This window comes from Paenalcaligenes suwonensis, assembly GCF_011290505.1.
Lineage (GTDB): Bacteria > Pseudomonadota > Gammaproteobacteria > Burkholderiales > Burkholderiaceae_B > Paenalcaligenes > Paenalcaligenes suwonensis.
Genome location: NZ_JAANPV010000003.1, coordinates 284972 through 394279, shown reverse-complemented (window position 1 = coordinate 394279; position 109308 = coordinate 284972). Strand labels below are relative to the sequence as shown.

Below are 109308 nucleotides of genomic sequence, written 5' to 3'. Positions count from 1 at the left end.
TCTTAATGGGGGGGGGCTGATGCACTATTGGTTGCGGTGCAAACCCTGTGTTCCCGCGCATTTCTTTAAGCTAAAAGTCAGCTGACACCTTTTGTAATGAATTAATGCTAGGTGTGGCAACGTAGTTGTAATATTGGTACAGAGCGCTAAAAGGCAGTGCTGATAAGCTTTTTTTTTAGAAAAAAGCGTCTGGCTGGTCTAATTTGAGTTGGGCTAAGGGTTATAGCCTCAAAGAGCAGATGAAAATGCTACAATCCAAGGGTTTACTTACTGTGAATGGGTGTGTTGCATGAATCTGCAGAATTATTTCCCCATCTTGCTATTTGTCCTCGTTGCGACGGGTATTGGTGGGGCTTTATTAGCGGCTGGTCGTATCTTGGGGCCACATCGTCCTTACGATGAAAAGCTATCACCATACGAGTGCGGTTTTGAAGCCTTTGGCGACTCCCGCATGAAAGTGGATATTCGCTATTACCTGATCGCCATTTTGTTCATTATGTTTGACTTGGAAATTGCTTTCCTGTTCCCGTGGGCAGTAGCCAACGGCGTGATTGGGATGGTGGGTTTCTGGTCTGTTCTAGTTTTCCTAGGCATTTTGACAGTGGGCTTTTTGTACGAATGGAAAAAAGGCGCCCTGGATTGGGAATAAGCATACTGCGCATACCCACTAGGGTAGGCGTCTGCTAAAGGCAAAAGACTATGGCTATAGACGGCATTTTGAAAGAAGGTTTTATTACTACCAGTGCGGACAAGTTGCTGAACTGGGCAAAAACAGGTTCCATGTGGCCGATGACATTCGGGCTGGCCTGTTGTGCGGTAGAGATGATGCATGCGGGTGCTGCCCGTTATGACTTGGACCAATTTGGTATCATTTTCCGCCCAAGCCCACGTCAGTCTGACTTGATGATTGTGGCTGGTACTTTGTGCAACAAAATGGCGCCTGCCTTGCGCAAAGTGTACGACCAGATGGCTGAGCCACGTTGGGTGGTTTCCATGGGTTCCTGTGCCAACGGCGGTGGCTACTATCACTACTCCTACTCGGTTGTGCGTGGCTGTGATCGCATTGTTCCGGTGGATGTGTATGTGCCGGGCTGTCCGCCTACTGCCGAAGCTCTGGTTTATGGCCTGCTGCAGGTGCAGAATAAAATTCGTTTAACCAATACCATCGCGCGTTAAGCGTCGGGTCTGTTTTTGCTAGGTACGTACATAATGACACGACTAGAAACGCTACAAAAAAACATTCTCGCCGTATTTGGTGAAGAAGCCGCGCTGACACTGGATCGCAATGAGCTGACACTGGAAGTGCCAGTTAGCGATTGGGTGCAAACCTGTACCACATTACGTGATCATAAAGATTTGTCCTTTGAAATCTGTATTGATCTGTGTGGTATGGATTATTCAGCATGGCGTGCTCCCACATACGACTTTGATCCTTCCTTGTTTCCACATCGCTTTGCGGTAGTGATTCACTTGTTATCGGTGAAGCATAACTGCAGAATGCGTGTGCGTTGCTTTGTGCCAGGTGATGATTTCCCGGTCCTGCCTACACTGTTCCACGTTTGGCCTACAGTGAACTGGTTTGAGCGTGAAGCCTTTGACCTGTACGGCATTGTGTTTGAAGGGCACCCTGACTTACGTCGAATCCTTACCGATTACGGCTTTATTGGTCACCCCTTCCGCAAAGATTTCCCTATCTCTGGCTATGTGGAAATGCGCTACGACGCAGAACAGAAACGGGTCATCTATCAGCCTGTCACTATTGAGCCGCGCGAAATTATTCCGCGTGTGGTTCGCGAAGACGATTACGGAGTGGGGCGCTAAGTACCATGGCAGAAATTCAGAATTACACGCTAAACTTTGGTCCTCAACACCCGGCCGCACACGGTGTGCTGCGTCTGGTGCTTGAATTGGATGGCGAAGTTATTCAACGCGCTGACCCACATATTGGTTTGTTGCACCGCGCGACAGAAAAACTGGCCGAGCATCGCACCTTCTTGCAAGCGTTGCCTTACATGGATCGCTTGGACTACGTGTCCATGATGGTGAACGAGCATGCCTACTGTTTGGCAGTAGAGCGTTTGGTAGGGGTTGAAGTTCCTCTGCGTGCTCAGTACATCCGAGTCATGTTCGACGAAATTACCCGTATCCTGAATCACTTGATGTCCGTGGGTTCACACGCGCTGGACGTGGGTGCAATGGCGGTGTTCTTGTATGCTTTCCGCGAACGTGAAGACCTCATGGATGCATACGAGGCTGTATCGGGTGCACGTCTGCACGCCGCATATTACCGTCCAGGTGGTGTGTATCGCGATCTGCCAGATACCATGGCTTTGTACCAAGGTAACAAGTACCGCAGCGAAAAAGAGCTGAAAGCCATGAACGAAGCGCGTTCAGGTTCGCTGTTGGACTTCTTGGAAGACTTTACTGATCGCTTCCCAGCTTGTGTGGACGAATACGACACCTTGCTGACGGATAACCGTATCTGGAAACAGCGTTTGGTAGACGTGGGTATTGTGACGCCTGAACGTGCGAAAGCGTTGGGCTTTACCGGCCCTATGCTGCGTGGTTCAGGTGTTGAGTGGGATACACGTAAGACTCAGCCTTACGAAGTTTACGATCGCATAGAGTTTGACGTTCCTGTAGGCACTAACGGTGACTGTTATGACCGTTATTTGGTGCGTATGGCTGAAATGCGTGAAAGTAATCGCATTATTCGTCAATGTATTCAGTGGCTGCGTAACAACCCAGGTCCAGTGATTACCGATAACCATAAAGTGGCACCTCCTTCACGCGAACGCATGAAGACAGGTATGGAAGATTTGATTCACCACTTTAAATTGTTCTCCGAAGGTATGCATGTACCATCAGGCGAGGTTTACGCTGGTGTAGAGCATCCTAAGGGCGAGTTCGGTATTTATCTGGTGTCAGATGGTGGTAACAAGCCTTACCGTATGAAGATTCGTGCACCTGGTTTTGTGCACTTGCAATCGCTGGACGAAATGTCCCGTGGCCACATGATTGCTGACGCTGTCACGATCATCGGTACACAGGATATCGTGTTCGGCGAGATCGACCGTTAAGGCATCACCATGGAAGAACGGAATCAAACTATGCTGCTTTCCGAAAAAGCTTATCAAAGCATCGACAAGGAACTGTTGAAGTTCCCCGATGATCAAAAACGCTCAGCCATTATGGCCTCCTTGGCGATTGCCCAGCAGGAATTAGGTTGGGTGTCTACAGAAGTAATTGAAGATGTAGCGAACTATTTGGGTGTGCCAGCGATTGCGGTACAGGAAGTAGCTACCTTCTACAACATGTTCCAGACACGTCCAGCGGGTCGTTACACGATTTCTGTCTGCACTAACTTGCCTTGCGCACTACGCGATGGCGTGAAGTCCGGTGAGTATCTGAAAGAAAAGCTGGGTGTGGAGTACGGTGAGACAACGGCCGATGGCATGTTCACTGTGATCTCTGGTGAGTGCATGGGCTCCTGTGGCGATTCACCTGTAATGTTGGTGAATAACCAGCACATGTGTGTACGCATGGAAGCCGAGCGTATTGACGCCATGCTGGAAGGGCTTAGAAAACAGGGAGAGTCTGCATGAGCGCACCTGATATCTTGAAACAGCTGTCGCAAGGCCTGACACCTGATCCAGTTAACGATTTGTCGCGCAGCATGATTTTTCATGGCCGCCATATCCAACCTCAAATGTTGGCCGATCTAGATGGCACGAACTGGGGCTTGGAGGACTACGTTAAGCGTGGCGGTTACGAAGCTTTGCGTAAAGTGGTCACCAGCATGACACCTGATGAGGTGATTGCTGAAGTGAAAGCCTCTGCATTGCGCGGTCGTGGTGGTGCAGGTTTCCCTACAGGGTTGAAGTGGAGCTTTATGCCCCGCACATTGCCAGGTCAAAAGTACTTGGTGTGTAACTCTGATGAAGGTGAGCCAGGTACATTTAAAGACCGTGACTTGCTGCGCTTTAATCCACATATCGTGATTGAAGGTATGGCTATTGCTGCGTATGCCATGGGCATCAGCGTAGGCTACAACTACATTCACGGCGAAATTTTTGAAGTGTACCAACGCTTTGAAGAAGCGTTGGAGCAAGCGCGTAAAGCCGGCTTCTTGGGTGACAAACTGTTTGGCACTGACTTCAACTTCCAGTTGCACGCCTTCCACGGTTACGGTGCGTACATTTGCGGTGAAGAAACTGCATTGCTGGAATCTTTAGAAGGCAAGAAAGGCCAACCACGTTTCAAACCACCATTCCCTGCTAGTTTTGGTTTGTACGGCAAACCAACCACAATTAATAACACGGAAACCTTTGCTTCAGTGCCTTGGATTATCCGTAATGGTGGTCAGGCATACCAAGATATTGGCTTGCCTAATGCAGGTGGTACAAAGATTTTCTCTATTTCCGGTGACGTACAGCGTCCTGGTAACTACGAGATTCCATTGGGCACGCCATTTTCCACATTGTTGGAGTTGGCTGGCGGCATGCGCGAAGGGCGCAAGCTGAAAGCGGTGATCCCCGGTGGGTCGTCTGCTCCGGTATTGCCAGCAGACATCATGATGGCCACAAACATGGACTATGACTCCATTGCAAAAGCGGGCTCCATGTTGGGTTCCGGTGCAGTGATTGTGATGGACGATACACGTTGTATGGTGAAAAGCCTGCTGCGTTTGTCGTACTTCTATCAGCATGAAAGCTGTGGTCAATGTACGCCGTGCCGTGAAGGTACGGGCTGGTTGTGGCGCATGGTTCATCGTATCGAGAACGGCAAGGGCAAACCTTCTGATCTGGATATGCTGGACGAGATTGCTCAAAACATCATGGGTCGCACGATTTGTGCGTTGGGGGATGCGGCGGCTATGCCAGTACGCAGCTTCATCAAACATTTCCGCGACGAGTTCGCACACCACATCGAACACAGCGACTGTGTGGTGCCCAAATATTTGTAGGCTCAGGACGAACTAATGGTAGAACTCACCATCGACGGCATCAAACTAGAAGCGCCTGAAGGCAGCATGGTTATCCAAGCTGCGCAGGACGCTGGGGTGTATGTGCCGCACTTCTGTTATCACAAAAAACTTAGCATTGCGGCTAACTGCCGTATGTGTTTGGTTGATGTGGAAAAAGCACCCAAACCGTTACCTGCGTGTGCCACACCGGTTACTAACGGTATGGTTGTGCGTACGCGTTCAGAAAAAGCCATCGCTGCACAGAAAAGCGTGATGGAATTCCTGCTGATTAATCACCCATTGGATTGCCCAGTTTGTGACCAGGGCGGTGAGTGTCAGTTGCAAGATTTGGCCGTAGGTTATGGCGGTTCCGAGTCTCGCTACGAGGAAGAGAAACGTGTGGTTGTGGCCAAAGAAATGGGCCCACTGATTTCCACAGAAGCTATGCAACGTTGCATTCACTGTACACGCTGTGTGCGTACTGGCGAGGAAATCGCTGGTTTGCAAGAAGTGGGTATGTTGAATCGTGGCGAACACGCTGAAATCACCACCTTCGTGGGACGTGCTGTAGAGTCCGAGTTATCCGGCAACATGATTGACGTGTGCCCAGTTGGCGCGCTGTTGTCCAAACCGTTCCACTTTAAAGCACGTACATGGGAGTTGGCGCGTCGCCATTCCGTAAGCCCACACGACAGCTTGGGTGCAAACCTGGTTGTGCAATCCAAAATGGATCGCGTGCTGCGTGTAGTACCGTTTGAAAACGAAGCCGTTAACGAGTGCTGGATCAGCGACCGTGACCGTTTCTCCTACACAGGTTTGTACACTGAAGACCGTCTGACACACCCCATGATTCGTGGTGGCGACGGTACATGGCGTGAAGCTTCGTGGAGCGATGCACTACAACACGTAGTGGCTGCTATGAACGCGATCCGCGAGAAATTCGGTGCAGATCAAATCGGTGGCTTGGGTAGCCCAACAGCGACTACCGAAGAGTTAGCTCTGTTGGCACGTTTGATGCGTGCGCTGGGTTCTGAAAACGTTGACTTCCGTCTGCGTCAGATTGATGCACGTTTGGATCAAGCATTGGCGGGTACTCCATGGTTGGGTATGCCAGTTACGCAGCTAAACGAGTTGGACCGTGTGTTGGTCGTAGGTTCTTTCCTGCGTAAAGACCACCCATTGATGGCACAACGTTTGCGCCAAGCGGTGAAAGCTGGTGCACAAGTGTCCTTCATTGACTCCGCTGCTGATGATCCGCACTTCGCACATATTCACCAACGCATGACTGTTGCGCCTAGCCAGATTGCTAACGCAGTGGCTGAAGTGGCTGTAGCGTTGGCTGAAGCGGCTGGTCTAGCTGCTCCTGCCGAGTTGGCTGGTGTACAAGTTAGCGCTGAAGCACGTCGTATTGCTGAAAGCTTAAGCTCTGGCGAGAAAGTAGCAGTGTTCTTGGGCAACATGGTAGTGTCCAGCGACAACGCTAGCGTAATCGCTGCTAACGCTGCTGAAGTCGCTAAAGCGGCTAAAGCAACATTGGGTTGGTTGACTGCTGGTGGTAATACAGTTGGTGGCTACTTGGCAAATGCCGTACCTGCTAACGGTGCACTGACTGCTGAGCAAATGTTGGCGCAAAGCTTGCGTTCTTACATTGTGCTGCACACAGAGCCCGCCTTTGATAGCGACTACGGTGCTCGTGCTGTAGAAACACTGAAAGCAGCGGCATTGTCCGTAGCCCTGACTCCTTTCCGCAGCGCGGCAGAAGAGTGGGCTGATGTGATGTTGCCTATCGCACCCTTTACAGAAACCTCCGGTTCTTTCGTAAACGCCGAAGGCCGTGTACAAAGCTTCAAAGGTGCTGCGGCTCCTTTGGGTGAAACACGTCCAGGTTGGAAAGTACTGCGTGTGTTGGGTAATCTTTTCCAGTTGGACGGCTTTGACGACGAGACCTCCGAGTCCGTACGTGACACCGTGTTGGCAGCCGGCATTGAATCCCGCCTGAGCAACGCTATCAATGCGAAGCCTGCATTGGTTGCTGCTACTGAAGGCCTAGAGCGTGTAACCGATGTACCTATCTACCGTACAGATGCGTTGGTACGTCGTGCTGAACCATTGCAACAAACACCAGCAAGCGTACTGCCTACTGCACGTATGAATGCTGCCACACTGGCAAAATTGTCGCTGGCTGACGGTGACAGTGTGCGTGTTCGTTCGGCTCAAGGTGAAACCGTCTTGCCAGTTCAATTGGATGACACGGTGGCATTGGGCAGCGTACGTATCGCGACCGCCTTTGCAGAAACTGCATCGTTAGGAAGCAGCTTCGGTCAACTGACAGTGGAGCGTGTCTAAATGGAACTGCTGACAACTATTCAAAACTTCGGCGAAGGTTTGATTGGTCCAACCGCATGGTATGTGGTGTGGACACTGATCAAAATCGTTTGTATCGCTTTGCCGATCATCATCTGCGTGGCCTACCTGACATACTGGGAACGTAAGATGATTGGTTTCATGCACGTTCGTAAAGGTCCAAACCGTGTGGGTCCACGTGGTTTGCTACAACCTTTTGCTGACGTGTTTAAGCTGTTGACCAAAGAAGTTATTGTGCCTAGCAAGGCCAATAAAGTGCTGTTCTTCTTGGGTCCAGTGGTAACGTTGATGCCCGCTTTGGCGGCATGGGCGGTGATCCCATTTGGTCCAGAAGTGGTCTTGGCGAACATTAACGCAGGTCTGCTGTACATCTTGGCGATTACCTCGCTAGGTGTGTATGGGGTGATCGTGGCAGGTTGGGCTTCTAACTCTAAGTATGCGTTGTTGGGTGGTCTGCGTGCAGCGGCTCAAGTACTGTCTTACGAGTTGGCAATTGGTTTTGTGCTGATTACTGTGTTGTTGGTGTCTGGCACATTGAACCTGAGCGAAATCGTACTAGGCCAAGACCGTGGGATGTTTGCCGATAGCGGCTTGAACTTCCTGTCTTGGAACTGGTTGCCTCTGTTGCCATTGTTTGTGGTTTACGTGATTTCTGCAGTAGCAGAAACCAACCGTCACCCGTTTGACGTGGTGGAAGGTGAGTCCGAGATTGTGGCGGGCCCAATGGTAGAGTACTCCGGTATGGGGTTTGCTCTATTCTTCTTGGGTGAGTACGCCAACATGATCTTGTTGTCGGCACTGGCTTCTATCATGTTCTTGGGCGGCTGGTTGCCAATCGTTGACTTTGCACCCTTTACCTGGATTCCAGGCTGGTTGTGGCTGGGTCTGAAAACCTTTGTTGTAGTGTCAATGTTCATTTGGTTCCGTGCGACATTCCCACGTTACCGCTATGACCAGATTATGCGTTTGGGCTGGAAAGTGTTCATTCCGCTGACAGGTATCTGGTTGCTGGTGGTCGCGATCTGGATGCAGACACCCTGGAACATTTGGCAATAAGGCTCGGGGGCTAAATAATTATGGAAGCGATTAAAGATTTTTTTGGCAGCCTGATGCTGTCCGAGATGCTGAAGGGTATGCGTCTGACCGGGCGTTACTTTTTCCGCCGCAAAATTACGCTGCATTATCCACAGGAAAAAACGCCTACATCGGCGCGTTTCCGTGGCTTGCACGCTTTGCGCCGCTACCCCAATGGTGAGGAGCGCTGCATTGCCTGTAAATTGTGCGAAGCAGTTTGCCCGGCCTTGGCCATCTCCATCGAGTCTGATGAGCGTGCTGACGGTACCCGTCGCACTACACGTTACGACATCGATTTAACTAAATGCATTTTCTGCGGTTTTTGTGAAGAAAGTTGCCCAGTTGACTCCATCGTGGAAACACACATCCACGAATACCATGGGGAAAAACGTGGTGACCTGTACTTCACAAAAGAAATGTTGCTGGCAGTAGGGGACCGTTACGAGTCCGAAATTGCTGAGCGACGTGCCGCTGATGCGCCTTACCGCTAAGACAGGAGCAGAATACTCATGTTTTCAACGATTCTGTTTTACGTGCTGGCGCTGGTTATTGTCATCGCTGCGTTCCGTGTAGTCACGGCGCGCAGTCCGGTGACAGCCGTGCTGCATTTGATTTTGACCTTTTTTACGGCAGCAATGTTGTGGATCTCGATGGGGGCCGAGTTCTTGGGCCTGTTGCTTATCGTGGTTTACGTTGGTGCGGTAATGGTGATGTTCTTGTTTGTGATCATGTTGTTGGATGTGCGTATGCCGTCCATGACAGAGCACTTCAAGGCCTATATGCCAGTGGGCTCCATTGTGGGTCTGATCATGATTGCCGAAATGGCGATTGTCTTGTTGCGTGCTTGGGTGGAAGCGCCTGAAGCAGCTGTTATGCCAGAGAACTACAACAACACGAAAGTGCTGGGTGTGCTGATGTACACCGACTACGTGATGGCTGTACAAGTAGGTGGGGTAATCCTGCTGGTAGGTATGGTAGCGGCTATTGCACTGACACTGCGTCGTCGTTCCGATGTGAAGCGTACGGTTTCCTCTAAACAAGTGAAAGTGCGTGCTGAAGACCGTCTGCGTCTGGTAAGCATGCAAGCACAAGTAGAGCAACCCTCTGCAGCTTCAGAAACTAACAGCGCTGGAGATAAACAATGATGACACTAGGGTTGACGCACTATCTGATTTTAAGTGCCGTCCTGTTTACTATCGGTTTGCTGGGTTTCTTCTTCAATCGCCGCAATCTGCTGATCCTCTTGATGTCCGTCGAGCTGATCCTGCTTTCCGCGAACATGAACTTCGTTGCATTTTCTACCTGGTCAGGAGACATTGCAGGGCAGGTTTTTGTTTTCTTTGTGTTAACCGTTGCAGCTGCTGAAGCAGCTATTGGTCTGGCAATTCTGGTATTGCTGTTCCGTAACTTGCAATCGATTAGCGTAAACAAACTTGACCAGCTCAAGGGTTGATGGGATCGCACATACTATGAACTCACCAAGTCTTTATTTACTCATTGCATTGGCTCCCCTGGTCGGGGCCATGGTGGCTGGCCTGTTTGGTACAGGCTTTCTGGGCCGTTTCATCGGTAAGAAAGCCGCACACAGCATCACTATTTTAGGTGTGTTGATTTCCTTCATCGGTTCGGTGATGGTCTTGATGCAGACCATTGATGGTCAAACCTACAACGGTGCTGTGTACACATGGGCCACTATCGGTAACGTAAGTTGGGAAATCGGTTTCCTGATTGACCGTTTGACCGCGTTGATGATGGTTGTGGTTACTTCCGTATCTCTGATGGTGCACATTTACACCATTGGCTATATGGCTGAAGACCCAGGTTACCAACGCTTCTTCTCTTACATTTCGCTGTTTACCTTCTCGATGTTGATGCTGGTCATGTCTAACAACATGCTGCAGCTGTTCTTCGGTTGGGAAGCAGTAGGTCTGGTTTCTTACCTGTTGATTGGTTTCTGGTACGAACGTAAAACCGCGATTTTCGCCAACATGAAAGCCTTCTTGGTGAACCGTGTGGGTGACTTCGGTTTTGTGTTGGGTATTGGTTTGCTGTATGCCTACACTGGCAGCATGCGCTACGACGATGTGTTTGCTCACGTAGCACAACTCAGCACCATGAAATTCCCAGGTACCGATTGGCAATTGCTGACAGTAGCGTGTATCGCACTGTTTGTGGGTGCTATGGGTAAATCGGCTCAGGTGCCTTTGCACTCTTGGCTGCCAGACTCCATGGAAGGTCCTACACCTATCTCCGCTCTGATTCACGCGGCGACAATGGTGACAGCAGGTATCTTCATGGTGGCTCGTTTCTCACCTGTGTACGAACACTCCACCACAGCACTGTCCATGATCATTGTGATCGGTGCAATCGGTGCGTTGTTCTTGGGTGCGTTGGGCATTATCCAAAACGATATTAAACGTGTAGTGGCGTACTCCACTTTGTCTCAGTTGGGTTACATGACTGTGGCACTGGGTGCATCCACTTACTCGGTTGCGATCTTCCACTTGATGACACACGCCTTCTTTAAAGCGTTGCTGTTCTTGGGTGCTGGTTCGGTCATTATCGGTATGCACCATAATCAAGATATTCGTGCAATGGGTGGGCTGCGTAAATACATGCCTATCACATGGATCACGTTCTTGATCGGTACGTTGGCATTGGTGGGTACACCATTCTTCTCCGGTTTCTACTCCAAAGAAAGCATCATTGAAGCAGCGCATGCTGCTGCTGAAGCTGGTCTGTGGGGTGCAAACTTTGCGTACTACAGTGTATTGATCGGTGTGTTTGTGACATCGCTGTACTCTTTCCGTTTGTACTTCTTGGTATTCCACGGTAAAGAAAACTTCCGCAATCCTTCCAAAGAAGCATTGGGCGATCACCATGCGCTGGAAGGCAACCCACACGAGTCTCCATGGGTTGTGACAGTACCTCTGCTGTTGTTGGCTGTGCCTTCTATCATCACGGGTATCTGGTTTGTGGATCCATTGCTGTACGGTAGTTTCTTTGACAACATCATCACCGTTCACCCAGAAGAACACCCAGCCATTGTTGAGTTGGCTTCCGGTTGGAAGGGTTGGATGGAATACGCATTGCACGGCTTTGTGACATTGCCATTCTTCCTGGTGGTAGCGGGTATGGTCGTAGCATGGTATTGCTACCTGATTAACCCAGCTGTGCCGGCCGCGATCAAACGCAACACTGCGTTTATCAACAAGGTCATGGAAAACAAATACTACGTGGACTGGTTCAACGAACAAGTCATTGCTCGCGGTGCTCGTTGTTTGGGTACTGGTCTCTGGAAAGGGGCGGATGCAGGCTTGATTGACGGTCTGATCGTCAACGGTAGCGCTCGTGTAGTAGGTTGGGTGGCTGCGGTGTCTCGCCGTATCCAGTCCGGTTTCATCTACCACTACGCTTTTGCCATGATTATCGGTATTGTGGTGCTCCTGACATTCTTTGTGCTGACGGTTAAATAATGGCAAGCGATATGGTGTCTTCAACATTTCCCTGGTTATCGCTCGCAATCTTTGTGCCCATTTTTGCCGGCCTTTTGGTGCTGGCGCTGGGGCGCGATGATCGTGCTAATTTCACGCGTACACTGGCGCTGATTGGTGCGGTTGCGAGCTTCTTGGTAACAATTCCGCTGTACACGGGTTTCGACCCCAGTACAGCTGACCTACAGTTTGTAGAACTAACTCCTTGGATCCAGACTTTTGCTGTCAACTACCACTTAGGTGTAGATGGTATTTCTCTGTGGTTCGTACTGCTGACAGCTTTCATCACTATTATTGTGGTGTTGGCAGGCTGGGAGGTTATTAAGGACCGCGTAGCTCAGTACATGGGTGCGTTCCTGATTCTGTCCGGTTTGATGATTGGTGTGTTTGCAGCTGCCGACGGTATGCTGTTCTACATCTTCTTCGAAGCTACCTTGATCCCTATGTACATCATTATTGGTGTATGGGGTGGTCCACGTCGTGTGTACGCATCGTTCAAGTTTTTCTTGTACACCTTGTTAGGTTCTTTGCTGACGTTGGTTGCGTTTATCTACTTGTGGAACGTGTCCGGTGGCAGCTTCGATATCAAAACATGGCACGATGTAGCCTTACCGATCAAACCGCAAATCTTGATCTTCTTGGCACTGTTCATGGCGTTTGCTGTGAAAGTTCCAATGTGGCCAGTACACACATGGTTGCCTGATGCTCACGTGGAAGCGCCTACAGGTGGTTCCGTTGTGTTGGCAGCGATCATGCTGAAATTGGGTGCGTACGGTTTCTTGCGTTTCTCGCTGCCTATCGCTCCTGATGCATCGCACACTCTGTCGGGCTTCATGATTACTCTGTCTTTGGTTGCCGTGATCTACATTGGTCTGGTAGCGATTGTTCAGAAAGACATGAAAAAACTGGTGGCGTACTCCTCAGTTGCTCACATGGGTTTCGTAACGCTGGGCTTCTTTATATTCAACGCTACCGGTATGGAAGGTGCGATCATGCAAATGATCTCCCACGGTTTCGTATCTGGCGCGATGTTCCTGTGTATTGGTGTACTGTACGACCGTTTGCACTCACGTGAAATTTCCGACTACGGTGGCGTAGTAAGTGTGATGCCACGCTTTGTGACTTTCTTCGTATTGTTCTCCATGGCAAACGCTGGTTTGCCAGGTACCAGTGGCTTTATCGGTGAATTCACTGTGATTATGGGTGCAGTGCAGTACAACTTCTGGATTGGTTTGTTGACTGCTACAGCTCTGATTACCGGTGCTTCCTATTCGCTGTGGTTGCTGAAACGCGTAGCGTACGGCCCCATTACCAATGACAACGTGCGTAGCATGCCAGACCTAAGTGGTCGTGAGTTCTTCATCATGGCTGTGATGGCAATTGCTGTGTTGTACATGGGTGTGTATCCAAAACCGTTCACAGAAGTCATGCACGTTTCGGTTGATGCACTGTTGCAGCATGTGTCTGTATCGAAACTGTAGGCCTGGAAGATTATGGAAAATTCATTTGATTTCGCGTTAGCGCTACCAGAGATTGTGTTGCTGATTTCAGCAGCACTGGTACTGCTGTTCGATGCTTTTAACAAAGGTGAAAACCGCCACAGCACGTTTGTGCTGTCGCTGGTTTCCCTCGTAGTCGTGGCATGTGTCACGTTGTGGCAGTGGAATGCCGACATGTACGGCACGTCTTTCAGCGGTTTGTATGTGGTTGATCCGCTGTCGCACTTCTTGAAGTTTGTGTCTTACATCGCTGTAGCTGTTACCTTGATCTATGGTCGTGGTTACGCAGAAGACCGTGGTCTGTTGAAAAACGGTGGTGAGCTGTACACACTGACGCTGATGGCACTGTTGGGCCAGATGCTGATGATCTCTGCAGGCAGCTTGCTGATGGCCTACTTAGGTCTAGAGCTAATGTCCTTTGCGTTGTACGCATTGGTAGCATTGCGTCGTGAGCACCAGCCATCTGTTGAAGCAGCCATGAAGTACTTTGTGCTGGGCGCATTGGCTTCGGGTATCTTCTTGTACGGTATGTCCATGATCTACGGTGCAACAGGTACATTGAATCTGGGTCAAATTGCAGCGGCAATTTCCACAGAAGAAGCAAACCGTCTGACATTGATCTTCGGTGTGGTGTTTATCGTGGCTGGTTTGGGTTTCAAACTGACCGCAGCGCCATTCCATATGTGGACACCAGACGTTTACCAAGGCGCTCCAACAACGGTTGCATTGGTTATTGCAGCAGCTCCAAAGTTGGCTGCGGTGGCAATGGCTCTGCGTCTGTTGATCGAAGCCTTGCACGGTATTGCTATTGATTGGCAGCCAATGTTGATGTTGCTGGCGATTGCTTCGCTGGTGATTGGTAACTTGACTGCGATCATGCAGACCAACTTCAAACGTATGTTGGCCTTCTCCACTGTGTCGCACATGGGTTTCATCTTCCTGGGCTTCATGGCAGGTGTAGGTGCTGATGGTCTGGTGAACGAAGGTGCATACGGTGCATCCTTGTTCTACGCTGTGATCTACGTACTGACTACATTAAGCACCTTCGGTTTGATGCTGGTGTTGAGCCGTCAAGGTTTTGAATGTGAAAACATTGATGACTTTAAAGGCTTGAACCGTCGTCACCCAATCTTGGCTTTTGTATTGCTGCTGTCCATGTTCTCGCTGGCTGGTATTCCACCTTTGGCAGGTTTCTACGCCAAGTTGGCTATACTTCAAGCGGTGATTGGCGCAGGCTACATTAGCGTAGCGATTGTGGCGGTACTGATGTCTCTGATTGGTGCGTTCTACTACCTGCGTGTTGTTAAAGTTGCTTACTTTGACGAACCAGAAGAAAAAAACGCTCAACCATTGTCTTTGGGCTGGGTCACAGGCGGCATTCTGTCCTTGAACGGTTTGCTGGTGCTGGTTTACGGTATACTGCCCAGCAGCTTGTTGGCACTGTGTGTACAGGTCATCCGCGATTCGTTGGTTTTCTATTAAGAGGTAGTTATGGGACAGGGTACGGCGGTTTGGGTGTTGATTGCGTTATCGTTTGTGACGGCTAATCTTCCCTTTATTGTTCAACGTCCCCTGTTCTGTATGCCTTGGCGTCAAATAGGCGAGGCAAGTGGCTCCACAGCATTGCGATTGTTGCGCTGTGTAGTGATGGCAGCACTAGTAGTTGGTGCTGCTTATGCCTCGCACTACTATATTTCCCGTGCTTTTTTCAATAGCAGCTCTCTGTTGTTAATGACAGTGGCTGGGGTAGTAGTGATTTTTGCTGTGCTGATGTGGTTGCCAGGATTTTGGTTACGACAACAGCCTGCTATTGAAAAAGGTGTGATGACACGCCTGATCGAGTTTCTTATTTTGTTTGTATTGATGGGTGTCTTAGGTTTTGCCTTTGAAGCCAGTCAAGGTAACGTATTCCCGCAGCGCTGGGAGTTCTACGCCATAGGCTTGTGCCTGTATGTAGTACTTGGTTATCCAGGTTTTGTAGTGCGTTATTTGGTGAAACGACGTCGCGGTGGCAATGCCGCTATGGCCGCAGACGGCGTCTACTAAGTTATTTTCTTTTGTATTGCATACCCTTTGGTCCACAGCTACCCCGTATTGTTTGGTTTGGTAGCGTGAACAAAGGGTTTTCTTTTTTGTGTGCGTATCATGTCACATTTGATTCTTCAGTCTCCACGTCTTAACCCTGTTGCTATTGAAAAAATTGCTGCGTTGGTCAGTGCTGATGGCGTGCAAGAGTTGGGCCCTACCGTTGTGCGTTTATTGGCAGCAGATGCTAGCCGTAAAGATGTGGTGAAAGCCGAATGTGATCGTACAGGTATGGACTTCGCCTTTCTGGATAACGTCCAGTTGTTGCGTGAGTGCCGTATTCTGGCGATGGACATGGACTCAACGCTTATCAATATTGAGTGTATTGATGAAATTGCTGCGGCTGTTGGTCGTAAAGAGCAAGTCTCTGCAATCACTGAAGCCGCTATGCGTGGCGAAATTAAGGATTTTTCAGAAAGCCTAATTCGTCGTGTAGCTTTGCTAGAGGGTGTGCCTGAAACGGCGTTGCAACAGGTATACGATCAGCGTTTGAACCTGAATGCTGGGGCTGAACGTTTGGTGAGTGAAGCGAAGAAACACGGCGTACGTACGCTGTTGGTGTCGGGTGGCTTTACCTTCTTTACTGAAAAGCTGAAAGCACGTTTGGGCATTGATGAAGCCTATGCCAACACCTTGGAAGTAAAAGACGGCAAACTCACTGGCCGTGTACTAGGCGATATCTTGGATGCTCAAGCTAAGGCAGACCACGTTACTCGGTTGGCTACCGAGCTGAATGCCACGTCCGAGCAGATTATTGCAGTGGGTGATGGGGCTAACGATCTGAAGATGATGGCTAAAGCCTATTACTCGGTGGCATACCGGGCTAAGCCTGTGGTGCAAGAGCAGGCGCGTTATGCTTTGAACCATGCTCCGCTGGATGCCATTATCAATTGGTTTAGATTGAGTTTCTAAGGTCTGTGATAGTCTGCCTATGATGGGTGGATTATCGTAGATGGTGAATGAACCCTCCAAGATGTGGAGGGTTTTTTCGTCCTGGGGCAAAGTGTTAATGGCTGATTGTTTTTGAGTGTTGCACTCATGTTTTTGACAGACCAACAGCGAGAAGCCCGCAGATCAATCACTGTCTGCCGTAGCCTAAGGCTGCGAAAGTATTTTTTTATTTGAGACACCAAATAAAAAAACACTTTCATCCGCCTTTTGCTCGTCGCTTGCAGAGGTTTCTAGACTGGTGATTTCTGTGGGTGTGCGTACTTCTGCACAAACCCATAGTGTCGCGCTGTATTTCTTATGCAATGTTGTTAGTTGCTTGACGTGCCTCAGAAATACCTGAAGAAAAGGTAGCTAATCTAGGGCAGAGCAATAGTAGCCGCTACGCTAATACGAAGCAGTCTCTTGTATGTAGCAACTAATACTACGTATAGAGGTTTACATCTATGCTTAGCAGAGCATTGCGAGCTGAGGGTACTGCTCACAAGAAAGGGCGGTGAGCCTATCAATTACGATACTTCGGAGGCGGCGGAGGAAAACTTTTTTGATTTGGTGTCTCAAATCATAAAAAGTTGTTCCGCAGTCCCTCAGCATGTGCGATGAATACAGCTGTCATCCTGAGTCAGGATCGGGCGTAGAAACCTACTAATCTTTCATCCACATCACGAACAAAACCGTACTCGCGCTTAATAAAAGGCTGTAAACCTTTCAGTAGCAGCATGCTCAGGGGGACGGAGAGGAAACTTTTTTGATTTGGTGTCTCAAATCATAAAAAGTATTCCTGCAGTCCCCAGCGTGTGCGATGGATACCGCCGTTCCCCTGAGCCTACATTACACGTAGAAGCAAAGACTCGTTAAGCCTTCCTAAACACCAAAGCTAAGCCTGCCAAAATAGCCACCATACCTACTAACGCTAAAGCAGGCAGAGCATTACCTAAAAACACATAGTCCATAATCACAGTGACCACAGGCACTAAGTAAAACAAGCTGGTGATGTTGACCAGATTGCCAGAACGTATCATGCGATACAGCAGCAATTGAGCAGCGACAGAAATTACCAAGCCTAGCCATAACAACGGAATTACTAAGCCCCAGTCTAGGTTCAGGGTTTGGGTTTCAAACGGCAGCATAACAATGCAGAGCAATAGGGTCATGACATACTGCAACGGTAATACCGCGTCTGGTGCCTGTTGAATGCTTTTCTGGCGTAGTGAGCCAAAGGTAATGCAAGCCAGTGCTCCTAGGCCATATAACAGCCCCAGCGTAGAGATATTCGCTACCGATGCACCTTGCCATACTACTAAGGCTAAACCTGCCATGGAGGGTAATAAGCCGCTTAAACGCCAAATGGAAAACCGACGCTCTGTAAGCAGTAAGGTGAGTACAGGCTGGGTACCGAGCAAGGTAGCTAATAAACCGGGGGTAATGCCATGTGCCATAGACTGGAAGTAGAAAATGGAATAGCCACCTACTAACAGTAAGCCGGTGCTAGCTACTTGCCAACGCGTACCTTTAGCAGGCCAGATGGGTCTGCGTAAACCCAGCAGCAATAAGGCTCCCATCGCTAAGGAAAACCGTAATAACAGCAATACCGTGGGCGAGGCGTAATCTAGGCCCCAGCGGGTAAATAGGGCGGCGCTGCCCCATAACAATACAAATAGTCCCATGGCTGCATGTGCAGACCACGCAGGATTTAAAAATGACATGATAGTCTCATCTAGTAAAAGCTATAGATTTCGGCCAACAGCAGTCGCTTTCATTTACAAGCAGTGAAAGCCGAAGAAAAACAGTAATGAGGGTCGTTAAGCTACTACGGCTACGACGACGTGAGCTACGACTACGCTAGACATTACTGGAGGCGCTATAGATGAGGGAGGGGGAGGGGTTGCTGCATTCACGCGCACACCGGCCGCCCAAGTGGGGCAAGCGCGAGTAGAGTGGTGTGTGGTGAGTAGTATGAATGGGTTCTATAAATGAACTATACCTGCCCACTATAACGAGTGTTTTTGGCGTGGGCAAGCATTTTTACGGAGTATTTAGGCGCGGCTAATGCGTTGCAACAGGTTAAGTACGTGTTGCGCCCGTTCTTTTAACGCCGTGTCGTTGGGCATTTCCATTTTGAGTTTGTCTGGTCCAGCGAAACGAATGTGTTTGTTTTTTTGCACCAGTTCAATCAAGGTAATGGGGTCTACATTGGGTTTGCTGGAAAACTGTATGTTGGCATAGTCGCTAGTGACATCCACTTTGGTAATGCCTAACGCTTCAGCGGCTAAGCGTATGCGGTGTACGGCCATCAGTGTTTGAGCGGCTTCGGGCAAGGGGCCGTAGCGATCAATTAGTTCTTCTTGTAGGCTGTTTAGCTCGTCATTGTCACGGGCATGAGACAGTTTTTTGTATAGCCCCAAACGTGCATGTACATCCGGGCAGTAATCCGCGGGCAGCAAGGCTGATGCGCGTAGATTCACTTCGCACCCGCTTGTAAATGGGCTGTCTAGGTCGGGCTCTTCGCCAGCTTTTAGCGCCTTGATCGCGGTGTTCAACATGTCGGTGTACATGGAGAAACCGATTTCTTGAATATTGCCAGATTGGTGCTCACCCAGTACTTCACCAGCCCCTCGAATTTCTAAGTCATTCATGGCGAGGAAGAAGCCTGAACCTAGTTCTTCCATGGCTTGAATGGCTTCTAATCGTTTTTTGGCATTGCTGGTAATAGCGTCTTCGCCAGGGGTAAGCATATAGGCATAGGCTTGGTGGTGTGATCTACCCACACGGCCACGTAGCTGGTGCATTTGCGCCAAGCCTAGTTTGTCCGCGCGGTGAATCACAATAGTATTCGCACTGGGCACATCAATACCGGTTTCGATAATGGTGGTGCATAGCAAAACATTGAAGCGTTTTTGATAGAAGTCTTTCATCACGCTTTCAAGTTCGCGCTCGGGCATTTGGCCATGCGCAACCCCAATGCGGGCTTCGGGTACCAGTTCTTCTAATCGAGCTCTACGGTTTTGGATGGTTTCTACTTCGTTATGCAAGAAATACACTTGGCCACCACGTTTAAGCTCACGTAGCAGGGCTTCACGGATGGTGCTGCCATCTTCGCGACGCACAAAGGTTTTGATGGCTAAGCGTTTTTGTGGAGCTGTAGCAATGACCGAGAAATCACGAATACCTTCTAATGACATCCCTAGGGTACGAGGAATAGGGGTGGCCGTTAAGGTAAGCACATCTACTTCAGAACGTAGTGCTTTCAGCGCTTCTTTTTGGCGTACGCCAAAACGGTGTTCCTCATCGATGATGACTAAGCCTAGGTTTTTAAACTGCACGCTAGAGGACAAGATTTTATGCGTACCAATCACAATATCCACCTGTCCGGATGCCAAGCCGTCTATGGCTTGTTTGCTTTCTTTGCCTGATCTAAAGCGTGAGAGCTCTGCAACGCGTACAGGCCAGTCAGCAAAACGATCAGTAAAGGTTTGGGCATGCTGTTCTGCTAGCAAGGTGGTAGGGCACAACAAGGCAACCTGCATACCATTCGCCACGGCCAAGAACGCTGCACGCAAGGCAACCTCGGTTTTGCCAAAGCCCACATCACCACAAATTAGCCTATCCATAGGGCGGCTAGAACGCATGTCATCCAGTACCGAGTCAATAGCGGCTTGTTGATCCGTGGTGGCTTGGAAACCAAAACCGGCAGCAAACTCTTCGTAGTTGCTAAACGGCAATTTGTATTGATTGCCCGTGCGTAGAGCACGTTTGGCGTACAAGTCTAGCAATTCAGCAGCGGTGTCGCGGGCTTGTTTTGCAGCTTTACGGCGTGCTTTTTCCCATTGTCCTGAGCCTAGCTGGTGTAAGGGGGCTGACTCGGCGTCTGTGCCGCTATAGCGTGAGATAAGGTGCAACTGGGACACGGGTACATAGAGCGTGGCTTCTTTGGCGTACTCCAGATGCAGTAGCTCCATGGGACCTTCGCCTAGGTCCATCTCGATTAGGCCGCAATAGCGGCCAATACCGTGTTCGCTGTGCACGACAGGATCACCCTCGCGCAACTCGGATAGGTCGCGCACCATGGCTTCTACGTCAGTGGTTTTTTCTTGTTTGCCACGTCTACGTTGACTACGAGCCTGGGTGGGGTAGAGATCGTTTTCCGTTAGGATGCTAATGGCTGCACTATGCAGTGCAAAGCCTTGCGATAGGGGGGCTACCACCAAGGCAAACTGCGCATCTGATTGCAAGAAGTCTTGCAGGTCGGCCGGAATGGATGGCACGTGTAGGCCAAACTCTTGCAGCATTTGCCCTAAGGTTTCACGCCTACCCGCCGAGTCAGCGCACAACACGGTACGTCGAGCAGGATCGGTAATCTCGCGACGTAGGGCAGCGACAGGGTCTTCGGCACGGCGGTTAACGGCGACTTCGGGTAGTGCCTCGAAGTCAGGGTGTGGTGCACCGGCTTGTAGGTTGAGTCTGGGGTATTCTTTGAGGCGAGCATACAGCTCGCTTTCATTTAAGAAGAGTGAGTGTGGCGGCAATACCGGGCGCTCACGGTCTGCATTTAAGAAGGTGTAGCGGCTATGGGTGTCAGTGTGAAAGTGTTCTATCGCGCCCGCTAAGTCACCGTGAGTAACCACTAAAGCTTGATCGCTAAGGTAGTCAAACAGCGTGGCGGTTTGCTCAAAAAAGAGGGGGAGGTAATACTCCACACCGGCGAAAGCGATGCCATTACCTATGTCTTTATAGGGCAGGGCACGGGACGGGTCGCCTTCAAATACCTCACGGAAACGACTACGAAATAAGGTGCGTGCCGCTTCATCCATGGGAAACTCGCGGCCAGGCAATAACTGCACTTCAGGCACGGGATAGAGGCTGCGCTGGGTATCGGCATCGAACGCGCGTATGGACTCGATCTCATCGTCGAATAGGTCCAAACGGTAGGGTAATACCGAGCCCATAGGGAAGATGTCTATCAATCCGCCGCGTACGCAGAACTCACCGGGTGCAGTAACTTGGGTGACGTGATTATAATTAGCCAGCACCATCTGTTCGCGCAGCTGGGTTTCGTCTAGTTTGCTGCCTTGTTTAAACGAGAAGGTATAAGCGGCTAAAAAAGAAGGTGGTGCCAAACGGTACAAGGCAGTGCTTACCGGTACTGTCAGTACATCAACCGTTTTCTGCTGTAGGGCATGCATGGTTTGCAGGCGTGAAGACACTAAGGCTTCATGCGGTGAAAAACCATCATAGGGCAGAGTTTCCCAGTCAGGAAACTGCCTAATGTTTAAACTGGGAATGAATAAGGGTAGTTCGTCGGCCAGTCGCGATGCATCCAGCGGGTTGGCGCATAGAATGACTAGGGGGCGAGCACTGCGTAGGGCTAAGTCGGCCAGTAAGCAGGCATCGCCAGAACCAGGTGGAAGGCTTTGGGTATAGCGCTGCCCCGGCTTCAGAGATTTCAGCAGCTCGCCAGTGCTGGGTAAAGACAGAGCGGCAGAGATGTTGGATGAAGGCAGGGAGCTCATGGTAAGGAATAGGATGAGTAAAAAAATTATTGCAATTGTACCGGCTGCAGGCGTAGGTACGCGGGCTCGCCGAGGTGGATCAGTGTTGCTGTCGGCAACCGTACCCAAACAGTATGCGTTAATAGGTGGAGAACCTATGCTACGCCGAACTGTGCAGGCGTTGTTGCGTGAACCACGCATTAGTCAGATTAGGGTTATTGTAAGCAGGGAAGACACTTGGGTGGAATCTTGTTTGCAAGGGATGGAGCGCACAGTGTGGCGTCATTGTGGTGGTGAAACTCGTGACCAGACTGTACGTCAGGCTCTAGAGGACTTACGCGCTGATGACGATACGTGGGCTTTGGTGCATGATGCGGCTCGTCCAGGAGTACCCGTAGAAGATTTAGAACGTCTAATTTCCGGCTGCTTAGAGCACGGCCAAGGTGGCCTCTTGGCATGGCCGGTGACGGATACCGTCAAGCGTCAAACACCATTGCAAGAAGATAGGCAGACACGCAGTGAGCAAACCGTAGATAGGGAAGGCCTGTGGTTGGCGCAAACGCCACAAATGTTCAAAGCCAATTACTTATTAGACTGTTTGCAAAAAGCCCAACAACAAGGGGCTAGCATTACCGATGAAGCCTCTGCTGTTGAGTTGCAAGGTGGCCAGCCTTTATTGATACCGGGTTCTAAACGTAATTTGAAAGTAACGTGGCCCGAAGATTTTGAATTGATGGATAGGTGGTTATAAGCCATGGATATTCGTGTAGGACAAGGTTTTGACGTGCACGCCCTCGTAGAGGGGCGTGACTTGATTATTGGTGGCGTAACCATTCCCCATACACATGGTTTAGCAGGGCACTCCGATGCTGATGTGTTGCTGCATGCGGTAACCGATGCGTTGTTGGGCGCGGCGGCATTAGGAGATATAGGTAGACATTTCCCAGACACCGACCCTCGCTATAAAGGCGCGGACAGTCGCGTGTTGCTGCGTGATGCGATGGCGTTGGTTGCAGGCTTGGGGTGGAAGGTGGTGAACGTGGATGCCACCGTGCATGCACAAGCCCCCAAAATTGGCCCTCATGCTGCAGCAATGGTGGCGAATATTGCTGCTGACTTAAATCTGGAAACAGATAGGGTGAACATCAAAGCCAAGACCAATGAAGAACTAGGCTATTTAGGACGTAAAGAGGGGATTGCCGCCACAGTGGCCGTGTTGCTGTGGCGTGATTAATCGCAGAGGTCTTAGGTAGCGCTGCGCTTCATGCGTGGAATAGTAATGCGTACCAACAAGCCTTGGGGCGGATGCGAAATCAGCTCCAAGGTGCCGCTAACATGACCAAGCAAGCGCTCTACAATCGACAGGCCCAACCCCGCACCGCTGACCCCTGTTCTGGCGGTTTCACCACGAGAAAACGGGCGCAACAAGCGTTGTACTTCATGTGGCTCAATCCCTACCCCTTGGTCTTCTACGGTAATCTCAATACTATTTCCGCGTGTTGAGGCAGTAAGGTGTATGTTGGCTTGGTTGGTTAACGGGCTACGGCCATAACGCCTAGCATTTTCAATCAGGTTGCTGACTATACGTTTTAGGTCATTGGCTTGTATGCGAGCAAAAAGAGCTGTCTCAATTTCTGCGGTGAGGTTCCCGCCCAAGCTTTCAGTGTGAGAGCGTTCTCTATCAATGAGTTCTTGTAGAGCAAGCGAGGCGTCAATGCCCTCCTCGGGTACGGCTCCTGCGGGTCTAGCATATTCCATCAACTGACCAATACTGTGGTCAATCTGCGCTAAGTCTTCGTCAATCGCATGGCGAGTTTCATCGCTGACGTTGCTGAGTTCAATCTCTAAGCGCATACGAGCCAGTGGCGTACGTAGGTCATGCGAAATACCGGCCAGCATAATTTCTCTATCGGCTTCTGCTTGGCGTATGTCGCGTGCCATACGGTTAAACGCAACGTTTAGCTCACGAATTTCATTGGGGCCACGTTCAGGCAAAGGGGAGGGGGTCTCACCTCTAGCCAACTGCTGTGCTACTTTGGCGAGTCGTGCTAAGGGGTGGTTGACAAAGCGCACACTGACGGCAGCACCAATCAAAGCGAGTAGTAAGGCGGTAATTGCCCACCCTAACCATTCTGGGCCAGCGGTTAGTGTTAATTGCTCTCTATCAAAAACCAGCCAATATTTGTCGTCGTTAATATCAAACGATACCCAGATGCCGGGCATCTGATTGACTGACCACATCACTAGTGTTTGGCTACCTAAACCGGCACGGATTTCTCGGTAGACTTCTTGCCAGTAATTAGAGCGTTGTAGAGGCTCAAGCGTATCGTTGCTATCACGTGGTTGTACACGCAGTCCCTCTTTAGTGGCTAAGTCTAAAAGTAAGGCTGGGCGTACATGCGGTGGTGCATACGTGAGCGCTGAACGCGTGATACTCACAGCGGTGGTCACCCGCTGGGCCATTTGTCGGGCACGAGGGCCTTCTTCCATACTGAAAAAAACTTGCAGCCATGCCCCCAAGCTAATGAGCATTAATGCAGCAAGTAATAAAAAGGAACGACTAAAAAGGCCAAGAGAAAAACCAGATCGCTGCTGCGATCTGGCTTGTGTAGAAGATGGCGGGAGTGACGTGTACATACCTCAAGTCTAGATTAGTTTCCGCCGTCCGGTATAAATACATAGCCTAGTCCCCACACAGTTTGGATGAAGATGGGTTTGGATGGGTTGGGCTCTATAAGTTTACGTAAGCGGGAAATCTGTACATCCAGACTGCGATCAAAGGCTTCGTATTCACGTCCACGGGCCAATTCCATTAGTTTGTCGCGAGACAGAGGAATTTTGGGATGACGTGCAAACACCTTCAGCACCGAGAACTCACCAGTAGTGATAGGCACTACTTCTTCGCCTTTGGTTAACGTACGTGTAGAAAGGTTCAGCGTATAAGGACCAAACTCTATGGACTCGTTTTCTTGGCTAGGCGCACCAGGGTGTTCTTCCGTGCCGCGTCTACGCAAAATAGCGTTCACACGTGCTAGCAATTCGCGAGGGTTAAAGGGTTTGATGAGGTAGTCATCAGCGCCCATTTCTAGGCCCACGATACGGTCAATTTCCTCGGCTTTTGCAGTAAGCATAATGATGGGCGTGTTATCATGCCCACCACGTAAGCGGCGACAAATTGATAGGCCATCTTCACCTGGAAGCATCAGGTCTAGTACCAGCAGATCAAAATGCTCTCGCTGCCAGAGTTTGGACATTTCTTTACCATCCTCAGCAACAAAAACATTAAAACCTTGTTCCGAGAGATAACGGCGCAGTAGATCGCGCAGTCGGGGATCATCGTCAACGACGAGAATTTTACGGGATAAAGGTTGTTGTGCTTGTGTATTCATAATGAAGGTGACTGGCTCCGTGTTGTTCGCATCTGGGCTGTTTCAGAAATTTAACTGATTCAGACTCGTGGGTACGAAATGTTAGGGGAAGACCATCGCGAAACGCCGTGTTTTCTAAGGCCGCTAGAGTGCAATTTTATAGATGTAACAGTGCTTGTAAAGCCCCTCTCGTAATTGTTTTGTAGTTCTTTGTTAATGACAGAAAAGACGTAAAATAGCACTATGCAAGTACATATTTTGGCTTTAGAAACATCAACATCAGTCTGTGGCGTCGCTTTGTTAAGCCAACAAGGTGAAACGACACAGCTCTACGTACGTCGTCATGAAGGCAGCAGTGAGCACGCCGAGTTTCTACTACCTATGGTAGAAGAGGTGCTAGCAGAAGCGGGTGTAAAACGGCATGAAATCTCAGCAATAGCCTTTGGGCAAGGCCCTGGAGGCTTTACCGGGTTGCGAGTGGCTTGTGGTGTGGCGCAAGGGTTAGCTTTCGCATTGGATTGCCCTGTGGTACCCATTCCATCGTTATTAGCGGTTGCTGAAGCACTAGAGAAAGTACCTGGGCAACTAGAGGTGGTAGCGATTGATGCTAGGATGCAAGAGCTTTACGTGGCGGCGTATCTCTACGAGGAAACACGTAAAAACTGGCACCGCTGTTACAATTCGTTACTAATTGATGTTCAGGTTTTGCCCGATTGGTTGATGTACATACGTAATCAAGAAAATGAAGCAGGTACCATTCGGGTAAGTGGCGATGCAATAGCAGCATTCCCAGAGCTGGTGGCTACCTTGCAGAATATGTCTAGTGTACAGCTAACTGAGGCATCAAAACCGGATGTTGAGGCAATTGCGCATCTGGGTTTGCAAGCGTATTTGTCTGGCGAAGGTATAGCTCCCGAGTTGGCGGCCCCTAGTTATGTACGAGACAAAGTAGCATTCACCACAGCAGAGCGAGAACAGGGGTTGGGTGGAAACCCTGCGGCAGTCTGGCGCCCCGAGTGATAATGACAAGGATGCTGAACATGACCCATGCAGTAAACATTCGAGAAATGAAACTGGCTGATGTGGCTGTGGTAGCAGGAATTGAAGCGCAGGTGCAGCAGTTTCCTTGGAACGAAGCCAATTTTCGTGATAGCTATCTAGCCTGTCATGTGATGTTTGTGGCTGAGGTTCAAGATACCGTTGTTGGGTTTATGGTCATCATGATGGGACCAGATGTAGGCGAGCTTCTGCTTATTGGTGTAGCCCCCGACTGGCAATCCCAAGGTGTGGGTTCTGCATTACTAGAGGCCGGAGAGCAGCTAGTGCGCCAAAAAGGCAGGGAGGCGTTGTTGTTAGAGGTTCGACGCTCTAATCAACAAGCACAAGTGTTTTATGCTGCGCGTGGTTATTGCCAAATAGGTATGCGCAAGAATTACTATCCATTAGATGAGCAACAGCGTGAAGATGCCTTGTTGCTGCAAAAAGATTTAGGCGTAGAGTAGTCATGGACGTTTCAACCTCATCAGGTGTGGTATTGAACTCTGTACAACTGGCTTGGCTGCAAGAGCTAGGAATAGAGCGTACGCATTTGCATAGGTTGGGGGCGACGGTTGCTAGCGCGCCCACAGAAGCTGTTACCGCCGGATCAACGGCCACGCCAACGACAACAGCGCCAGCAAGTACTGCTGGTACGGCTGTGCCAGCAGAGGTGGCACAGCCTGCAGCGATGCCAATCCCTCAAACAGAGGGTGGTTTGCAGGCGGCCATTCAGGCACTGCGTAAGGCGGCAGGCATACGACAGAACACACGTACCGATACCGAGTCTGAAACCGAGAGTGTGGCTGCGCCCGCTAAAATCCCCGACACCTTTGCTGCCTTGGAAGAGGCTGTACAGCAGTGCCAAGCGTGTGGGTTGCATCAGATGCGTTCACAGGCAGTTTTTGGCAAAGGACAGCAACAAGCGCGTTGGTTAGTGTTGGCAGATGCGCCCGGCGATGTAGACGATAGGCATGGTGTGGCTTTTGATGGTCAGGCTGGCGAGCTATTGCAGGCGATGTTAACCAGTGTGGGGCTCAACGAAGCGGAGCACTGTTTCATTACGCATTTGGTGAAGTGTAGGCCGTTGAATAACCGACAGCCAGTGGCCGAGGAAATTAGTGCCTGTAGCCCGTATACGCTTAAACAGATTGAACTGGTGCAGCCAGCCTATATTTTGGTGTTGGGTCAGTTAGCCGCGAATCAATTGTTGAATAACACCAGCGATATAGAAGAGTTGCGCGAGAAAGTGCACCACTGGCAATCGCCACAGGGTAAGGCTATACCGCTGATCGTGACGTACCATCCTGCGGCGTTGCTATTGCGTCCACAACATAAAGCCAATGCGTGGCGTGATTTAGCGTTGGTTAAAGCCCTGAACCAACAGGGCTAAAACTCAACTATTTGTTATTCGCAACGATGGCGGCTGAGTGCGCGGCCATGGCCTTTTTGACCAATTTGTCGACGCAACTGTGGGAATTTGTTGTGGTTGTGATGGCTCCAGCGTATAAACAGCAGCATCAACGATGCCACCAGCAAACCGAAGATCACGATAATCACGTTGATAGGCAGGTTCAGCCACAGCATTAAACTGTACATAGCTAACATCAGCAAGATGTTCAACTGCTCATTGAAGTTCTGCACGGCAATAGAGTGGCCTGCCGACAAGAGCACGTGGCCACGGTGTTGCAGCAAGGCGTTCATGGGCACCACAAAGAAGCCAGATAGCGCGCCAATCATGAGTAGCAATGTATAGACAGCCCAAGGTGAGTAAACCACAGGCATTAAGAGTACGACCAAGCCCATGACCACACCCATAGGCAGTACTTTAAGTGAGTGGCGCAGCGGAATCTGACCAGCACAGACAGCGCCGATCACAGTGCCGAAGGCTGCCACACCCATCAAAATAGTGGCTTCGTCTAGGGTGTAGCCTAAGTGTTGTGCACCCCACTCAATCACAATCAATTGCAAGGTTGCGCCTGCACCCCAGAATAAGGTGGTGACGGCTAGTGATATTTGGCCCAATTTATCGCGCCACAATACCAGTACATAAAAACGGAAATCACGCAGCAAGGCGACAGGATTGGTTTTTTGCTTAGGGTACTGAATGTTGGTGTTAGGAATCATCAAGTTGCACAGGGCTGCAGCGATGTAAATACAGCCAATCACCAGAATGGCTATTTCGGCGCGGTTTTGTGCAATGGCGGTGATGCCAGGGAGTTTTTGTAGGTGGTGGTACACCTCTGGGGTGATCAGCACACCGCCTAATACCGTACCCACAATGATAGACAGCACAGTAAGCCCTTCAATCCAGCTGTTCCCTTTCACTAAATCTTGGGGGGGCAGCATCTCGGTCACAATACCGTATTTGGCAGGAGAGTATGCAGCGGCACCAATCCCTACGAGGGTGTAGGCAAAAAAGATGGTGAATAGCTGTATAGATGTATCGCTAGAAACGAACTGATAGGCAAACATCAGGGCACAGCCCAAGATTTTTACCGAGTTGGTGATGAACATGACCCGCCCTTTAGGGTAGGCGTCAGCAAAAGCACCCACAAAGGCGGCTAGCACGACATAGGCCAGTGCAAACCACCATTTCATCATGGGAAGCATCCAACTAGGACCTTGCAGGTCAGCAATCAGGGCAAATGCTGCAATCAGCAAGGCGTTGTCGGCAATGGACGACAGCGCTTGTGCGCCCATGACTAGATAAAAACCTCGTTTCAAAATTTTTCCTTATTGGTAGCCTTACTAGCATTGTAAGGCATGCGCTTAGCCCTGTAGGTCATACTAGGCGCGGTATGATGCAAAATTGAAGTCAAAGAGCCAAATCATATATCAGTATCAATATTTTGATGAGTAGAATTTGGCGCGGGCGCTGTGTGCGGTATCATTACGTTTTTGGCTTTTAGCATCACAGTGGAATTGGTGTGTTTGTGCCAATGGGGTGGTGTTGCAAGCTCTTCGCTAACGCTTGTTTACTGAACTTGTGCGTTTAACTCAAATAAAACTTGCCGGATTCAAGTCGTTTGTAGACCCAACCGTCATACCTACTCCTAGTCAGCTAGTAGGGGTGGTGGGGCCAAATGGCTGTGGAAAATCCAATATTATTGACGCCGTGCGTTGGGTGTTGGGTGAGACCCGAGCCTCGGAGCTGCGTGGCGAGTCCATGCAGGACGTTATCTTTAATGGTAGTGGCAACAGGCGTCCCTCTGCTAGAGCATCCGTTGAGTTGGTTTTTGATAACAGCGAAGGTAGGGTAGGCGGGCAGTGGAACGCCTATACTGAAATCTCGGTAGGCCGTGTGCTCACTCGCGATGGCAATAGCAGCTACTACATCAATAATCAGCAAGTTCGTAGACGCGATATTCACGATATTTTCCTTGGCACCGGTCTAGGGGCTAGAGGCTACGCCATTATTGGTCAGGGCATGATCAATAGGTTGATTGAGGCCAAACCTGAAGAACTACGTGTGTATCTGGAAGAGGCCGCTGGGGTATCGCGCTATAAAGAGCGCCGTAAAGAAACCGAAAGCAGGCTAGCCGATACGCGTGAAAACCTGACGCGCCTTGATGACATCATGAGCGAGTTGGACGATCAGTTAGAGCGCCTACATAAACAAGCCGAAGTGGCGATGCACTATAAATCGCTGCAAGAAGAGGGCGAGCTGAAGCAGCATTTGCTGTGGTTGCAGCGTGAAAGTAGTGCTAAAGATGATCAGCAGAAAAAAAGCGTGGCCATTGAACAGGCGCAAACGGATGTGGAAGCAGCCATTGGCGGCTTGCGTGCCGTTGAGGCACAGCTGGAAACACTACGTCAAGCGCACTTTGATGAAGGCGATGCCGTACATAAAGCACAAGCGGCTGTGTACGAAGCAGGGTCTAGGGTCAGCAGCTTAGAAGCAGAAATTCGTCACGTACAAGATACACGTAATCGCATGCAAAGCAGGCGCTCACAGTTGGGCGCGCAGCAGCAGGAGTGGCAAGAGCAACAAGAATACTGTGCTGCTGAGTTAGAAGAGTTGGCGGCGCAACAAGAAGAAGCCGCTATACGAGTAGCCGAAGCCGAAGCAGCGACTGAGCATGCGCAAGGGTTATTGCCTGAGCGTGAAGCACAGTTGCAAGAGTTATCAGCACGCCGCGATGGCTTGCGCCAGCAGGTTGCGCGCATAGAGCAAAGTTTAGCGGTGCGTGCGCAGGCCGTACAAGACATGCAGCGTCAGCGCCAGCAACTGCTGTTGCGCAAGGAGCGCTTGGAAAAAGAACGTGCGGATCATCAAGGGCCTGATGATCAAGCATTGCTGCGCTTAGAAGGCGAGAAACAAGTACAGTCGCAGCAATTGGCAAGTGCCCAGCAAGCGCTGCAGGAGCAAGAGAGTGTGTTGCCTAGGCATGAGGCAGCGCGTGCGGAATCACAGCAGGTGCTGCAGAAACATCAGTCAGAACACGCTAGATTAGAAGCAAGATTAAGCGCGTTGGTGCAATTGCAGGAAGATGTGCAGCGCCAAGATAAGTTAGAGCCGTGGTTAGAAAAGCAGGGCTTGGCCAGTGGCAGTCGTTTATGGCAGCAACTAGGGATAGAGCCAGGCTGGGAAACAGCTGTAGAAGCTGTGCTGCGCGACCGTGTGGCAGCGGTATCTGTGGCAGACCTAAACACATTGAAGTCTGCGTTAAGCTCTGAGCCGCCCGCTAGGGTTGAGTTTTATAGCTTGCCATCTTTAGCCCCTACTGGTGTGATACCAGCAGACAGCTTGCTTGCCAAGCTGCGGTTACCTAACCCTGCATTGCAGCAACTACTGCAGGCGTGGTTGGGGCATATGGTGGTGTGTGACAGCTTAGAGCAGGCATGGAGTAAGTTGGCACAACTGGAGCCGGGCCGTGTGTTGGTGTGTCCAGAAGGGCATTTGTTAGATCAATACTCTGTGCGATTCTATGCTCCCGACGATGCACAAGCAGGAATTCTGGCGCGACAGCAAGAGATTGTGAATCTGCAGAAGCAGTTACGTGCCAGCCAATTAGACTTAGAACAATATAAAGAAAGCGAGCAAAAAGCCCATCAGGGTTGGCAACAGGTATCGCAGCAGTTGCCCAGTTTGCGCCAGCGTGTGGGCGAGCTAACCGAACGGTTGCATACGGTGCAGCTAGAGCATGCCCGTTTGCGTCAAGAGGCGGAGCAAAGTAGCAATAGGTTGCAGCGCTTATCCAATGAGTTAATAGAACTGGGCCAATCTGAGGAAGAGTTGGTCGCCAGTTTTGAGGAATCTGAATTACAAGCTGAAGAATTGCAGGCTCAACGTGAAGAGCTGCAAGAGCAGTTGGAAGAGCAAGAAGATCAGTTAGAGCGTCTGAGTGCCGAGTTGCAAGAAATACGTCAACAATGGCGTGATAGAGAGCATCAAAGCCAAGAAAGCCGTCACCAAGAAAGGTTATTGCAAGCGCGCATCGAAGAGTTGTCGCGTACGCAGCGCTTAGCACGGGAGCAGTTAGAGCGAGCCGCCGCCGAATTGTCGGGCTTACAAGGTGAGCTGACGGTGATGGATGTAGAGGTAGCTCAAGAAAGTCTGCAGGAAGCGTTGACACTACGTGCTGAAAAAGAAGAATATTTGTCGGTTGCACGTACACGTTTAGAGCATGTGGCAAGTAGTTTGAAAACGGCGGAGTCGGAACGAGCGCGGCTAGAGCAAGTGGTAGAGCCGCTGCGCCAGAAAGTCACAGAGCTGCAGTTGCAAGAGCAGGCGGCCAGGTTGTCGGTAGAACAGTTCACCGAAATGCTGGACGAGCGTAATGTGAATAGGCAGGCGCTTCGCGAATTACTGCAAGATAAACCCGAATCCTGGCAGCGCTTAGGTTGGTTGCAAACCGAGGTGCAGCGTATTTCTAGGCAGATAGATGCGTTAGGTGCAGTGAACTTGGCGGCGCTAGAAGAGCTGGCAACTGCAAAAGAACGTAAAACCTATCTGGATGGACAGCATGAGGATTTGACACAAGCGATTGAGACGCTGGAAAATGCCATCCGTAAAATAGACAAAGAAATTAGGGAATTGCTGCTGGGCACATTCAATGTAGTGAATGGGCATTTTGGTGAGTTATTCCCACGGTTGTTTGGTGGTGGTGAAGCCAAGCTCATCATGACAGGCGATGAGGTGCTGGATGCCGGCGTGATGGTGATGGCGCAGCCACCGGGCAAACGTAACAGTACTATTCATTTGCTCTCTGGTGGAGAGAAAGCCTTAACGGCGACAGCATTGGTGTTTGCATTATTTAAACTGAATCCAGCACCATTCTGTCTACTAGACGAGGTGGACGCGCCGCTGGATGATGCAAATACTGAACGTTATGCACGTTTAGTAAGCAGCATGAGCGACCAAACGCAGTTTTTATTTATTTCTCACAATAAAATAGCCATGCATATGGCAAAGCAGTTGGTTGGGGTTACCATGCAAGAGCAGGGTGTTTCACGTATCGTGGCCGTGGACGTGGAGTCTGCGATTCAGATGGCTGAAGCGTAACGGGCAGGTTAACGATTTTTTCGGATACGGATGGCGTAATGAGTGATTTACAAATTGGACTGATTTCAGCTGGCGTTCTCATTATTCTTCTTGTACTGGTGTTTAACTGGTGGCAAGACCAGCGCGTCCGTCGTCAAATGCAATCCAAGTTGCCCGAGGCGGAAAGTGATCCCTTAATGGGGCAACTGGGCGGTACTGCTCCTGTGCGTAAAGAGCCTACTGTTCGTATCGCTGATAGCTTGAAAAGCTCTCAAGACGATGCTCAGGTGGATGAAGTTGATCCTACCTGCGAAGCTGTTATTGATATTAGTTTTAATCAGCCTGTATTGGGTGATGAGCTGTCGCAAGTACTGCAAACGTGTTTGCGCAACCTAAGCAAACCTATACGTTTTTTTGCGATTACCGAAGAAGGTAATCACCACATGCGTTTAGTAGAAAATGAGCGCTATGTGTCTATGCAATTGGCAATTTTGTTGGCGAACCGTTCTGGTCCCTTAAGCGATATTGAGTGGTCTAACTTATGGTCAGCAGCACAAAATGTGGCGCAGCACTTTGATGCCAGCCTAGAAGGCCCTGAACAGCACTTGGTGGTAAACCAAGCCCAGCAATTAGATGTATTGTGCGCCAATCTAGATGCCGTGGTGAGCTTGGTGGTGCGCTTAGAGGGCCCTGTTAATGTACAACGTGTACTCAACACGTTGGGCGAGGCTGGCTTTTTAAGTTATGGCCGCCAAATGGCTTGGTTAGCGGATTCGGGTATTCCCCGTTTTACCGTATTGTTTGATGGCCAAGCAGTAGAAGATGTGCAGTCTGCAAGCGTGGAGCGGCTGGATTTGGTGCTAGATGTGCCAAATAGCCCCATGGATACCCAAGCGTTTAGCCGGATGGCAAGCGTAGGGCGTGATCTGGCAGTCCGGTTGGGCGGCCAATTGCTGGATGAGCAAGGTAGAGTTTTTTCAGAACAGAGTGATCAACAGATTGATGAACAGCTTTACACCATGTATCAGCAGTTGGAAGAAGCAGGTTTTGTGGCGGGTGAGTCGCGCACAGCGAGGGTTTTTGCGTGACTAAGCAGCGTCTCGAGAAGTTAAGGCAGGAAATTAATCAGCATAACTACCGGTACTATGTACTGGATGCACCTAGCGTGACCGATGCTGATTACGATGTATTGATGCGCGAACTGCAAGCGATAGAAGCTGCGCATCCCGAATGGATATCACCCGACTCCCCCTCGCAGCGTGTGGGTGCGGCACCCGCAAACGGCTTCGCTACAGTGCGCCATGCGGTGCCTATGCTGTCGTTGGCGAATGCCTTTGATGAGGATGAGCTGACCGCTTTTGATAAGCGTGTTAGTGACACGTTGCTGTCGGCGGGCCTATTACGTCCAGGCGAGCAAGTAGAGTACAACGCAGAATACAAGTTTGATGGCTTAGCCGTTAGCCTGCGCTATGAAGATGGCGTACTGGTACAGGCCTCTACCCGAGGTGATGGGGCTACAGGCGAAGACATCAGCAGCAATATACGCACCATACAATCTGTACCTTTGCGGTTATTAGGTAAGGAAGGTAGTTGGCCAGCCGTGCTGGAAGTGCGTGGTGAAGTGCTGATGAACAAAGAAGACTTTGATGCGCTGAATCAAGAGCAACTGCGTAAGCGTGACAAGGTGTTTGTAAACCCCAGAAATGCGGCGGCAGGTAGCTTACGTCAGTTAGACCCGCGTATTACCGCCCAGCGACGTTTGCGTTTTTATGCGTATGGCTGGGGAGAAATCAGTGTGCAAACGCCTAGTCCCCAGCAAGATCTATTATCACAACTGCAGCACGAGTTTGCGGAACCTTATGCTACCCAAGCGGAAATGCTGCAGTGGTTGCGTCAACTGGGTTTGCCTGTGAACCGTAACCACGAAGTGGTCAAAGGGGTAAAAGGGTTGTTGGCTTATTACCAGCAAACGGGCGAGCAGCGTGCGCACCTGCCTTTTGACATCGATGGTGTGGTGTACAAGGTCAATTATTTGGATCAGCAACGTGTGTTGGGTTTTGTGGCCCGTGCACCGCGTTTTGCTATTGCGCATAAATTCCCAGCAGAAGAAGCACAAACCGAAGTATTAGGTATTGATGTGCAAGTAGGTCGTACGGGGGCGATTACACCTGTCGCGCGCTTAAAACCGGTGTTCGTGGGTGGTGTGACGGTGACCAACGCTACCTTGCACAACGAAGACGAGATTCGTCGTAAAGATGTACGCGTGGGCGATCATGTGGTGATACGGCGTGCTGGTGATGTGATCCCTGAAATTGTGCGTTCCATCATAGAGCTGCGTCCTGCGACCACATCTGCTTTTGTGATGCCAACCGAGTGCCCTGTATGTGGGTCTGCAATTGAGCGCGTGGAAGATGAAGCCATTGCACGCTGCACGGGTGGTTTGGTTTGTGCGGCACAGCGTAAACAAACGGTAGCGCATGCCGTGTCGCGTAAAGCACTGGATATGGACGGCATTGGCGAGAAGCTTATTGAGCAATTAGTAGAGAGCGAAAGGGTAAAAACCTTAGCCGACCTCTACACGTTGAAAGTAGAAGAGCTTTTGCTCTTGCCACGTATGGGGCAGAAGTCGGCCGCTAATGTGATTAAAGCTATTGACGATGCACGGAATCCCGAGCTGGCGCGTTTGTTGTATGCCTTAGGAATTCGTCATGTGGGGGAAACCACAGCGCGTGATTTGGCTAAGCACTTTGGTGATTTAGATAAAATCATGTCTGCCACCGAAGAGGAGCTGCTAGAGGTGTCTGCCGTGGGGCCAGTGGTGGCTGCGTCGATTGCGCATTTCTTCTCAGAGCCACATAACCGTGAGGCTGTACAGCGACTGTTAGAGGCAGGGGTGCGTATTACGCTACCCGAAGCACCAGCAGAGGGTAGTCAGCGCTCACAAAGCTTAAGTGGTCAAACCTTTGTTCTAACTGGCACCATGCCCACATGGACACGCGATGAAGCTACACGGCATATCTTGGGCGCTGGTGGTAAGGTAAGTGGTTCAGTATCTTCTAAAACCGCATACGTGGTGGCGGGTGCCGAGGCCGGTAGCAAACTGCGTAAAGCAGAAGAGCTGGGCGTGGCAGTGTTGGATGAAGATGGTTTGAAAGCACTATTAGGTGTGCAGTAAATCATGAGGACATAAAAAAAGCTGGCCTAGGCCAGCTTTTTTTATGTGTAGCACGAACGCTTAGTCAATTTTAGCGTTTTGCATCAACGACTGTTGGTACTGTTCCAACTTGGTTTGACGCATCATTTCAGCGATCTGATCTTTCACGTCGTTCAGCTCTGGGAAGGTAATAGGACGGCTGTCTTCTACCACCAGAATGTGCCAACCGAAGTCAGATTGTACGGGCGCAGCACTCAGCTCGCCTTTTTTCTGAGTGTTAACGGCATTAGCAAATGGTGCTACATAGCTAGACGATGCAGACCAACCTAAGTCGCCACCACGAGCCGCAGAGCCTGGGTCTTTGGAGTACTGTTTAGCAGCATCCTCAAAGGTGGTTTTCTTGGATTTCAGATCAGCCAAAACGCTTTTGGCTTGGTCTTCGTTTTCCAACAGGATATGGCGCACACGGTATTCTTGTTTGCCTGCTTCTTGTTTTTTCAGTACTTCGTACTCGGCAGCAACTTGAGCGTCAGTAACGGGGTTTTTCTTCAGGTAGTCGGACATCAACGCACGAATCATGATGCCTTGCTTAGCCAGTTCGATCTCTTGGTTAACAGCAGGTTGATTAGCGATGCCGGCAGCTTCAGCAGCTTGTACCATGATGGTGCGGCCGATGATTTCTTGCTTTACTTGTTCACGTAGCTCTGGGCTGTCTTGGGCGCCTTGCTCTATTAACAGAGCAATGAAGTCATCCACGGATTTTTGTGGAATGGGCTTGCCATTAACGGTTGCAGCGTTTTGCGCGTACACCGGTACAGCCATCGCGCAGGTCAACATAATTGCGGCAAATCGTTTCATGTGAATCCTTTGTTAAGAGTTAGTGCTAGCCTGTATGGATAGCGCATGAATAGGATGAGGCATCAGGTCAGTAACTCGATCATACACAAGGCGGTGGCGCGCGAGTGTAGTTAGCCCCGTAAATTTTGGTGAACTTATGATCAGTTTGAAGTGCGAAGCGCCACCTTTGGCACCGGCATGACCGGCGTGCAAGTGCGACTCATCAATGACTTCTAGGTGCGTGGCTTCTAGATCGGCCAAACGGCGGGTAAGTTCTTCTATGCGTTCTGTAACGTTCATAACGAATAAATGGCCCTGTTAAACGTGGTCATCGTTAGCGGCTGGAGCTTTGATGTGCTTGGCTAGCCAAATGGATTGGCCAATAGCAAAAATTACCAGCAGCCCTAATAGCCCAAAGGCTTTAAAACTAACCCACTGCTCTTCAGAAAACTGGCCCGAAAAAGCAATGTAAAGATTAAGCGCGCCTGAAACAATAAAAAAGAGCACCCAACTGTAATTGAGTTTGTCCCATACCGCAGTGGGGAGTGAGACTTGTGCGCCCATGAGTTTCTGCATCAGGTTGCGTTGCATGATCAAGCGGCTACCCAATAGTACGGCAGCGAAAATCCAATACAGAACGGTGGGTTTCCATTTGATGAAAGCATCATTTTGAAACAATAAGGTGGCACCACCAAACACCATAATGATGGCGAGGTTGATCCAGTGCATGGCTTCAATCGTGCGTTGACGTATTTTGAGCCAGATGATTTGCACGGCTACCGCCGCCATCGTTACCCCAGTTGCTACATACAAATCAAATTTGCGGAAAGCAATAAAAAATAAAATCAGGGGGAACAGGTCGAACAAAAGTTTTTTCATGATAAGTCGGACTCGGGCTCAAAAGTCAAAGCAACCGAATTAATACAGTAGCGTAGACCAGTTGGAGGAGGGCCATCAGGAAATACATGGCCCAAATGCGCATCGCACACATTGCATAAAATCTCGGTACGTACCATGCCGTGTGAGGTATCTACCTCTTCGCGTACGTTATCGGGATTAATCGCATCAAAATAACTGGGCCAACCGCAACCAGCATCGAATTTAGTGTCAGAAGCAAACAAAGGAGTATGACAACCAACGCAGCGATAAATTCCCGGCGTAGTGCTGTTCCAGTACTGGCCACTGTAGGGGCGCTCTGTACCGTGTTCACGCGTCACATAATAAGCTTCAGGAGAAAGTTGAGCACGCCATTGCTCTGGCGTTTTACGTATTTTGTTCACATCGAATACCTTGTGGGAGACTAGCGGCCAAAACTATAGCGCATAGTGTATGCGTAATTGTAGTGTCGTATAAGCTTGCATGGTATTTACTAGGCGATAAATTGTAATGATCACGATATAATCAACCGTTTTTTATATAACAATTCCGTCTAATTTAGTCATGCAAAGGGGGCTGAGATGTCGTATAGAGTTTTGCGTCGCGCAATGGTGGCAGGGGCAATTGCCCTAGCATTTCCTTTGGCTGCTTCAGCTCAAGTTAAAGTGGGCGTAACCGTATCTTCCACAGGTCCAGCGGCATCGTTGGGTATTCCTGAGCGCGATACAGTCAGTTTGTTGCCTACTGAAGTAGCAGGAGAGAAAGTGGTGTATGTGGTGCTGGATGATGCCACTGACACTACACAAGCAGTGCGTAATACCCGTAAATTGGTAACGGAAGATAACGTGGATGTGGTGCTGGGTACATCAGCCACTCCAGGTTCTTTGGCCATGATCGACGTGGTTGCAGAAAACCAAGTGCCGATGATTAGTGTGGCGGCCAACGCCAGCATCATCGAGCCTATGGAAGGTGCTCGTAAGTGGGTATTTAAAACCCCACAAAACGACTTGTTGATGGCCGAAGGTTTGGCTGCCACCATGGAAAAACAAGGCGTTAAAACCTTGGGCTTTATCGGTTTTAACGATGCCTACGGTGATGGTTGGTTAGACGTAATGCGTAAAGCCGCTGAAGCCAAAGGCATTTCGGTTGTTTCCGCCGAGCGTTATAACCGTAACGACACCAGTGTGACAGGACAAATCCTGAAACTGCTGGCAAGCAAACCGGATGCCGTGTTGATCGGCGCTGCAGGTACGCCTGTTGCTCTGCCTCAGCGTGAATTGAAAAACCGTGGTTTTGCTGGTCAGATCTATCACACACATGGTTCCGCCAACAACGACGTACTGCGCGTATGTGGCCGTGACTGTGAAGGCATCATTTTGCCAAGCGGTCCATTGCTAGTGGTGGATCAGTTGCCTGATGATCACCCTGCTAAGGTTTCTGCTAAAGCTTACCAGACCGTGTACGAAGCTAAATACGGTGCCGGTACCACCAACACCTTTGGTGGTCATATGTGGGATGCAGGGCAATTAGTAGTGGCTGCTATTCCTGTTGCGCTGGAAAGCGGTGCTAAGCCAGGTACAGTAGAGTTCCGCCAAGCATTGCGTGATGCAATCGAAGCGGTAAAAGACTTGTCCGCCTCTCAAGGTGTTTTCAACATGACAGAAACCGATCACTCCGGTTTGGATGAGCGTGCTCGCGTTATGGTGAAAGTAGTTGACGGCAAATGGACTTACCAGCCTGATCTGTAATAAGAATACAGATTTTTAGGCTTCTGAACTAACGGCAGGGGCGTATGCTCCTGCCGTTTTGGTGTAGTTATGATTGAAAATTCCTGTACTGATGGTGTAAGGCTATGGACAGCACAATAGTTCTGATTTTATTGCAGGACGGGCTGCTTAATGGTGCGATCTACGCATTGTTGGGCTTGGCGCTGGTTCTGGTCTTTACCGTAACACGCGTTATTTTTATCCCGCAGGGTGAGTTCGTCACCTATGGAGCCTTAACGTTGGCCTTCATAATTAACGGGCGGGAGCCAGGAACGCTGAAGCTGCTATTAATAGCTGGCGTATTGGTGTTTTTGTTGGAATTGTTTAGCGCGATACGCAATAAGGCCTTCGACGGTTTTTGGCGTACCGTAGCATGGACTTTAGTGTTGCCCGCTGTGCTGTATCTGCTAAGCCCCTATATGGTGGGCGGTACGGTGCCTCTGTGGTTGTCCGTGCTTTATGCCTTAGCGATTGTGGTTCCTCTAGGACCTATGCTGCACCGTTTGGTGTATCAGCGTTTGTCGGAATCTAGCGTGTTGGTGTTGTTAATCACCTCTGTTGCCGTTCACTTTGCACTCACTGGTTTGGGCTTAGTGTTCTTTGGTGCAGAAGGGTGGCGTACACCAGCTTTCCTAGAGGGGCAGGTCATGGTGGGCGAGATGAGCTGGTCAGCACAAACCATCTTTGTGTTGCTATCGTGCGCGATATTGATTACCGGCCTATGGATTTTCTTCGGTCGTACGCTGTATGGCCGTGCTTTGCGTGCTACCGCTGTAAACCGTCGTGGTGCGCGCTTAGTGGGTATTAGTACCATCATGGCAGGCCGATTAAGCTTTGGGCTAGCGGCAGCGATTGGTGCCTTCTCGGGTATGTTGATTGCTCCGGTAACCACCATTTATTACGACACTGGCTTTTTGATTGGTTTGAAGGGCTTTGTGGCAGCCATTGTAGGGGGCTTGGGTAGTTATCCTCTTACAGCGATTGGCGCGATATTCGTGGGTGTGTTGGAAGCCTTTGCTTCGTTCTGGGCCAGTGCTTACAAAGAAGTGATTGTGTTCACCTTGATTATCCCCGTGCTGTTGTGGCGTTCATTTAGTTCGCGTGGTGTAGAGGATGAGGATTAAGCATCATGAATAGAGTGTTATTAGCTGTCGTGGTGCTGGTGTTGGCGGTGTTCCCTTTAGTGGGATCAGTGCCTCCATTCTGGATCACACAAATGAATTACATAGGCTTGAGCAGCCTAGTCGTGCTGGGTCTACTGCTGTTAACCGGTGTAGGTGGTTTGACCTCGTTTGGTCAGGCGGCCTTCGTCGGTATTGGTGCCTACACTACAGCGTACATGACCACATGCTTAGGGTTATCGCCTTGGGTAAGCTTGTGGGCGGCCATTGCCTTGACCTTGGTGTTTTCTGCCCTGATCGGCATTATTACCCTGCGTTTGTCGGGGCACTATCTGCCATTAGGAACCATCGCGTGGTCGCTGTCACTGTATTACTTATTTGGTAACTTGAGCTTCTTGGGCCAGCACGATGGTATTTCTGGCATTCAGCCTCTTAGCCTGTTTGGGATGAACTTAGGGGCAGATAAGCATATTTATTACCTGATCTGGGTGATATTGCTGTTGGCGCTGTGGCTGACTCATAACTTGCTGTATTCCCGCCCTGGTCGTGCAATTCGTGCGTTGCGTCATGGTAAACACATGGCGGAATCTTTTGGCGTGAATATGCCAGCGTACAAAACGATCATCTTCGTTTACGCGGCCGTGTTGGCGTGTATTTCGGGTTGGTTGTACGCACACTTTCAACGTGCGGTTAGCCCAAGCCCATTTGGTCTGAACTACAGTATTGAATACCTGTTTATGGCGGTAGTGGGTGGAGCAGGTAGCGTATGGGGGGCCGTGCTGGGCTCCACGGTGATCCTGACACTGAAAGATCAAATTCAAAACTGGTTGCCTAAGTTTTTTGCGATGGACACCAACTTTGAACTGATCGTGTTCGGTCTGTTAATGATTTTCGTGTTGCAGTATGCCACCGGAGGTTTGTGGCCGTACTTGTCAGCGGGCTGGCGTCGTATTACAGGCACTCGCAACAAAGCGTTGGTAGTGGCCGATGTGCAAAATGCGTTGCAACGTCAGGCAGAGCCTTTGCCTCAACGACCAAAGCCTGAGCGTGGCTCCTTGGTACTAGAAGTGGATAAAGCACGCAAACAGTTTGGTGGCTTAGTCGCGGTAAACGATATTAGTTTCAAACTCAAAGCGGGCGAGATCATGGGTTTGATCGGTCCTAACGGTGCAGGTAAAAGTACTACCTTTAACTTGATTAGTGGGGTGTTGCCGCTGAGCGGTGGTGAAGTACGTTTTGCAGGCAAAGCCATCGAGAAACTACGAGCACGTGACATCGCCCGTTTGGGTATGGCGCGTACCTTTCAGCATGTGCAGTTAATTCCTGACATGACTGTGTTGGAAAACGTGGCCTTGGGTGCGCACTTGCGTCGTCGTGTTGGTATCTTGTCTGCCTTGCTGCATTGGGACAGACGCAGCGAAGCTGAATTGCTGCACGATGCAAAGCAGCAATTGATACGCGTAGGTTTGGGTGATTACTTGTACGAAGAAGCCGGCAACTTGGCTTTGGGCCAACAACGTATTCTAGAAATCGCACGTGCCTTGGCCGCTGATCCAGTACTGCTGTTGTTGGACGAACCTGCTGCTGGTCTGCGTTACCTGGAAAAACAAGAGTTGGCTCGTGTGCTGTCACAACTGCGTGATGAGGGTATGAGTATCTTGTTGGTTGAGCACGATATGGACTTCGTCATGCGCTTAACGGATCACTTAGTGGTGATGGACTTTGGTACACGTATTGCTGAAGGCACGCCGCAAGAAGTGCAGCAGAACCCTGCTGTATTGCAAGCGTACTTGGGCGGTCTAGATGAAGATCTGGACGTGGATGAAACACAGCCAGAAGTAGAGGGCGCGTAATGACCACAGAAAATCAAGATAAAGCTCCTGTACTGCTGGAAGTAAAAGGCTTATCTGCCCGCTATGGCAAGGTGGGGGCGTTGAACAATGCCTCTATCAAGCTAGAAAAAGGTAGCATCGTGACTGTGATTGGTGCCAACGGTGCAGGCAAGTCCACCATGCTGAACGCCATCATGGGGGCGCTGCCTACCAACGGCCGCAGTAGTGGCAATGTGCTGCTACAAGACAACGACATTTCTGCATGGAGTGTAGAGCGTCGTGTGGCGGCAGGCTTGTCCTTAGTGCCGGAGCGTCGAGAGCTATTTAGCAGTATGTCGGTGGAAGATAATCTGTTGCTAGGTGGTTTTAGACTACACAGACAAAAAGTGGCGAACTGGCGCGGCATCATGGACGAGGTCTACGAGTTGTTTCCACGTTTAAAAGAACGTCGCACACAGCAAGCAGGCACCTTGTCGGGTGGTGAGCGTCAAATGTTAGCAGTGGGTCGTGCATTGATGGCGCGCCCTACCGTGCTGATGCTAGACGAGCCTAGCTTGGGTTTGGCGCCACGTGTGGTGCGTGAGATTTTCAAGATCATTAGCCGTTTGCGTGCTACAGGCGTATCCATTTTGCTGGTAGAGCAAAATGCCCGCGCTGCTTTACAAGTGGCAGACTACGGCTATGTGTTGGAAACGTCTGAGCTGATCATGCAAGGGCCTGCACGAGAGCTTAGCGATGATCCTAGGATTATCGAAAGTTACTTGGGTTTAGGGCAGGATAAGCAGGAGCAGTAACGGACTTTTGTCGTTGCTGTCAGAGCACCCCACCTGTTGGTAGAGTCCAATACGTGGGGTGTTTTAGTATGGTGGAGTTGCCGTTTTGAGGGGCATCAAAGTAGAAACCTACTTACTCATGACTGGACTGCATGAGCCTAAGGTTGTGACACCCGCTTATCAACGACTGTCTGCCGTAGCTAAGGCTGCGAAAGTATTTTTTTATTTGAGACACCAAATAAAAAAACACTTCCATCCGCCTTTTGCTCGTCGCTTGCAGCGGTTTTTAGATAGGTCGCTGTTCACGGTGTGTGTATGTCTGTAGCAAGAAACACAGCCACTACAGAAAGGGCTGTAAGCCCATCAATTGTCATACCTCGGAGGAGGCGGAGGAAAACTTTTTTGATTTGGTATCTCAAATCACAAAAAGTTGTTCCGCAGTCCCTCGGCGAGTGCGATGGATACAGCCGTCATCCTGAAGCAACATTACAAGTGGAAAGCCACTACTCGTTAATCCACAACACGAATAGCACTGTACCGTTACTTAAGAAAGGGCAGTAAACCTATCAACAGCGGACTGTTCGGGGAGGCGGAGGAAAACTTTTTTGATTTGGTGTCTCAAATCACAAAAAGTTGTTCCGCAGTCCCTCAGCGAGTGCGATGGATACAGCCGTTTATTTCCCCACCGGCGTCTTATCTTTAAACTCACACAAATCCGAAATCCCGCACTGTGGGCACTTAGGTGTACGCGCCACGCAAATATAGCGGCCATGCAAGATCAACCAATGGTGTGCATCCAGTAGAAACTGCTTAGGAATGAGTCGCTCTAAACGCTGCTCCACTTCCACCACATTTTTACCCTTAGCAATACCCGTACGATTACTCACCCGGAAAATGTGCGTATCCACGGCAATAGTAGGAAAACCAAACGCGGTGTTAAGCACTACGTTAGCTGTTTTTCTACCAACACCAGGCAGGGCCTCTAAGCTATCGCGATCGGCTGGCACTTCACCTTGATACTTCTCCAGCAAGATTTCACAGGTGCGAATCACATTTTTGGCTTTGGTTCTAAAGAGACCAATGGTTTTGATCTTGTCCATTAAGCCTTCTTCGCCCAATTCTAAAATACCTTTAGCCGTACCATGCGTAGGGAAGAAACGTCGCGTAGCGATATTGACCGATACATCCGTGGCTTGGGCCGACAAAATCACCGCAATTAACAGTTGGAAGGTGCTTTCGTATTCCAACTCAGTGGTGGGGTGGGGGTTGGCCGCTTGCAAGCGCGTGAAGATCTCGGTACGAATAGCGTTATTCATGCAGCACTCACGAAGTAGGTTGTTGGGCGCGGCGTGCTCGGGCTTGCGCTAAGGCTTGGGCAATACTGGCTTTGCGGCGCTCGGGATCATCGGCTTCCAGTGCGACTTTAGGCTTGTTGGCCAACAGTCGGCTAGCCATAGAGCCTGATTCATCGTGTTTGTGTTGTAGGCGCTGACTACGGGCCTCGTAGTGCTTCTTAGCTGCGGTGGCGAGCTCAGGCGTCCACTCGCGGTTAGCGGGCAGCATGGTAATGCAATCTACCGGACAGGGGGCTAAACAGAGGTCGCAGCCTGTGCAGCGGTCGCTAATCACGGTGTGCATGCGTTTGTTTGCACCTAAGATGGCATCCACCGGACAGGCCTGAATACAGAGCGTGCAGCCTATGCAATGCTTTTCGTCTATCCACGCAACAGTAGGGGCTTCGTGGGTGCCGCACTCAGGGTTTAACGCTTGTACTGCTTGACCCGTCAGTGCAGCGAGTTGTTGTATGCCTTCTTCGCCACCAGGAGGGCAGCGGTTAATGGCCTCGTCTTTCTGGGCAATGGCTTCGGCATAGGGCAGACAGGCGTCATAGCCGCAACGCGTGCATTGGGTTTGGGGCAGCAGCGCATTGATACGCTCAGTCAGTACAGAGATGTGGTTGGTCATAAACATCAATCAGGGGCCCTTAGGCCCCTGGAAGTGTGTGGCATAGAGTAAGAATAGAGGTCAGGCGCTTTTAGCTGCGTGTGCTTCAGCTGCTTGTACGAAGTCTCGTATTTTAGGGTATACCTGATTGCGCCAGCGTCGGCCGGAAAATATACCGTAATGTCCTGCGCCACCAACAGTGTAATGTTGCTTATGTGCTTCATTCAAGCCAGAACATAACTTATGGGCGGCTTGTGTTTGGCCTAAACCAGAAATGTCATCAAGCTCACCTTCAATGGTGAGTAAATGCAGGTTTTGAATTTTCTCGGGTTGTACGGCGATGTTGTCTACTTCCCAAAGCCCACGCGGCAACGCGTATTCTTGGAACACGGTTTTGATGGTGTCTAGGTAGAACTCAGCACTCATGTCCATGACAGCGTTGTACTCATCGTAGAAACGACGGTGTGCTTCAGCATCCTCATCGTCACCTTTAAGCAGGTGCTGATAGAACTCGTAATGCGACATCATGTGTCGATCTGGGTTCATGGAAATAAAGCCAGTGTGCTGCAAGAAGCCCGGATACACCTTGCGGCCTACGCCAGCGTAACGAGGTGGCACACGGTGGATCAGGTTGTTTTCAAACCAAGAGTAGGGCTTGGTGGTGGCTAACGAGTTCACGGCCGTGGGGGATTGACGTGGGTCAATGGGGCCGCCCATCAAAATCATGCTGCGCGGCTGGCTAGCATCGCGTGCAGCAGCCATTAACGATACGGCAGCCAATACGGGTACGGTAGGCTGGCACACGGCAATAACGTGAGTCTCAGGGCCTAGCTCGTGCAGGAAGTGCTGCACATAGCGTACGTAATCATTTAAGTGAAATGATCCGGCAGATAAGGGCACCATACGGGCATCTATCCAGTCGGTCACATACACATCATGGTCACGTAGAAGGGTGCGTACGGTATCACGCAGCAGTGTGGCGTGATGGCCCGACATAGGGGCGACAACCAGCATCTTAGGTGCTGGTTTGGTAATACCTTCGCGTTCAAAATGTACAAGCTGGCAAAAGGGCAGGCGTAAGGCTGTGCTTTCATGCACAGCTACCTGTTTATTGCCGACTTTTACCTCGGAAATCTGCCATTGAGGCTTTTCATATTCTTTACCCAGCCTATAAAGCAGCTCGTAGCCAGCGGCAATCTGGCGAGAGACAGGAGTGTAAGACCATGGGCTATAGGGGCTGGAAAACAATTCCGAGCCTTGGCTGGAGAGATTCACCAGCGGGGCCAGCATGGACCTTTGCCATTCATGTAGGTCGTAAAGCATAGATGTTCTTTTTTATTGAGGTAAAACGCTTGTGCGTCCAACAGGTTTTGTGGCTAACCTGTTAGTTAATAAGCACCCAGTGTATGCGAAGCTTATCTGCTGTGATACTTAGTATTATCCTTGTGCTGCATTGCAGCAATATTAGAGGCAAAAAAAAGAAGCCATAGGCTTCTTTTAGGGGCATGAAAGCTGTTTTCAAACAACAGTTTAACGCTGTAAATGCTCCAGTTTACCTTCAACGCCATTCCATTCGTCGGCGTCTTCTAAAGGCTTTTTGGAGCGGTTGATCATGCCAAACTCAGGGCTAAGTTCTGCGTTTAAAGCAATAAACTTGATTTGATCCTCGGGCACATCCTCTTCTGCAAAAATTGCATTAGCAGGGCACTCTGGAATACAGACGGCACAGTCAATGCATTCGTCAGGATCAATCACCAGAAAGTTTGGACCTTCACGGAAACAGTCTACCGGACAGACATCAACACAGTCAGTGTATTTGCATTTGATACAGTTTTCGGTGACAACGTGGGTCATTGTAGTGAGACTCCGGCTAGAGAAAGCAAAACTGGACACCGGGCGATAAAAGCGCCTTATTGTGTGGTGTCTTAAGATTAATAAATCGATTTTAACGAAAATTTTGCAATAAGCCTGCAAAACCCCGCAGAACATACCTAGATTATGGGTAGTAAGCACATAGCTAGAAATTACTTGCAAGCCTACTGTATATGTTCAAGCACGTCTTTGCTCTGTGTCAGAAGTTTTAGAGCAGCCGACATTATAAGCACAGTAAGGCTGCTAGGTTCTCTCCGCAACGCTCAGAAGACGCGAGTTGCGCAATCGTTAATTGTTTGGGTGCCAAAATGGCTTCGGGGCTGCTGGCATCCATAAGCAGAATCACCGGGTCACAAACGAGTTCTAGTCGCCATCCAGTGCAAATGCGTTGTAGTTGGCGTAGCGCGCCTTGTCCATCTGTGCCTGCGCTAATCACAGCGCTATATGGGCGACCATTGAGCTGATTCAGTAAAGGGTAGTACAGCCTATCAAAGCACTCTTTCATGACACCGCTTAGACTGGCAAGGTTTTCGGGAGCGAAAAATAGCAAAGCATCGGCAGCTAAGAAGTCGTCAGCCGACGCCTCTGCTGCGGGTATGTGGCGTACTTGAACGCTGTCTGTGCTGTCTAATGCCTGTATGGCACGTTGCGCAGCCTCGTAAGCGGCCAGCATGGCGCGTTGGCTCGCGCCGGTGCGTGAATGCCAGACCAGCAGTAATGTCTTTTTTTTAGGGCTATATAACGTCATGGGGACTCGCCGTGAACCGGTATACACGCTAGTATATGGGTCTTGAGCGTGCTTCTGAAATTTGGTCTTACTTTATGCACTCCCCGTTACTTCCCTCTGCTGATACTGATGATCTGTTATCCAACGATGCATGGCTAGAATCCTGCACCGCTGATTTGGATGCGGCAGGGAAGAAGCTGCTTACCGCTGCGAGAGACAAAGTAGCCAAAGTACTGCCAGGACGATTGGCAAGCACAGGTGAGCCTTTAGACAGCCATGCTGCCATGATGGTGTCAGTGTTGGTGGGCTTGGGCTCTGATGCGGTTACGCGTGCGAGCGCATTGCTGGCCGTGATGCCCGAGCTAGAAGACAACCTACACAATACTCGTCCCGAGACCTTGGCACGTGAGTTTGGGCCTGAAGTGGCAAAACTGGTGCAAGGTACGCGGTCGCTCTATAGATTAGGGGCGTTAACAGCGCATACCGGCGATGTGGGGGCTCCAGGCAGCGATCAAAAAGAAATGAAACGACGCATGTTGCTGGCCATGGCCGTAGACTTGCGTATTGTGTTGTTGCGCTTAGCCTCTAGGCTGCAATCACTAAGTTGGTATGCGATTAGCAAAACCCCGTGTCCCGAAGCGTTTGCTAAAGAAACAATGGAGCTTTACACGCCCTTGGCAAACAGGCTGGGGATTTGGCAGGTGAAATGGGAAATGGAAGACTTTGCCTTCCGTTTTCTAAAGCCAGATGTGTATAAAAAAATTGCTAAACAGCTAGAAGAAAAACGCACCGAGCGTGAGGCTTTCATTACCAATGTAGTGCAGCAGTTGTCGGACGCGCTTAAAGCAGAAGGTATTGATGCCGAGGTCTATGGCAGACCTAAGCATATCTACAGTATTTGGAACAAGATGCGCAACAAGCATCTTGATTTTGACCAGCTGTTTGATTTGCGAGCACTGCGTGTCATTGTGGATGACGAGCGCAGTTGTTATGCCGCCTTGGCTCTGATACATGCCATGTGGGCTCCTGTACCAGCGGAGTTTGATGACTATATCTCACGTCCTAAGCCTAATGGCTATAGGTCGTTACACACAGTGGTGGCGGACGAAGAAGAGCGTTGTTTTGAAATACAAATTCGTACACAAGAGATGCACGAATTTGCCGAGTACGGGATGGCCGCACACTGGCGCTACAAAGAGGCGGGTGCTGCTGGCGGTACCGTTGCGGCGACAGCGGATGAACAAAAAGTAGCATGGATGCGTCAGTTGTTAGCGTGGGATAAAAGCACACCTACTGCTGATGGTAATGTTGCGGCGGCCGAGTCAGCGCCTGCGGCAGAAAGCTTACAAGCTGAACATGTTTATGTACTAACCCCCCAAGCACGAGTGATTGAACTACCGGTGGGGGCGACACCAGTGGATTTTGCCTACCATCTGCATACTGACTTAGGGCACCGCTGTCGTGGTGCAAAAGTAGATGGCGTCATGGTGCCATTGCTGACGCGGTTGCAAACAGGGCAGACGGTAGAGATTATTGCTGCCAAGTCAGGTGGACCTTCACGTGATTGGCTCAATACACAGTTAGGCTTTTTGGCTAGCCCACGCTCTAGAGCTAAAGTGCGGGCTTGGTTTAATGCGATTGAGCTTCAACAGCGCATGAGCCAAGGCCAGACTATGGTCGAAAAAGAGCTACAGCGTTTGGGGAAAACGGCCACTAACCTAGAGTCGCTGGCCCAACGTTTGGGTTTTGCCCAGGCGGATGACTTGTATGTGGCGGTAGCCAAAGACGAGTTCAGCCTGCGGCATATAGAGCATGCCTTTAAACAGCCTTCAGACGCGACGACTGAAGATAGCCCCTCACGCGTATTTAACAGTGCCACCGCTAGCGTAACGCGTACCGGTAAGAGTGGTGTGTTAGTGGTAGGGGTAGATTCTCTATTAACGCAATTGGCGCGCTGCTGTAGACCAGCGCCGCCTGATGATATTGTTGGGTTTGTGACGCGTGGTCGTGGGGTGTCTATACACCGTCGTGACTGCCATTCATTTGTGGGGTTATCCAGCACCCAACCAGAACGGGTGATTGATGTTGCCTGGGGGGCTACAGGCGAGGCTCTGTACCCTGTGGATATCTCTATACAAGCCCAAGAAAATCCTAATCTACTGCGTGACGTATCCGAGGTGTTTGCTCGTTTGCGTTTGAACGTAGTGGGTGTCAACACACAAAGTCGCCGATCGTTAAGCCAGATGGTATTTACTGTAGAGGTAAATAGTGGTGAGCAGATACAACGTGCTCTGACCGCCTTAAATGAGATCGCTGGCGTAGAAGCGGTGCGGCAATAGTGTGGCTGTACTGGTAGAATAATTGTTTGGCTACGTGTCCATACGCGGCACGTATTGCTGTGGTTCTGATAAAAGCGAGTAAACCCTTGAAATCGTATACCTTACCTGACAGCACCGGCCATTTTGGCAAGTTTGGTGGTTCTTTCGTCTCTGAAACGTTGGTGCATGCGCTAGATGAATTGCGCGAAGCCTACGACCGCTACAAAAATGATCCCGAATTTCAACGGGAGTTTGCTTACGAGCTTAAGCATTTTGTGGGTCGTCCTTCACCTGTTTATCACGCCCGTCGATGGTCTGAGCAATTAGGTGGCGCGCAGATTTGGCTGAAACGTGAAGACTTAAACCACACAGGTGCACACAAGGTAAACAACTGTATTGGTCAGATTCTGTTGGCCAAACGGATGGGTAAAACTCGCATCATTGCAGAAACCGGTGCGGGTCAACATGGTGTGGCGACCGCAACCGTTGCAGCACGCTATGGTTTGGAATGCGTGGTGTACATGGGTAGCGAAGATGTGCGCAGGCAAGCGGCGAACGTCTACCGCATGAAATTGTTAGGTGCGACGGTAGTGCCGGTAGAGTCGGGTTCTCGTACGCTGAAAGATGCGTTAAACGAAGCCATGCGCGATTGGGTTACAAACGTTGAAAACACCTTCTACATTATTGGTACGGTAGCAGGTCCACACCCTTACCCCATGATGGTGCGTGACTTCCAATGTGTGATTGGCGAAGAGTGCATCGAACAAATGCCTGTGGATGCCGGTAGACAGCCCGATTACGTGGTCGCAGCCGTAGGCGGCGGTTCCAACGCGATGGGGATTTTCTATCCTTACATTAACCACGCCGATGTAGAGTTGGTGGGGGTGGAGGCGGGTGGCCATGGTATTGATACGCCAGAGCATGCGGCATCTTTGAACGCCGGTGTGGTAGGGGTGTTGCACGGCAACCGAACCTACGTGCTGCAAGATGCGGCTGGTCAGATTCAAGCTACCCACTCTATTTCGGCAGGTTTGGATTACCCCGGTGTTGGGCCAGAGCATGCATGGTTAAAAGACAGTGGCCGTGCGCGTTATGAAGTAGTCAATGATGACGAGGCATTACAAGCATTCCATCATTGCTGCCGTGTTGAAGGCATTATGCCGGCGTTAGAGTCTTCTCATGCTTTGGCATGTGCCGCACGTATGGCGCCAACATTATCCGCAGATAAAATTATTCTGGTCAACTTGTCTGGCCGTGGCGATAAAGATATGCATACCGTTGCTGAGTTCAGCGGTATTAGCTTGTAAAAGGTTAGCGATTCATTATGTCTACAACAAATATACGCCTGGCCAATTGCTTTTCAAATTTGGGTAAGCGCGCTGCGCTGATTCCTTACATCACCTCGGGTGATCCCTCTTTAACCGCGACAGTGCCGTTAATGCACGAGTTGGTTAAAGCGGGTGCTGATGTGATCGAGATGGGAGTGCCTTTTTCTGACCCTATGGCAGATGGTCCCGTGATTCAACGTGCCGCAGAACGCGCTGTTGCTCGAGGTGTAAGCCTAAGCATGGTGTTGGATATGGTGCATGAGTTCCGTCAAAAAGATGACACAACACCTATAGTGTTAATGGGGTATGCCAATCCTATCGAGGCCATGGGGCAAGCAGTATTTGCTAAAGCGGCAGGTGAGGCGGGTGTTGATGGTGTGCTAACCGTAGATTACCCACCCGAAGAGTGCCAAGAGTTTTCGGCTATGCTCAGTAGTGCTGGTGTGGACCCTATTTTCTTGTTAGCGCCTACCTCTACCGAAGCGCGTATGCAAAGTACCGCTAAGGTAGCCAGAGGTTATGTGTATTATGTGTCATTGAAAGGCGTGACTGGCTCGGGTAGTTTGGATACCGATGCGGTAGAGCGCCAGTTAGATGTCATTCGCAAGCATGTGCATATTCCCGTAGGCGTAGGTTTTGGCATACGCGATGCTGAGAGCGCTAAACGTGTGGGTGAGTGTGCTGATGCGGTGGTAATCGGTAGCAAACTGATTGAAACCATGGAAGCAGCATACGCACAAAACAGCAGTGATGAACAGGCGATTCAAGCCGCTGCACAGTGGTTGGCTCAAGTTCGTCAAGCTTTGAACTAGCGTTACAAGGGCTTCTGCGTATAGAATCATGCACTTGTGTTTTTGCATTCGTGCATGTTGTTAAATATTTGCTGGCGGCGTAAGCGGCGTCGTCTACTATCAGGATCACACCATGAGTTGGCTCCAGAAAATTCTGCCTCCACGCATTAATCGTAACAACGAAAGCAGTCGTCGGGTTCCCGAAGGGCTATGGGTAAAATGCCCATCGTGTGAGGTGGTGCTGTACAAAGAAGACTTACAAGCGACATCGCATGTATGTCCTAAGTGCTCACACCATATGCGTATTAATGCGCGTGACCGTATCGATGTGCTGTTGGATGCGGACGGTAGAGTAGAAATTGGTGCAAATACGCGTCCAATGGATCCGTTGAAATTCCGAGATTCCAAAAAATACCCAGATCGTATTACTCAAGCCACGCGCGATACGGGTGAAAGCGAAGCCATGGTAGTCATGCAAGGTACGATTTTGGCTGTGCCTGCGGTAGTGGCTGTCTTTAACTTCGACTTCATGGCGGGTTCTATGGGGTCTGTGGTGGGCGAGCGTTTTGTGCGCGGTGTACAAGCCGCCATTGAGTCCAGATCAGCGTTTGTGTGCGTGACAGCCTCTGGTGGTGCGCGTATGCAAGAAAGTTTGTTCTCGTTGATGCAGATGGCTAAAACGAATGCCATGCTGTGCAAATTGTCTGAGGCAGGTTTGCCGTTCATCAGTGTGCTGACCGACCCTACTATGGGTGGTGTGTCGGCAAGCTTCGCCTTTATGGGTGATGTGGTGATGGCTGAGCCTAATGCGTTGATCGGCTTTGCGGGTCCGCGAGTGATTGAGCAAACTGTGCGCGAGAAACTGCCTGAAGGCTTCCAGCGTGCAGAGTTCTTGATGCAAAAAGGCGCTATCGATATGGTTGTTGATCGCCGTGAAATGCAGAACGAAATCGCTAGCTTAATTGCGTTGCTGACTCGTCAGCCCGCCGAAGCGGTACACAAAGCCTAAGTAGTACTACACATAGGCGCGGGCAGTAGGGTAGTGATGCTCTGCTGTTCTAAAGAAGGGTTGGGGGAGTAAGCGGTCATGAATATGATGCTTACAGACCCAACCCTTTTTCTATGGGCGGAAGCTTCTTAGTATCTTGGTGTCTTAGTAGTAGGTATGAAAAAGCCCTCTTGGCATGAAGCGAAGAGGGCTTTTTGTGCGGTGAACCGCAACAGCTTAGGACTGGCTAGTTTCTACCTGTTCCAGTGGTTCTGCTGTAGCTGCTTGTGCAGATGCTTTGCGTGGGCGGCCCAACTTAACGGGGGCTGCTTGATAGCTAAAGCTGGTAGTCACAGAGGTTTCTACCATTTGCAGGCCAGCTTGTTCTAGCTGTGCATCCAGATTGGCGGTTTGAGGAGCTACGGCAGTCACTTCTACTGTTGTGAGCTGTTGCTCTTCTGCGGCAATCGTTACCGTAGCGGCTTCGTGATCTGCTTCTGTGCTTTCAACGACGACGGCATCGGTAACCTGGGTGGATTCGGCAATAACCGTTTCCGCTGTTTCAATGCTGGCTTCAGCCTGTGTCTCGGCAACGGCAGGGGCTTCCACTGCTGCTGTAGTAGCTTCGGCTACTTCGGCAACTGCTACAGGTGCGTCGGCAATGGCCTCAACGGTAGCGGTGTCTGCTGTGGAGGCAGTAGCCTCTGCTGGAGCGTCAGCTTGAGTTTCGACTTGCATCAAAGGCTCTATAACCACGGCAGTTGCTTTACGAGCACGAGGAGCACGCTTAGCAACAGGAGCTGCTTCGGTTTCCGTGGTGGCAGCATCCGTCAACGTTTCTGCGCGGGTTTCAATCATGGTCAAGCCAGAGGGTTGAGCTACGATCAAGGCAGGCGCTTCGGTTGGTGTGGCCTCTGCTGCTGTTTGCTCTTCAGCAACTGGCGTACTGTCTTCAGTTGGTTGTGGTTCTGCTTGCTGCTGTGGTGCTTGGGGGGCAACCTCAGCGACAGGGCTTTCCACCGCCGCCTCAACAGGAGCTTCGTTTAACGCGTTAGCATCGAAACCTGGCGTCTGGTGTGGTACGTAGGTGACCACGGTTTCGCTTTCTGCTGCTGGGCTTTCTTCGCTTTCTACAACCTCTGTGCTGGTTGCGTTTTGCTCGGTGCCACGACGGCTGCGACGACTGCGACGACGACGGCTACGGCGACGTTCGGTATCGCTACCATCGCCTTCGGCTACTTCTTCATTGTCCAACGTTTCAACGGCTGCGTTGTCTGGGTTCGCGTCATGAGTTGCTACAGGAGTGCTAGCGGCAGGCACGGTTTCAACGGTGCTGTCTTCTTGCAACTCTGTATCTTGCTCGTTCGTTTTGTTGACGTCGGTGTTGTTGTCACGTCGGCGGCCGCGGCTACCACGTCTGCGGCGTGAACCCGTTGTGGCTTCACCCGAAGCTTGATCAGCAGCTTGTGCATTGCCCGCTACAACTTGACTTGCCACTTGTTCGTCGTTCTTCTCGTCTTTTTGAGCGTTGCGGCGACCTTGTGGGGTATTGGCCGTTGTGCTAACGGTTTTGTCTGCACGCTCGTCACTATTTGGACGAGATGAGCGACGCTGACGTTGGCGCTGACGTTGTTGGTCGGGATTGCGCTCGCCACCTTTGGTCGATGCGTTGGCATTACGACGTCCGGTTTTCTTGGCGTTCTTGTTTGCGTTGGTTTCAGGCTCAGGAGCTTTCTCACCAAACAGCCATGTCGCTAAGCGTTTCCAGAAGCTAGGCGCTGTTTTGTTGGCTGGAGCAGGGGTGGGTGCTGGCTGAGCAGGGGTAATGCCTTTTACCAGTGCCTCAGGGCGGCTCTTGGTTTCTTGTGCGCGTGTAGCTGGTTGCGCGGCAGTTTGTTCTGCTTGCTGTACTTGCTGATAGCTGGACACAACATCGTCTAGACGAGCATCGTCATGACGCAGGCGTTCAATGATGTGGTGTGGCGTTTCCAGATTTTTGTTAGGAATCAGGGTGAGCTTGATATTCAAGCGAGATTCGATTTTGGAAACGTCTGCACGTTTTTCGTTTAGCAAGTAGGTGGCTACTTCAACTGGTACTTGTGCGTTGATGGCTGCCGTACCTTCTTTCATGGCCTCTTCTTGCAGCAGGCGCAGTACATGTAGAGCGCTGGATTCGGCATCGCGAATCACGCCAGTACCTGTACAGCGTGGGCACGTGATGTGGGAGCCTTCGTTCAGGGCCGGGCGTAGGCGCTGACGGGAAAGCTCCATCAAGCCAAAGCGCGAGATCTTGCCCATCTGTACACGAGCACGGTCTAGGTGCAGAGCATCACGCAGGCGTTGCTCTACAGCGCGCTGGTTTTTGCTGTCTTCCATATCGATGAAGTCGATGACGATCAGGCCGCCTAAGTCACGTAAGCGTAACTGTCTGGCTACCTCGTCAGCGGCTTCCAAGTTGGTGCGTAGCGCGGTTTCTTCAATGTCTGCACCGCGTGTAGAGCGTGCCGAGTTCACGTCAATAGCGACCAGTGCTTCAGTGTGATCAATCACGACTGCGCCGCCAGAAGGCAACTGCACGGTGCGAGAGTACGCGGTTTCGATTTGGTTTTCGATTTGGAAACGAGAGAACAGCGGAATGTCGTCACGGTAGCGTTTTACACGCTGCACGTTATCTGGCATCACCACGCTCATAAAGGCGGTGGCTTGCTCATGGATATCGTCCGTGTCGATAAGGATTTCGCCTATGTCTTGGGAGAAGTAATCGCGGATAGCGCGAATGACTAAACTGGATTCCAAGTAGATCAGGATGGGGGCACGGTTATCGCGTGCAGCTGTATCGATGGCTGTCCAGAGTTGCAGCAGGTAGTTTAAGTCCCACTGCAGTTCTTCTACGCTACGACCAATACCGGCAGTGCGAGCAATGATGCTCATGCCGCCAGGAATGGAAAGTTGGTCGATGGCCTCGCGTAGTTCTTGACGATCTTCGCCTTCGACGCGACGGGAAACACCGCCGCCACGAGGGTTGTTAGGCATCAACACCAAGTAACGACCAGCCAGTGAAATGAAGGTGGTTAGAGCAGCGCCCTTGTTACCACGTTCTTCTTTTTCAACTTGGATGATCAGTTCTTGGCCTTCGTGTAGCGCGTCTTGTATACGGGCTGTACGAACGTCTACGCCTTCTTTGAAATAGGTGCGGGCAACTTCTTTGAAGGGCAGAAAACCGTGTCGCTCTTCCCCGTAGCTTACAAAACAAGCTTCCAGACCGGGTTCAATGCGGGTGATAACCCCTTTGTAGATATTGCCTTTACGCTGTTCGCGGCCGGCGGCTTCTATATCGAGGTCGATCAGTTTCTGACCGTCGACAATGGCAACGCGTAATTCTTCTTGATGCGTTGCATTGAACAACATGCGTTTCATGAGTAATTCTCCGTAGTCATGGCGCGTTATTGCTAACGCACGACCGCGGGTCACTCAGTGTGTAACACTGTCACTGCTTGGGGGCTGGGGCCAAATAAATCAGGCCGTGCCCACCATAATCTGTCGTGGGGGCGATGAGCCCATGTATGAGCGAGGTTCAGGCAGCAGGATGGTCAGGATCACGTGTGTGGTTGACTAAAAATGTTTGCTGGAACAATGGCCAGACCCGGGTTTTGCTCGTGTCTGGTGCTAAATTCTAAAGAGCGACGACTTTTCGCAGATAATTCAGTGCCGCACGCGGGACTCAAGCAGTCATGTTGACCATGCAGTTCTCTGCTTGCTGGAACAGTGAGCTTGCCCCGGCGACTAAATGACCCCGAAAACTGGCACTAAGGCAGTACAATTAGACCTTTGTCGTCAACGGAGACGCACCCTTTGCATCTCTACGTATGACGGTGTCACAGTTTTCATAGGCTGAGGCGATTATATGCCTCTTTTGTGCATGAGCAAACCATTAGATAGTGAAAAAGGTGTTGTAGCGGTACGTTTCGTGGAAATAGAGGCGGAGGAAGCAGGGCAGCGCGTTGATAATTATTTGCTGCGCCTTTGCAAGGGTGTTCCTAAAAGCCATATTTATCGCGCCATACGCAGCGGCCAGGTGCGTGTGAATAAAGGGCGAGTCAGTAGTGAGTACAGGTTAGAAGCAGGCGATGTGTTGCGCGTGCCGCCTATGCGTTTGCCACAACCCGATGCGCCCCGTGCTGTGCCACCGGCTGTGTTTCCTATCGTGTATGAAGATCGCGATATTTTGGTCATCGACAAGCCCGAGGGTGTGGCGGTGCATGGCGGCAGTGGTGTGTCGTTTGGGGTGATTGAGCAGTTGCGTTCTGCTAGGCCAGAAGAGCGCATGCTAGAACTGGCGCACAGGCTGGACCGCGATACCTCTGGTTTGTTAGTGATTGCTAAGAACCGTAAAGCGCTGGTGCGTTTGCACGACATGTTCCGCGAAGGCGTGGTAAGAAAATATTACCAAGCCTTAGTGACGGGTGATTGGGTGAACGATAGGCAACACTTGCGTGAACCGCTATTGCGTTGGATGACGGCGTCGGGTGAGCGGCGTGTGCGTGTAGACCCAGAAGGTAAGCCGTCGCACACCATTGTCAATTTGTTGAAACGCTTTGGGCGCTATAGTTTGGTTGAGGCTGATTTGCGTACCGGGCGTACGCATCAGATTCGTGTGCACTTGGCTAACGAGGGCTTCCCGTTGGTGGGTGACGATAAGTATGGACGCGATGAAGTGCGTGAGCACTTTTCTAGATTGGGCTTTAAGCGCATGTTTCTGCATGCGGGGCGTGTGGAGATGGCGCATCCCGTGTCTGGAGAGTTGCTCAAACTCGAGGCGCCATTGCCACCTGAGTGTTTGGCGATCATGAAAGTTTTGGAGAAAGAAGCATGAAGCAGTACCGCGCAGTAGTGTTTGATTGGGATGGTACGGTGATGGACTCTACGCACGCCATCGTGACGGCTATACAGTTGGCAAGCGCAGATTTGGGCTTGCCCGTGCCTAGCGGTGCAATTGCTAGTTGGGTGATTGGCTTGTCGCTAGAGGCGGCGTTGTACCGTGTGGTTCCCGACTTGAATGCGGATCAAATGCCTGACTTTATCGAGCGTTATCGCCACCATTTTTTCCAGCGTGACCTACAGCTAAAGCTGTTTGATGGTATGCAGAGCATGATGGACGAGCTCAAAGAGCGAGATGTGTTGCTGGCGGTGGCGACGGGTAAAAGTCGTCCGGGCTTGGATAGATTGTTAGTGAATGTGGGGTTGGATAAGTATTTTTTCGGCACACGTTGTGCTGATGAGACGCAAAGCAAGCCTCATCCGCAAATGTTGCATGAGTTGCTGGAAGAGATGCAATTGCCTGTTGATCAGGTGATTATGGTGGGTGATACCACGCATGACGTGCACATGGCGCAAAATGCCGGTATGGATAGCTTGGCTGTAAGCTATGGGGCGCATGACCCCGACACGCTCAGCAAATCGGCGCCTACCTTTCAAGTGGATAAAGTAGCCGCCATGCGTGATTTGCTGCTAGCGCGTATCTAAGCGTTACTGGTTAGTTAGGCTAGAAATAAAAAGATTGTGGGTTGTTTGTTGAACTCGGGTGGGCTGGCTTTGGCCCATTGCGCTACGGTTCTTGTGCAAATCCACTGATCGGCTGTGGTGAGTGCCCGTGCAATGCATAAGCGCGTTGTGGGGTGTAAAGTGCTAAGTAGCGCGCTAAACAGGGCTTCGTTGCGGTAGGGCGTTTCAATAAACAACTGTGTTTGGTGGTGTTTGCGTGAATTGGCTTCCCAGTCTTTTAGGGTTTTGCTGCGTTCGGCGGCATTGACGGGTGGGTAGCCGTGAAAGGCAAACTGCTGTCCATCTAAGCCGCTGGCCATAAGGCTAAGTAGTATGGACGAGGGGCCTACGTGTGGGACCACCTCAATATTCATGGCGTGAGCAGCGGCAACTACTACAGCGCCCGGGTCGGCCACGGCAGGGCAGCCAGCTTCGGAAACCAAACCTATATGCTGGCCCTCTTTTAAAGGGGCTAGCCATTCACGAATTTGCTGGGCAGAGGTGCCATGTTTGTCCAGCGTGTGAATGGTGATTTCCTGAATAGGTGTATTGGTGCCTACTTGTTTCAAAAAAGCACGTGCCGTTTTGGCGTTCTCGGCAATATAGAGAGTGAGCGATTGTGCAAGCTGCTGGGTTTGAGCCGGCAGCCAGTTTTCTATGGGGCTGTCGCCTAAACCGACGGGGATGAGGTGAAGTTGACCTGTAGTCACAATAAGTTCCCAGTAAGTTAGCGTGTGGGGTTAAGAGGGTTGATGCCTACTTGGCGCAAGAATTGATTAAGCCGTATAAGCGGTAAACCAATAATGGCAGTAGGGTCGTCGGATTGCATGCTATCCATTAAAGCTATGCCTAAGCTTTCGGCTTTGGCGCTGCCAGCTGTATCGTAAGGCTGGTCGTGGTGTAGGTAATAGGTGATTTCGTCGTCGCTAAGTGTGCGGAAGCGACAATGAGTGGGCACGCTATCAATCAGTACGGTGTCGCGGTACACAACGCACAGGGCGCTGTGGAATACGATGGTTTGCCCGCTTAATTGTTGCAGTTGGACAAAGGCTTTATCGTGCGAGCCCGCTTTGCCTATGGGTAAGTGGCCTAGCGTCGCAACTTGGTCACAGCCAATCACAACGGCGTCAGCCTGTTGCTGGGCAACGGCTAGCGCTTTTTCCTGCGCAAGGCGTAATGCCAGTGCATCAGGTAGCTCGCCTGATAGTGGCGTTTCATCAATGTTTGGTGCGATAATATCGAAGTTCAGGGCGAGTCGTTGAAGCATCTCGCGCCTATAGGGTGAACTGGATGCCAGAATCAGACGCATAAGTGGTTTTTTGGTGTGAAAAGTTTGACGGTTCTGCTCTACGCACTGTATTATCTAACGTTTTCCTTACTATTGGAATGCCGGAGGCCATTGTGAGTACCGAGCAATACCTTCTGGATACCTTTACATTTACACAACAACACGAGACTAGAACGGGGCAGTTGGCTGAAGAAAAGCTTGCTCGCGCCATCGAAGGGCTTGTGCCGCAGCGGGGCCAGGTGTTTAATTGGTCTGCTTCGGGTAGTGTAGACACTACTGAACGCCGTTTCATTCGCTTAAAAGTGGATGGTTTTATGGTGTTGCAGTGTCAGCGTTGTCTGCAAGATTACGAATATCCAGTAGTCGTGGACACCATTTTTGAAGTGGTGGAAACAGAAGATGAACTGGATGAAGATGAAGATGATGTAGAGGCACTGGATCGTGTCTTAGCGTCACGGAATCTGGATTTGTTTGGATTGATTGAAGACGAAGTTATTTTGGCGTTGCCTTATATACCGCGCCACGATAGTTGCCCGTCTTTACCCAAAGCTTTGTCTGTAGAGGATGAGCTGGTTCTGGAAACAGAAAAACCCAATCCGTTTGCAGTGTTGGGCAAGCTTAAAAAGTCTTAGCTCATTTTTTTGTATTTATTTATTTGTAGGGTAGGCCGCCTTTTTTATGGTTTGCCCTGTACACAGGAGTCATCATGGCTGTTCAGCAAAACAAAAAGAGCCCTTCACGTCGTGGCATGCGTCGTTCACACGATTCGTTGACTGGGCCAGCAACGGCTATCGAGCCAACTACTGGTGAAATGCACCTGCGCCACCACATCAGCCCTAACGGCGTATACCGTGGTCGCAAAGTTTTGACTACTAAAAACGACGATTAATGCGTTGTTGAGTGCTTCGCAATCACTAGTTTGCGCGCTTGATGTCACAAAAAACAATACGTATCGCCATTGACTGCATGGGCGGGGATGCAGGGTTACCTGTAACTATTCCTGCTGCCATGCAGTTTTCGCAACGGCACTCGGATACTCTCTGCCTGCTCGTGGGTGACGCTGACGCTATTTTGGCGCAGCTTGCCGCGGAAGGTAACCGGTCGGATGACTGGTATCAAATCCTGCCTGCTTCAGAAGTTGTCACTATGGATGACTCTGTAGAGGTGGCTTTACGTCGTAAAAAAGATTCCTCCATGCGTGTGGCGGCTCAAGCTGTTAAAGACGGTTTGGCTGGTGCCTGTATTTCTGCGGGTAATACCGGCGCATGGATGGCAATTAGCCGATACGTACTTAAAACACTAGATGGTATTGATAGACCAGCTATAGCCGCGCCTATCCCGAATTTAAAGGGTGGGGCAACGACTGTGCTGGATCTGGGCGCTAATGTGGACTGCAGTGCAGAACACTTATTGCAATTTGCCATCATGGGTACAGCACTGGTCGCTGCGGTAGATGGACGTGAGCGTCCAACTGTGGGGCTATTAAATATCGGTGAAGAAGTTATTAAAGGCAACGATGTCGTGAAACAAGCGGCAGAGTTGTTACGCCATAGTGGACTGAACTTCCAAGGTAACGTGGAAGGTGACGATATCTGTAAAGGTAGTGTAGATATCGTAGTTTGCGATGGTTTTGTTGGGAATGTGGTTCTGAAGTCTATGGAAGGACTGGCTAAAATGGTAGCCAGTATGTTGCGTGAAGAATTTACGCGTGATGCGCTGAGCATGACTGCAGGTCTAGTTGCCAAACCGGTATTGAAGCGTTTGGGTAAACGCGTCGATAACCGACAATATAATGGTGCTGCCTTGCTAGGCTTGCGCGGCATTGTTATTAAAAGCCATGGCTCAGCAGATGCTTATGCTTATGGTTATGCGTTAGAACGGGCACGTCAGGCTGTGAAAAACGGCTTGTTAGAAGGGACGACAGCAGCAATTGCTCGTCTACAGTGTCATGGTGAAGACAAGATGGATGAGCCAGTTATTGATGTACACTCATCTACGTTAAGTCCTCAGTAACGTATTCAGGAATTTATGTATATGCCCTATGCCAAAATAGTTGGGTCAGGTAGCTATCTGCCGCCCAAGGTGGTTTCCAACGACGATTTGGCGGCCGATCTGGCTACCCGTGGCGTGGAAACATCCGATCAGTGGATACGTGAGCGTACAGGTATACAGCAGCGTCACTTGGCTGAGCGGGGCGTGAAAACAAGTGAGTTGGCGACACTGGCAGCAAAAGCTGCATTAGAAGATGCTGGGGCTCAAGCCTCTGAAATCGATCTGATCGTGTTGGCTACCTCCACGCCTGATTTTGTATTTCCTAGCACCGCATGTCTGGTGCAAGCCAATATTCAAGCTACAAATGCGGCTGCGTTTGATGTGCAGGCAGTATGCAGTGGCTTTGTGTATGCATTGACGACTGCTGAGGTATACATCAAGGCGGGTCGTGCAAAAAATGTATTGGTTATTGGTGCAGAAACTTTCTCTAGTATCCTGGACTGGAACGATCGCAGTACTTGCGTGTTGTTCGGCGATGGTGCCGGTGCGGTAGTGTTAAGCGCCAGTGAAGAGCCGGGTATCATTGGTGCAAAATTGCATGCTGATGGTACTAAGATGCCTATTTTGAGTGCGGCAGGTAATGTGTCCTACGGTGAAGTTGTGGGCGATCCATTCCTGCGTATGGATGGGCAAGCGGTATTTAAATTTGCAGTCAATGCGTTAACGCAGTCTGCGCACCAAGTGTGCGACGAGGCAGGTGTGTCGTTGGACGACATTGATTACATGATTCCGCACCAAGCAAACTTGCGTATATTGAGCTTCTTAGGCCGTAAGTTAGGTGTGTCGGATGACAAAATAGTTGTGACACTGGATAAGCACGCCAACACGTCTGCTGCCAGTGTACCGTTGGCCTTGGATCAGGCCCGTAAAGATGGCCGCCTGGTGCCAGGTAAGCTTGCCTTGCTGCAAGGCGTGGGCGGTGGTTTTACATGGGGTTCCGTGCTGGTACGCATGTAAACCTATAATAAGATGCGCGAGCGCTTTGTCACGAAGGCTCGCGCAATGAATAACTACTCTCTACGACAAACAACTATGAAATTTGCTTTAGTTTTTCCTGGACAAGGTTCGCAGACTGTGGGCATGCTGGACGCTTGGCGTGATAACGCTGCGGTTCAAGCTGTGATGGCAGAAGCGGATCAAGCCTTGGGGCAGTCCTTAAGCGCCTTGATTGCAGAAGGTCCAGCAGAAGATTTGAATCTGACCACCAATACTCAGCCTGCCATGCTTAGTGCCTCTCTGGCTATGTACAAAGCATGGGTAGAAGAAGGTGGTCCAGTGCCTGCGGTAATGGCAGGTCATAGTTTAGGTGAGTACTCTGCGCTGGCTGCGGCGGGTGTGTTTGGCTTGGCGGATGCTGTACGTCTTGTACGTGTGCGTGCTAATGCTATGCAAGACGCTGTGCCTGTAGGTGTGGGTGCGATGGCAGCTATTTTGGGCTTGGATGACGATACTGTGCGCGCTGTGTGTGCAGAGGCAGGTCAGTCCGAAGTTGTGGAAGCGGTTAACTTTAATGCTCCTGCCCAAGTTGTGATCGCGGGTCACAAAGCAGCGGTAGAGCGTGCGTGTGAGTTGGCTAAAGCTAAGGGTGCTAAACGCGCCTTGTTGCTGCCAGTTTCTGCCCCGTTTCATTCCAGTTTGTTAGAGCCTGCGGCTAATGTGCTTGAGGGTGCGTTGGCTGATGTGGTGATGCATGCGCCTGTTGTTCCTGTTATCAACAACGTTGATGTGGCAGAGCCAGCTGATGTACAAGATATACGCTCAGCATTGGTGCGCCAGGCATGGCATGCCGTGCGTTGGGTAGAAACTATTCAGAAAATGAAAGCCATGGGTATTACCCATGTGGTGGAATGCGGTCCAGGTAAGGTGCTGGCTGGTCTGATCAAACGTATTGATCGTGATCTGGAAGTGCTGTCTGTGAACGACCCCGATTCGCTGGCTCAAGCCATTGCGACATTAAAAGGATAAATCATGAGTGCATTGTTAGAGTCCAAAGTAGCGTTGGTTACTGGTGCGACACGTGGCTTGGGTAAAGCGATTGCTGAACAGTTGCAAGCTCAAGGTGCCATTGTGATTGGTACCGCCACCTCTGAAGCTGGTGCAAAAACGATTAGCGACAACTTGGCTGCTGCTGGTGGCCGTGGTGTGGTGCTGGATGTGAATGATGCGCAGGCATGTGAAGCATTGATTGCTGAACTTACTGAGCAGTATGGTGGTCCGCATATTCTGGTGAATAACGCCGGTATTACGCGTGATAACCTCACAATGCGCATGAAAGATGAAGATTACGATGTGGTGATGGACACCAACCTGAAAGCGGTATTTCGCTTGAGTCGTGCAGTGATCAAACCTATGGTCAAAGCGCGCTGGGGTCGCATCATCAATATCACGTCGGTAGTGGGTTACTCTGGCAACGCAGGTCAAGCAAATTATGCTGCAGCTAAAGCAGGTGTGGCAGGAATGTCCCGAGCCTTGGCAAGGGAGCTTGGCAGTCGTAATATTACGGTGAATTGCGTAGCGCCAGGTTTCATTGAGACCGATATGACTAAAGTGCTGAGTGAAACACAAACTGACGCATTGCGTAGCCAAATTCCTCTGGGCCGTTTAGGTGCTCCAGAAGATATTGCCCACGCTGTGAGTTTCCTTGCTAGCCCGCATGCTGCCTACATTACAGGGACTACAATCCATGTAAATGGCGGAATGTACATGTAAAGAGCTTGGAAGTTCTCAGTTCTAAGGTAAAATTATTTGATTTGTAAGGGGCGTATTGGTAGATATCGAAGCTGTATTTTGATTATTCACTACTAATGCTGCCATTTTTTTATCATAGCCTACACCCACATTTACATAGTGTTTGACTATAATTCGTGGGTAGCAATCCCCCAATTGGAGAATCCGCATGGAAAGCATCGAACAGCGCGTCAAGAAGATAGTCGCTGAACAACTTGGCGTTAACGAAGCCGAGATCAAGAACGAATCTTCTTTTCTTGACGACCTCGGTGCCGACTCGCTCGACATGGTCGAGCTCGTGATGGCGCTCGAAGATGAATTCGAAACCGAAATCCCAGACGAAGAAGCTGAGAAAATCACGACGGTTCAGCAAGCTGTTGACTACATCAACGCTAACAGCAAGCAGTAATTTACAATCAAGGGGTGTGAGCAGATTTCTGCTTGCCCCGCTAGGCGGTTTTTGGCGGACATCGCTGAGCAGTTCTGTACTGGTAACCAGCTCAGAACATCATTGATGTTCTGGCCAGACCGCTTTTTTTGTTTTTAGGAGTCATCCGTGAAGCGACGTGTCGTGATTACTGGACTGGGCATTGTTTCCCCGGTCGGCAACGATATTGCTACTGCATGGGATAACATCACTAACGGTCGTTCCGGTATTGGGCGCATTAGCCGTTTTGATGCATCCGAAATTAATGCTCAGATTGCTGGTGAAGTTAAGAATTTTGACGTTACCGAATACATGACTGCTAAAGAAGCCAAGCAGATGGATACTTTTATCCATTATGGTGTGGCAGCAGGTATGCAGGCATGGAAAGACTCCGGGTTAGAGCTTAGCGAGGAAAACGCCGATCGTATCGGTATTATCGTGAGCTCCGGAATCGGTGGCTTACCCCGCATTGAAGATACACAAAAAGATTACTTAGAGCGTGGTGCACGACGGATTTCTCCGTTCTTTGTGCCAGGTTCTTTGATTAACCTGATCTCCGGTCAGCTATCCATCATCTTGGGCGCAAAAGGCCCAAGCTATGCGGTAGTGTCGGCATGTACAACAGGTTTGCATTCCATTGGTGATGCGGCGCGTTTAATTGAATACGGCGACGCAGATGTGATGGTTGCTGGTGGTGCTGAGTCCACAGTATCTCCATTGGGTATTGGTGGCTTTGCAGCGATGCGTGCTTTGTCTACACGCAATGACGATCCAACTACAGCGTCACGTCCTTGGGATCGTGACCGTGATGGTTTCGTGTTGGGTGAAGGTGCTGGTGTGTTGGTACTAGAAGAGTATGAACACGCTCGTCGTCGTGGCGCACGTATTTACGGTGAGTTTGTTGGTTATGGCATGAGCTCTGATGCTCATCACATCACTACTCCCGATAAAGACGGCCCTAAACGCGGCATGTTGAATGCACTGCGCAATGCCGGTTTGGATGCTTCTGCGGTAGATTACGTGAATGCTCACGGTACTTCTACTCCGCTGGGCGACCTTAACGAAAGTGAAGCAATTAAGCTGGCTTTTGGCGACCACGCTAAAAAACTAGTAGTGAACTCCACTAAGTCCATGACCGGTCACCTATTAGGTGCTGCTGGTGGGATTGAAGCGGTATTCACAACCCTGGCTGTGTACAACCAGATTTCTCCGCCTACTATCAATATCTTTAATCAAGATCCTGCATGTGATCTGGATTACTGCGCGAATGTGGCGCGAGACATGAAGATCGATGTTGCTTTGTCGAACTCCTTTGGTTTCGGTGGAACCAATGGCTCGATGATTGTGAAGCGTCACGCCTAACACTGTGCCACGGGCAGCGTCGGTTCTTTCTAAAACCCGAGCTATTACACTCCAGACGCCTGTCTGGGTGTGGTGCTCGGTTTTTTTGTTGCCTGTTTTTGTGTCCCTTTGTGTATTCCCTGTTGTCACCCAATATGCTGCGGTAGAGTATGCCCTAGTGGCAGCGTTATTGGTTGCTGCTGGGGGATATGGCTATTGTGTGCATCAAAATGATGCCCATATAGTAGAAATGGGGTGGCAGGGCGGGCAGTGGCAGTTACGGCTACTGCAAGCACACCGCGCAGAGTTCTGTGTTGGTACCCTGCAGTATGTATGGCGAACACCGTGGTGGATAGTATTGAGTTTTTCTCTGAATAAGTGCGATGCAAAAAAAGAACGTGGCTGTTTCAGCGTTTGGCGTTCTACCTGTAATCCCGAACTATGGCGCGCTTTACAAAAACGACTGAATCGTGACTTGCTTACTAGCCAAGTAGCGACAGCAAAGGAAGCGACATGAGTGAGCGTGATGTCGATGCAGATCTAGTTAAGCGGGTACAAAAAGGCGATAAACGTGCTTTTGATTTGTTGGTACTGAAGTACCAGCGTCGCATTATGCGTTTGTTGTCGCGAATGGTACGTGACCCTGCTGAAGTGGAAGATGTGACGCAGGAAACATTTATTAAAGCCTATAGAGCGCTAGCCCAATTTAGAGGCGAGAGCGCCTTTTATACGTGGCTTTACCGTATTGCTATTAATACGGCACGTAACTGGCAGGCTTCGGCCAATCGTAGACCTTTGTTAATTAATCCTACAGAAAATGATGAAGGTGAAACTTTTGACCAAATTGATAACCTAACAGACATCAGCACCCCTGAGTCTGAAATGGTAAGCAAGCAGGTTGTAGAGACGGTGAATGCAGCCATTGCAGCCTTACCTGAAGAATTGCGTACTGCCATTGTCTTGCGTGAGATAGAAGGCATGAGCTATGAGGATATTGCTCAAACAATGGGCTGTCCAATTGGTACGGTGCGTTCACGGATTTTCCGTGCCCGAGAAGCAATTGCTACTGAGTTGCGCCCGGTGCGGGAAGCGGGTAGTACAGATCGAGGTTGGTAGAAGGAATACGTCATGGTGAAGAATTCACAGTTGATCATTACAGAAGAGACAGAAACGGCGAGTTGGGAAGCCACGGTTTCTTCTTGGGTGGACGGCGAGGGAGAGGTTCGCGCTGATGAACTGGATACGCCTTATGGGCGCCAGATCTGGGATACCTATCACTTGATTGGTGATGTGTTGCGCAGCGAAGAGCTAGCCCTGTCACCTTCGGATAAGTTTTATGCACGTCTTTCTAAGGCCATTGATGAAGAGCCCATCGTTTTTGCTCCTCAGCATAAACGCATGAAAAGGTCAGTGAGTGTAGGGCTTTCCAGTTTGGCCGCGGCGGCTGCCGTAGCAGCTGTGGCATGGGTAGCTACCCCTACCACAGGCATTTTGAGTGATACCCCTTCAGAGCCAGTATTGGCCATTGCTGCAGACGATGTCTGGTGGGATTACTTAGACGCGCATCGGGATATGTCTGGTTTAGGACCGGTGCGTCAGGTGTCCTATGATCAAGGAGCATTGCAGTAATGGTGAGGGACTGGGTTTTTGCTGCCAAATCGGGACGTGGAGCACGAGGCTTTGGCGTGCTGCTGTGCTCAGCCGTGCTGGGGCTATCGTTTTTGCCACAGGCGGCACATGCAACGTTGATTCAGGACTCCTCTGTACCTGAAAGTTTCCTCTTTTTGCAGGAAATTCAGCAGGCAGCTCGCGATTTGGATTACGCGGGGATAGTTACCTATACGCAAGATGGTTCTACACAGGCCATTAACGTTGTGCATAGGGTAGATGGTACGGGTGAGCGTGAGCGGTTGGAGCTATTAGATGGCACACCGCGCGAGTACTTGAGACATAACGATGAGGTTTTATGTCTTGTGCCTGAACGTAAGCTGATCGTTGTTGAGAAGCGTAGACCAGATCGTTTCCCTGCTATTTTGCTTACCGCTATAGACAATGTGCAGAACTATTACTCAGCCAGTGTCATGGACGAGGTGCAGCGTATTGCTGGCCGTGAGTGCCGTGTTTATGAGCTGCTTCCCAAAGATGCGCTGCGCTATGGTTATCGATTTTGTGCCGATATCGCCAACTCACTTCTGTTGCAGGCCGAGACCTTAAATGCCAATGGCGAGGTGATTAATCAAATCGCATTCGCCAACATTGCCTATGACAATCGTGTGCCTATGTCAGGCTTAGATTCGGCATTTAATACTGATGGCTGGCGTACGCTAAATGCGTACATGGAAGATGTGGACTTGGTGTCAGAGGGTTGGGCAATTCCATACCCTAACGGTTTTGAACCTGTGACACAGGTAGTGCGCTCTATGCGAGCCACACGGAAAGTAGTGCAATTGGTGATGTCAGATGGGTTGGCGGCTATTTCCGTTTTTATTGAGCCTGTGAGCAATCATGGTTCGTATATGCAAGCGGATCAGGGCTCTAGCCGTGGAAGTATGAATTTGTACCGTACGCAAGTGGCCGAGTATTGGGTCACGGCGACGGGAGAGGTTCCGTTGAGTACATTGCGCGATTTGGCAGCAAACGTGGAATATGTGCCATTTAACAAAAAAAATTGACGCTCATGCTATAGGAGTTAATGATGCAAGTCATTCGTTCTGGATACCAAAAATTGGCAGCTCCTTTGGCTGCTGTGGCAACTGGGCTGGCCGTGGCGTTAGTGACGCCGCAAGTGTTCGCTCAGGCCGAGGAGTCTAGACCTGTACCTACGGTAACCCTGCCTGATTTTTCAGGGATTGTAGAGAAAACAGAGAAGTCTGTTGTGAATATTCGTACCACTGAGGTTGTGCCTGTGTATCAGGGCGGTGGTGCAGAGGGCGACCCTTACGATTTGTTCCGCTGGTTCTTTGGTCCTGATATGGCACCTCCCGGTGCGCCTCCTGGAGCAGCACCACGTCAACGTGGCCCCCAACAGGCTGTACCGCCACAACAGCGCGAACGTGTAGTGCCTCGTGGTGTGGGGTCGGGTTTTATTATCTCGGACGATGGTTATGTTCTGACCAACAACCACGTAGTGGCTGATGCCAATGACATTTTTGTAACGCTAACCGACGGTAAAGAATACAAAGCGACGATAGTAGGTCGCGATGAGCGTACCGATGTAGCCTTGATTAAAATTGATGCTAAGTCGTTGCCGCCTCTAGAAATCGGTGATCCTGGTGCCTTGAAGAAAGGTCAATGGGTAGTGGCCATTGGTTCGCCTTTTGGTTTGGACTCCACCGTGACGGTGGGTGTGGTGAGTGCGATTAACCGTGATACAGGTGATTACTTGCCGTTCATCCAAACGGATGTGGCAGTGAACCCTGGTAACTCGGGCGGCCCATTGCTCAACTTGAGCGGTGAAGTGGTTGGGATGAACTCCCAGATCGTTTCCCGTAGCGGTGGTTTCATGGGTATTTCGTTGGCTATTCCTATTGATGAAGTCATGCAGGTAGTAGCGCAACTGAAAGAGCATGGCAAAGTGACGCGTGGCCGCATTGGCGTACAGATTACTCAGGTGGATGAAGCTGTGGCCAAAGCATTGGGTCTAGAAGATGCTAAAGGTGCATTGGTCAGCGCGGTAGAGCCTGATGGCCCAGCAGCGAAAGCCGGTATTCGTTCAGGTGACGTGATCTTGAAGTTCGGTGACAGACGCGTTGAGCACATGAGCGACTTGCCTCGTACGGTGGGTGCAGTGAAACCGGGTACTGAAGTGCCAGTAGAAGTATGGCGTAAAGGTAAACTCGTTACCCTGAAAGCAACCGTAGAAGAGATTCCTGGTGCGCCAGAAAGCAACGATACCAGTGCTCCAGCCCCTAGCAATGTCGACCGTTTGGGCATGAGTGTAAAAGCCATGAGCAAAGCGGAAGCTGAGCAGATGGGTGTAGAAGCCGGTGTGCTTGTGGCAGAAGCTTCGGGTGCAGCGGCTGAAACGGGTATCATGGAAGGTGATGTGATTATGCGCATCAACGACCAAGATATTGATAGCCCTTCGCAATACAACAAAGTGGTAAAAGGCTTGCCTAAAGACAAGGCTGCCGCTGTGTTGGTGGTGCGTGGCAGCAACTCTCAATGGCTGTTAATCACGCCAGAAGAATAATGTGCCGTAAAAAGGTAAAATAACTGTTATGCAGATGGGGGCGCCCGGAGCGCCCCTCTTTTTTGCCATGAAATAAGGTCATCTTCTATTTCAGGCAGCATTTCTTTAACCGCTGTTTTTTTGTTTTTGGGCCTATGGACCATATTCGCAACTTCTCCATTATTGCTCACATCGATCACGGTAAATCCACGTTGGCAGATAGACTGATCCAACGTTGTGGTGGCCTGGAAGATCGTGAAATGTCCACACAAGTTTTGGACTCCATGGATATTGAACGTGAGCGGGGGATTACGATCAAAGCCCAGACGGCTGCCTTGCACTACAAAGCTAGAGACGGCAAGGTCTACAATCTGAATCTGATTGATACCCCCGGGCACGTAGACTTCTCGTATGAAGTTTCCCGCTCGCTGTCCGCGTGTGAAGGTGCATTGTTAGTGGTTGACGCTTCACAAGGTGTGGAAGCGCAAACGGTAGCAACCTGCTATACCGCGCTGGAGCAAGAGTTAGAAGTAATTCCTGTATTGAATAAAATGGATTTGCCTTCGGCAGATCCAGAAGCCGCTCGTCAAGAAATAGAAGACGTGATCGGTATTGATGCGTCAGAAGCTATACCAGCCAGTGCTAAAACAGGTATGGGCATTGAGGATATTTTAGAAGCGGTGGTGAACAAGGTTCCTGCACCGCAAGGCGATCCGAATGCACCGTTGCAAGCACTGATCATTGACTCCTGGTTTGATAACTACGTGGGTGTGGTGATGTTGGTTCGTATTGTGAACGGCCAACTCAGACAAAAGGATAAGGTGCTGCTGATGTCTACCGCAGCCACGCACAACGCAGACCAAATTGGTGTGTTTACGCCAAAATCCACACCGCGTGATGTATTGTCCGCGGGGGAAGTGGGTTTCATTATTACGGGCATGAAAGAGCTAGAGCATGCCAAAGTGGGTGACACGGTTACTCATGCTGCTAAGCCTGCTAGCGAACCACTGCCTGGTTTTGTGGAAGTGAAACCTCAGGTTTTTGCTGGCTTGTACCCGGTAGAAAGTAGTGAATACGATCAGTTGCGTGATTCGCTGGAAAAGCTGAAGTTAAACGATGCATCGTTGATGTTCGAACCAGAAGTTTCCCAAGCCTTGGGCTTTGGCTTCCGATGTGGCTTCTTGGGGCTTTTGCACATGGAAATTGTGCAAGAGCGCTTAGAGCGTGAGTTCGACATGGACATCATCACTACGGCACCATCGGTAGTGTATGAAGTGCAGCGTAACGATGGCGAAATCTTGATGATTGAAAGCCCATCACGTATGCCCGAGGTCGGCCACATTGCCGATATACGAGAGCCTATTGTTGAGGTGTCACTATTGATGCCACAAGACTACGTGGGTCCAGTGATGACGCTCTGTAATGCCAAACGTGGCGTACAGAAAAACATGACGTATTTAGGCCGCCAAGTAAGCTTGGTGTACGAAATGCCGTTGGCCGAAATTGTTTTGGACTTCTTTGATAAGTTGAAATCGGTTTCGCGTGGCTATGCGTCCATGGACTATGAGTTCATCGAGTACCGTTCTGCCGATGTGGTGAAGGTAGACGTGCTGATCAACGGCGACCGAGTCGATGCATTGTCGGTCATTGTGCACCGAGCCAATGCGCGTTTCCGCGGGCGTGAAGTTGTGTCTAAGATGCGCAGCCTTATCCCTCGCCAAATGTTTGATATTGCGATTCAAGCCGCTATTGGTGCTGACATTATTTCCCGTGAAAACGTGAAAGCCTTGCGTAAGAACGTATTGGCCAAGTGTTATGGTGGTGATATTTCTCGTAAGAAAAAACTGCTAGAGAAACAGAAAGCCGGTAAGAAACGTATGAAACAAGTGGGGAACGTAGAAATTCCTCAAGAGGCGTTTTTGGCTATTTTGCAAGTTGACGAAAAGTAACAGACAAAGGATCACTAACCATGCGCTGGGATTTTTCCCTCATTTTATTTGTTCTTTTATTGCTGACCGGTGTGGTGTGGGCATGGAATAAGTTTTCCTTAGCCGCTAAGCGCCGCCAGCGTGCACGTGACGCTATGTCCGCCATCCCAGACCTTCCTGGGGTGGATGCGGGCGAGATCGACAAGTTGCGCAAAGATGCTTATGCCAAAGCAATGAAAATGCCATGGTGGGTAGAGTATGGCGTGAGCTTCTTTCCGGTCATTTTGTTTGTGTTTATTTTACGTTCGTTCATTTTTGAACCGTTCCGTATTCCATCAGGTTCTATGTTGCCTACTTTGCAAAATGGCGATTTTATCTTGGTGAATAAATACGAATATGGCATCAGATTGCCTGTGTTAAATACTAAAATTGTTGACACAGGCTCCCCAGAGCGTGGTGATGTGCTGGTGTTTCGTTACCCTGTGCAGCCTGAGATTGATTACATCAAACGCGTAGTGGGCCTGCCTGGCGATGTGGTGGAGTACCGTGACAAAGTGCTGTATATCAATGGCACTAAAGTAAACGAAGTGCGTGATGGTGATTATTTTGAACCTGATCACAGTCGCTACACCGGTAAGTATGTAGAGCAGTTGGGTAAAGTGAAGCACGATATTTTGTTAGATAAGCGTGCGCCTCAATACTACCGTCCTATTACTGATTTCCCGTACCGTGATCGTTGTGAGTACTTCCCTGCCGGTTTACGTTGTACCGTTCCCGAGGGGAATTATTTCGTAATGGGTGATAACCGCGATAACAGCCAAGACAGCCGCTATTGGGGTTTTGTACCCGATGAAAATATAGTGGGTAGAGCTTTCCTCATCTGGATGAACTTCGGTGAGTTTGGCCGTATAGGAAGATTTCAATAATGGCACGCTTGCAAAAGCTAGAACAACGGATTAACTATCAGTTTTCTGATCAGGCATTGCTTGAACAGGCGCTGACGCACCGTAGCCATAGTGCAAAACACAATGAGCGCCTAGAGTTTCTAGGCGACTCGGTGTTGAACTTTGTGGTGGCATCACTGCTGTTCAAACGGTTTCAAAAGATTGATGAAGGTGATTTGTCGAGGTTGCGTGCTAATTTGGTGAAGCAGGCTACCTTGGCTGATATCGCCCAACGATTGGAATTATCCGATTATCTGCGATTAGGCGAGGGCGAGCTTAAAAGCGGTGGTTTCAGACGTCCTTCCATTTTGTCGGATGCCTTAGAAGCCATTTTTGGTGCGGTATATCTAGATGGTGGTTTTGACCAAGCAGAAAAGGTCATTACAGGGCAGTTTGAAGCCATTATGGTGGATATTGATCCCAAAACATTAGGTAAAGATCCTAAAACCTTGCTGCAAGAGTTGTTACAAGGTCATAGGTTGGCTCTGCCGGTATATACCGTAGTGGCAACGCATGGGGCAGCGCATAATCAGACCTTTGATGTGCAGTGCCATATAGAGAAGTTAGATCTTACGCTGACTGCTAGCGGCAGCAGCCGTCGTGCGGCAGAACAAGCCACAGCAGAACAAGCCATAGAACACGTGTCCGCCTTTTTGGACAATAAGGCAGGGCGCCAGAAGCGCAGCCGTAATCCACAGTTAAGTCTGCCGGTTGCCGTCAGTCAGGAGCAGTCATGAACACTACGCAAGACTTTCATTGCGGTTTTATCGCCGTAGTAGGGCGCCCTAACGTGGGCAAGTCTACGTTGACCAATGCTCTGGTTGGCACCAAAGTTTCTATTGTGTCACGTAAAGCGCAAACCACGCGTCACCGTATTCACAGCGTACTAACGCGTGATGATGCGCAGTTTGTCTTTGTTGATACCCCGGGTTTTCAAACCCGTCATGGCGGTGCGATGAACCGCATGATGAATCGCGTAGTGACCCAAGCCTTGGCTGACGTGGACGTAGTGATTCAAGTGGTAGAAGCTGGAAAATGGACGCCGGGTGATGAACAACTGGTTCCTTTGCTACCTAAAAATGCCAAAGTGATTTTGGTGATCAACAAGGTAGACATGCTGAAAAACAAAGCTGACCTATTGCCTTTCATTGCGCAGGTGAGCCAGAAGTTTAACTACACCGCTGTGGTTCCGCTTAGTGCGGCTAAAGGGTTGCAGTTAGATGTGCTGTTAAATGAAGTCGCAGCACACTTGCCAGTGGGTGAGCCCATGTTCGAAGAGGACACGCTTACCGATAGGTCCATGAAGTTCATCGCGGCAGAGTTAATGCGCGAAAAAATCTTCCGCTTGGTGGGTGACGAGCTGCCTTACAGCTGTACCGTCATGATAGAAGAGTGGGATGAAAATGAAAAAGGCGCACGTATTTCTGCGTGTGTACTGGTAGAGCGTGAAGGCCACAAGCCCATTTTGTTAGGCGCGGGTGGAGAGCATATGAAGCGTATCGCCAGTGAGGCTCGTCAAGATATTGAACGCATGTTGGAAAAGCCTGTGTTTTTGAATGTGTACGTCAAAGTACGCAAGGGCTGGTCTGACCGGGAGGCATCGCTGCGCGAGCTGGGGTATGAGTAGACAGCGTCAGCGTGTGCAGCATGAACGGGCGTACGTGCTGCACAGTATGGCCTGGCGTGAAACCTCGTTATTGATTCAGGTCTTTAGCCAGCAATATGGCACTGTATCGCTGGTAGCCAAGGGGGCCAAGCGCCCCTATTCAGCGTTGCGAGCCGTGTTGTCGGTATTTCAGCCTCTGCATGTAGGGTGGACGGGGGCGAATGAAGTGAAAACCTTAACGCAAGCGGAGTGCGCGGGTCTACATGTGTTATCAGGACGGGCAATGATGTCAGTCTGGTACATGAACGAACTGCTGCTGCGTTTGTTGCCTAAGGAAGATCCTCACGATGTGCTGTTTACTGCGTATGAGCAAGCCTTAGAGCATTTGGCCCATCATCCTAAACAGGCATCCTTAGCGTTGCGTAGGTTTGAGTGGATACTGCTGCAAGAAACAGGGTATGGCTTGGATCAACAACTGCCTGATTTTAGCGATGTAGAACAAGAACCCTACTTGCGCACCTTGTTGCGTGAGCGCTTAGATGAGTTGTTGGGACGCCCACTGCGCACGCGCGGGGTGATGATGGATCTACTGCATCTGCAGTCATGACAACCACTTCCGTATCTTCTACTACTGACACAACCACCCCCATTGTGGTGTTAGATGCCTGTGTCATGATCTCAAACGTATTGCGCTACTTATGTTTGGGCTTAGCCAGAGCGCAGGTATTTCAACCCGCATGGAGTCCAGTCATCGCCGATGAATGGCGACGCAATGCTTCTAGGTTGTGGGAAGTGCCCGAGTCACAATTACAGTTGGATTGGGATGCGTGGCAGCAAGAGTTTCCACAGGCAGATCAAGGCAATGTGCAGCTCTTTAAAGAGGGTTTGCGCTATAGTGATCCCAAGGACTGGCATGTGATTGCGGCAGCCAGGGCAGCGCAAGAAAACTTTAGTGGGCGTACCGTGGGTGTGCTCACTAAAAACCTTAAAGATTTCAATAAGTCAGAGCTACGACGTATGGGGTTAGTGTTGTGGGCTCCAGATCAGTTTTTAGAAGGACTATGGGCAGAGCATGCGCGCCTGCTATTGTCCTTGCTGGAAGCTATGCCGGATGCTGTGCGAGCACCGGACAAGCCATTATTAAGTGTAGAAGCCTTGCTGAAGCGCGAGCGTTTATATCGCTTTAATCGCTGTTATGAGCAACAGACTCTCACAGGTGAGTAATGAAAAAAGGGGTAGGGTTGTCAGTAGGCGCATCCTTTTTGTTTGCGCTACTGTATTACTACGCAACGCTGCTACGACCACTTGAAGGCACAGAAATCTTTGCGTGGCGTGTGCTGCTGGGTTTTCCTGTGCTGGCTATCTTTATCACGCGCTTAAAACGCTGGGGTGAAGTGGGGCTGATGATACGGCGTATGTTTGGCGACATTCGCTATATGGTCTTGCAAGTCATATGCGCTATTTTATTTGGCCTACAGATGTGGGTGTTTGTGTGGGCGCCATTACATGGCAAAGCGCTAGAAGTGTCTATGGGGTATTTTTTACTACCCCTGATGATGGTGCTTACAGGCAGGGTGTTTTACAAGGAGCAACTCAGCACCTTGCAGCGTATCGCTGTGGCCTTAGCATTTGTGGGCGTGCTACACGAGCTACTGCGTACTTACTCATTTTCGTGGGCTACAGCGTTAGTGGCTTTTGGGTACCCGCCATACTTTGTGATTCGCCGTTATTTAAAAGTGGGGTCATTAAGCTCGTTATTCTTTGATTTCGGCTTTTTGATGATCCCTGCGTTTTATATTTTGTACACACAAGATATTAGTGTGGCGCAGAAGTTTGGCGAGTACGCGCGTTTGTACTGGCAGGTGCCTGTTTTTGGTGCGATCAGTGCATTAGCGTTGCTAGGCTACTTAACAGCCAGCAGGCTATTGCCGCTAGGGTTGTTTGGCATCTTGGGCTATGTTGAGCCGGTCTTGCTGTTCTGGGTGGCGTTCTTGCTGCTAGGAGAGCCTGTGCAAAGCCATGAGTGGTACACCTACATACCTATATGGTTGGCGGTGCTGTTGGTGGCTGTAGAGGGCTTTTTGGCGTGGCGCAGGGAGCAGCGTAGTAAAGGGGCGGCGAAGTAGCTGCACTGTGTCCATTCGTGATGTGGATTAACGAATAGTGGGTTTCCACTTGTAATGTTGCTTCAGGATGACGGCTGTATCCATCGCACTCGCTTGAGGGACTGCGGAACAACTTTTTGTGATTTGAGACACCAAATCAAAAAAGTTTTCCTCCGCCTCCTCCGAGGTATCGCAATTGCTAGGTTTACAGCCCTTTCTGTAGTGGCTGTGTTTCTTGCTACAGAAATACACACACCGTGAACAGCAACCTATCTAAAAACCGCTGCAAGCGACGAGCAAAAGGCGGATGGAAGTGTTTTTTTATTTGGTGTCTCAAATCAAAAAATACTTTCGCAGCCTTAGGCTACTGCAGCCCAGTCGTGAGTAATCGGACTTTGGCTTTTCCCATAACAGATCACATCACGGATAACAAAAAACCCTCCGTGTTACGGGAGGGTTCTCTAGAAGCTACAGGTAGCTCCCCAGGATGAATATCAACGAGTATTAGTCGTTGTTGCCACCCGTAATACCCAACAGCACCAGCAGGTTACTGAAGATGTTGTACACATCTAGGTATACCGCCAAGGTTGCGCTGATGTAGTTGGTTTCGCCGCCACGCATGATGCGTTGCAGGTCAATCAGCAAGAAAGCCGAGAAAATACCTATGGCCATGGTGGAGATCACCAAGGTCAGAGCAGTCATCTGAAAGAAGATGTTGCCCAAAGCTGCCAAAATCAGGATCACAGCACCGATAAACAGGAATTTCTGCATACCGCTGAAATCACGTTTAGCACTGGCAGCTACGCTAGCCATCACAGCAAATACAGCGGCTGTACCACCAAATGCCATCATGATTAGCTGGGAGCCGTTTTGCATACCCAGTACAAAGCCCAGCAGGCGAGACAGCATCAAACCCATAAAGAAGGTGAATGCCATCAGGAACACTACGCCCAATGAGCTGTTTTTGTTGCGCTCAACCATGTACATCAGGCCGAATGCACCGACCAGAAATACGACAGCGCTGACGGCTGGGCTGCCGCCCATTATTTGGTTAATGCCAGTGCGCAGGCCAATCAAGGCACCCAGAATGGTGGGAACCATGGAGAGAGCCAGCAGCATGTAGGTGTTACGCAGTACACGGTTTTGGGCCAGTGCAGACTGCGAAGCCCTTGAGCCGGAATGCTCAGGCAGGCTTGATTGACGAAAGTCGCTCATGACGCATCCTTAAAAAATACGAGAAATGGGTAAAGATTAACTGACAACTACCTGAACACGCAAGATTTTTTAGCGTTGCAGGCTGTGTGCATGCAGGTCATAACCTTTAGATTGGTACATGCGCCAACGGTTCCGTGCCGCCTCTTTGTCTTTGTGTTCATCGGACACAATTTCAAGTATGCGGGTGAATCGTTCGCTATTGGGCGGGCACGTAGCGGCAAGGTTAATTAACCAAGCTGGTTCGTTGCCTGTTTGGCTTAGAGAAGGATCGGGGTCGGTATGGCAAAGAATCACAGGCGTGGTGCTTGCTAATGGATCTTCAGCGCGCACATGTGGGATAAAAGCCGTAGGCTCAAAGCCCCACAGCAAGTGTTCAAAGCGTGCCAGAGCACGGTCATCGTTTAGGTAAACGATGACCCGTCGGCCACGCAGGTAATGCTTGCGAATTACATCGCAAGCCGTGCGTAGCCGGTCTCTGGCATCAAAGGCGAAATCTACGCGAATCATTTGGCCTGTTGGCAACGATCCAGCACAAACTGTACCAACAGAGGAACAGGACGGCCTGTAGCGCCTTTGTCTTTACCACTGCGCCATGCTGTACCGGCCACATCCAAGTGAGCCCATGGGTAAGCAGAGGTAAAGCGTTGCAGGAAGCAAGCCGCAGTGACGGAACCGGCTGCTGGGCCACCAATGTTGGCGATATCAGCAAAGTTGGATTTCAGCTGCTCTTGGTAGCGCTCGTCCAAAGGCATGCGCCATGCGCTGTCACCACTTTGTTTAGCTGCATTCAGCAGTTCTTCGGCTAGGCTGTCGTCTGGGCTGAACAAACCACTGTTGATATGGCCCAATGCCACCACGCACGCTCCAGTCAGCGTGGCGATATCCACCACAGCGGCTGGTTTGAAACGCTCAACGTAGGTAAGAGCGTCGCACAGTACCAAACGGCCTTCAGCGTCGGTGTTGAGAATTTCAATGGTTTTGCCAGCCATGCTGGTGACCACATCACCGGGTTTGTTGGCTGCGCCACTAGGCAGGTTTTCGCATGAAGCAATCACGCCAATCACTTCGTGGTTAACGTTTAGTTCGGCAACGGCTAGCATGCTACCCATTACACTTGCTGCGCCACCCATGTCGTACTTCATTTCGTCCATGTTGGCAGCAGGTTTCAGAGAAATACCGCCGGCATCAAAGGTCAGGCCTTTACCTACCAGTACTAATGGCGCTGCATCGTCGGCCGCTTTTTTGGCTGGCTTATGCTTAATGATGATGAAAACAGGAGGTTCTACAGAGCCTTTGGCTACTGACAAGAACGAGCCCATTTTCAAGGCTTCCATCTGTTTACGTTGTAGTACTTCTACTTTGAGCGATGGGTACGTTTTGCCTAATTGTTTGGCTTGTTCAGCTAAATACGTAGGCGTGCAGATATTAGGCGGCAGATCGGCGAGCAAACGGGTAAAATTAACCCCTTTACCTATTGCCGTACCCTCGTCCAAACCAGCTTTGGATTCGCTCACTAGCGTGCGAGGCACCCACTGTAGGTATTTGGAGAGTTTAATGGCTTCGGCTTTGGTGCTTAATGTGGCATCAAAGCGGTAGCTAGCGGCTAGAACAGCTTGTGCTGCACCGCTGCTGCGTTGACGCAGTGTGGTGCCGTTGCAGTCTACTCCAGCCAGTGTGGATACAGCTTCACTCAGTTTTGCTTGAATGCAGTAGTGAGCAAAGGTGCTTTCAGCAGTTTTGTGTTGTGCTGCTTGGTATTTGTCTTGATCGCCCAGGCCTACTAGTACGATACGCTCGGCTTTAATGCCTTCTAGATTACGTAATACCAGGTGTGAGCCAGACTTTGCGCTAAACTCGCTTTTGAGGACTTTACGTATGGCACCATTAGAGGCGCGATCGATAATGTCCGCGGCGGGGGTGAGTACCTGGTTGGTAAAAACACCGATCGCTAAGGCTGAAGTTTTGATCTGATGTAAAGAAGCCGAACTTTGTGTGCTAAATTCCATACGATTTTCCTATGAGTACAGGCCTGTTGTCGCATTAACCTGCTTATTGTCCCATGTTTTTGTTCAAACGTAGTTCTATATCCGAAATCCTGAGCCACGCAGGTGTCGTGCTATCCACTTTGCTAGTGGTATGGCTTAGTGTACTGCTGGTTCGGCTAGTAGGCGAGGCGGCGGGTGGCAGTATTGGTGCCGACGTGGTTTTGGGCATGGCATTGTTCTCGTCTATTACGGCGTTGCCAGTCATTTTGTCGGTATCGTTATTTATTGCTGTACTGACTACGATCACCCGCAGTTTCAGAGAATCTGAAATGGTGGTGTGGTTTGCGAGTGGGTTGTCACTGCGTAGTTGGATTAGCCCCGTGTTGTACTGCGCCATTCCAACCGCATTGCTGATTGCAGTACTGACCTTTTTTGCATCGCCATGGGCCTATCTACAGATTTCTGAATACCGCCAACGGTTTGAGTTGCGTTCCGACTTAAGTAAGGTGTCTCCGGGTGAGTTCATTGAGGTTGAAGATGGCGCACGTGTGTTCTTTACTGAAGAGCCTTTAGATGATGGTGCCGAGTTAGGTAAAGTGGTGGCACGTGTGATAGATCCACAGTGGTTTAGTGTGATTACAGCCAAAAGCGCGCATGTGCAGAATGAAGAGAATGGCGATAGGTTTTTGGTGTTGAATGAGGGGTACCGTTACGATGTGAAACCCAAAACACCGTGGTCCAGAATTACCGAATTTGAGCATTACGGTGTGCGGTTGGAAAACCGTGATGAGCAGGCGACCAGCAGCGAGCAAATACGTGCACGTGCTGAGCAACAAATCAAAGCGCGACCTACCTCGCAGCTATTAGGTGATGATACGAATAGAGCACGCTCTCAAGTGATGTGGCGCTCTGCGTTGCCATTAGCCGCATTGAACTTGGCGTTATTGGCGATTCCTCTGGGGGCGGTGAACCCGCGTTTAGGTCGCTCGGGCAATATTTTAATTGCCGGGTTGCTGGCGCTGCTTTACATGAACTTAATTAACTTGTCGCGCGGGTGGATTTCTAGTGGCAGCTTAAGTTTCCCTGTGGGGACGTTGCTGGTGCACGCTGCATTTAGTGTGTTGGTGGCATTTTTGTTCTGGCAAAAGATGCGTATTAAGCGCCCCAAACAATAGCTAGCTTCTAGTTGTAGACTCTAAGTATATAACTATAATTAATATTAGGCCCCTTCCTTATTCCATATAATAAGCTAACAACAGGGGCTTACTATGAATCTTCAACAATTCCGATTTGTGCGGGAGACAATACGCCGCCAGTACAATTTGACTGAAGCGGCTCGTTCACTCTATACCTCACAACCAGGCGTGTCCAAAGCGATTATTGAGCTTGAGGATGAGCTGGGCATCAAGATATTCGAACGACACGGCAAGCGCATTAAAGGGCTAACACGCCCTGGTGCAGATGTAGCCAAAATTATCGAGCGCATTATGCTCGAAGTGGATAATCTGAAAAAAGTCAGTGATGACTTTGCGCGAGATGACGAAGGTACGTTGGTGATTGCATGTACCCACGCTCAGGCTCGGTATTTGTTGCCTAAGGTGATCCCAGAGTTTAGAAAGCGTTTTCCTAAGGTGCACTTGTCCTTAGCTGAGGGTAGTCCTGCGCACTTGGCATCCATGGTGTTGCATGAGCAGGCCGATGTGGCGATAGCGACTGAAACCCTGTCTAAAACACCGGGGCTGGTGGCATTGCCTGTGTACGAGTGGGAACACACTATTGTGGTACGGCCTGATCACGAGTTGGCCGAGTTGCCCACGCCTGCATCTAGAAACCTGAATCTGAAGCTACTGGCTAAATACCCCATCGTGACGTATGACCATGCGTTTTCGGGCAGACGCTCTATAGACGAAGCATTTGCTAAAGAGAACCTCACTCCAGATATCGTGCTTGAGGCGTTGGATGCAGACGTGATCAAGACCTATGTGGATGTGGGTCTGGGTATTGGGATTATCGCTGGTGTGGCTTTTGACCCGCGTAGAGACAAGGGCTTAGTGGGGTTGTCGGCAGGGCACTTGTTTGGCAAGCATCACACCCGTGTGGGGATTAAAGCGGGTACGTTCTTGCGTGATTACGTATATGTGTTGTTAGAGATGCTGGCCCCCGCCTTGACTCGCGATGTAGTGCAAGATGCGTTAGAGGGCGAGAGCTCAATCTAGCAGCAGTTGTTCGGCGACTAGAGATTACTAACCCCTGATGCGCATGCACCAGGGGTTTTTTTATATGTTTATAGCGAAATAGTTGGCGTGTGTAACGCTTCTTACATACTCAAGATTGACAATCTTAATGATAATGATTATCGTTTAACCTGTTTTCAATTTTAAGGAGTAAGCATGTCTAATCAGGTAACGGCCGTCGTGGTAGGCGCAGACAGACTGGGAAATATTCCAGACCTACTGAATTTGCACAACATCAAAATTAAACAGCATATAAGTGGAAGAGACCCCTCACATCAGAAAAAAACCTTGCAACTGCCTTCTGGTACAGAGTTGCTGATCTTGTTAACGGACTTCTTGGGTCATAACGTGATGAAAACGTTCAGGGCTGCAGCACAGCGTTCTGGCGTTAAAGTGGTTGCTTGTAGGCGCTCTGTTTGCAGCATGAAGCTTGCATTAACGCAGGGTGGCTTTTGCGAGTCATGCCCATACAGTGGAAGCAAGACACATTAATGCCTGTATAAGTTTGCTCCGGAAACAAAAAAGCCAGCTCATTGAGCTGGCTTTTTAGCATGGTGGCACCTGATTAGTTACTGGCTGCTATGCGTCGAGCGCCGTTGTAGCGTTTGTTCCAGTAAGACACAGTCATGTCTTCTACACGTACCACAGCACCTGTGCGTGGGGCATGTACAAATTTATTGTTGCCAAGATAAATGCCTACATGAGAGAAGCGAGCACCGCGTGTATTGAAAAAGACGAGGTCGCCTTTTTGTAAGTCATTGCGGTTGACGGATTCGCCTTCTTTGGCAAGTTCAGCGGACTGTCGTGGTAGCTTCAAACCCAACGATTTTTCAGCGGCGTAGCCCACCAAGCCACTGCAATCAAAACCAGTTTCTGGACCAGAGCCACCGTAACGGTATTTGGTTCCCAAGAAACTTAAGGCCGCTTCAGCAAAATCACTGTTAGTAGACTGTTCTTGGCGTTCTGCTAAATAAATATCGCTTTGCGCCCGATTCTTCAGGTAAGCGCCTAAAGGGTCTGACTGTGTGCGGTAACGTTGATTATCCGTTGCGCTGAGGCTGACAAATAACTCGTCCAAGCTAGCTTGATCGCGAGTTGCAGTAGATTGAGTTGTTGTTGCACACCCGCTCAGTAACACCATAGCACCTACGGCAGCAGCGCCAAGTACACGATTAGGGATGAATGAGCGGAATTGTAAGAAGCTGTTATTTTTAGAAGGCATAATGTCTGTATTGTTATGGCTTACCGCAATTGGTGGGGTGCAGCAAATTGAACAAGCAACAGGTAGGAAGTTTAGCCAAAGATTTAAGGCGAGTAAACCGAGAATCAAGATCAGTTCGCAATTAGATATTACGCAGTAATAATTTCACTGCGTTGACAAGACTCAGTAAAAACAGCTTTTTGGGTGAGCCGTTAGGCTTGTGCTCATAGCATGGGCAGCATAGACTGCCTGAACAGCTGACACTAGTATTAATTGGAGTTGAAAAATGATGAAAACACGCGCAGCCGTAGCATGGAAAGCGGGGGAGCCACTAACTATAGAAGAAGTGACCTTGCAAGGCCCAAAAGCCGGCGAAGTATTGGTGGAAATTAAAGCTACAGGTATTTGCCACACCGATTACTACACATTGTCAGGTGCAGACCCTGAAGGTTTGTTTCCTGCGATCTTAGGGCATGAGGGGGCCGGTGTTGTATTGGAAACTGGCCCTGGTGTGACCTCTCTGAAAGCGGGTGATCATGTGGTGCCGCTGTACACCCCTGAGTGTAGACAGTGCAAATCATGCTTATCACGCAAAACAAACTTGTGTACGGCTATTCGTGCCACACAAGGTAAGGGTTTGATGCCTGATAGCACCTCGCGTTTCTCTATAGATGGCAAACCTATTTTTCACTACATGGGTACATCCACCTTTGCGAACCATATCGTGGTGCCAGAAATCGCCTTGGCAAAAATTCGTCCTGACGCACCCTTCGATAAGGTGTGCTACATAGGCTGTGGTGTAACAACAGGCGTTGGTGCGGTGTTGTTTACGGCCAATGTAGAGGCTGGTGCCAATGTGGTGGTGTTTGGTTTGGGCGGCATTGGGTTAAACGTAATTCAAGGCGCCAAAATGGTAGGTGCCGATAAGATTATCGGTGTAGACCTGAACCCAGAGCGTGAAGCCATGGCCAGACAGTTTGGTATGACACACTTCATCAACCCTAACGAAGTGGAAAATGTAGTGGATCACATTATCCAGTTAACGGATGGTGGTGCCGATTACTCGTTTGAGTGTATTGGCAATACGAAAGTGATGCGCCAAGCATTGGAATGCTGTCACCGTGGCTGGGGGCAATCCATCATTATTGGTGTGGCTGAAGCCGGTGCGGAGATTTCCACCCGTCCATTCCAACTGGTGACAGGGCGTGTATGGAAAGGTTCAGCGTTTGGGGGCGCACGCGGTCGTACTGATGTACCTAAATTGGTAGATTGGTACATGGAAGGTAAATTGAATATCGATGATTTAATTACTCATAAGTTGTCGTTGGATCAAATCAATGAAGGTTTTGATCTGATGAAGCGTGGTGAGTCTATTCGATCGGTAGTGGTGTACTAATAGATTGTTGGAGGATGTGGCTTTATGACTGTTGAGCTTGAGGTAATAAGCGAGCACCGTTGTTTTGATGGCGTGCAGCGCTTTTATAAACATTCTTCCCAGGAAATTGGGCTGCCTATGCGTTTTTCTGTGTTTGAACCGCCGCAGGCAAAACAAGGGCGAGTCCCTGTGCTGTTTTACTTGGCGGGGTTAACCTGCACAGAAGAAACCTTCATGATCAAAGGTGGGGCACAGCGGTTGGCTGCAGAGCTGGGCATTATGTTGGTGACACCGGACACTAGTCCGCGTGGTGCCGACGTGCCCGGAGAGGCCGATCACTGGGATTTCGGGACAGGTGCCGGCTTTTATGTGGATGCTACAGAGGCACCTTGGTCTGATCATTACCGTATGGAAAGCTATGTGGTAGACGAGCTGTTTAGCATCGTTACTACACAGTTGTCGGGTGATGCGAAGAAGGTAGGTATCTTCGGTCATTCTATGGGTGGGCATGGCGCTTTAGTATTGGCGTTGCGTCACCCTGAGAAATACCGAAGCGTATCGGCCTTTGCGCCTATTGCAGCGCCTACGAAGTGCCCATGGGGGCACAAAGCCTTTGCAGGTTACTTGGGGGCGGATAGGTCTACATGGGAGCAGCACGATGCATCGTCGTTGATGCGTCAGTCGCAATGCCCATTCCCAGAAGGCATATTGGTGGACCAAGGCTTGAACGATCAGTTTTTAGCCGAGCAGTTGTATCCAGAGGCATTAGAGGAGGCTTGTCAGGCTGTAGATCAACCGCTGACGTTGCGTAAGCACGCCGGTTACGATCACGGTTATTACTTTATTGCCACCTTCATGGATGATCACTTGCGCTTTCATGCTGAGCGGTTAAGCTAATCCAGCAAACAGTAAAACGCCCTGTTGGCAACTTACGGTCGCCAGCAGGGTGTTCTGTTTTTCAGAATGCTACTAGCGATACATAGATAGAGTGCAGGAAAGCATGCAAAATACCACGGGACGTTTGAGAGGGGCTTTACAGCCTCAGGTAGCAAAGCGAGAGTTTTGGGCATGGGCGCTGTATGACTTTGCTAACTCTGGCTATACCACGGTGGTATTGACCTCGGTATTTGGCGCTTATTTCGTCGCCGTAGTGGCCGAAGGCGCAACATGGGGGACACTAGCGTGGACCCTAACCTTATCGCTTTCTTACTTATTGATCATGCTGAGTATGCCCGCATTAGGCGCATGGGTGGATAGGCGTGGTCGCAAGCGGTTTTTGTTATTTACCAGTACGCTAGGGTGCGTGGTAGGCACGTTACTGTTAGCCGGGGCTAACCACGGTACCTTGTGGTGGGCCATGGTGTTTTTGGTGTTATCCAACTATTGCTATTGTGTAGGGGAAGCCGTTATAGCGTCGTTCTTGCCTACGTTGGCTAAGCCCGAAGCATTGGGACGTGTGTCCGGTTGGGGATGGGGTTTTGGCTACTGTGGTGGCATGCTCACCTTAGGGTTGTCATTGGTGTTAGTGGTGCTAGGCGAGCAACAGGGGTGGGTAGCATCGAAGTATGTGCCATGGGTGATGGTGTTGACGGCAGTGGTGTTTGGCCTGGCAGCTATACCTGCTTTTTTGTGGTTAAAAGAACCGGCCGCGATAGTAGAGACGGTGCAGCATGGTTGGTTTGCGCACATACAGCATGCGTATAAAGAAAGTCGTGCACATTTCCCCGATTTATATCGACTACTGTGTTGCTGTGCATGTTACCAAGCAGGTATTTCGGTGGTGATTACGTTGTCGTCGGTGTATGCCACGCAAGTCATGGGCTTTGAGATGGGGCAGACTATGCTGCTGATCTTTACTGTGAATATTGCGGCTGCGCTAGGGGCATTAGTATTTGGATCCGTGCAAGATGCTATAGGGCATCGTTTAGCGCTGATGCTGACGTTGTTGGGGTGGTTGGTGATGATCGTAGTAGCGAGCTCCACCACATCGGCCACGGGGTTTTGGATCGCAGCAGCGCTGGCAGGACTATGTATTGGTAGCAGCCAAAGTGCGGGTAGGGCGATGGTGGGGGCGTTAACACCGCACGGTCGTCAGGGGGAGTTCTATGCGCTATGGAGTTTTGCTGTACAACTGGCAGCGGTAGTAGGGCCGTTATCCTATGGCATTGTGGTCTGGGTGAGTCAGGGGAATCAACGTTTGGCGTTGTTGCTAACGGGGTTGTTTTTTATTGTTGCGTTGATAGTGTTGAGAAAAGTAGATTTTATGCGTGGCGTGCAACACGCTCAGCATGCAGGAGAATAGGTTGGAACAAAGTGAGTCAAGCCGTAATGCCCTAGTGTTAATGGGGCTAACCATTGTGTTGTGGGGTGTGAGTTGGATTGTGATGAAATCCATGACCAAGCTCATCGGCCCTATAGATTTGGTGGCTACCCGTTATGTCATCGCTTTTTTGTTTTTATTTGCGGTGCAGTGCTGGCGACGCATTCCATTTAGTATGCCCCCGTTTTGGCTATGTTTAGGTATAGCGGTCATGCAGACGGTGGGGTTTCAGGTGTTGGCCCAGTTTGCGTTGATGAGCGGCGGTGCTGGGCAAGTGGTGCTGTTGGCCTACACCATGCCATTTTGGGTGGTGTTCTTTTCATGGCGCATTATGGGTAACAAGCCTGATGCCAAGTATTTGATTGCTTTAGGCTTTGGTTTGGCAGGTTTGTTGCTGGTGCTGAAGCCTTGGGATGGCATGGGCGGAATGTTGAGCTCATTACTCGCTTTGTTTTCTGGTGCTTGTTGGGGAATTGGTGCAGTGTGGTCAAAGGTGATGTTCGAAAAGCACCAACCTAACATCATCAACCTGACAGTTTGGCAGTTATTAATGGGCGCTGTGATTACTATCCCTTTGGGATTTATCGTGCCGCAGCAACCGTGGGTATATGGGCCAGAACTGTTTATTGGATTGCTTTATATGGGGGCGCTGGCGTCAGGTGTGGGTTGGTTGCTGTGGCTAAGCGTGATTCAACGTGTGTCTGCAACGGTGGCGGGTATGTCCAGTCTAGGTGTGCCTGTGTTAGCGATTTTGCTGGCGTGGTGGGTGCTGGGCGAAGTCCCCGATATGTTCACCAAAATAGGTGTGGTGTTGGTGGTGACAGGGCTTGTAGTGGTTAACTTGCCGGGCCGCAGAAAAGCATAGGTAGCAGAGCACATAAAACGGGGGGCTGTAAGGTGGATGAAATCTCTACCCTACAGCCCCCAGTGTTTTTCGTGGTGCGACTAGAGAGCAGCACCAAGAAAAGCCGTCATGCGATTACATGCCGTTGTACACCGGCCCTTCGCCACCTTGTGGTGGTATCCAGACGATGTTTTGTGAAGGGTCTTTGATATCACAGGTTTTGCAATGCACACAGTTTTGCGCGTTAATTTGCAACTGGTCTTCGCCGGCATCACTTTTCACAAACTCGTAAACACCCGCTGGGCAGTAACGTGCTTCTGGGCCTGCGTAGGTAGCCAGATTCAGTTTGACCGGAATGGAGGCGTCTTTCAGTGTGAGGTGAATAGGCTCGTCTTCCTCGTGGTTGGTGTTCGAGATAAAGACAGAGCTTAGGCGGTCAAAGGTGAGTTTGCCGTCTGGTTTTGGGTACTCAATACGCTGACACGATGCGGCTGGTTGCAGGAATGCGTGGTCAGGTTTGGTGTTACGCAAGGACCAAGGCATTTTGCCGCGCAGTACCAATTGCTCAATACCTGTCATGAGCGTACCCACAGTGCGGCCTTTTTTGAACCACTGCTTGAAGTTACGGGCCTTGTTAAGCTCGTCGTGCAGCCATGATTGTTCGAAAGCAGCAGGGTAGGCGCTTAGTTCATCGTATTCACGGTTATTCGCCAACGCATCCACAATGGCGTCAGCCGCCATCATGCCTGATTTGATGGCTGCGTGGCTGCCTTTAATGCGGGAAGCATTCAAGAAGCCTGCCTCACAGCCCACTAGAGCTCCACCGGGGAACACCAGTTTAGGCAAGGACAGCAAACCGCCTGCAGTTAGAGCACGAGCACCATAAGCCAAACGCTTGCCGCCTTCAAAGGTAGCGCGTACATAAGGGTGTGTTTTGAAGCGTTGGAACTCTTCAAAAGGAGACAGCCATGGGTTGGCGTAATCCAAACCTACTACTAAACCAACAACCACAATGTTGTTGTCTAAGTGGTAAAGGAACGCACCACCGTAGGTGTCGGAGTCCAGAGGCCAGCCAGCCAAGTGCATGACCAAGCCTGGTTGGGATTGGGAAGGATCAACCTCCCACATTTCTTTGATGCCAATACCGTAGCTTTGGGCGTTTTTGCCTTCGTCTAGTTTGTATTTTTCAGTTAGCTGTCTACCTAGGTGGCCACGGGAACCTTCGGCAAAAATGGTGTATTTTGCCAATAGTTCCATACCGGGCTGGTAGTGTGCCGTATGTGTACCATCGCGGGCTACACCCATATCGCCAGTGACTACGCCGCGTACGGCTTTGCCGTCCTCGGTGTACAGCAGGGTAGCAGCAGCAAAGCCAGGGAAAATATCCACGCCCAGTGCTTCGGCTTGTTCACCCAGCCATTTGGTCACATCGCCCAAGCGCACAATGTAGTTGCCATGGTTTTTAAAACAGTCTGGCAGCATCCACATGGGGGTTTCTTTGGCGCCTTTTTCATCCAAGAAAACGAATTTGTCGGCGTTAACTTCAATGTTCAGAGGTGCGCCTTTGTCTTTCCAGTCGGGGATCAGCTCGGTCAGAGCTTGGGGATCCATCACTGCGCCAGACAGAATATGAGCACCGATCTCCGCTCCTTTCTCCAATACACAAACGCTGATGTCTTGGTTAGCTGTGGCGGCACGTTGTTTGATACGGATAGCTGTGGCTAAGCCAGCTGGGCCACCGCCTACGATGACCACATCGTATTCCATCGATTCGCGTTCAGACATGTAAAAGGTCCTCCGGTTATAGGTATAGTGCAGCACAGTGCTAGGGATGACGCTCAAAGCTTGTGCAACAAAAGTAGTAAGATGCTGCCAATTATAGGGTAGGCAGCGGTTTGCGGGACTAAAAGCAACTTCAGAATCGTCAAACAGTTTGTTTTAGAACGCTATACTGTTGGTTTAAGCGTAACGCAGCGATTGCTTCGTTACCAGAGCGCACAAGATTGTCAGGAAAATGAATAAACTCAAGGCTTCCCACTCTATTAGTGACCGTATTCAGGCGCTACGTGCCGTGATGCAGCAGGCAGCTGTGCAGGCGTGTTTTATCCCTTCTGCCGATCCTCATTTGTCCGAGTATTTGCCCGAGCACTGGCAAGCCAGAGCATGGCTAAGTGGTTTTGGTGGTTCTGCGGGCAGTTTGTTGGTCACGGCAGACTTTGCGGGTTTATGGACAGACAGTCGCTACTGGGTGCAGGCCGAGAGCGATTTGCGCGACTCTGGCGTGACGTTGATGCGTCAAGGCGATACGGGGGTGCTAGACCCTTTACCTTGGGTAGAGGCGACATTAGCAGAAGGCGATGTGGTGGCTATTGATGGCAATGTGCTGTCTATGCAAAGCTTCGAGGCGTGGAGCCGATTGATAGAAAGCGGCATGAGGCTAGAAACCTCCTTGGATTTACCCGGACAGATTTGGGATCAACGTCCGGCGTTGCCACACGAGCCTGTGTATGAGCATGCCTTGGAGTACGCGATTGAGTCACGAGCGCAGAAGTTACAACAAGTGCGTGAAGAAATGGTGGCTCTGGATGTGGGCGGCCATTTGATTTCCAGCTTGGACGACATTGCGTGGCTGTTGAACTTGCGCGGTGGGGATGTGCCTTATAACCCCGTGTTTTTAGCGCATTTTTGGTTAGATGCTGATCAAGCGATTTTGTATGTGGCTTCTGGCAAAGTGCCTGTGGCGTTGGAAAAAACGTTGCGCGCCGACGGTGTGGAGCTACGAGAGTACAGCCAAGTCGCTGTTGATCTGGCGAGTTTGCCAGAGGACTTATCGGTGCTAGTAGACCCACAGCGTGTCACCGTGGGGACCTTGTTTGCTGCACCACAGGTACAGTGGTTGCAAGCGCTCAACCCGTCGCAGACCTTAAAAGCCATTAAAAGTAGTGAGGCCATTGCTCATATTCGGCGGGCGATGGAGCACGATGGTGCGGCATTATGCGAGTTCTTTGCATGGTTTGATCGTACTGTGCGTGAACGGGCAATTACCGAGCTAGAGGTGGATGAAGAGCTTACGGCTAAGCGTGCTGCCAAACCCGGTTTTGTCAGCCCAAGTTTTGGCACTATTGCGGCCTTTGGGCCTAATGGCGCCATGCCGCATTACCAAGCTACCGAGCACAGTTACGCTGCGATAGAAGGCAATGGCTTGTTGCTGATAGACTCGGGTGGCCAGTATTGGGGCGGCACCACAGATATTACACGTGTGGTGCCAGTGGGGCAGATTAGTGCCGAGGAAAAGCGCGACTTTACCTTGGTGTTAAAAGGCATGATTCAGTTGTCGCAGGCTGTGTTCCCGGTTGGGGTAACTGGTCAGCAACTGGATGTGCTGGCTCGGCAGCCGTTGTGGCGTGAGGGGCTGGAGTTCGGTCATGGTACAGGCCATGGCGTAGGCTACTTCTTAAACGTACACGAAGGCCCGCAGTCTATTTCATGGCGAGGCAGGCCAGCTAAACCCGTTGCGATGAAGCCAGGGATGGTGACGTCTAACGAGCCAGGCCTGTATAGGGCAGGGAAGTGGGGGATTCGCATTGAAAACCTGGTGGTAGCACAACCTGCGTTGAGCACCGAGTTTGGCTATTTCCTGCGCTTTGAGACGCTTACGCTGTGCCCTATAGATACACGCTGTATAGAACGTTCTTTATTAACGCAAGATGAGGTGCAGTGGTTAAACAGCTACCACGCCGAGGTACGCGAACGCCTCTCACCCCTCTTGCAAGCAGAGGCTTTAGCGTGGCTGCAAGAGCAGACACAAGCCTTGTTGTAAAACAGGTGCAGCCGGGTCAGTTTGTTTCACCTGACCCATGGTTGCCGTTATAATCCAAATTTCCCGCTATAGCCTGATCTAACCCTCAGGCGTCTATCGAAATGACCACCAAATATGTATTTGTAACAGGGGGGGTAGTCTCCTCTCTGGGTAAAGGCATTGCAGCGGCATCACTGGCCGCGCTACTCGAATCTCGCGGTTTGCGTGTCACCATGCTCAAGCTGGATCCTTATATCAACGTGGACCCAGGCACAATGAGCCCTTTCCAGCACGGCGAAGTCTTCGTGACCGAAGATGGTGCGGAAACTGATCTGGACTTAGGCCACTACGAACGATTCATTTCTACCAAAATGCGCAAGGTGAACAACTTCACCACTGGTAAGATTTATGAGTCCGTACTGCGTAAAGAGCGCCGCGGCGATTACTTGGGTAAAACCGTTCAGGTTATTCCCCATATCACCAACGAAATTCAAGACTTCATCATGCGTGGTGCCAAAGCGGCCTACAACGGTGAGGCAGATGTGGCGATTGTTGAAATTGGCGGCACTGTAGGGGACATTGAGTCCTTGCCGTTCTTGGAAGCTGTGCGTCAAATGGGCTTGCGCTTAGGGCGTAACCATACTGCATTGGTACACCTGACTTTGGTGCCATTCATCAAATCAGCAGGCGAACTGAAAACCAAACCTACTCAGCATTCTGTACAGAAGCTGCGTGAAATTGGTTTGTTCCCTAATGCCTTGTTGTGTCGTGCAGATCGTGAAATCCCAGATGATGAGCGCGCCAAAATCTCGATGTTCTCCAATGTGCCGTTGGATGCTGTGATTTCGGTATGGGATGCCACGTCCATCTACAAGATTCCTTCCATGTTGCATAAACAAGGTTTGGATCAGTTGGTGTGTGACGCCTTGGCGATTTCCCCACCACCAGCAGACTTGACCATGTGGGATAACTTGGTGGATGCACTGGAGCATCCAGAGCACGAAATCACCATTGGTATGGTAGGTAAGTATGTGGAGCTGACAGAGTCCTACAAGTCGCTAAGCGAGGCGTTGATTCATGCCGGTATTCATACTCGTACCAAAGTTAAAATCGAATACATCGACTCTGAAGACATTGAGCGCGATGGCACAGGTTGCTTGGAAGGCTTAAGCGCTATCTTAGTACCCGGCGGTTTTGGTAAACGCGGTACTGAAGGCAAGATCACAGCAATACGTTACGCACGCGAAAACAATGTGCCTTTCTTGGGCATTTGTTTGGGTATGCAGTTGGCGGTGGTTGAGTTTGCTCGTCATGTGGCAGGCTTGGGTGGTGCGAACAGTACTGAGTTTGATCCTTCCGCCGCACACCCTGTAGTGGCCTTGATTACCGAATGGCAAGACCGTGACGGTAAAGTAGAGCACCGTAGTCAAGAAGATGACTTGGGTGGCACTATGCGTAAAGGTGCTCAGCGTTGCCCTGTGAAAGCAGGCACACGTGCTGCTGATATCTATGGTCCAGAGGTTAATGAGCGTCATCGTCACCGCTTTGAGGTGAACAACGCTTATGTACCTAGACTGGAAGAAGCTGGTCTGGTGATCAGTGCTCGTACTCCTACCGAGAACTTGCCTGAAATTATGGAAATCCCAAATCACCCTTGGTTTATGGGCGTGCAGTTCCACCCGGAGTTCACTTCCACACCACGTGATGGGCATCCATTGTTCATTAGCTATGTTAAAGCTGCTTTGGCGAACCTTCGCTAAGGTGGTAGATCAACGCCTGTTTGTTTCTGAGTAAGCAAACAGGCGCGATCAGGCTTAGGTCTGATGTATTGAATTTTTGTTTACCGGGAGCTGCTATGGAATTATGTGGTTTTCAGGTTGGTCTAGATAGGCCTTTTTTCCTGATTGCTGGTCCATGTGTGATCGAGTCGCGCCAAATGGCGTTTGATACAGCAGGTGTGCTGAAAGAAATCACGGACGAATTGGGTATTCCATTCATTTATAAAAGTTCGTTCGATAAAGCCAATCGCAGCTCCGGCAGTTCGTATCGTGGTCCTGGCATGCAAGAAGGTCTGCAAATTTTGGCAGATGTGCGTGCGCACTACGGTATGCCTGTGCTGACTGATGTGCACGACAAAGATCAAGTGGATGACGTAGCCGCCATTGTGGATGTGTTGCAAACGCCCGCATTCTTGTGTCGTCAAACAGACTTTATTCAAGCCTGTGCTGCCACACTCAAACCCGTCAATATCAAGAAAGGCCAGTTTCTTGCGCCGCATGACATGGTGCATGTGGTAGAGAAAGCACGTGCTGCGGCACGTGAAGTGGGCGGTGATGGCGACACCATTATGGTGTGTGAGCGCGGTGCTTCATTTGGCTACAACAACCTAGTGTCTGATATGCGTTCACTGGCAATAATGCGTGAAACGCAGTGCCCAGTCGTGTTTGACGCGACGCACTCAGTGCAGTTACCTGGTGGTCAGGGTAGTAAGTCGGGTGGACAAAGCGAATTTGTGCCTGTGCTGGCTCGCGCAGCAGTAGCGGTGGGTGTGGCGGGTTTGTTTATGGAAACACATCCAGACCCAAGCAAAGCGCTGTCTGATGGCCCTAACGCGGTGCCCTTGCATTTGATGCCGGCGTTGCTACGTAGTCTTAAAGATATAGACCAAATCGTGAAGCAAGAAGGTGGCTTACTAGAGGCCCACTGGAAGTAACTAAGGAGACAACATGGCAGCTTATATTATTGCCAATGTGGATGTAACTGATCCGGAGCAGTACAAAGCCTATCAACAACTGTCTACGCATGCGATGAAAACGCATAACGTAACGGTGTTGGCACGAGGTGGGGAAACTTTGGCCTTGGAAGGCAATGCCCCCAAGCGTACAGTCATTCTTAAGTTCGAAACGATGGAAGCTGCAGAAGCTTTCTACAATTCGCCCGAGTATTTGGCTGCTCGCCAAGCTAGGGAAGGTGCTGCACACATGACTATGTATGTGGTGCAAGGGGTATAACCATCCCACTATAAGATGAAAGAATCTGGCAGGGTAGGTACTTTTAATACATACACACCATAAAGAGATTGGTGAGTCAGGTACTTTATAATTCTTATTACTGAGCATGAACATTCTTGCCGGATTTGTGGCAACAGCAACAGATCCGGTTCGTTTTTATCAGCGTTATCGCTAACAGCAAGCAGGACTGTCAAAACATGAGTGCTATCGTAGATATTATCGGCCGTGAAATTCTGGATTCACGTGGCAACCCAACCGTTGAATGTGACGTATTACTGGAATCTGGTGCTATGGGGCGTGCCTCCGTACCTTCAGGCGCCTCTACTGGTGCGCGTGAAGCTCTGGAGTTGCGTGATGGCGATGCCAGCCGTTACTTGGGCAAAGGCGTATTGCGCGCTGTAGAGAACCTGAACACAGAGATCTCTGAAGCCCTAATTGGTTTGGATGCACAAGAACAAACGTTTATTGATCGTACCTTGATCGACTTGGATGGCACTGAAGATAAAAGCCGTTTGGGTGCTAACGCGATGTTGGCAGCCAGTATGGCTGTTGCGCGTGCCGCAGCGGATGATTCAGGTTTGTCTTTGTACCGTTACTTCGGTGGTAGCGGCCCAATGCAAATGCCTGTGCCAATGATGAACGTGATCAACGGCGGTGCACACGCTAACAACACCTTGGATATGCAAGAATTCATGATTCTGCCTATAGGTGCTCGTAGTTTCCGTGAAGCATTGCGCATGGGTGCAGAAGTATTCCACGCGTTGAAAAAAATCATCGACAAACAAGGCATGTCCACTGCAGTGGGTGATGAAGGTGGTTTCGCGCCTAACGTGGCTAACCACGAAGCCGCTATCCAAATGATTCTGCAAGCAATCAACGAAGCTGGCTACGAAGCTGGTTCGCAAATTGCTTTGGGTCTGGACTGCGCAAGCTCCGAGTTCTTCCGCGATGGTAAATACCACTTGGAAGGTGAAGGTGGTGTGTCGTTGACAGCGCAGGAATTCGTTAACTTGCTGGAAAGCTGGTGCGATAAATACCCCATCATCTCTATTGAAGATGGTATGGCTGAAGACGATTGGGAAGGCTGGAAAATCCTGACTAACCAATTGGGTAAAAAAGTTCAGTTGGTAGGCGACGACTTGTTCGTAACGAACACCAAGATTCTGAAAGAAGGTATTGAGCTGGGTGTAGCGAACTCCATCCTGATCAAAATCAACCAAATCGGTACACTGACAGAAACTTTCGCCGCAATTGAAATGGCTAAACGTCACGGGTACACAGCGGTAATTTCCCACCGTTCTGGTGAAACCGAAGACTCCACCATTGCTGATATTGCTGTGGCAACTAACGCTATGCAAATCAAAACAGGCTCTTTGTCCCGTTCTGATCGTATGGCTAAGTACAACCAGTTGCTGCGTATCGAAGAAGAACTGGCAGATGTAGCGTCTTATCCAGGCCGTAGCGCATTCTATAACTTGCGTTAAGTGCTACAGGGGGATGTACACTTACATCCCCCTTATAGGAATTACCCATGCGCCTGCTTCTGCTTATTCTGATTGTGCTAAATCTGGTGACGCAATATGCGTTGTGGTTTGGCAAGAGTGGTTGGGAGCGGGTGCATGACATGCAAGCCCGATTAGAAGAACAACAAGAAATCAATGCGGCATTGCAAGCGCGTAATAATGCGCTGTTGGCAGAGGTACAAGACCTTAAAAGCGGTACTCAAGCTATTGAAGAGCGGGCTAGGTCCGAGCTGGGCCTGTTGCACAACAATGAAGTGTATGTGCAAATTTTGCCACCTGAAAATACGCCTTAATAGCAGCAGGTAGCTCCCTCACACGCTGTTTCCTCAGACAAAAAATCATTAGTTCCCTCGTTATCTGGAGCGGTGGGCGTGTGCTCGTCTGTGGGCGGTGGTGTAGGGGGAAGTGGTGTTATCGCATTATTTCCATCGGAAGGCGTGTTGCTTGCAGCCATAAAACTTCTAGATGCTGCTGATTGCCACGCCAATGCGGTGCTGTTCGAGCCTGCTACGCGCTGTATGGCGCTGTGTGGGCTAAGAGGCCACTGTATGGGATGGCTTTGCATAGGTAGGCTGAAGTGCAGGCGTATAGGCAGTAACCCCTGTGATTTGCCCTGCTGCAGATAAGGGTCGATGTCAGAAGGCCATAACAGACGCAATACTGCTCGGCTAAGCGCTAAGGAAGGCTCGTACCAGTAGATCAGCTGGGTGTGTAAGGTGTTGGCGGTAAAGATGCTCTGCTGTGGCGAGGAACTGCTGTGGTGTAGGTGTTGTGCTAACTGATGGTGCACGTTGATCTGCTTATAGCCCTGTGAACTACGTTGGCTAAGCATTTTATCTTCATGTTGTGTGAAGTCTTGATCGCTGGGTGATAACTGCCAGATACGCCACGGATCAAAACCATAGCGCGAGGCGAAACGTTGGTAGTAGCGTTGTTGATGTGCAGCGGAAGGCCACCAAGCGGCGGCCGCGCGATCAAAGTGCTGTTGCATGGTTGTGGGTTCAAGGTGTTGGGTAACACCGTTACGGCCACTTTCTTGCAGGGCTAATAGCAGCACTTGGCGCAGCATCCACGCACGGGTGGCGTCGTAGCACAGAACTAATAGCGCACAAAATACAGAAGCGATAAGTAGAAACTCAATACTGCTTGAGCCTGCTTGTTTTGCGTGTGGTGGGGAAGAATGGAAAGGCATAGCAGGAATACTGAACAATAGACGCTGGTGGTCTATGTAGTATTCCTGCTGGCCTGATTAGATGGTGCTTAAGTGGCTGCTAGTGGCCGTGGTGAATAGTGCTTAGAGAAAGAAGCGATCACACACAACGTATAGCCACCATGCGCCAGCCAAAAAAAGGCTTAGCAATACGGCTGCGCTGCCTAAATCTTTGGCACGCCCCAGTAAGGGGTGGTGCTCTAAGCTAATACTATCGGCAAGCGCTTCGATGGCGCTGTTGATGAGCTCAACAACCAGCACAATAATGATGCAGGTGCAAAGCAGAAATATTTCTGTTGAGTTGCGGCCCAGAAAAAAGGCGGTAGGCAACAAAATAATGGCTAAAAACAGTTCTTGCCTAAAAGCGGCCTCATATTGAACTGCAGCACGCAAGCCTTGTATGGAGTACATAAAGGCTTTAAAAACGCGCTGTAAGCCGCCGCTGCTTTTATAAGGTGAGTTCATGTTTGTGGTTAGTGCAGGGTTTTATCGCCTGTCTGTAGGTTGTCTGGATTATCAATGAAAAGGCTAGCGCAATCAACGGGGTCAAACTGATAAGGTTTGCCACAGAAATTGCAGGCAACTTCAACTACGGCGCTTTCACGCAGAATATCTTCTACTTCGGCTTTGCCCAGCATATGCAGCATGCTGGCCACTTTTTCTCTAGAGCAAGGGCAGTGCCATTGAATAGGGTTGCCTTCTAGCTCTAGCAGTTCTTCTTCCCAGAAGAGGCGGTGTATCAGCGTTTGTGGGTGTAAATCGCGTAGCTCTTCTGGCTGTATGGTAGCCGCTAAATGTAGGGCTCGTTCCCAGCTTTGTTCTACGTTAGCCTCGGCAGGGGTGCCACCTTGTCCGGGGAGCTTCTGTAGTAACAAGCCTACCAAACGGTGATCGTTGGCATGTAGCCAGATGCGTGTATCCAATTGCTCGGAGTGCAGCATGTAATCTTCCAGCGCTTGAGCAATGCTTTCACCAGTCAGAGGCACAATGCCTTGGTAAGGTTGCATATGGGGATTGTGTGTGGAAGGGTCCAGCACCACGATAAAACGTCCCTGACCATTCTGATTGATCAGTTCTTGCATGGAGGCTTCTTCTGAAATCTCGGCACCTTCACGCAACGAAGCAGTAGCGCGAATTTTCAGATCAGCCGTGCACTCAACTACTAACAAGGCAACAGGGCCGTCGCCTTGTACTTGCAATACCAGTGAACCATCAAATTTCAGGTTGCTGGCTAACAAAATAGCGGCTGCGGTTAGCTCACCCAATAATGTGCGCACGCATAGGGGGAGTGTTTGGTGTTGCAAACCTGTTTGCCAGGCATCTTCTACATAGACAGTTTGTACTCTGGTGCTACGGTCGGCAAATAGGTGTTTTTTTAACTCGTCGTTCATGAAAGTGCTCAGAATGGGATAATGCGGGCGAATTGAGTAACGGCTAGGCTTTGGCTGGCTGTTTGGTGATTCGGGCTTGCAAGTCTACCAAACGGGTGCCTGCTAAGCGGTCGTGCATAAACAAACCATCTTTGTCGAACCAGCTCCACACAAAAATACTAAAGGGGGCGGCAACAATAAGCAGGTCTGTGGAGGCATAGCCAGTTAAGCTGGATAAATACTCAATAAATAATGCGCAGGCAAGTGGAATGGGCCACATCAGTAGGTAACGCAGTAGCAACTGCATATAACCGGGTTTGGTTCCGTGTGTGGTTTCTAGCCGGATATACCATGTTTTCATTGGCAAGGTCTGGCCAGCACGACGCCATGCCATCATAAAATACAGGCCAATGGCAAGAAAGAGGATGAATTGTCGACTGTGTCGCAGATACAGAGCGTGATAGCTCTTGGTTGCATAGTCAAAAATTAAGCCAACCAGAAAGATGATACCGAAAAGCAAAATGCTTTCGTACATCATGGAGGCAAATAGGCGGCGACGGCTAGGAACAGGAAGCGAAACGGGTACTGCTGTGGAGGCCATTACACGGTGTAACCTAATAAGCGTAAAAACACTATTATCCCGCAAATATGGCACTAAAGGGAGTGTGGTGACAATAGCAAATTTACTGTCACCCTAACATCCACGTTCTATTACTTGAAGAAGAAACGGAACAGGTTTTTCAGTGCCAACAATGGACGAAAACGCATTTGCTCTGCCATTGCTTCGTTTAGCAGTTGGCGTTCCAGTTCATCGGACATAGCGGCTTGAGCGTTGTAATGAGTCATGATGATACTCACAGTTGGTTAAGGGTTAACCCTATTATAGGGTTAACCCTTAAAAATGCTCAAGGCTTATGCGCTGGGTTGTTGTGCAAGCGCTATGCTTTGTTACCGATAACCGGCAGCTACCATCTCAAACGAGAACAGCCTGCACTCTAGTGAGCCGTTAAACAGCGGAGTGCGACGTTTAGGTTTTAGGCGCATTTGGTTGGGTAGTGTCAGGTCGCTGGTGATCAGGTTGATGTTCCAGCCCGCATAGTGTTGTTTCAACCATGCTGACCAATCACGCCAAAATGCTTCTTGGTTGCCCTCTAATCGCTCACCGTAAGGTGGGTTGCTGATTAACCAACCTTCTTCGGCGATAGGCATAGCTTCCAGTGCATTACCTACCTCGAACCGGATGGTGTCGGGGGTAAGGTGTGCACGCTCCAAGTTGCGTTTAGCCGCATCAATAACCGTTGGGTCTAGATCGTAACCCACTAGAGGAGCTTCCAGCTTGGGAGCAATACGTGATCTAGCGTCTTCTTTGAGGTCGCGCCACATACGGCTATCGTGCACACGTAAGCGTTCAAAGTGGAAAGGACGCCAGATTCCGGGAGGCGCACCCAGTGCAATCCATGCGGCTTCAATCAAAATGGTACCGCTACCGCAGAAAGGGTCCATCAATGGGGCAGATGGGTCCCAATCAGATAGGGCTAGTAGACCTGCGGCTAAGTTTTCACGCAAAGGTGCTTCACCTTTGTTGTGACGCCAGCCGCGTTTAAATAGCGATTCACCGCTGGTGTCTAAGTACAAGGTGGCGCTGGTCGCGTCTAAGAACAAATGTACTTTGGCATCTGGGCGCACAGTATCAATACTAGGGCGCGCGCCTTCACGTTCGCGTAAGCGATCGCAGATGGCATCTTTGGTGCGTAGGTTGCAGAACTGCAAGCTTTGCACTGGGCTGCGGATGGCTGATGTGTCTACGCGCAGGGTGTCGTCAGGGCCAAACCATTGTTCCCACGCTACCGAATGTGCAAGTTCGTAGATGTCATCTTCTGTTTGTACAGGAGCTTTAGCGACTTGCAGCAAAATGCGTGTGGCAATGCGCGAGTACAGATTAGCTTTTAATATCCCTTGCCAGTCTGTTTTGAAGTGGCAACCGCCTTTACCTAGTTTTGCATCGCTATATCCCAGTGCCTGTAACTCAGCCTCTAGCACCTCTTCCAAGCCTTGTGGGCAGGGGGCAAACACTGAAAAGGGCTGCGTAGTAGAAAAGTAGGTTTCGGTGCGACGTTTAGGGCCATTATTTGCGCGAGTTGGAGCGCTGTCTCTGGGGGTGAAGCGCGAGGCAGGGCGATCCGTGCGCTCCGTGCGTTCCCGTTGTGGTGCGGCAGAAGGGCGACGATTAGCGTAATCGCCACGGCCTTTATCGCCTTGTGGGCTAGCACTTGCACGATTTGCTGGGCGTTTGGCTGCGCCAGAACGAGGGGCTTGGCGTGCTGGTTCTTCTTGTGCCGTAGCGTCGGCTGCTTGTTGACGTTGTCGGTTCAGCGCTACTTTGGCGCGGGCACCACTACGTAGGCGGGGCGCTGCCGCTGGGTCTGCGTCGCTGACAACAGTTTTCTTCAGTGACAGCGTTTTTTTAGGTTTGTCTTGGTCTGACATGTAGGGAGATCAAAAAGGTTTTAGCACAACGAGTATCAGCACCAGCAAGAGCAGTAGCACAGGAATTTCGTTGAACCAGCGGTAGTACACGTGCGAATGACGGTTGGTACCCGCTAGAAAATGTTGCAACAGCCGCCCACACCAAAGATGGTAGAGCACAAGTAAGGCAACTAATAAAATCTTGGCATGTATCCAGCCACGGCCAGTGCCTATACCGTAATACAGAAAGAGCACTAGGCCTGTGGCGATGGTGAGTACAGCCAACGGAAACATAAAGCGGTAAAGGCGTTTTGCCATACCCAGCAAAACTGCCGTTGCCGCCGGTTCTTGTGATTGTGCCAGATTCACGTAAATACGAGGCAGATAAAACAGCCCCGCAAACCAGGACATCACAAAAAGGATATGAAAAATTTTGGTCCAGAGCATGAGCATGAGTGTATTAGCCGCGAAGCTGGCCATCTCCGATGAGTACCCATTTTTGCGTAGTGAGACCTTCCAGACCTACCGGGCCACGAGCATGCAATCGGTTGGTGGAGATACCAATCTCTGCACCTAAGCCGTATTCAAAGCCATCAGCAAAACAGGTGGGTAGGTTGATGTATACGGAGCTGGAGTCTACTTCGCGTTGGAAGCGACGGGCAGCGTGCAGGTCTTCCGTCACGATGGACTCAGTATGTTCGGAGCTGTAACGGTTAATGTGTTCCATGGCTTCGTCTAGCGAGTCCACAATACGCACCGCCAAAATAGGCGCTAAGAACTCGGTTTCCCAGTCAGACTCGGTGGCGGGAATAGCTTGGCTAACTAAGGCCTGAGTGCGCTCACAGCCGCGTAGTTCTACGCCTTTTTCAATTAGGGCTTTGGCTATGTTGGGCAGTAAAGCAGGGGCTACATCGCTGTGCACCAGCAAGGTTTCTGTAGTGCCACAGATGCCGTAACGGTATGTTTTGGCATTGATCACTATAGGCAAGGCTTTAGCGGGATCAGCGGCTTTGTCTAAGTACAGGTGGCAGTTGCCATCCAAGTGCTTGATGAGCGGTACTTTGGCTTCTTCGTTTAAGCGTTGAATGAGGCCTTTACCACCACGAGGTACGATGACATCAATGTAGTCAGTGAGGCGTACCATGATGCCCACTGCGGCACGGTCAGTGGTGTCTACCACTTGTACGGCGTTAGCGGGCAAACCTGCGGCATCCAAACCTTGGCGAATGATCTGACCTAGGGCTTGGTTGGAGTGAAAAGCTTCGCTGCCGCCGCGCAAAATGGTGGCGTTACCAGACTTTAAGCATAGTGCGGCGGCGTCAATAGTGACGTTAGGGCGCGACTCGTAAATGATACCAATCACACCTAGTGGTACACGCATTTGTGCTACCTGCATACCATTGGGGCGCGTGGAGCTTGGGCCCACTGTGCCAACGGGGTCTGGCATGTCTGCAATTTGACGCAGGCCTGTCGCCATAATTTCTAGGGCACGATCAGAAAGCTTTAAGCGTTCTAACATCGCCGGCTCTAAACCACGCTCTGCGGCCGCTTTGATGTCCAAGGCATTAGCAGCTTGTAGTGCTGCTTTTTGTGCTTGGATGGCATCGGCCATGCTGCGTAAAGCAAGGCTTTTGGCATTACCGGAGGCGCTGCGCATAATGCGAGCGGCAAGGCGGGCTTTTTGTCCCAATAAGTTCATGTGCTCTTGCAGAGCAGAAGAGGTAGAAGTTTGGGTAGACATAAGTGTGTATCGCTAAAGATTAGGCGGGTGCCTACTCGTTACTATATCGTAGTATGGCAGGGTGTGTTAGGGGCGTGTGGCGCGCTGTCCCGCAAGGGCAATGCGCAGTGTGAGCCTAGCCATTTCTTCCCATGCATCGTCCAATAAATCGGCGGGTGCAAGCCCTTTAATTAGCCTGTCTATTTCGTGCGCGTGCTTGAGTGCCTGCGGCCACGCGCGCGCAGGCGTGCGTTGTAAGGTTTGGCGCAGCAGTTGTTCACGAGGGCCAAATACACGGTTTTGGCGTAATGCTGCCGAGAGATCGCCGCCGTTGGATTGCAGTAGGGCCAGGCGTGCCAATAAGCGTATTTCATCGCCTACTGCCCACAGCACCAAAGGTAGTGCCTCTCCCTCGCCTTGTAGGCCACGCAAAATGGTCAGAGCGCGTTGTGCTTGGCCTGCCAGCATGGCATCACGTAAATCAAAAATGTTGTAGCGTGCGACGTTAAGCACAGCAGTTTGTACATTTTCAATGCTAAGGGCACCTTCGGGGTAGAGTAGCCCCAATTTGGCAATTTCTTGGAAGGCGGCCAATAAGTTGCCTTCCACTTTTTCAGCTAGCCACTCTAAGGCCTCGGGTTCAGCGTGTTGTTGCTGGCGTTTGAGGCGCTGTTGTATCCAGTTGGGTAGGGCGCGACGTTCGATGAGTGGTACATCCACCCACACAGCTTGAGTGGCCAGTGCTTGTGCCCATTTGCTGCTGCGGGTGGCTTTATCTAAACGGGGAAGTTGAAATACCAACAAAGAGTCGGGTAGTTGCTGGTTCGCCAGTTGAGCACAGAGTTCTTGTATAGCCTCACCGCCTGCTTTGCCGGGCTTGCCGGTAGGGATGCTCACTTCGATGAGCTGTTTATCACCAAACAGAGAAACGGTTTGTGTGGTGGCAAATACGGGAGCCCAATCGCTGCGGCCATCCATGTCAAAACGATGGCGTTCTAGGTGGCCTTGCTCACGGGCGCGGGCCCTAATGGTGTCAGCGCTTTCTACCTGAAGCAGTATTTCGTCGCCGCAGAGTACAAAACATTGCGCTAAGGATGTTGCTGGAGCCTGCAGCAGTCGCTGCAGGCCATCAGCATCTAGCGTCTGCCCCATACTAGAACACCTCTGTGGTTGGGATATTGTTTAGCAGCAGCTCTTCAGGAGGTAACTGTGGCTGATTACTGTCTAGCAGTAACTCTGGCGCCAAAGGTAGCTCATCAGGATTGCGGAAACGTTCTGCCACATCAGGTGCGGTCAGTCGGCGCACCAATCTATCAATGAGAGATTGTTCCATGCTGGCAAACAGGGTGGCAATTTCACCTTGTTTAGCTTGCACAGCATCGGGGTTGTACGGCATGTCGCGTACCGTTTGCAGGATGGTAGGCGGGATAATTAAGTGCCCGCTGGCATCGCTTAACTGATACTGCAGTCTAACGGTAAGCTCGTATTCTTCAACCTGACCTTTAGGGTCTAGAGCCAGTTCGCGCGTTAAGCGTTGATTACTTAATTGAATTAACTGCGCTTGCGCTTGGGCTGGATCGGACACAAATTGCAGGCCGGGCGTGTTGGCTTGTAGTACGCGTCTAAGTTGCGAACCAAAAGCCGAGTTTTCAGGGATGTTGGTGTACATCACTTGAAAAGGCAGTGGTGTAGCGCCTTTTAGCTTAAAGCCGCAGGCGCTAAGTAGCATGACCGCCATTAAGCAAACCCCCACCCAGAGGACGCGTTGTCTGGCAGAAAAGAACGACATGGAGTGAAGGTTTGCCATGAGGGTTATCCTACAACGTTGACCATACGGCCAGGTACCACAATGATACGCTTGGCTTCACGGCCCTCTAGGAACTTAGCAACAGCAGGGTGGGCAGCTGCAAGCTGCTCAATATCTGTTTTGCTAGCACCATTTGCGACGGTGATGCTGCCACGTAGTTTGCCATTAACCTGCAGCGGTAGTTCAACTTCGTCTGCGATGAGTGCTTTTTCGTCGACTTCAGGCCATGCAGTGTCGAGCAAGTCGCCGTGTTTGGCGGCGTAGCCCAGCTCGTTCCACAGTAGCCAGCAAATGTGAGGCACTACGGGGTACAGCACGCGCAGCAAGATAGAGGTGGTTTCGGCCAAGGCACTGTGGTCAGCCGCTGTGTTTTCTAGCGTAGCATCTTCCAGTGTGTTCAGCATTTTCATGCAGCCAGACACAACGGTGTTGTACTGAATGCGCTGGTAATCGTATTCGATTTGCTTCAGTAAACCATGCACTTCTAAGCGCAGTTTTTTGGCTGCAGAGCTTAAGTTAGCAGTGTCTACAGGTTGTTGCAGGCCAGTACGCAAATTAGCGTTGTGCTTGTGCACAAATGACCATAAACGGCGTAAGAAGCGGTTTGCACCGTCCACGCCAGAATCCGCCCATTCCAGCGTTTGCTCTGGGGGGCTTGCAAACATCACGAACAAACGTGCGGTGTCTGCACCCATGGTGTCAATCAGGGACTGAGGGTCTACACCGTTGTTTTTGGATTTGGACATGGTGCCAATGCCACCGTAGTCCACAGCCGAGCCGTCGGACTTCAGTTTGGCGCCAATTACTGCGCCTTTGGCATCATGAACGTCTTCTACATCTTCAGGCCAGAAGTACTCAATACCGCCTTTTTCGGTGCGGCGTGAGTAAATGTGGTTCAACACCATGCCTTGGCATAGTAGTTTGGTGAAGGGCTCATCGAAGTTGATCATGCCCAGATCGCGCATGACTTTGGTCCAGAAGCGTGCGTACAGCAAGTGCAATACAGCGTGCTCAATACCACCGATGTACTGGTCCATTGGCATCCAGTAATCGTTGCGAGTATCTACCATTGCATCGGGGTTTTTGGCCGATGCATAGCGCATGAAGTACCACGAGGAATCCACGAAGGTATCCATGGTGTCGGTTTCACGACGTGCTGGTTTGCCACATGATGGGCAAGCGCATTTCAGGAAGGCTTCGTCTTTATTCAGTGGGTTACCACTACCATCTGGGATCAGGTGCTCAGGCAGAATGACTGGCAGATCTTTTTCTGGAACCGGTACAGGGCCGCAGGATTCGCAGTGGATGATAGGGATGGGGGTGCCCCAGTAACGCTGACGAGAAATACCCCAGTCACGCAAGCGGTAGGTGGTTTGCTTCTCGCCCAAGCCTTTGGCGCTCAGGTCGGCAGCAATAGCGTCTACAGCGGCTTTGTGTGCAAGGCCATCGTATTTGCCGGAATCAATGGTTTGGCCTTGTTGCTTGTCGCCATACCAGTCATCCCATTGTGTGGTGCTGTAGGTTTTACCTTCAACACCAATCACTTGCTTGATAGGCAGATCGTATTTCAGCGCGAAAGCAAAGTCGCGTTCGTCGTGTGCGGGTACACCCATCACAGCGCCGTCGCCGTAGCTCATCAGCACATAGTTACCTACCCAGACGGCAACTTGTTCGCCGGTCAGAGGGTGAGTCACGAACAAGCCGGTAGGCATACCTTCTTTTTCACGGTTGGCAATATCCACTTCGGATGTGCCGCCCAGTTTGCATTGCTCAATGAATGCAGCTAATTTTGGGTTGTTGCGTGCGGCGTGTGTGGCTAAGGGGTGTTCTGCCGCAACGGCGCAGAAGGTAACGCCCATGATGGTGTCGGCACGCGTCGTAAAGACGTACATGCGACCATCTTGAATGAGTTTGCCGTCTTCGCCTTGGATGTCGTGGGTAAAGGCAAAACGTACACCTTCACTTTTACCAATCCAGTTTTCTTGCATCAGACGTACACGCTCGGGCCAGCCGGGCAGTTTGTGCTGTACGTGATCCAGCAACTCTTCAGCGTAATCGGTGATGCGCAAGTAGTAGCCGGGGATCTCACGTTTTTCAACGGGGGCGCCTGAGCGCCAGCCGCGACCGTCAATCACTTGCTCGTTAGCCAATACAGTCTGGTCGACTGGGTCCCAGTTAACGACTTGAGTTTTACGGTAGGCAATGCCTTTGTCCAGCATTTTCAGGAACAGCCATTGGTTCCATTTGTAGTAGTCAGGGTCGCAAGCGCACATTTCGCGCGACCAGTCTATGGCCAACCCCATGGACTGCATCTGCTTCTTCATGTAAGCGATGTTGTCGTATGTCCATTTTGCGGGTGGGACTTTGGATTTAATGGCTGCGTTTTCCGCAGGCATACCAAAAGCATCCCAACCCATGGGCATTAGCACGTTATAGCCACGCATACGTAGCTGGCGAGCCATTACGTCGTTGATGGTGTAATTACGCACGTGACCCATGTGTAGCTTACCGCTAGGGTAAGGTAGCATGGAGCAAGCGTAAAACTTGGGTTTTAGCGATCCATCAGCATTCGTGGCATGTTCACTGACACGGTATGCATCGCGTGCTTGCCAGTTCTCCTGGGCGCGATGCTCGACTTCGGTGTGACTATAACGTTCCTGCATGTATATGACCAAAAAAATGGTGGGCAAACCTCCATTATATGCTGCATTGTCAAGGTGGACAGAGGGTGTGGGTAGATATGTGTGCTTTTGTTGTGCTAACACCCGAAACTAGGGCTTAGTGGGCTGGTTGGCGACGAGGGAATCCGCACAACAGGCAGCATAACGCACCGCACATAACGATGGTGTAGCCCAGCGCCTGATACCAGCCGGTTAGTAACAGGCCGCCACCAATGAGCAGGTAATACATCAGCCCAAATACGGCGCCTGCGCTTCCTAGTTGACCCGTGTAAGCGGTAAGGGCTTGGCCTAATACGTTAGGGATGGCCATGCCAAAGGCAATGACAACCACGGTCATGGGCGCTAGTAACCACAAAGAATGCTCCAGCACCAGAACACCAGCTCCGCCAGCAGTCACTAAGATGGCGGCCAAGCTTTGTAGTTGATTGCTGGTGTAATGACGCTGTAGTAGACGGCGGTTTAGCCAAGCGCCTAGTGCAGAGCCAGCCGCTAACGCGGCACCACTATAGCCATACAGCGCGGCATCTAAGCCGGCGCGTTGAAAGAGAAATGGGCCGATGGCGTAGTAGCTCAGTAAGGCAATATTAAATGCAGCAACCAGTACGGCTGAGCGCCAGATTCCTCGGTCTACCAGCATGGTTTTTAACGTGCTGTAGAACGAGGTTTTAGCTTGTTGGGCTGGGCGGCTTTCGGTAAGCGATAGGCCGCTCCAGCCAAATAGCACCACAGCTAGGATCAATAGGCTAAGCATGACGCCGCTGTAACCGAACCAGCGTGTTAAGCCTGCGCCTGTAAACAAGCCGATGGCGGGGCTCAGGGCTAATGCCATCCCCACTAACGAAAATACCTTGGCCAGTTCAGGGCCTTGATAGTGATCGCGTAATACAGTTTGGGTCACCACTGAACCGGCTGCTGCGCCTATGGCGGCAATGGCTTGAGTGATAAGTAGTTGTGTAAACGACCCCACTAGCAGCGCGGCGGCAGTGGCGGCTGCGTAGAATAACAGGGCGGCCAGCATGGCAGGGCGACGCCCGAATCTGTCGCAGCAATATCCCCATAGCATTACCCCAACAGCAAATGCGAGGAAGTACACCGTCATGGCCTGTGAGGCTGCTTCTGGAGGAACGTTAAAGGCTTGACTGAAGTCGGTGAGGGCGGGGCTGTATAGCGTTTGTGCGAGTTGTGGAAACATCAACAGCACAATCAACAGTGCAAGAGGTGCTTTGTGAGTAGTCATCGTTTTATATATAGCTAAAGAGTGATGACGGTCATTGTGAGGGG

At 50.4% G+C, this 109308-nt stretch carries 101 protein-coding genes; 67 read left to right on the top strand and 34 right to left on the bottom strand.

The features are described 5' to 3' along the window. Positions 1 to 289 precede the first annotated feature (289 nt). From GY634_RS07080 to serB, 16 genes are all read left to right on the top strand, one after another. Positions 290 to 649, top strand: a complete 360-nt coding sequence (locus GY634_RS07080) for an NADH-quinone oxidoreductase subunit A (RefSeq protein ID WP_135861461.1) — start codon at positions 290 to 292, stop codon at positions 647 to 649. Positions 650 to 699: 50 nt separating this feature from the next. Next, the gene (locus tag GY634_RS07075; protein ID WP_135861460.1) at positions 700 to 1176 is read left to right on the top strand and encodes a NuoB/complex I 20 kDa subunit family protein; all 477 of its coding nucleotides are present in this window, start codon (positions 700 to 702) and stop codon (positions 1174 to 1176) included. A 33-nt stretch (positions 1177 to 1209) separates the two neighbouring features. Beyond that, complete coding sequence (locus tag GY634_RS07070) at positions 1210 to 1821, top strand: NADH-quinone oxidoreductase subunit C (protein ID WP_166407826.1); 612 nt, start codon at positions 1210 to 1212, stop codon at positions 1819 to 1821. A 5-nt stretch (positions 1822 to 1826) separates the two neighbouring features. Next, positions 1827 to 3080: an NADH-quinone oxidoreductase subunit D gene (locus tag GY634_RS07065; RefSeq protein ID WP_166407825.1), complete on the top strand. Its 1254-nt coding sequence runs from the start codon at positions 1827 to 1829 to the stop codon at positions 3078 to 3080. A 30-nt stretch (positions 3081 to 3110) separates the two neighbouring features. Beyond that, positions 3111 to 3605, top strand: coding sequence for an NADH-quinone oxidoreductase subunit NuoE (gene nuoE / locus GY634_RS07060; protein WP_166407857.1), 495 nt, complete (start codon positions 3111 to 3113; stop codon positions 3603 to 3605). Next, positions 3602 to 4966 (top strand): NADH-quinone oxidoreductase subunit NuoF, encoded by a 1365-nt coding sequence (nuoF, locus tag GY634_RS07055; RefSeq protein ID WP_166407824.1) that lies wholly within the window; start codon positions 3602 to 3604, stop codon positions 4964 to 4966. The genes nuoE and nuoF overlap by 4 nt, the downstream gene beginning before the upstream one ends. Positions 4967 to 4981: 15 nt before the next feature. Then, the gene (gene nuoG / locus GY634_RS07050; RefSeq protein WP_166407823.1) at positions 4982 to 7312 is read left to right on the top strand and encodes an NADH-quinone oxidoreductase subunit NuoG; all 2331 of its coding nucleotides are present in this window, start codon (positions 4982 to 4984) and stop codon (positions 7310 to 7312) included. Further along, positions 7313 to 8386, top strand: coding sequence for an NADH-quinone oxidoreductase subunit NuoH (nuoH, locus tag GY634_RS07045; protein WP_166407822.1), 1074 nt, complete (start codon positions 7313 to 7315; stop codon positions 8384 to 8386). A 20-nt stretch (positions 8387 to 8406) separates the two neighbouring features. Then, positions 8407 to 8895 carry an NADH-quinone oxidoreductase subunit NuoI gene (gene nuoI, locus GY634_RS07040; protein WP_135861454.1) on the top strand — a complete coding sequence of 163 codons (489 nt, stop codon included), beginning with the start codon at positions 8407 to 8409 and terminating at the stop codon, positions 8893 to 8895. Between the two features lie 18 nt (positions 8896 to 8913). Further along, positions 8914 to 9549 (top strand): NADH-quinone oxidoreductase subunit J, encoded by a 636-nt coding sequence (locus GY634_RS07035; RefSeq protein WP_166407821.1) that lies wholly within the window; start codon positions 8914 to 8916, stop codon positions 9547 to 9549. After that, the gene (nuoK, locus tag GY634_RS07030) at positions 9549 to 9857 is read left to right on the top strand and encodes an NADH-quinone oxidoreductase subunit NuoK (RefSeq protein WP_166407856.1); all 309 of its coding nucleotides are present in this window, start codon (positions 9549 to 9551) and stop codon (positions 9855 to 9857) included. Before GY634_RS07035 ends, nuoK begins: the two co-directional genes overlap by 1 nt. A gap of 16 nt (positions 9858 to 9873) precedes the next feature. Continuing rightward, the gene (gene nuoL, locus GY634_RS07025; protein WP_135861452.1) at positions 9874 to 11880 is read left to right on the top strand and encodes an NADH-quinone oxidoreductase subunit L; all 2007 of its coding nucleotides are present in this window, start codon (positions 9874 to 9876) and stop codon (positions 11878 to 11880) included. Beyond that, positions 11877 to 13379: an NADH-quinone oxidoreductase subunit M gene (locus GY634_RS07020; RefSeq protein WP_207625535.1), complete on the top strand. Its 1503-nt coding sequence runs from the start codon at positions 11877 to 11879 to the stop codon at positions 13377 to 13379. Before nuoL ends, GY634_RS07020 begins: the two co-directional genes overlap by 4 nt. A 9-nt stretch (positions 13380 to 13388) precedes the next feature. After that, the gene (gene nuoN, locus GY634_RS07015) at positions 13389 to 14879 is read left to right on the top strand and encodes an NADH-quinone oxidoreductase subunit NuoN (protein WP_166407855.1); all 1491 of its coding nucleotides are present in this window, start codon (positions 13389 to 13391) and stop codon (positions 14877 to 14879) included. A gap of 9 nt (positions 14880 to 14888) precedes the next feature. Beyond that, entirely contained in the window at positions 14889 to 15443 is a 555-nt protein-coding gene (locus tag GY634_RS07010) for a DUF2818 family protein (RefSeq protein WP_166407819.1), read from the top strand. A 99-nt stretch (positions 15444 to 15542) separates the two neighbouring features. Next, on the top strand, positions 15543 to 16394 hold the full coding sequence (gene serB, locus GY634_RS07005) for a phosphoserine phosphatase SerB (protein ID WP_166407818.1): 852 nt from the start codon (positions 15543 to 15545) through the stop codon (positions 16392 to 16394). Positions 16395 to 17284: 890 nt separating this feature from the next. Here the strand turns inward: serB and GY634_RS07000 are convergent. After that, the gene (locus GY634_RS07000; protein WP_207625524.1) at positions 17285 to 18136 is read right to left on the bottom strand and encodes a DMT family transporter; all 852 of its coding nucleotides are present in this window, start codon (positions 18134 to 18136) and stop codon (positions 17285 to 17287) included. 330 nt (positions 18137 to 18466) lie between these two features. After that, entirely contained in the window at positions 18467 to 21940 is a 3474-nt protein-coding gene (gene mfd, locus GY634_RS06995; protein ID WP_166407817.1) for a transcription-repair coupling factor, read from the bottom strand. Between the two features lie 13 nt (positions 21941 to 21953). On the opposite strand from mfd, the gene ispD reads away from it, so the two are divergent. After that, complete coding sequence (gene ispD, locus GY634_RS06990; protein ID WP_166407816.1) at positions 21954 to 22670, top strand: 2-C-methyl-D-erythritol 4-phosphate cytidylyltransferase; 717 nt, start codon at positions 21954 to 21956, stop codon at positions 22668 to 22670. 3 nt (positions 22671 to 22673) lie between these two features. Continuing rightward, on the top strand, positions 22674 to 23153 hold the full coding sequence (gene ispF / locus GY634_RS06985; protein ID WP_166407815.1) for a 2-C-methyl-D-erythritol 2,4-cyclodiphosphate synthase: 480 nt from the start codon (positions 22674 to 22676) through the stop codon (positions 23151 to 23153). An 11-nt stretch (positions 23154 to 23164) separates the two neighbouring features. Here ispF and GY634_RS06980 read toward each other — a convergent pair whose 3' ends face one another. Next, positions 23165 to 24556: a sensor histidine kinase gene (locus tag GY634_RS06980; RefSeq protein ID WP_423227291.1), complete on the bottom strand. Its 1392-nt coding sequence runs from the start codon at positions 24554 to 24556 to the stop codon at positions 23165 to 23167. A 14-nt stretch (positions 24557 to 24570) separates the two neighbouring features. Continuing rightward, positions 24571 to 25308 carry an osmolarity response regulator transcription factor OmpR gene (gene ompR, locus GY634_RS06975; RefSeq protein ID WP_135861444.1) on the bottom strand — a complete coding sequence of 246 codons (738 nt, stop codon included), beginning with the start codon at positions 25306 to 25308 and terminating at the stop codon, positions 24571 to 24573. A gap of 222 nt (positions 25309 to 25530) precedes the next feature. Here ompR and tsaB point away from each other — a divergent pair, with 222 nt between their 5' ends. Genes tsaB through GY634_RS06960 form a run of 3 tightly spaced genes read left to right on the top strand, consistent with a single transcriptional unit; the run spans position 25531 to position 27715 of the window. Then, positions 25531 to 26307: a tRNA (adenosine(37)-N6)-threonylcarbamoyltransferase complex dimerization subunit type 1 TsaB gene (tsaB, locus tag GY634_RS06970; RefSeq protein WP_166407814.1), complete on the top strand. Its 777-nt coding sequence runs from the start codon at positions 25531 to 25533 to the stop codon at positions 26305 to 26307. 20 nt (positions 26308 to 26327) lie between these two features. Beyond that, the gene (gene rimI / locus GY634_RS06965) at positions 26328 to 26789 is read left to right on the top strand and encodes a ribosomal protein S18-alanine N-acetyltransferase (RefSeq protein WP_166407813.1); all 462 of its coding nucleotides are present in this window, start codon (positions 26328 to 26330) and stop codon (positions 26787 to 26789) included. 2 nt (positions 26790 to 26791) lie between these two features. Next, positions 26792 to 27715, top strand: coding sequence for a uracil-DNA glycosylase (locus GY634_RS06960; protein ID WP_166407812.1), 924 nt, complete (start codon positions 26792 to 26794; stop codon positions 27713 to 27715). Positions 27716 to 27729: 14 nt separating this feature from the next. Here GY634_RS06960 and lplT read toward each other — a convergent pair whose 3' ends face one another. Then, entirely contained in the window at positions 27730 to 29049 is a 1320-nt protein-coding gene (lplT, locus tag GY634_RS06955; protein WP_166407811.1) for a lysophospholipid transporter LplT, read from the bottom strand. A gap of 262 nt (positions 29050 to 29311) precedes the next feature. Here lplT and smc point away from each other — a divergent pair, with 262 nt between their 5' ends. From smc to ligA, 3 genes are read left to right on the top strand one after another with little or no spacing between them, the layout of a single operon-like run. Then, positions 29312 to 32830, top strand: coding sequence for a chromosome segregation protein SMC (gene smc / locus GY634_RS06950; protein WP_166407852.1), 3519 nt, complete (start codon positions 29312 to 29314; stop codon positions 32828 to 32830). 38 nt (positions 32831 to 32868) lie between these two features. Beyond that, positions 32869 to 33897, top strand: coding sequence for a cell division protein ZipA C-terminal FtsZ-binding domain-containing protein (locus GY634_RS06945; protein ID WP_166407810.1), 1029 nt, complete (start codon positions 32869 to 32871; stop codon positions 33895 to 33897). Continuing rightward, positions 33894 to 35984: an NAD-dependent DNA ligase LigA gene (gene ligA, locus GY634_RS06940; protein WP_166407809.1), complete on the top strand. Its 2091-nt coding sequence runs from the start codon at positions 33894 to 33896 to the stop codon at positions 35982 to 35984. The genes GY634_RS06945 and ligA overlap by 4 nt, the downstream gene beginning before the upstream one ends. A gap of 60 nt (positions 35985 to 36044) precedes the next feature. On the opposite strand, the gene GY634_RS06935 is transcribed toward ligA, so the two are convergent. From GY634_RS06935 to msrB, 4 genes are read right to left on the bottom strand one after another with little or no spacing between them, the layout of a single operon-like run. Continuing rightward, positions 36045 to 36821 (bottom strand): peptidylprolyl isomerase, encoded by a 777-nt coding sequence (locus tag GY634_RS06935; RefSeq protein WP_166407808.1) that lies wholly within the window; start codon positions 36819 to 36821, stop codon positions 36045 to 36047. Between the two features lie 12 nt (positions 36822 to 36833). Then, positions 36834 to 37100, bottom strand: coding sequence for a BolA family protein (locus tag GY634_RS06930; protein WP_166407807.1), 267 nt, complete (start codon positions 37098 to 37100; stop codon positions 36834 to 36836). Positions 37101 to 37118: 18 nt separating this feature from the next. Beyond that, the gene (locus tag GY634_RS06925; RefSeq protein ID WP_166407806.1) at positions 37119 to 37679 is read right to left on the bottom strand and encodes a septation protein A; all 561 of its coding nucleotides are present in this window, start codon (positions 37677 to 37679) and stop codon (positions 37119 to 37121) included. After that, positions 37676 to 38080 (bottom strand): peptide-methionine (R)-S-oxide reductase MsrB, encoded by a 405-nt coding sequence (gene msrB / locus GY634_RS06920; protein ID WP_166407805.1) that lies wholly within the window; start codon positions 38078 to 38080, stop codon positions 37676 to 37678. Before msrB ends, GY634_RS06925 begins: the two co-directional genes overlap by 4 nt. 177 nt (positions 38081 to 38257) lie before the next feature. On the opposite strand from msrB, the gene GY634_RS06915 reads away from it, so the two are divergent. From GY634_RS06915 to GY634_RS06900, 4 genes are all read left to right on the top strand, one after another. Then, on the top strand, positions 38258 to 39424 hold the full coding sequence (locus GY634_RS06915) for an ABC transporter substrate-binding protein (RefSeq protein WP_166407804.1): 1167 nt from the start codon (positions 38258 to 38260) through the stop codon (positions 39422 to 39424). Between the two features lie 104 nt (positions 39425 to 39528). Continuing rightward, positions 39529 to 40566 (top strand): branched-chain amino acid ABC transporter permease, encoded by a 1038-nt coding sequence (locus tag GY634_RS06910; RefSeq protein ID WP_166407803.1) that lies wholly within the window; start codon positions 39529 to 39531, stop codon positions 40564 to 40566. A 5-nt stretch (positions 40567 to 40571) separates the two neighbouring features. After that, positions 40572 to 42416 carry a branched-chain amino acid ABC transporter ATP-binding protein/permease gene (locus tag GY634_RS06905; RefSeq protein ID WP_166407802.1) on the top strand — a complete coding sequence of 615 codons (1845 nt, stop codon included), beginning with the start codon at positions 40572 to 40574 and terminating at the stop codon, positions 42414 to 42416. Then, positions 42416 to 43189, top strand: a complete 774-nt coding sequence (locus GY634_RS06900; RefSeq protein WP_166407801.1) for an ABC transporter ATP-binding protein — start codon at positions 42416 to 42418, stop codon at positions 43187 to 43189. The genes GY634_RS06905 and GY634_RS06900 overlap by 1 nt, the downstream gene beginning before the upstream one ends. A 653-nt stretch (positions 43190 to 43842) precedes the next feature. Here the strand turns inward: GY634_RS06900 and nth are convergent. The 5 genes from nth to GY634_RS06875 form a co-directional block, all read right to left on the bottom strand. Beyond that, complete coding sequence (gene nth / locus GY634_RS06895; RefSeq protein ID WP_166407800.1) at positions 43843 to 44484, bottom strand: endonuclease III; 642 nt, start codon at positions 44482 to 44484, stop codon at positions 43843 to 43845. A gap of 7 nt (positions 44485 to 44491) precedes the next feature. Beyond that, positions 44492 to 45133: an RnfABCDGE type electron transport complex subunit B gene (locus tag GY634_RS06890; RefSeq protein WP_166407799.1), complete on the bottom strand. Its 642-nt coding sequence runs from the start codon at positions 45131 to 45133 to the stop codon at positions 44492 to 44494. A 60-nt stretch (positions 45134 to 45193) separates the two neighbouring features. Next, positions 45194 to 46435: a polyhydroxyalkanoate depolymerase gene (locus tag GY634_RS06885; RefSeq protein WP_166407798.1), complete on the bottom strand. Its 1242-nt coding sequence runs from the start codon at positions 46433 to 46435 to the stop codon at positions 45194 to 45196. 207 nt (positions 46436 to 46642) lie between these two features. Beyond that, positions 46643 to 46966 (bottom strand): ferredoxin FdxA, encoded by a 324-nt coding sequence (gene fdxA / locus GY634_RS06880; protein WP_166407797.1) that lies wholly within the window; start codon positions 46964 to 46966, stop codon positions 46643 to 46645. Between the two features lie 241 nt (positions 46967 to 47207). Continuing rightward, on the bottom strand, positions 47208 to 47732 hold the full coding sequence (locus GY634_RS06875) for a flavodoxin family protein (RefSeq protein ID WP_166407796.1): 525 nt from the start codon (positions 47730 to 47732) through the stop codon (positions 47208 to 47210). Positions 47733 to 47806: 74 nt separating this feature from the next. Here GY634_RS06875 and GY634_RS06870 point away from each other — a divergent pair, with 74 nt between their 5' ends. From GY634_RS06870 to accD, 4 genes are all read left to right on the top strand, one after another. Beyond that, entirely contained in the window at positions 47807 to 50050 is a 2244-nt protein-coding gene (locus tag GY634_RS06870) for a RelA/SpoT family protein (protein ID WP_166407795.1), read from the top strand. 86 nt (positions 50051 to 50136) lie between these two features. Then, positions 50137 to 51336: a tryptophan synthase subunit beta gene (gene trpB / locus GY634_RS06865; protein ID WP_166407794.1), complete on the top strand. Its 1200-nt coding sequence runs from the start codon at positions 50137 to 50139 to the stop codon at positions 51334 to 51336. A gap of 17 nt (positions 51337 to 51353) precedes the next feature. Further along, positions 51354 to 52169 (top strand): tryptophan synthase subunit alpha, encoded by an 816-nt coding sequence (trpA, locus tag GY634_RS06860; RefSeq protein ID WP_166407793.1) that lies wholly within the window; start codon positions 51354 to 51356, stop codon positions 52167 to 52169. 112 nt (positions 52170 to 52281) lie between these two features. Beyond that, positions 52282 to 53157 (top strand): acetyl-CoA carboxylase, carboxyltransferase subunit beta, encoded by an 876-nt coding sequence (gene accD / locus GY634_RS06855; protein WP_166407792.1) that lies wholly within the window; start codon positions 52282 to 52284, stop codon positions 53155 to 53157. A 216-nt stretch (positions 53158 to 53373) separates the two neighbouring features. Here accD and GY634_RS06850 read toward each other — a convergent pair whose 3' ends face one another. After that, a complete protein-coding gene (locus GY634_RS06850; protein WP_166407791.1) occupies positions 53374 to 56553 on the bottom strand; it encodes an Rne/Rng family ribonuclease in 3180 nt (1059 codons plus the stop codon). A gap of 487 nt (positions 56554 to 57040) precedes the next feature. Between GY634_RS06850 and GY634_RS06845 the strand changes: the two genes are divergently transcribed. After that, on the top strand, positions 57041 to 58009 hold the full coding sequence (locus GY634_RS06845; RefSeq protein WP_166407790.1) for an RluA family pseudouridine synthase: 969 nt from the start codon (positions 57041 to 57043) through the stop codon (positions 58007 to 58009). Next, on the top strand, positions 58006 to 58659 hold the full coding sequence (locus GY634_RS06840; RefSeq protein ID WP_166407789.1) for an HAD family hydrolase: 654 nt from the start codon (positions 58006 to 58008) through the stop codon (positions 58657 to 58659). The genes GY634_RS06845 and GY634_RS06840 overlap by 4 nt, the downstream gene beginning before the upstream one ends. A 14-nt stretch (positions 58660 to 58673) precedes the next feature. Here the strand turns inward: GY634_RS06840 and GY634_RS06835 are convergent, their stop codons facing one another. Beyond that, entirely contained in the window at positions 58674 to 59390 is a 717-nt protein-coding gene (locus GY634_RS06835) for an SAM-dependent methyltransferase (protein WP_166407851.1), read from the bottom strand. A 14-nt stretch (positions 59391 to 59404) separates the two neighbouring features. Then, complete coding sequence (locus GY634_RS06830; protein WP_242683630.1) at positions 59405 to 59944, bottom strand: Maf family protein; 540 nt, start codon at positions 59942 to 59944, stop codon at positions 59405 to 59407. A 134-nt stretch (positions 59945 to 60078) separates the two neighbouring features. Here GY634_RS06830 and GY634_RS06825 point away from each other — a divergent pair, with 134 nt between their 5' ends. From GY634_RS06825 to rarD, 20 genes are all read left to right on the top strand, one after another. Beyond that, positions 60079 to 60597, top strand: a complete 519-nt coding sequence (locus GY634_RS06825) for a YceD family protein (RefSeq protein WP_166407787.1) — start codon at positions 60079 to 60081, stop codon at positions 60595 to 60597. 74 nt (positions 60598 to 60671) lie between these two features. Next, the gene (gene rpmF / locus GY634_RS06820) at positions 60672 to 60854 is read left to right on the top strand and encodes a 50S ribosomal protein L32 (RefSeq protein ID WP_166407786.1); all 183 of its coding nucleotides are present in this window, start codon (positions 60672 to 60674) and stop codon (positions 60852 to 60854) included. 41 nt (positions 60855 to 60895) lie between these two features. Then, entirely contained in the window at positions 60896 to 61978 is a 1083-nt protein-coding gene (gene plsX, locus GY634_RS06815) for a phosphate acyltransferase PlsX (protein ID WP_166407785.1), read from the top strand. 21 nt (positions 61979 to 61999) lie between these two features. After that, on the top strand, positions 62000 to 62974 hold the full coding sequence (locus tag GY634_RS06810) for a beta-ketoacyl-ACP synthase III (protein ID WP_166407784.1): 975 nt from the start codon (positions 62000 to 62002) through the stop codon (positions 62972 to 62974). A gap of 75 nt (positions 62975 to 63049) precedes the next feature. Next, entirely contained in the window at positions 63050 to 63982 is a 933-nt protein-coding gene (gene fabD, locus GY634_RS06805) for an ACP S-malonyltransferase (protein ID WP_166407783.1), read from the top strand. A gap of 3 nt (positions 63983 to 63985) precedes the next feature. Further along, the gene (gene fabG / locus GY634_RS06800; RefSeq protein WP_166407782.1) at positions 63986 to 64726 is read left to right on the top strand and encodes a 3-oxoacyl-ACP reductase FabG; all 741 of its coding nucleotides are present in this window, start codon (positions 63986 to 63988) and stop codon (positions 64724 to 64726) included. Between the two features lie 187 nt (positions 64727 to 64913). After that, on the top strand, positions 64914 to 65153 hold the full coding sequence (gene acpP / locus GY634_RS06795) for an acyl carrier protein (protein WP_135861708.1): 240 nt from the start codon (positions 64914 to 64916) through the stop codon (positions 65151 to 65153). Positions 65154 to 65300: 147 nt separating this feature from the next. Next, complete coding sequence (gene fabF, locus GY634_RS06790) at positions 65301 to 66533, top strand: beta-ketoacyl-ACP synthase II (protein ID WP_166407781.1); 1233 nt, start codon at positions 65301 to 65303, stop codon at positions 66531 to 66533. Between the two features lie 100 nt (positions 66534 to 66633). Further along, positions 66634 to 67029 (top strand): hypothetical protein, encoded by a 396-nt coding sequence (locus tag GY634_RS06785; protein ID WP_166407780.1) that lies wholly within the window; start codon positions 66634 to 66636, stop codon positions 67027 to 67029. Continuing rightward, positions 67026 to 67628, top strand: coding sequence for an RNA polymerase sigma factor RpoE (gene rpoE, locus GY634_RS06780; RefSeq protein ID WP_166407779.1), 603 nt, complete (start codon positions 67026 to 67028; stop codon positions 67626 to 67628). Before GY634_RS06785 ends, rpoE begins: the two co-directional genes overlap by 4 nt. 12 nt (positions 67629 to 67640) lie before the next feature. Beyond that, positions 67641 to 68141: a sigma-E factor negative regulatory protein gene (locus GY634_RS06775; RefSeq protein WP_166407778.1), complete on the top strand. Its 501-nt coding sequence runs from the start codon at positions 67641 to 67643 to the stop codon at positions 68139 to 68141. Then, positions 68141 to 69184, top strand: a complete 1044-nt coding sequence (locus GY634_RS06770) for a MucB/RseB C-terminal domain-containing protein (RefSeq protein WP_166407777.1) — start codon at positions 68141 to 68143, stop codon at positions 69182 to 69184. Before GY634_RS06775 ends, GY634_RS06770 begins: the two co-directional genes overlap by 1 nt. A 20-nt stretch (positions 69185 to 69204) precedes the next feature. Beyond that, positions 69205 to 70704, top strand: a complete 1500-nt coding sequence (locus GY634_RS06765; RefSeq protein ID WP_166407776.1) for a DegQ family serine endoprotease — start codon at positions 69205 to 69207, stop codon at positions 70702 to 70704. A gap of 134 nt (positions 70705 to 70838) precedes the next feature. Beyond that, on the top strand, positions 70839 to 72632 hold the full coding sequence (gene lepA, locus GY634_RS06760; protein WP_166407775.1) for a translation elongation factor 4: 1794 nt from the start codon (positions 70839 to 70841) through the stop codon (positions 72630 to 72632). 20 nt (positions 72633 to 72652) lie between these two features. Beyond that, positions 72653 to 73537 (top strand): signal peptidase I, encoded by an 885-nt coding sequence (lepB, locus tag GY634_RS06755; protein ID WP_166407774.1) that lies wholly within the window; start codon positions 72653 to 72655, stop codon positions 73535 to 73537. Next, positions 73537 to 74292, top strand: a complete 756-nt coding sequence (rnc, locus tag GY634_RS06750) for a ribonuclease III (RefSeq protein WP_166407773.1) — start codon at positions 73537 to 73539, stop codon at positions 74290 to 74292. The genes lepB and rnc overlap by 1 nt, the downstream gene beginning before the upstream one ends. Then, positions 74289 to 75182, top strand: coding sequence for a GTPase Era (gene era / locus GY634_RS06745; RefSeq protein WP_166407772.1), 894 nt, complete (start codon positions 74289 to 74291; stop codon positions 75180 to 75182). The genes rnc and era overlap by 4 nt, the downstream gene beginning before the upstream one ends. After that, a complete protein-coding gene (gene recO, locus GY634_RS06740; RefSeq protein ID WP_166407771.1) occupies positions 75175 to 75768 on the top strand; it encodes a DNA repair protein RecO in 594 nt (197 codons plus the stop codon). The genes era and recO overlap by 8 nt, the downstream gene beginning before the upstream one ends. Then, a complete protein-coding gene (locus tag GY634_RS06735) occupies positions 75765 to 76385 on the top strand; it encodes a PIN domain-containing protein (protein WP_166407770.1) in 621 nt (206 codons plus the stop codon). The genes recO and GY634_RS06735 overlap by 4 nt, the downstream gene beginning before the upstream one ends. After that, complete coding sequence (gene rarD / locus GY634_RS06730) at positions 76385 to 77287, top strand: EamA family transporter RarD (RefSeq protein ID WP_166407769.1); 903 nt, start codon at positions 76385 to 76387, stop codon at positions 77285 to 77287. The genes GY634_RS06735 and rarD overlap by 1 nt, the downstream gene beginning before the upstream one ends. Before the next feature lie 483 nt (positions 77288 to 77770). Here rarD and GY634_RS06725 read toward each other — a convergent pair whose 3' ends face one another. The 3 genes from GY634_RS06725 to GY634_RS06715 form a co-directional block, all read right to left on the bottom strand. Next, positions 77771 to 78481, bottom strand: coding sequence for a Bax inhibitor-1/YccA family protein (locus GY634_RS06725; protein ID WP_166407768.1), 711 nt, complete (start codon positions 78479 to 78481; stop codon positions 77771 to 77773). A gap of 69 nt (positions 78482 to 78550) precedes the next feature. Further along, positions 78551 to 78988 (bottom strand): DNA polymerase III subunit chi, encoded by a 438-nt coding sequence (locus tag GY634_RS06720; protein ID WP_166407767.1) that lies wholly within the window; start codon positions 78986 to 78988, stop codon positions 78551 to 78553. After that, a complete protein-coding gene (locus GY634_RS06715; protein WP_166407766.1) occupies positions 78985 to 80487 on the bottom strand; it encodes a leucyl aminopeptidase in 1503 nt (500 codons plus the stop codon). Before GY634_RS06715 ends, GY634_RS06720 begins: the two co-directional genes overlap by 4 nt. Before the next feature lie 53 nt (positions 80488 to 80540). Here GY634_RS06715 and lptF point away from each other — a divergent pair, with 53 nt between their 5' ends. The 3 genes from lptF to GY634_RS06700 all read left to right on the top strand — a co-directional run bounded on the left by lptF (position 80541) and on the right by GY634_RS06700 (position 83192). Further along, positions 80541 to 81641, top strand: coding sequence for an LPS export ABC transporter permease LptF (lptF, locus tag GY634_RS06710; RefSeq protein WP_166407765.1), 1101 nt, complete (start codon positions 80541 to 80543; stop codon positions 81639 to 81641). 93 nt (positions 81642 to 81734) lie between these two features. Then, a complete protein-coding gene (locus GY634_RS06705) occupies positions 81735 to 82682 on the top strand; it encodes a CysB family HTH-type transcriptional regulator (protein ID WP_166407764.1) in 948 nt (315 codons plus the stop codon). Between the two features lie 174 nt (positions 82683 to 82856). Continuing rightward, the gene (locus GY634_RS06700; protein WP_166407763.1) at positions 82857 to 83192 is read left to right on the top strand and encodes a DUF2325 domain-containing protein; all 336 of its coding nucleotides are present in this window, start codon (positions 82857 to 82859) and stop codon (positions 83190 to 83192) included. A 73-nt stretch (positions 83193 to 83265) separates the two neighbouring features. Here the strand turns inward: GY634_RS06700 and GY634_RS06695 are convergent, their stop codons facing one another. Next, positions 83266 to 83922, bottom strand: coding sequence for a C40 family peptidase (locus GY634_RS06695; RefSeq protein WP_423227290.1), 657 nt, complete (start codon positions 83920 to 83922; stop codon positions 83266 to 83268). 268 nt (positions 83923 to 84190) lie between these two features. Between GY634_RS06695 and GY634_RS06690 the strand changes: the two genes are divergently transcribed. The 4 genes from GY634_RS06690 to GY634_RS06675 all read left to right on the top strand — a co-directional run bounded on the left by GY634_RS06690 (position 84191) and on the right by GY634_RS06675 (position 88461). Next, the gene (locus tag GY634_RS06690; protein WP_166407849.1) at positions 84191 to 85297 is read left to right on the top strand and encodes an S-(hydroxymethyl)glutathione dehydrogenase/class III alcohol dehydrogenase; all 1107 of its coding nucleotides are present in this window, start codon (positions 84191 to 84193) and stop codon (positions 85295 to 85297) included. Positions 85298 to 85321: 24 nt separating this feature from the next. Next, on the top strand, positions 85322 to 86173 hold the full coding sequence (fghA, locus tag GY634_RS06685; protein WP_166407762.1) for an S-formylglutathione hydrolase: 852 nt from the start codon (positions 85322 to 85324) through the stop codon (positions 86171 to 86173). A gap of 103 nt (positions 86174 to 86276) precedes the next feature. Beyond that, positions 86277 to 87578 (top strand): MFS transporter, encoded by a 1302-nt coding sequence (locus tag GY634_RS06680; protein WP_166407761.1) that lies wholly within the window; start codon positions 86277 to 86279, stop codon positions 87576 to 87578. 1 nt (position 87579) lies between these two features. Next, positions 87580 to 88461 carry a DMT family transporter gene (locus tag GY634_RS06675; RefSeq protein WP_242683629.1) on the top strand — a complete coding sequence of 294 codons (882 nt, stop codon included), beginning with the start codon at positions 87580 to 87582 and terminating at the stop codon, positions 88459 to 88461. A gap of 114 nt (positions 88462 to 88575) precedes the next feature. Here the strand turns inward: GY634_RS06675 and GY634_RS06670 are convergent, their stop codons facing one another. Then, positions 88576 to 90225, bottom strand: a complete 1650-nt coding sequence (locus GY634_RS06670; RefSeq protein ID WP_166407760.1) for an electron transfer flavoprotein-ubiquinone oxidoreductase — start codon at positions 90223 to 90225, stop codon at positions 88576 to 88578. Between the two features lie 229 nt (positions 90226 to 90454). Here GY634_RS06670 and GY634_RS06665 point away from each other — a divergent pair, with 229 nt between their 5' ends. From GY634_RS06665 to ftsB, 6 genes are all read left to right on the top strand, one after another. Then, positions 90455 to 92260, top strand: a complete 1806-nt coding sequence (locus GY634_RS06665; protein ID WP_166407759.1) for an aminopeptidase P family protein — start codon at positions 90455 to 90457, stop codon at positions 92258 to 92260. Between the two features lie 101 nt (positions 92261 to 92361). Continuing rightward, positions 92362 to 93999, top strand: coding sequence for a CTP synthase (locus GY634_RS06660; protein ID WP_166407758.1), 1638 nt, complete (start codon positions 92362 to 92364; stop codon positions 93997 to 93999). A gap of 95 nt (positions 94000 to 94094) precedes the next feature. Next, complete coding sequence (gene kdsA / locus GY634_RS06655) at positions 94095 to 94952, top strand: 3-deoxy-8-phosphooctulonate synthase (protein ID WP_166407757.1); 858 nt, start codon at positions 94095 to 94097, stop codon at positions 94950 to 94952. Between the two features lie 13 nt (positions 94953 to 94965). Then, positions 94966 to 95250: a DUF1330 domain-containing protein gene (locus tag GY634_RS06650; RefSeq protein WP_166407756.1), complete on the top strand. Its 285-nt coding sequence runs from the start codon at positions 94966 to 94968 to the stop codon at positions 95248 to 95250. A gap of 197 nt (positions 95251 to 95447) precedes the next feature. Further along, entirely contained in the window at positions 95448 to 96734 is a 1287-nt protein-coding gene (gene eno, locus GY634_RS06645) for a phosphopyruvate hydratase (protein WP_166407755.1), read from the top strand. A 47-nt stretch (positions 96735 to 96781) separates the two neighbouring features. Beyond that, positions 96782 to 97066 carry a cell division protein FtsB gene (gene ftsB, locus GY634_RS06640; RefSeq protein WP_166407754.1) on the top strand — a complete coding sequence of 95 codons (285 nt, stop codon included), beginning with the start codon at positions 96782 to 96784 and terminating at the stop codon, positions 97064 to 97066. Here the strand turns inward: ftsB and GY634_RS06635 are convergent. From GY634_RS06635 to GY634_RS06585, 12 genes are all read right to left on the bottom strand, one after another. Beyond that, positions 97063 to 97965, bottom strand: coding sequence for a TadE family protein (locus GY634_RS06635; RefSeq protein WP_166407753.1), 903 nt, complete (start codon positions 97963 to 97965; stop codon positions 97063 to 97065). The genes ftsB and GY634_RS06635 overlap by 4 nt on opposite strands. A 102-nt stretch (positions 97966 to 98067) precedes the next feature. Continuing rightward, a complete protein-coding gene (locus GY634_RS06630) occupies positions 98068 to 98448 on the bottom strand; it encodes a diacylglycerol kinase (protein WP_166407752.1) in 381 nt (126 codons plus the stop codon). Between the two features lie 8 nt (positions 98449 to 98456). Next, the gene (hslO, locus tag GY634_RS06625) at positions 98457 to 99374 is read right to left on the bottom strand and encodes an Hsp33 family molecular chaperone HslO (RefSeq protein ID WP_166407751.1); all 918 of its coding nucleotides are present in this window, start codon (positions 99372 to 99374) and stop codon (positions 98457 to 98459) included. A 43-nt stretch (positions 99375 to 99417) separates the two neighbouring features. Next, complete coding sequence (locus tag GY634_RS06620) at positions 99418 to 99954, bottom strand: RDD family protein (protein ID WP_166407750.1); 537 nt, start codon at positions 99952 to 99954, stop codon at positions 99418 to 99420. A gap of 110 nt (positions 99955 to 100064) precedes the next feature. Continuing rightward, the gene (locus GY634_RS17325; protein WP_278249020.1) at positions 100065 to 100199 is read right to left on the bottom strand and encodes a hypothetical protein; all 135 of its coding nucleotides are present in this window, start codon (positions 100197 to 100199) and stop codon (positions 100065 to 100067) included. A gap of 102 nt (positions 100200 to 100301) precedes the next feature. Continuing rightward, a complete protein-coding gene (locus tag GY634_RS06615; RefSeq protein WP_166407749.1) occupies positions 100302 to 101840 on the bottom strand; it encodes a THUMP domain-containing class I SAM-dependent RNA methyltransferase in 1539 nt (512 codons plus the stop codon). Between the two features lie 9 nt (positions 101841 to 101849). Then, positions 101850 to 102266 (bottom strand): CopD family protein, encoded by a 417-nt coding sequence (locus tag GY634_RS06610; protein ID WP_166407748.1) that lies wholly within the window; start codon positions 102264 to 102266, stop codon positions 101850 to 101852. A gap of 13 nt (positions 102267 to 102279) precedes the next feature. Then, complete coding sequence (locus tag GY634_RS06605) at positions 102280 to 103560, bottom strand: glutamate-5-semialdehyde dehydrogenase (RefSeq protein WP_166407747.1); 1281 nt, start codon at positions 103558 to 103560, stop codon at positions 102280 to 102282. A gap of 66 nt (positions 103561 to 103626) precedes the next feature. Next, positions 103627 to 104691, bottom strand: a complete 1065-nt coding sequence (gene holA, locus GY634_RS06600; RefSeq protein ID WP_166407746.1) for a DNA polymerase III subunit delta — start codon at positions 104689 to 104691, stop codon at positions 103627 to 103629. Position 104692: 1 nt separating this feature from the next. After that, the gene (locus tag GY634_RS06595; protein ID WP_166407745.1) at positions 104693 to 105346 is read right to left on the bottom strand and encodes an LPS-assembly lipoprotein LptE; all 654 of its coding nucleotides are present in this window, start codon (positions 105344 to 105346) and stop codon (positions 104693 to 104695) included. A 5-nt stretch (positions 105347 to 105351) separates the two neighbouring features. Then, positions 105352 to 108009, bottom strand: a complete 2658-nt coding sequence (gene leuS, locus GY634_RS06590) for a leucine--tRNA ligase (RefSeq protein WP_166407744.1) — start codon at positions 108007 to 108009, stop codon at positions 105352 to 105354. 115 nt (positions 108010 to 108124) lie between these two features. Next, entirely contained in the window at positions 108125 to 109264 is a 1140-nt protein-coding gene (locus tag GY634_RS06585) for an MFS transporter (protein WP_166407743.1), read from the bottom strand. Positions 109265 to 109308 lie beyond the last annotated feature (44 nt).

What these genes read in the sequence shown, in the direction of transcription:
- GY634_RS07080 (WP_135861461.1), top strand. Translation starts at nt 290, where the DNA reads ATGAATCTGCAGAATTATTTCCCCATCTTGCTATTTGTCCTCGTTGCG.
- GY634_RS07075 (WP_135861460.1), top strand. Translation starts at nt 700, where the DNA reads ATGGCTATAGACGGCATTTTGAAAGAAGGTTTTATTACTACCAGTGCG.
- GY634_RS07070 (WP_166407826.1), top strand. Translation starts at nt 1,210, where the DNA reads ATGACACGACTAGAAACGCTACAAAAAAACATTCTCGCCGTATTTGGT.
- GY634_RS07065 (WP_166407825.1), top strand. Translation starts at nt 1,827, where the DNA reads ATGGCAGAAATTCAGAATTACACGCTAAACTTTGGTCCTCAACACCCG.
- nuoE (WP_166407857.1), top strand. Translation starts at nt 3,111, where the DNA reads ATGCTGCTTTCCGAAAAAGCTTATCAAAGCATCGACAAGGAACTGTTG.
- nuoF (WP_166407824.1), top strand. Translation starts at nt 3,602, where the DNA reads ATGAGCGCACCTGATATCTTGAAACAGCTGTCGCAAGGCCTGACACCT.
- nuoG (WP_166407823.1), top strand. Translation starts at nt 4,982, where the DNA reads ATGGTAGAACTCACCATCGACGGCATCAAACTAGAAGCGCCTGAAGGC.
- nuoH (WP_166407822.1), top strand. Translation starts at nt 7,313, where the DNA reads ATGGAACTGCTGACAACTATTCAAAACTTCGGCGAAGGTTTGATTGGT.
- nuoI (WP_135861454.1), top strand. Translation starts at nt 8,407, where the DNA reads ATGGAAGCGATTAAAGATTTTTTTGGCAGCCTGATGCTGTCCGAGATG.
- GY634_RS07035 (WP_166407821.1), top strand. Translation starts at nt 8,914, where the DNA reads ATGTTTTCAACGATTCTGTTTTACGTGCTGGCGCTGGTTATTGTCATC.
- nuoK (WP_166407856.1), top strand. Translation starts at nt 9,549, where the DNA reads ATGACACTAGGGTTGACGCACTATCTGATTTTAAGTGCCGTCCTGTTT.
- nuoL (WP_135861452.1), top strand. Translation starts at nt 9,874, where the DNA reads ATGAACTCACCAAGTCTTTATTTACTCATTGCATTGGCTCCCCTGGTC.
- GY634_RS07010 (WP_166407819.1), top strand. Translation starts at nt 14,889, where the DNA reads ATGGGACAGGGTACGGCGGTTTGGGTGTTGATTGCGTTATCGTTTGTG.
- serB (WP_166407818.1), top strand. Translation starts at nt 15,543, where the DNA reads ATGTCACATTTGATTCTTCAGTCTCCACGTCTTAACCCTGTTGCTATT.
- GY634_RS07000 (WP_207625524.1), bottom strand. Translation starts at nt 18,136, where the DNA reads ATGTCATTTTTAAATCCTGCGTGGTCTGCACATGCAGCCATGGGACTA.
- mfd (WP_166407817.1), bottom strand. Translation starts at nt 21,940, where the DNA reads ATGAGCTCCCTGCCTTCATCCAACATCTCTGCCGCTCTGTCTTTACCC.
- ispD (WP_166407816.1), top strand. Translation starts at nt 21,954, where the DNA reads ATGAGTAAAAAAATTATTGCAATTGTACCGGCTGCAGGCGTAGGTACG.
- ispF (WP_166407815.1), top strand. Translation starts at nt 22,674, where the DNA reads ATGGATATTCGTGTAGGACAAGGTTTTGACGTGCACGCCCTCGTAGAG.
- GY634_RS06980 (WP_423227291.1), bottom strand. Translation starts at nt 24,556, where the DNA reads ATGTACACGTCACTCCCGCCATCTTCTACACAAGCCAGATCGCAGCAG.
- ompR (WP_135861444.1), bottom strand. Translation starts at nt 25,308, where the DNA reads ATGAATACACAAGCACAACAACCTTTATCCCGTAAAATTCTCGTCGTT.
- tsaB (WP_166407814.1), top strand. Translation starts at nt 25,531, where the DNA reads ATGCAAGTACATATTTTGGCTTTAGAAACATCAACATCAGTCTGTGGC.
- rimI (WP_166407813.1), top strand. Translation starts at nt 26,328, where the DNA reads ATGACCCATGCAGTAAACATTCGAGAAATGAAACTGGCTGATGTGGCT.
- GY634_RS06960 (WP_166407812.1), top strand. Translation starts at nt 26,792, where the DNA reads ATGGACGTTTCAACCTCATCAGGTGTGGTATTGAACTCTGTACAACTG.
- GY634_RS06945 (WP_166407810.1), top strand. Translation starts at nt 32,869, where the DNA reads ATGAGTGATTTACAAATTGGACTGATTTCAGCTGGCGTTCTCATTATT.
- GY634_RS06935 (WP_166407808.1), bottom strand. Translation starts at nt 36,821, where the DNA reads ATGAAACGATTTGCCGCAATTATGTTGACCTGCGCGATGGCTGTACCG.
- GY634_RS06930 (WP_166407807.1), bottom strand. Translation starts at nt 37,100, where the DNA reads ATGAACGTTACAGAACGCATAGAAGAACTTACCCGCCGTTTGGCCGAT.
- GY634_RS06925 (WP_166407806.1), bottom strand. Translation starts at nt 37,679, where the DNA reads ATGAAAAAACTTTTGTTCGACCTGTTCCCCCTGATTTTATTTTTTATT.
- GY634_RS06915 (WP_166407804.1), top strand. Translation starts at nt 38,258, where the DNA reads ATGTCGTATAGAGTTTTGCGTCGCGCAATGGTGGCAGGGGCAATTGCC.
- GY634_RS06910 (WP_166407803.1), top strand. Translation starts at nt 39,529, where the DNA reads ATGGACAGCACAATAGTTCTGATTTTATTGCAGGACGGGCTGCTTAAT.
- GY634_RS06905 (WP_166407802.1), top strand. Translation starts at nt 40,572, where the DNA reads ATGAATAGAGTGTTATTAGCTGTCGTGGTGCTGGTGTTGGCGGTGTTC.
- GY634_RS06900 (WP_166407801.1), top strand. Translation starts at nt 42,416, where the DNA reads ATGACCACAGAAAATCAAGATAAAGCTCCTGTACTGCTGGAAGTAAAA.
- nth (WP_166407800.1), bottom strand. Translation starts at nt 44,484, where the DNA reads ATGAATAACGCTATTCGTACCGAGATCTTCACGCGCTTGCAAGCGGCC.
- GY634_RS06890 (WP_166407799.1), bottom strand. Translation starts at nt 45,133, where the DNA reads ATGACCAACCACATCTCTGTACTGACTGAGCGTATCAATGCGCTGCTG.
- GY634_RS06885 (WP_166407798.1), bottom strand. Translation starts at nt 46,435, where the DNA reads ATGCTTTACGACCTACATGAATGGCAAAGGTCCATGCTGGCCCCGCTG.
- fdxA (WP_166407797.1), bottom strand. Translation starts at nt 46,966, where the DNA reads ATGACCCACGTTGTCACCGAAAACTGTATCAAATGCAAATACACTGAC.
- GY634_RS06875 (WP_166407796.1), bottom strand. Translation starts at nt 47,732, where the DNA reads ATGACGTTATATAGCCCTAAAAAAAAGACATTACTGCTGGTCTGGCAT.
- GY634_RS06870 (WP_166407795.1), top strand. Translation starts at nt 47,807, where the DNA reads ATGCACTCCCCGTTACTTCCCTCTGCTGATACTGATGATCTGTTATCC.
- trpA (WP_166407793.1), top strand. Translation starts at nt 51,354, where the DNA reads ATGTCTACAACAAATATACGCCTGGCCAATTGCTTTTCAAATTTGGGT.
- accD (WP_166407792.1), top strand. Translation starts at nt 52,282, where the DNA reads ATGAGTTGGCTCCAGAAAATTCTGCCTCCACGCATTAATCGTAACAAC.
- GY634_RS06850 (WP_166407791.1), bottom strand. Translation starts at nt 56,553, where the DNA reads ATGAAACGCATGTTGTTCAATGCAACGCATCAAGAAGAATTACGCGTT.
- GY634_RS06845 (WP_166407790.1), top strand. Translation starts at nt 57,041, where the DNA reads ATGCCTCTTTTGTGCATGAGCAAACCATTAGATAGTGAAAAAGGTGTT.
- GY634_RS06840 (WP_166407789.1), top strand. Translation starts at nt 58,006, where the DNA reads ATGAAGCAGTACCGCGCAGTAGTGTTTGATTGGGATGGTACGGTGATG.
- GY634_RS06830 (WP_242683630.1), bottom strand. Translation starts at nt 59,944, where the DNA reads ATGCTTCAACGACTCGCCCTGAACTTCGATATTATCGCACCAAACATT.
- rpmF (WP_166407786.1), top strand. Translation starts at nt 60,672, where the DNA reads ATGGCTGTTCAGCAAAACAAAAAGAGCCCTTCACGTCGTGGCATGCGT.
- plsX (WP_166407785.1), top strand. Translation starts at nt 60,896, where the DNA reads ATGTCACAAAAAACAATACGTATCGCCATTGACTGCATGGGCGGGGAT.
- GY634_RS06810 (WP_166407784.1), top strand. Translation starts at nt 62,000, where the DNA reads ATGCCCTATGCCAAAATAGTTGGGTCAGGTAGCTATCTGCCGCCCAAG.
- fabD (WP_166407783.1), top strand. Translation starts at nt 63,050, where the DNA reads ATGAAATTTGCTTTAGTTTTTCCTGGACAAGGTTCGCAGACTGTGGGC.
- fabG (WP_166407782.1), top strand. Translation starts at nt 63,986, where the DNA reads ATGAGTGCATTGTTAGAGTCCAAAGTAGCGTTGGTTACTGGTGCGACA.
- acpP (WP_135861708.1), top strand. Translation starts at nt 64,914, where the DNA reads ATGGAAAGCATCGAACAGCGCGTCAAGAAGATAGTCGCTGAACAACTT.
- rpoE (WP_166407779.1), top strand. Translation starts at nt 67,026, where the DNA reads ATGAGTGAGCGTGATGTCGATGCAGATCTAGTTAAGCGGGTACAAAAA.
- GY634_RS06775 (WP_166407778.1), top strand. Translation starts at nt 67,641, where the DNA reads ATGGTGAAGAATTCACAGTTGATCATTACAGAAGAGACAGAAACGGCG.
- GY634_RS06770 (WP_166407777.1), top strand. Translation starts at nt 68,141, where the DNA reads ATGGTGAGGGACTGGGTTTTTGCTGCCAAATCGGGACGTGGAGCACGA.
- GY634_RS06765 (WP_166407776.1), top strand. Translation starts at nt 69,205, where the DNA reads ATGATGCAAGTCATTCGTTCTGGATACCAAAAATTGGCAGCTCCTTTG.
- lepA (WP_166407775.1), top strand. Translation starts at nt 70,839, where the DNA reads ATGGACCATATTCGCAACTTCTCCATTATTGCTCACATCGATCACGGT.
- lepB (WP_166407774.1), top strand. Translation starts at nt 72,653, where the DNA reads ATGCGCTGGGATTTTTCCCTCATTTTATTTGTTCTTTTATTGCTGACC.
- rnc (WP_166407773.1), top strand. Translation starts at nt 73,537, where the DNA reads ATGGCACGCTTGCAAAAGCTAGAACAACGGATTAACTATCAGTTTTCT.
- era (WP_166407772.1), top strand. Translation starts at nt 74,289, where the DNA reads ATGAACACTACGCAAGACTTTCATTGCGGTTTTATCGCCGTAGTAGGG.
- recO (WP_166407771.1), top strand. Translation starts at nt 75,175, where the DNA reads ATGAGTAGACAGCGTCAGCGTGTGCAGCATGAACGGGCGTACGTGCTG.
- GY634_RS06735 (WP_166407770.1), top strand. Translation starts at nt 75,765, where the DNA reads ATGACAACCACTTCCGTATCTTCTACTACTGACACAACCACCCCCATT.
- rarD (WP_166407769.1), top strand. Translation starts at nt 76,385, where the DNA reads ATGAAAAAAGGGGTAGGGTTGTCAGTAGGCGCATCCTTTTTGTTTGCG.
- GY634_RS06725 (WP_166407768.1), bottom strand. Translation starts at nt 78,481, where the DNA reads ATGAGCGACTTTCGTCAATCAAGCCTGCCTGAGCATTCCGGCTCAAGG.
- GY634_RS06720 (WP_166407767.1), bottom strand. Translation starts at nt 78,988, where the DNA reads ATGATTCGCGTAGATTTCGCCTTTGATGCCAGAGACCGGCTACGCACG.
- GY634_RS06715 (WP_166407766.1), bottom strand. Translation starts at nt 80,487, where the DNA reads ATGGAATTTAGCACACAAAGTTCGGCTTCTTTACATCAGATCAAAACT.
- lptF (WP_166407765.1), top strand. Translation starts at nt 80,541, where the DNA reads ATGTTTTTGTTCAAACGTAGTTCTATATCCGAAATCCTGAGCCACGCA.
- GY634_RS06705 (WP_166407764.1), top strand. Translation starts at nt 81,735, where the DNA reads ATGAATCTTCAACAATTCCGATTTGTGCGGGAGACAATACGCCGCCAG.
- GY634_RS06700 (WP_166407763.1), top strand. Translation starts at nt 82,857, where the DNA reads ATGTCTAATCAGGTAACGGCCGTCGTGGTAGGCGCAGACAGACTGGGA.
- GY634_RS06695 (WP_423227290.1), bottom strand. Translation starts at nt 83,922, where the DNA reads ATGCCTTCTAAAAATAACAGCTTCTTACAATTCCGCTCATTCATCCCT.
- GY634_RS06690 (WP_166407849.1), top strand. Translation starts at nt 84,191, where the DNA reads ATGAAAACACGCGCAGCCGTAGCATGGAAAGCGGGGGAGCCACTAACT.
- fghA (WP_166407762.1), top strand. Translation starts at nt 85,322, where the DNA reads ATGACTGTTGAGCTTGAGGTAATAAGCGAGCACCGTTGTTTTGATGGC.
- GY634_RS06680 (WP_166407761.1), top strand. Translation starts at nt 86,277, where the DNA reads ATGCAAAATACCACGGGACGTTTGAGAGGGGCTTTACAGCCTCAGGTA.
- GY634_RS06670 (WP_166407760.1), bottom strand. Translation starts at nt 90,225, where the DNA reads ATGTCTGAACGCGAATCGATGGAATACGATGTGGTCATCGTAGGCGGT.
- GY634_RS06665 (WP_166407759.1), top strand. Translation starts at nt 90,455, where the DNA reads ATGAATAAACTCAAGGCTTCCCACTCTATTAGTGACCGTATTCAGGCG.
- GY634_RS06660 (WP_166407758.1), top strand. Translation starts at nt 92,362, where the DNA reads ATGACCACCAAATATGTATTTGTAACAGGGGGGGTAGTCTCCTCTCTG.
- kdsA (WP_166407757.1), top strand. Translation starts at nt 94,095, where the DNA reads ATGGAATTATGTGGTTTTCAGGTTGGTCTAGATAGGCCTTTTTTCCTG.
- GY634_RS06650 (WP_166407756.1), top strand. Translation starts at nt 94,966, where the DNA reads ATGGCAGCTTATATTATTGCCAATGTGGATGTAACTGATCCGGAGCAG.
- eno (WP_166407755.1), top strand. Translation starts at nt 95,448, where the DNA reads ATGAGTGCTATCGTAGATATTATCGGCCGTGAAATTCTGGATTCACGT.
- ftsB (WP_166407754.1), top strand. Translation starts at nt 96,782, where the DNA reads ATGCGCCTGCTTCTGCTTATTCTGATTGTGCTAAATCTGGTGACGCAA.
- GY634_RS06635 (WP_166407753.1), bottom strand. Translation starts at nt 97,965, where the DNA reads ATGCCTTTCCATTCTTCCCCACCACACGCAAAACAAGCAGGCTCAAGC.
- GY634_RS06630 (WP_166407752.1), bottom strand. Translation starts at nt 98,448, where the DNA reads ATGAACTCACCTTATAAAAGCAGCGGCGGCTTACAGCGCGTTTTTAAA.
- hslO (WP_166407751.1), bottom strand. Translation starts at nt 99,374, where the DNA reads ATGAACGACGAGTTAAAAAAACACCTATTTGCCGACCGTAGCACCAGA.
- GY634_RS06620 (WP_166407750.1), bottom strand. Translation starts at nt 99,954, where the DNA reads ATGGCCTCCACAGCAGTACCCGTTTCGCTTCCTGTTCCTAGCCGTCGC.
- GY634_RS17325 (WP_278249020.1), bottom strand. Translation starts at nt 100,199, where the DNA reads ATGACTCATTACAACGCTCAAGCCGCTATGTCCGATGAACTGGAACGC.
- GY634_RS06615 (WP_166407749.1), bottom strand. Translation starts at nt 101,840, where the DNA reads ATGTCAGACCAAGACAAACCTAAAAAAACGCTGTCACTGAAGAAAACT.
- GY634_RS06610 (WP_166407748.1), bottom strand. Translation starts at nt 102,266, where the DNA reads ATGCTCTGGACCAAAATTTTTCATATCCTTTTTGTGATGTCCTGGTTT.
- GY634_RS06605 (WP_166407747.1), bottom strand. Translation starts at nt 103,560, where the DNA reads ATGTCTACCCAAACTTCTACCTCTTCTGCTCTGCAAGAGCACATGAAC.
- holA (WP_166407746.1), bottom strand. Translation starts at nt 104,691, where the DNA reads ATGGGGCAGACGCTAGATGCTGATGGCCTGCAGCGACTGCTGCAGGCT.
- GY634_RS06595 (WP_166407745.1), bottom strand. Translation starts at nt 105,346, where the DNA reads ATGGCAAACCTTCACTCCATGTCGTTCTTTTCTGCCAGACAACGCGTC.
- leuS (WP_166407744.1), bottom strand. Translation starts at nt 108,009, where the DNA reads ATGCAGGAACGTTATAGTCACACCGAAGTCGAGCATCGCGCCCAGGAG.
- GY634_RS06585 (WP_166407743.1), bottom strand. Translation starts at nt 109,264, where the DNA reads ATGACTACTCACAAAGCACCTCTTGCACTGTTGATTGTGCTGTTGATG.